This is a genomic window from Aeromonas sp. s8, from assembly GCF_040907785.1.
GTDB classification, from domain to species: Bacteria; Pseudomonadota; Gammaproteobacteria; order Enterobacterales; family Aeromonadaceae; genus Aeromonas; species Aeromonas veronii.
Genome location: NZ_JBFOCL010000057.1, coordinates 172057 through 260085, shown reverse-complemented (window position 1 = coordinate 260085; position 88029 = coordinate 172057). Strand labels below are relative to the sequence as shown.

The following is an 88029-nucleotide window of genomic DNA, read 5'->3' as shown; positions in this document are numbered from 1 at the left end:
CTGTTGGGGTATCGCCAAGCGGTAAGGCAGCGGGTTTTGATCTCGCCATCCCTAGGTTCGAATCCTAGTACCCCAGCCATTTTTCTGTTCTCTTCCACATCTGTGGTCGATAACAAACGGCTATGTAGCTCAGTTGGTTAGAGCATCGCACTCATAATGCGGGGGTCACAGGTTCGAATCCCGTCATAGCCACCATTAATATTGCGGAAGTGGCGAAATTGGTAGACGCACCAGATTTAGGTTCTGGCGCCCTAGGCGTGAGAGTTCGAGTCTCTCCTTCCGCACCATTAATAGCAGTACCAAACAGACCAGCTCACGCTGGTTTTTTTGTATCTGAAATTTGCCTCTCCCCAGTTTTTCTCTCGCGCCTCTATTAACCCAGCTCCACGTTAATTCACGTTCACGTCCCTCTTCATTTATTCCGAGCACGCCTTGCTATTCTTGTCTCCCGGCCATAAAAAAGCGGCCCGCAGGCCGCTGGTGCACACATTCATCATCCCGGTTATCAGAACGGGAAGAACCAGGGGATCGCCACCACACTCACCGCCATCACCAACAGGGTGAATGGCACCCCGATACGGATAAAATCGGCAAACTTGTAGTTGCCCGGCCCCAGCACCAGGGTATTGACCGGTGACGAGACCGGCGTCATAAAAGCGGCCGAGGCGGCGATGGCAATGGTCATGGCAAACGGATAGGGCGATACCCCCATCTGCTGGGCCGTGCCCAGCGCAATGGGCGCCATCAATACAGCCGTCGCTGTATTGGAGATAAAGAGCCCGATCACCGCGCAGAGGGCAAACAGGCTGGCCAGCATGACCCGCGGCCCCATCTCCCCTACCGCATTGATCAGACCACCGACGATCAGATCCACCCCGCCGGTTTTTTGCAGCGCCAGCGCAAAGGGGAGCATGCCGACGATAAGGATCAGGGTCGGCCAGTGGATCGACTTGTAGGCACTCTCCATGTCGATGCAGCGAAACTTGCCCATCAGCAGACAGGCGATCAGCGCGGCAATCACGTTGGGCACCGGATCGGTCACCATCAGCAGGATCATCACTCCAAGACAGAAGAGGGCATGAATAGCCTGACTGCGGGCGGGGGCCATCTCGTCCACTTCGGCGGGCAGCCCCATCAGCAGAAAGTCGCGGCTATGGGTCTGCAACTGTCTGATGTGGCTCCAGTTCCCTACCACCAGCAGGGTGTCCCCCATCTGCAGCGGCTCGTCCACCAGTTTGCCTGCCAGTGCCTCACCGTCGCGGCGCAGCCCCACCACGCTCAGGCCATAGCTGGAGCGGAAGGTCACCTCACGCACGCTTTTACCCAGCAGCTTGGACTCTGGGATCAGCGACACCTCGGCCATTCCCACCTCCCGCGCCTGATCGGAGAAGTACTCCCCGCGCAGTATCATCGGCTCGAGCCGCGCCTCGCTGCAAAACGCCCGCACATCCACCTCGGGGTCTGACATGTCGATCAGCAGAACATCCTTCGCCTGAAATTCACTGATCCCCGACACCGGCACCATCACCCGGCGAAACTTGCGCCAACGCTCCACCCCGATGACGTGGGCACCATAGCGGGCACGCAGTTGCAGTTCATCCAGGGTATGGCCAATCAGCGGGGAGTCCGGCCGCAGCGCCAGACGACGGGCACGACCGGCCAATCGGTAGTCTCGGATCAGATCGCGCAGGGTGCGGCGCCCGGTCAGCTTGCCCTTGCCCTCTTCCCCTTCGCCCACCAAGGAGCCGCGCACCAGCAGCATGTAGAGGATGCCCAGCCCCAGGATCAGCAGGCCCATGGGGGTGAAATCGAAGAACCCAAAACCGTGAATGCCGTGACGCATCAGTTCACTGTTAACCACCATGTTGGGGGGGGTGGCCACCAGCGTCATCATGCCGCTGATCAGCCCGGCAAAACCGAGGGGCATCATCAGGCGACCGGCCGGGATCCCCATCCGGTTCGCCACGCTCAGCACCACCGGGATAAAGATGGCCACCACTCCGGTGCTGCTCATCACTGCCCCCAGACTCGCCACCGCTACCATCAGCAACACCAGCAGCTTGGTCTCGCTGCTACCCGCCACCTTCACCAATGCATCCCCCACCTGATAGGCGATGCCGGTACGCACCAGCCCCTCACCCACCACAAACAGGGCGGCAATCAGAATGACGTTGGGATCGCTAAAGCCTGCCAGCGCCTCTGGCAGGGTGAGGGTGCCGCTCAGCACAAACAGGATGACCACGCCCAGGGCGACCACGTCCATGCGCACCTTGTTGGTCATAAAGAGATAGATGGCGCCAGCCAGCAGACAGAGCACCCAGACAAGCTCGGAATTCAATACAACCTCCTTTTATCACGTGATTCTCCTCCCGGAGAGTGGACTCTATCAGACCACAGCCATGGCGCTATCATCTTGCTACATATCAATAAAGTCCGGCCCGCCGGGGCCCCATAACCCATCACTGCTGGAATAACCGGGCACCAGTGGCGATTTCTTTGATATGGGCCAAGTACGGGGCGGACAAAAGTCCTGCCCCTCCTCCCCCTCACCCCTTAGAATGGCGCCCTCGCATACTAACCCTCATGCCCAAGGATCAGAAAATGAGCATATTCGAGCTGTTCAGCATCAATAACACGCTGGTGACCATACCGCTGGGTGGCGGCTATGCCATGTCATGGATTGAAGCCATCGGCACCCTGTTCGGGCTGGCCTGTATCTGGTTCGCCAGTCAGGAGAAGACCATCAACTACCTGTTCGGTCTGATCAACGTCAGCCTGTTTGCCATCATCTTCTTCCAGATCCAGCTCTACGGACTGTTGATGTTGCAGCTGTTCTTCTTCTGCGCCAACGTCTACGGCTGGTACGCCTGGACCCGCCCCGCCAACGAGCAAGGGGATACCCTGCAGATCCGCTGGCTCAGCAGATCCAAACTGATGGTGACCGCCGCCGTGAGCGTGCTGGCCATCGCCCTGCTGACCCGCTATATCGACCCGGTCTTCGCCACCCTGGCACGCGCCTCGGTCTCCCTGCTCAACCTGTTTGGTGCCAACCTTGCCACCCCCGAGCCCTCCCCCGATGCCTTCCCCTTCTGGGATGCCAGCATGACGGTGCTCTCGGTGATCGCCCAGATCCTGATGACCCGCAAATACGTGGAGAACTGGATCCTCTGGGTCGTCATCAACATCATCAGCATCGGTGTCTATGCGGCGCAGGGCGTCTACGCCATGTCGCTGGAGTACCTGATCCTGCTGTTTATCGCCGCCAACGGCACTCGCCTCTGGGTGATTGCCGCCAAGCGCCAGCCACAAGGTCTGTAAGCCATGAGTCTGTTACCCCATCTCCAGTGCCGCCCCGACCAGATTGCCGAGCGGGTGGTACTGTGCGGCGACCCGGCCCGGGTCGATCGCATCGCCAGCCAGCTTGAAGAGTGTGAGGTGCTGGGGCAAAACCGGGAGTTTCGCCTCATCAACGGCCGCTATCAGGGGCTGCCCATCACGGTCTGCAGCACCGGCATCGGCGGCGCCTCGGCCATCATAGCGCTGGAGGAGCTGGTGCAAGCCGGTGCCCGCTCGCTCATTCGGGTCGGCTCCGCCGGTGCCCTGCAACACGACATCGGACTCGGCGACCTTATCGTGGTGGAAGGGGCGGTTCGCAATGAGGGCGCCTCACAGGCCTATCTGCCCGCCGAGTACCCCGCCTGCGCCGATATCTGGCTGCAAGCGGCCCTGCTCAACCATGTGGCCACTAGCAGCCAGCCTCATTGGCACGGGCTGGTACGCTCCCACGACAGCTTCTATCGGGATGACGAGCAGGAGGTGTGCCGCTACTGGCATGCCCGTGGCGTGCTCGGCGCCGATATGGAGACAGCCTCCCTGCTGACCGTGGGCCGCCTGCGCAAGGTGCGGGTCGCCGCTGTGCTCTGCAACGTGGTGCTGTTCGAGCAGGATGTGCAACAAGGGGTAGCGGATTATGCCAGCGCCGAACAGGCGATGATGGCCGGTGAGCAGCACGCCATCGCGGCTGCCCTCCACGCCCTGGTGCAATAAACCGTAAACCGTTAACTGCGGCACATCCGCTACCGTGCGGGCTGGTATCCGGCCCGCACTCTTGCTAGCCTCATGCCCCTCGTCATCCGGTGCGACAGGCAAGTCATGCAGCAACAGCCCTACCCCCTCGGCCGTTTTCACGCCGAACTCCAGCAGCTTGAACCCCGCTTTGCCACGGCGCTGGAAGCGTGCACCATGTTTCTGCGCCGTTACCTGCCGGGCGAATCGATCATGCGGCAGGGGGAGCAGAGCAAGCAGCTCTATCTGGTCGAACGTGGCCGGGTCTCCCTCAACAGCACGGTACACTCTGGCCGCCGCTTCCAGCTCGGCGAGATTGAGTGTCACAACCAGATCTTCGGTGAGATGGAGTTCTTCAGCGCCACTCCGGTGCAGTGGAACGTGGTGGCCGAGACCGAGCTGGATGCCCGGGTCATCTGCGCCAACAAACTAGCCCTGCGCCTGCTGGCAGAACCTGAGTTGACCCTCTTTTTCGCCGCCGCACTTGCCAGCGACTATCTCGATACCCTGGAGATCACCACCAGCCGCCTGCTCCACCCCATCGCCTACAACATCGCCTACGAGTTGTGGCGAGAACGCCAGCGCACCCCCATGCTGGGGTCACGCAAGCGGGCCCACGAGGCAGCGCGCTTCGGCACCACAGAGCGGGTCTACCGCCGCGCCCTCAAGGAGCTGGTCGAACAGGGCATAGTTGCCGACGGCAGCGATGGCCCCGTTATCGCCGATCTGGCCAGGCTGCGCGCCTATCTCGACCTTTGATTTCCATTCACCCCATTTCGATTCACCCTGTCAGGAGTCACCATGTCTGCTCACACCTATCCAGAGTTCACCTTCTTCAGCCGCTTCGTCGCCGATATTCAGGCGGGCCGCAAGACCATCACCATCCGCGACGAGAGCGAGGCCAACTGGCAGCCCGGCCAGCGGCTGGCGCTGTTCACCAACCCGGAGCACCAGCCCTTCGGCACCATCGAGGTGCTCTCGGTCAAGGCGGTCGCCTTCGATGAACTGAACGACGAGCACGCCCGTCAGGAGAACATGACCCTCCCCGAGCTCAAACAGGTGATCAGGGATATCTACCCCGATCTACCGCCGCTCTATGTGATTGAATTCCAGCTGATTGAAGCCTGATTTTGTGAGCTGCCCCAGCTAACGCCGGTTGCGCTCTCTGGCTAAAAGCGCAAAATAACTGTTTTTATATACAGTCATTGGTACGTTATGGAAACACAACTTGAACCGGCCATTGCGGCCATGGTGGTGGAGTTCGTTGCAGCAGGCCGCCCCAAGGCGAGCAGCCTGAGCTGGCAAGAGCGGCGTGAAGGCTATCTTGCTTCAGCCGTATTGGGTGGTGAACGGGAAGAGGTTGGCTCTGTCGAAGAGTGGCAAAACGGCCATTATTCCGTTCGCCTCTATCAACCAGCGCCAACCTCAAGTACAAGCCGTCCGGCCCTGATCTACTTTCATGGCGGCTGTTTTGTCAGCGGCGAGTTCGACACCCATGACCGCCAAATGCGGATGCTGTGCAATCGCGCCGAGGCACTGGTGTTTGCGGTACATACCCGCCTTGCACCTGAACACACCTATCCTGCCGCCCACGATGATGCACTGGCAGCCACGCTCGCCATCATGGCCGATGTGGAGAAATGGCATGGGGATCCGGCAAGGATTGCCCTTGCGGGCGACAGTGCTGGCGGCCACCTAGCCCTGATCACCACCTTGCGACTCAAGGAGCGAGGCGCCCCCTTGCCTGCCGCCCAACTGCTCATCTATCCGATGCTCGATGCTGCGGGCGACAGTGACAGCTATCGGCAGCTAGGGGATGACTACCTCATCACCCGCGACATGCTGTTAAGCGGTTTTCACGCCTATCTGGGCGAGCTACCCGTCACTCACCCCGAAGCCAGCCCTCTCCACCATCCTGCCCTGTCGGGATTGCCGCCGACCCATATCGTAACGGCGGAATATGATCCGCTGCGCGATGAGGGGGAAGCCTTCTATCGCAAACTGCTGCAAGCCGGTGTCACGGCTACCTGTCAGCGGCAACTAGGTGTTATACACGGCTTCTTCCAACTGGCCAGAGTCAGCCCCGCGGCGCGTCAGCTCATCGAACAGCTCTCACTGCTTATCAGGAGACTCTGATTTGGCCTTTGCCGAGCGATGTGTTAATAGTGTCCTCTTTTAAATCAGGGAGGTGACCCGAGTGTTTGAGATAGCAAGCCTGAAAGAGGGGATGATGCACGGGGTCGAGCTGTTCCAGCTGCTGCTGGAGATCATCTCCATCGCCTGTGTGGTAATAGGGCTTGGCAAAACCCTCTGGCTGGCGGCAAGAGTGCGGGATCACCAGCCCGGCTTTCCGCGCATTCGTCTCTGCTTTGGCAGCTGGCTCATTCTGGCGCTGGAGTTCCAGCTCGCCGCAGACATCCTGGCCACCACGGTCGCGCCGAGCAAGGAGGAGCTGATCCGCCTTGCCATCATCGCGGTGATCCGCACCTTCCTGAACTACTTCCTCGGCAAGGAGCTGGAAGCACAAGCGGAGCGCCAACAAGAGAAGGCAGAACGCCAGCAGGAGCAGCGCAGCGAGCAGGCCAAGGCTGCTCAATAGCCTGTATCGCTGCGGTGCATCAGCGCTAAGTGCCGTGCCATCCCGACCACCTCCGTGGCTCGGGATGGCGCCTTTGTGACCCTCCCCGCACTTTTGGAAATCAGCCAACAATGGAACCCTTTTCAAGGTTTCCCCTGCCCTGTTGACTGCCCGTTCATCTGCGTAAGATAGAAAATCTTCTCCCCCAACCGGCCAAGCTGATGAATACGCACTCCCTTCACACGCCCGATATCGACCTCGAGAGCTGTGTCATCTACCAGATCTACCCCATTAGTTTTCAGGACAGCGATGGCGACGGCATGGGCGATATCAACGGCATCCGTCAGCGCCTCGACTATCTGGCCACCCTCGGGGTCGATATGCTCTGGCTCACCCCCATCTATCGCTCCCCCAAACGGGACAACGGCTATGACGTGGCGGACTACCGTGCCATCGACCCCGCCTTCGGCACCCTGGCCGAGATGGAAATGCTGATAGCCGAAGCGGCCGCTCACGGCATCGGCATCATGATGGATATAGTCGCCAACCATACCTCCACCGAGCACGAGTGGTTTGTGAAAGCGCTGGCGGGGGATCCCCGCTATCAGGACTACTACGTATTCCGGGATCAAACCTTTGTCGATGCCCACCCCATTACCTCGATTTTTGGCGGCAGCGGCTGGCAGTATGTGCCAGCGCTTGATCGCTACTACCTGCACAACTTCGACGCGAGTCAGGCCGATCTGGACTGGGACAACCCGGCGGTGCGGGCCGAAATGGCAGAGGTGATCAACTTCTGGCTGGGCAAAGGGATCAAGGGATTTCGCTTCGATGTGATCGACATGGTGAGCAAGGAGTGGGACCGACTGGCCATGAGCAACGGCCCGCGCCTGCACGACTATATCCGCGAGCTCAATGCCGCGAGCTTCGGCGGCAAGGGGATCATCACGGTGGGGGAGACCTGGGGGGCCGATCTCGCCCATATGCTGAACTATTCGAACCACGATGGCAGCGAGTTCAGCATGGTGTTCAACTTCGAGCATCTGGGGCTCGGCAGTGACAAGTGGTCATCCCACTTTGATCCACTCGCCTTCAAGCGAGCCATGGCCCGCCACCAGCAAGGGCTGCACGGGCGTGGTTGGAACAGCCTGTTTCTCGGCAACCACGACCTGCCCCGCGCCGTCTCCCGCTTTGGCGATGACAGGCCTGAGTGGCGGGAAACCAGCGCCAAGCTGTGGGCCATGGTGCTGCACATGATGCAGGGCACTCCCTTCATCTATCAGGGGGAGGAGCTCGCCATGACCAACCGCCACTGGCAGCCGGGCGAGCTGCGCGATGTGGAGGCGATCAACTACCGCGCCAGCCAGTCAGGGCTGGATCCTGCCGAGCTGAGTCGGCGGCTCGATGCCATCGGCCGCGATAACGCCCGTACCCCGATGCAGTGGAACGGCGGCCCCCACGCCGGTTTCAGCACAGCCACGCCCTGGATCGCCCTCAATGCCAACCACGTCGAGATAAATGCCGCCGAGCAGCTGGTCCACCCCGACTCGCCGTTTCACTGCTATCGCCAGCTCATCGCCCTGCGCAAGGCTCACCCTGTCGTTCGCCACGGCAATTTCGAGCTGCTGGATGGGGATGATCCCGAGCGCATCAGCTATCGCCGCCACTGGCAGGATCCGGCCAGCGGAGAGCGGCACACCCTGCTGCTGCTCGCCAATCTCACGACCAGCCCATTGCCGATGCCCCACTTCGATAAGGTGGCAGACGAGATGCGGTTGCTGCTGGCCAATTACCCAAGCGAACCACTGCCACTCTTCGCCCCTTATCAGTGCGCCATCTGGCTGCAAGTGGATCAGGGTTAACCCCGTGTTGACGGGCCATGCCAATGGCCCGTCAGCCACCTCCCATTGGGCTGTCAGCAGAAAATCATGCCCCCACGCGGCGGGATTAAATTAACCACTATTACTGACTTATTAATTGATTATTTATCCCGTTTGATACGCTCTCATTGCCCCTCTTACTATGCCAGCGACCTATCCATTGCCGATGCAACTATCGGCCTTCAAACTGGCATAGCAAAGTGGAAAACACATGATCACCACAGACGGGAATAACGCAGTCGCCTCGGTGGCGTACCGCACCAGCGAAGTCATCGCCATCTACCCCATCACCCCCAGTTCGGCCATGGCTGAACAGTCGTCGGCCTGGTCGAGCGAGCGGGGCAAGAACCTCTGGGGGGATGTGCCCCGGGTTGTCGAGATGCAGTCGGAAGGGGGTGCCATTGCCGCCGTCCACGGCGCCCTGCAGACCGGCGCGCTGGCGACCTCGTTTACCTCGTCGCAGGGTTTGCTGCTGATGATCCCCAACCTCTACAAGCTGGCGGGTCAGCTCATCCCCTTCGTGCTGCATGTGGCGGCGCGCACCGTGGCGACCCACGCGCTATCTATCTTTGGCGATCACTCTGACGTGATGGCGGTGCGCCAGACCGGCTGTGCCATGCTCTGTGCCAGCAATGTGCAGGAGGCGCAGGACTTTGCCCTGATCTCCCAGATAGCGAGCCTCAACAGCCGCCTCCCCTTTATCCACTTCTTCGACGGCTTTCGTACCTCTCACGAGATCGCCAAGATAGCGCCGCTCGCTGACGACACCCTGCGTGCCCTGCTGCCCGCAGATGCCATCCGTGCCCATCGTGACCGGGCGCTCACCCCCGACAAACCGGTCATTCGCGGCACCGCCGCCAACCCGGACACCTACTTCCAGTGCAGGGAGGCGAGCAACCCCTGGTATGACGCCGCCTATGGCCATGTGAATGAGGCAATGCAGGCCTTTGGCAAGCAGACCGGCCGCCACTACCGGCCATTTGAATACGTTGGCCACTCGCAGGCGGAGCGGATTGTGGTGCTGATGGGCTCGGCCATCGGCACCTGTGAAGAGGTGATCGAGCGCCTGCTGGCCCAAGGGGAGAAGGTAGGTCTGGTGAAGGTGCGGCTGTTCCGTCCCTTCTCGGCCGGGCACCTGCTGGCCGCGATTCCCGAGAGTGCCCGCTCCATCGCCGTACTGGATCGCACCAAAGAGCCGGGCGCACAGGCCGAGCCCCTCTATCTCGACGTGATGACGGCGCTGGCCGAAGCTGTCAGCCGGGGCGAACGGGCAAGCCTGCCGCGGGTCATCGGCGGTCGCTATGGCCTCTCCTCCAAAGAGTTCGGCCCCGCCTGCGCGCTGGCGGTGTTTGCCGAACTGGCGCAGGAGAACCCGCGCCCGCGCTTTACCGTCGGCATCTTCGATGACATCACAGGTCTCTCGCTGCCGCTTCCCGCGCTGAATTCGCAAAGCCCCATCCACAGCCAGCAACACAAGCTGGAAGCGCTCTTCTACGGCCTTGGCAGCGATGGCACCGTCTCGGCGGCCAAGAACAGCATCAAGATTCTCGGCAACCACACCGACCTCTATCCGCAGGGCTATTTCGTCTACGACTCCAAAAAGGCGGGCGGCCTCACCGTCTCTCACCTGCGGGTGGGCGAGCGGCCGCTGCAATCGGCCTATCTGGTGGAAGAGGCGGACTTTATCGGCTGCCATCAGTGGCAGTTTGTCGACAAGTACCGGATGGCGGAGCGCTTGAAAGCGGGCGGCATCTTCCTGCTCAACACCCCCTACAGCGAAGCGGAGATCTGGCCGCGCCTCCCCAGCGAGGTGCAGCAGGCCCTGCGCGAAAAAGAGGCGCGCTTCTACATCATCAACGCCGCCAAAATTGCCCGCAACTGCCAGCTCGGTAACCGCATCAATACCGTGATGCAGATGGCCTTCTTCCAGCTCAGCGCCATCATTCCCCCCACAGAGGCGACCAGCCTGCTGAAGCAGGCCATCGCCACCAGCTATGGCAGCAAAGGACAAGCGCTGGTCGAGCGCAACTGGATGGCACTGGAGGCAACCTGCGCCGCCCTGACCCGGGTGCCGCTGGGTGAGCTGGATCCCGCCAGCCGCCCCCGTCCACCGGTGGTTTCCGCCAAAGCCCCCGATTTTGTCCAGACCGTCACTGCCGCCATGCTGGCGGGGCTGGGTGACAACATGCCTGTCTCCGCCTTCCCGCCGGATGGCACCTGGCCGGTCGGCACCACCCGCTGGGAGAAGCGCAACATCGCCAAGGAGATCCCCATCTGGGAGGCGGAGCTCTGTACCCAGTGCAACTACTGCGTCGCCGCCTGTCCCCACTCGGCCATTCGCGCCAAGGTGGTAGAACCGGATGCGCTGGCCGCAGCTCCCGCCACTCTCGATGCGCTGGATGTGAAATCTCGTGACATGCGCGGCCAGCAGTACGTGCTGCAGGTGGCGCCGGAGGATTGCACCGGCTGCAATCTCTGCGTCGAGGTGTGCCCGGCCAAGGATCGCAGCAACCCGGATCGCAAGGCGATCAATATGGCTTCACGCCTCGATCACCTCGACGCGCAGAAGGCCAACTACGACTTCTTCCTCGATCTGCCAGAGCGCAGCGCCGAGCAGCTGGAACGCATCGATATCCGCACCTCCCAGCTCATCTCGCCGCTGTTTGAATACTCGGGCGCCTGCTCCGGCTGTGGCGAGACTCCCTATATCAAGCTGCTGACCCAGCTCTATGGCGACCGGCTGCTGATTGCCAACGCCACCGGCTGCTCGTCCATTTATGGCGGTAACCTGCCTACCACCCCCTACACCACCAACGCCGACGGGCGCGGGCCGGCCTGGGCCAACTCGCTGTTTGAAGACAACGCCGAGTTCGGTCTGGGCTTCCGTCTTACCGTCGTTCAGCACAGGGAGCGGGTTCGCCGTCTGCTGGCGAGCCTGGGCGACACCATACCTGCAGCGCTACGCGAGGTGCTCGGCGATGCCACCCTGCCGGTTTCCGAGCAGCGGGCCCATATCCAGCAGCTGCGGGAGCTGCTGCAAGAGAGCAAGACTCCGGAGGCCCTTGAGCTGGCTCGCGATGCGGACTATCTGGTGGAAAAATCGGTCTGGCTCATCGGCGGCGATGGCTGGGCCTACGACATCGGCTTTGGCGGGCTCGACCATGTGCTGAGTCTGGGGGAGAACATCAATGTGCTGGTGCTCGACACCCAGTGCTACTCCAACACCGGCGGCCAGCAGTCGAAGGCAACCCCGCTTGGTGCCATTACCAAGTTTGGCGAGCAGGGCAAACGCAAGGCACGTAAGGATCTCGGGGCCAGCGTGATGATGTATGGCCACGTCTATGTGGCGCAGATCTCCCTCGGCGCCCAGATGAACCAGACGGTAAAAGCGATTCAGGAGGCGGAAGCCTATCCGGGGCCCTCGCTCATCATCGCCTACAGCCCCTGCGAGGAGCATGGCTACGACATGGCCGAGAGCCATGAGCAGATGAAGCAGCTGACAGCCACCGGCTTCTGGCCCCTCTACCGCTTCGATCCGCGCCGCGCTGACGAGGGCAAACTGCCGCTGGCGCTCGACTCGCGGGCCCCCAATGCCTCGCTGGCCGAGACCTTGCGCCATGAGCCCCGCTTCCAGCTGCTGGAACGCCAGCTGCCGGAGGTGGCCAGCCAGCTCTATGAAGAGGCAGAACAGGAGGCTAATCGCCGCTTCGCTTGGCTGAGCCAGCTGGCAGGCAAGGAGAGTCCGGCGCAGGAGTAACCTGCGCATGGCTTGATGGCAACAGCCTCTCTATTCGCCAAATAACAATCAGGGCTCCCCGCGGGGAGCCCTGATGCTATCTATGGTGAGCCAATGTCGGCGCAGGCCTGATCAGGCACTGATGGAGGCCAGCTCGTGGCGCTTCAACGCCAGCAGGGTGATAAGCAGCGCCAGCGTGGCGATCAGTGCCATGCCGATATAGGTTGCGCTGAAGCCCGGGGCCAGCAGATCGGGCGCGAGCCGGCTCAGATCGCCATCGCTGCCGGCCGGCAGGCGGAAGTGAAACAGCATGGAGCAGATGGCCACGCCGACGGCACCGCCCAGCTCCCGTCCGAAGTTGAACAGAGACATGCCGATACCGCGATCCTGCCGTGGCAGGGCATTTTGCACTACTACCGAGAGGGCGGGCAGCACCAGACCGAGACCAATACCTGCAAACCCGAGGGCCAGTCTGACCCAGGCATCAAAGTGGATCTGCCACAGAGCCACTGCCGCGAGGCCAAAGCCCACCGCAACAAAGCTCTTGTAGTGACCGGTACGGCCAATCAGCTTGCCGCCGACAAAGGCGCCGGCAGTGATGCAAATCATGAAGATAACCATGATGGCGCCGCTCTCGCTGGCGCTCATCCCCTTCTGCCACTGCATCTGCAACGGCAGATAGACCAGCACGGCAAACATCAGCAGCTGGGAGAGCATCACCAGCAGCACGCTCACCAGATAGCCGGGCAGCCGGGCCAGATGGGCAGGCAGAATGGGATCGTGGGCGCGCCGCTCAATCAGAATGAGCAGCAGCAGTGCCACGCCCAGCGCCACCGAAAGCCAGACGGCAGGCAGCGCCGCCTCCGGCGAGAGCAGCAACAGGGTGAGCGTGGTGACGGTAATCAGCAGACCCGCCCCCTTCCAGTCGAAGCGACTGTTGCGACGCACGTTGAGCTGCTTGAGGTTGCGGTTGATGAGAAAGACCGCCAGCGCCCCGAGCGGCAGATTGATCCAGAAGATCCAGCGCCAGCTGAGCTGCTCGGTGAAATAGCCGCCGAGCAAGGGGCCAGCGATGCTGGAGACCGCATAGACCGCCGAAATGTAGCCCTGATACTTGCCCACCTCCCGTGGCGGAATGGTATCGGCAATCACGGTAAACGCGAGGGCAATCAGACCACCGCCCCCCAGCCCTTGCAGCACCCGTGCCGCCAGCAGGGTCGGCAAATCCTGAGAGAGCGCGCAGGCCACCGAGCCAGCCAGAAACAGGCCGATGCCGATATTGAGCATCCGCACCCGGCCAAAGAGATCGCTCAGCTTGCCGTAGAGGGGCAGCACGGCGGTAGCCGCCAGCAGGTAGGCGGTGACCACCCAGGTGAGGGCGGCACCGGCATGCAGCTCGGCGCCAATCATGGGCAGCGGGGTGGTGACTATGCTCTTTTCCAGTGAACCGAGCGCGATCACCAGCGCCACACTGGAGAAAATGGTTTTGGGGGATATTTTCGAGGTCATAAGCAGACTCGCTGATCTGATATGCCAAAGTATCCGGCAATGAACGGATTATTGTCTCACAAATCAGCAAGAGATAGAAAAAACGGCGGCCACAATATGCCCAACCATGAGGCCGATCCCACAAAACGCCGACCGTTTCTGCTAGCCTGCTCTATTTGATTCGAGGAGCCCCCATGAGCGAGCGTGAGCAGTACGGGTTTGATCACTACGATGCCCTGATTTTCGATATGGATGGCACTTTGGTAGATTCCATGCCCCTTCATCTGGATGCTTGGGAGCTTACCTGCGCCGAATTCGGCATCCCCTTCGAGCGGGAACAGCTCTATCAGTACGGCGGTATTCCCACCCGCAAGATCATCGCCATGCTGGCCGAGCAGCAGGGGCTGACGGTGGATGTCGAGGCTTTTACCCGTCGCAAGATTGCCCTCTACATGGCGCACATCGACAAGGTCAGCGTCTTTCCCAAGATGTGGGAGCTGGTCAGGCACTATCACGGCAAGGTGAAGATGGGGATTGGCACCGGCTCACCGCGCAATCAGGCGGACTCCATCCTGAAAAGTACCGGGCTCGATGCCTATATCTCTGTGGTGGTCAGTGCCGATGATGTCACCAACCACAAACCGCACCCCGACACCTTTTTGCGGGTGGCCGAGCTGCTCGGCGCCAATCCGGCCAACTGTCTGGTGTTTGAAGATACCCGGATCGGGCTTGAGGCTGGCAAGGCGGCAGGGATGGATACCGTGCTGGTTATCGAAGGTGACCTGCACCAGCGGTAAAGTACTCAGGGCAAGCAGGCAAACCGATAAAATGGTGTCACGACAGTGGCACCATTTTTTATTCAGGTGAGCATAGCGGCAGCGTCAGTGCCCGGACAGAGTTGCGATCACCGCCGGAATAGCGGCAACCTTCAGACAAAGGGCGTTGGCCTGCGCCTCATCCTGTAGTGCCTGATGAGTGCGAAGCAGCTCAAGGGCTTCGGCAGGGGTATCTGCAAAGGTGGGGGCGGCGATGGCGGCAAATCCCTGTTCGACCAGTTGACGACGCTCATCGCTATAGCTGGGTGCATTGGCATCTAGATAGGTAAGCGCCTGACCTTGCTTGAAAAAATGATAGTTAGGCATCGATTGGCCCCGCAAAAATAAAGCGCCATTCTACTCCTTTTTGCTCCGCCGCCAGCGTCAATCTGTGATGTATCAAGTGATCTATTTCACATTTTTATCAACAAACCTTTACCGGTTGGGCGCCGTCCAAATCCCCTCTTCACACGGCGTCAGACAACACCCGATACCGTCACTCTGCGCCAAACAAAACGCCTCCACAAAGGAGGCGTTGCGACTGAAACAGGGTGGCTCCCGTTACATGGCATTCGTCGATTCGAAGATCTTGTCGGCCGAGGCCTCGACGAAGCCTGGATAGAGCACGCCATCGGCTTGCGGATAGCGCAGGGCAAACTCGTAGAAGCAGCTCGGGATGGTACGCACCCCATCGCTGAACGGCACCTCTGCTTTGTCAGCCATGGTGGAGGATTGCTCCAGCATCACCTGCGGATCCCCTTTCACCTCGCCACCCACGCTGTTGAGCACAAAACCCGCCGCCTTCAGCGCAGCATTGACCTGATGGATGGTGTCGAAATCCTTCAACTTGTTGATATTGACCGTGAAGTGGTTGGCACGATAGCCCCATGCTGCCATCCATGCCGCGTACTCGCTCTCCGCCAGCAGAGTCTGATAATCGGCATAGGAGACCTGCCAGGGGGCACCGGTGTAGAGAAATGCCGGGGTATCGGTCAGATGATCGGGCACCTGATCCGCCAGCTTGTGGATGATGGCCTGCGCCGCTGGGGAGAGTTCTTCCACCTTCAGCTCGCTGATAAACACCTTGGGAGCGTCCGGATCCTGATGCTCGAAGTGCTTGGCGTAGAGCTTCTTGGCCTTGAAAACGTACTCGCCCTTCTGCTCGTAACCGAGCGCCAGGAAGTGGGCGGCCAGCTTCTCCAGCCCCAGCTTGGGCAGGTTGTAGGTACGAAACGCCACGTGATCGTTGACGATGGGCTCGCCGCCACCCAGCAGGGTGTGCACCTTGAGGGCGCTCGGGGTCACCTTGATGTAGTTGTCCCACAGATGGCTGAACAGGGTGTCGATATCCTTTTGCATCTCTCTTTCCTTTGATTGCGGGTACAGATGGGGGCACCGCTGGATGCCCCGTGTCGTTATTGGAAGCGCAGGCCAGGCAACAGTTGATCCGGCATGGCGGCCTTGCTGTCTTCGACAGAGGCAACCGGGGATATGACACAGTAGTCGGCGGTGTTGAGCCATCTCTGCTGCATTGGCATCCCCATTTGCTCTTAAAACGTCAAACCAGGAGACAGCTGCTCCGGCATGGCGGCTTTGCTGTCTTCGACAGAGGCAACCGGATACGCACAGTAGTCAGCGGCGTAGTAGGCGCTCGCCCTGTGGTTGCCGGAGGCGCCGATGCCACCAAACGGCGCGGCACTGGAGGCGCCGGTGATGGGTTTGTTCCAGTTGACGATACCGGCGCGGATCCGCTTGAAGAAATGGTGCCAGTCCGCCTCCCTGTCCCCCAGCAGACCGGCCGAGAGACCATAACGGGTGGCGTTGCCCTGATCGATAGCGGCATCGAAATCGTCATAGCGAATGAGTTGCAGCAGCGGGCCGAAGTACTCTTCATCCGGCAGCGCCTTGACTGCAGTCACGTCGATAATGCCCGGGGAGACAAAGCCGGTACCCGCTTCCAGGTGCTTGAGGGTAAGCAGGCTCTCGCCACCGAGGCGCTGCAGGTTGGCTTGCGCCTCGACCATGCCCAGTGCTGCCTTCTCGCTTATCATCGAGCCCATGAACGGCTGCTCGGCTGCGTCATAGAGGCCGACCTTGATCTTACCCACCACCTCGACCAGTCGCTTGACCAGGGTATCGCCCCGCTCGCCGCGCTCGACAAACAGGCGGCGGGAGCAGGTGCAGCGCTGACCGGAAGTGATGAACGCCGACTGGACGATGGCATGGACGGCGCCGTCGATGTCGCTCACATCTTTCACAATCAGCGGGTTGTTGCCGCCCATCTCCAGTGCCAAAATTTTTCCCGGCTGACCGGCAAACTGCTGATGGAGGAAATGGCCGGTGCGGGAGGAGCCGGTGAAGAAGAGGCCGTCGATATCGGGGTTGCCCGCCAGCGCCTTGCCAGTCTCGACCTCCCCTTGCACCAGATTGAGCACCCCCTTGGGCAATCCGGCCTGCTGCCACACCTTGACCATGGCCTCGGCCACCATGGGGGTCAGCTCGGAGGGTTTGAACACCACGGCGTTACCCGCAATCAGCGCCGGGACGATATGGCCGTTGGGCAGATGGCCCGGGAAGTTGTAGGGGCCGAACACCGCCACCACACCGTGGGGCTTGTGACGGACAAACGCCTTGGCGCCCGGCATGGCATTTTCAACGGTGCCGGTACGCTCGTCGTGCGCCCGGATGGAGATGGCAATCTTGCCCTGCATGGCGGCTACTTCGGTACGGGTCTCCCACAGCGGTTTGCCTGTTTCGCGGGCGATAGTCAGGGCCAGCGCCTCTTTCTGCTCGCCGAGCAGGTCGGCATAACGACGCACTATGGTCAGGCGATCCTCAAGGCTCATGTCCGCCCAGTGGTAGAAGGCGGCACGGGCGGCCTTGACGGCGTCATCCACCTGCGCCGCACTGGCGGCAACCCCCTGCCAGATCACCTCGTTCTTGGCCGGATCGGTTGACTCGAACGGCTTGCCTTCACCGGCAAGCCACTGACCGTCGATAAATTGCACTAACTGGCTCATCCATTCACTCCCTGTCGCTGGCAGGCAGCCTCGGCTGCCTGTCTGATAATCGGTTTGCTTGTCCTGTTTGTCTCAGTCGAGGTCGACCACCCGCACCATGTCGCCATCCTGCACCTTGAGTGCCGCCGCCATCTTGGGCGGAATGATGGCTTCGTGCTTGTCGAGATCGACCCGGATATTGCCGTAGCAGGCGCGGTAATGCTCGAAACGGCTGTTGCAGATAAGGTGGGTCTTGCCACCGATGGGCTCGCCCACCAGCACCCGCAGCTTCTTGCTGCGGCGCACGCTGCGGATATTCTTCACGTCGCACTCGACGGTGGGGCCCGCATCGAAAATATCGACGTAGCCACGGTTCACGAAGCCCTCGTCCTGCAGCATCTTGATGGCGGGACGGGTCTTCTCGTGGGTCTGACCGATAACGGCGCGCGCCTCTTTACTCAGCAAATTGACGTAGATGGGGTACTTGGGCATCAGTTCGGCGATAAAACGCTTCTTGCCGATGCCGGTCAGATAGTCGACGGTAGGAAAATCCATCGAGAAGAAATGGGTTTGCAGCCACTCGTAGAAGGGGCTGTGACCGTTGGCATCGGAGACGCCACGCATCTCGGCGAAGACGGTCTCGTCAAACAGCTCGGGGTGCTCGGCCATAAACAGAAAGCGGTGCTTGGAGAGCAGGCGGCCGTTGAGCCCCTCGCGGGCACATTCGCGCAAGAACAGGGTGCAGAGCTCGGAGTTGCCGGTGTAGTCGTTGGAGAGAGTCAGGGTTTCAACGACGTTGTAGATGCCGAGCTTGGGGGAAGAGTGCACCACCTTGCCGATGTGGTAGTTGTAAAACGGCTGGGAGAGGCCAACCGCGGCATCGATGGCACAGGTGCCGACCATCTCGCCGGTCTCCAGATCCTCAGCCACGAAGAAGTAGAGGCAGTCCCCCTTGCCGGCGGGCTTGTCGGAAAAAGTCTGGGTAGAGGCATCAATCTTGCGCTGCAGCAGCTCATCGTTGACGGGCAACGAGGTCATGCCGGTGCCGGACTCGATGGCGCAGGTCTTGAGCCCGGCAAAATCTTTTTGCTCGATGGGACGGATAACCAACATAAATGACAACTCCCTTTCATTGACGACAGGTGGGGTCCCGGCTCCTGCCGGGAGAGCTCCCCACCTCAATTTGGAATCAGGCGTTAACCACCTGGGCAACCGCCTTCTCGAAGCGGGCCAACCCTTCCTTGATGTCCGCTTCCGGGATCACCAGTGAAGGGGCAAAACGAACCACATTGGTACCGGCCACCAGTGCCATCAGCCCCTGATCGATGGAGGCCAGCAGGAAGTCGCGGGAGCGCCCCTTGTAGGCATCGCTCAGGGCCGCGCCCAGCAGCAGACCCTTGCCGCGGATCTCGCTAAAGCAGTGGTATTTGGCATTGATGGCTTCAAGGCCATCGCGGAACAGCTGTTCGCGCTGTTTGATGCCAGCCAGCACCTCCGGAGTATTGATCACATCGATCACCGCCTCGGCGACCGCACAGGCCAGCGGGTTGCCGCCGTAAGTAGAGCCGTGAGTGCCCACTTTCAGGTAAGAGGCGATTTCGTTGGTTGTCAGCATGGCGCCGATGGGAAAACCGCCACCCAGCGCCTTGGCGCTGGTGAGGATGTCCGGCGTGACGCCCAGACCCATATAGGCATAGAGATCACCGGTCCGGCCGACACCGGACTGTACTTCGTCATAGATGAGCAGGGCATTGTGTTTGTCGCACAGCTCGCGCACCCCTTTGGCAAACTCGTCGGTAGGACGAATGATGCCCCCCTCCCCTTGCAGCGGCTCCATCACCACGGCGCAGGTGTTGTCGGAGATCACCTCGGCCAGCGCCGCCAGATCGTTGTAGGGTACGTGGGTAATGTCACCGGGCTTGGGACCGAAGCCATCGGAGTAGGCTGCCTGACCGCCGACGCTCACGGTAAAGAAGGTACGACCGTGGAAACCCTGATTGAAGGCGATGATCTGGGTCTTCTGCTCGCCAAACTTCTCGATGGCATAGCGGCGAGCCAGCTTGAGGGCCGCTTCGTTCGCTTCGGCGCCTGAGTTGCAGAAGTAGACCTTGTCGGCGAAGGTGGCGGCAACCAGCTTCCTGGCCAGACGCAGGGCCGGCTCGTTGGTCATGACGTTGGAGAGGTGCCACAGCTTCTCGCCCTGGGTTTTCAGGGCCTCGACCAGCTTGGGATGACAGTGACCCAAACCGTTGACGGCGATGCCACCGGCGAAGTCGACATACTCGCGCCCTTCCTGATCCCAGACACGTGACCCTTCACCACGCACCGGGATGATCTTGGCGGGCGCATAGTTGGGAACCATCACTTCATCAAACACTTCACGTGTCACTGCCAACAACTCTGACATATAGCTCTCCTTCGATTCGGCGACAGAATAATCCACCGCCCAAAAGTTAAATCCGTGTAAACGTGACGGGATTATCACAGAAATAAAGTAAAAAGTCTGTAACAAGACGGCCTATAAGGAACAATGTTCGATTGCTCTTGAGATTTTAGGCAACCGCATTGCATAACGACTCAGGGGGGCTTGGCAAGAGATAATTTGGGCAGGAGAGGGGGTGAATAAAGTGTCAGGGAAATTTTTTTTGCCTTCTCTCGAACTTGAGAAGGCGATCACAACTTTTTTATGAACGCGCCAGAAAGTTGGCCAGCAACTGATGGCCCTGCTCGCTCAAAATACTCTCCGGATGGAACTGAACACCCTCGATGGGGAGCGTCTTATGGCGCAGCCCCATGATCTCGTCAAACGAGCCATCGGCATGCTCGCTCCAGGCGGTGATGTCGAAGCAGTCGGGCAGCGTGTCGCGCTCCACCACCAAGGAGTGGTAACGGGTCACACGCAGCGGGTTGTTGAGCCCCTTGAACACTCCCTCATTGCGATGGCGGATGAGCGAGGTTTTGCCGTGCATTACCTGACGGGCACGCACTACGCGGGCGCCGAAGGCCTGCGCCAGCGACTGATGACCGAGACAGACGCCGAGAATGGGCAGCTTGCCAGCGAAGTGGCTGATGGCATCGAGAGAGATCCCCGACTCATTGGGCGTACAGGGACCGGGAGAGATCACCAGAAAACGGGGGGAGAGCTGCGCTATGGCATCGAGCGTCAGTTCATCATTGCGCTTGACCACAACCTCTTGTCCCAGGGCGCCGAAATATTGCACCAGGTTCCAGGTAAAAGAGTCGTAGTTATCGATCAACAACAGCATGAGATAACCAACAGCGGAGAATTAACGATCGAGATAACGACCCTGTTCCATTTCCCGTTCACGCTGACACTCGGCCAGATAGATGGCGGCAGCAACGGCAGGGGTTTTATGGTGCTTGTCGATGGCATTGGAGACCATCAACTGCAGGGTATTGAGGTTTTTCGCCTTGCGAAATTTACGTAGCCAGTGACCTTTGTCACTCAGCTCTTCAGCAGAAATAGTTGGTTGAACAGGCATGCTTTCTCTTGGGGATATTACCCAGGTTGAAATAAAGAAATTAAACAAAATAGCCGAGCAGAAAATAAAGAAAGCCAGGCAAATACCCAGCTCTCTTCTACTACACCTTCCCAGTATGTCAGGCTCGAGGAACGAAGCCGACTACATCATATACGCTGGTCAGGGTTTTTTCAGCTCTTTCGCGCGCCTTTTGTGCGCCTTCTGCAAGAATCGCGATCAGATGGGCCTCATCCTGACGCAACTCGTGGAAACGGGCCTGGATCGGTTCCAGCAGCGCAACCACGGCTTCGGCGGTTTCGGTCTTGAGGTGACCGTACATCTTGCCTTCGAAGTGCTGCTCCAGCTCGGGGATGGAGCGGCCGGTCACACCAGACATCAGGGTCAGCAGGTTGGAGACACCCGGTTTATTTTCCGGATCAAAACGCACCACCGCCGGCTCGTCGGAGTCGGTCACCGCACGCTTGATCTTCTTGACGATCTGCTTGGGATCTTCCAGCAGACCGATGAAGTTGGCCTCGTTGTCATCCGACTTGGACATCTTCTTGGTCGGATCCTGCAAGCTCATCACCCGCGCCCCTTCGGTCGGAATGAAGGGCTCCGGCATGGTGAACACGTCACCATAGAGGTTGTTGAAACGGGTACAGATGTCACGGGTCAGCTCCAGATGCTGCTTCTGGTCGTTGCCGACCGGCACCTGGTTGGCCTGATAGAGCAGGATGTCGGCCGCCATCAGTACCGGATAGCCGAACAGGCCGACGTTGACGTTGTTCTCGAAACGGGCGGACTTGTCCTTGAACTGGGTCATGCGCGACAGCTCACCCATCTGGGTATAGCAGTTGAGGATCCAGCCCAGCTCGGCGTGCTGCGGCACATGAGACTGGATGAAGACGGTGCTCTTCTTGGGATCAATACCGACCGCCAGATAGAGGGCAGCCGCGTCCAGACAAGCTTTGCGCAGGGCAGCCGGGTCCTGACGAGTGGTGATGGCGTGCAGGTCGACGATGCAGTAGAGGCAGTCGAACTCATCCTGCATGTTGACCCACTGACGCAGGGCCCCCATGTAGTTGCCGATGGTCAGTTGACCGGAGGGTTGCGCTCCGCTCAATACGATTGGTTTAGTCATGAGAGTGTTAATCCTTGTTATTCAGCCAGCCCAGCTGCGCTATTAGACCAAAAGTGCATCGAGCTGGGCAAACTGCTCGAATACCCAGTCTGGATGGGAGTCGGCGATGGGGCGGCCATAGTTGTAGCCGTAGGTAAGACCCACCACCTTCATGCCAGCCGCCTTGGCCGCCAGCACGTCATTTTCTGAGTCGCCCACCATCAGGGTGCGAGCCGGGCTCACCCCCAACTCCTGGCAGGCGTGCAGCAAGGGCTCCGGGCTCGGCTTCTTGACCGGCACGCAGTTGCCGCCAAGCCAGAGTTCGAAACAATCGCTGATGCCGAGGGCATCGAGGATGGGGGCCACGAAATCGCTAGGCTTGTTGGTGACGATCGCCTGCTTGTAGCCCAGGGTTTGCAAGCGACGCAGACTCTGGGCAACTCCGTCATACATAGCCAGCCCTTGCAGCAGGCAGGCGTTGTAGTGCTGGAAAAAAATCGGTCTGGCCTTGGCAAACAGCTCGGGATCGGCCTCGCGATAGGCGAGCGCCCGCTGGATCAGCTTGTCAGCCCCGTTGCCGACCCAGGTACGGATCACCGCTTCATCGGCCTGAACCAGACCGAGGTCTGCCAGAGTCAGATTGACTGCCAGCGCCAACTGGGCGGCGCTGTCAATCAGGGTGCCGTCCAGATCGAACAGCACCAAATCAAATGCGCGCTCAGCGTGTGACATGAGCCAGCTCCGCACGCATCTTATCGATCACCGCCTTGTAGTCAGGCTGGCTGAAAATGGCAGAGCCGGCGACAAACATGTCGGCGCCCGCTTCGGCGATCTCGCGGATGTTGTCGACCTTCACCCCGCCATCGATCTCGAGGCGGATATCGCGGCCGCTCTCGTCGATCAGACGACGCACCTGACGCAGCTTGTCGAGGGTGCCGGGGATAAAGCTCTGGCCACCGAAGCCCGGGTTGACCGACATCAGCAGGATCACATCCAGCTTGTCCATCACATATTCGAGGCAGGAGAGCGAGGTAGCAGGATTGAGCACCAGACCCGCCTGGCAGCCCATCTCCTTGATGAGGCCCAAAGAGCGATCAACGTGATCAGAGGCTTCCGGATGGAAGGTGATGAGGGAAGCACCGGCCTTGGCAAAATCAGGAATGATGCGATCCACCGGCTTGACCATCAGGTGCACGTCGATGGGGGCCTCGATACCGTAGTCACGCAGCGCCTGACAGACCATGGGGCCAATGGTCAGGTTGGGAACATAGTGGTTGTCCATCACGTCGAAGTGAACCACGTCGGCACCGGCAGCCAGTACCTTGGCTACATCGTCACCCAGACGGGCAAAATCGGCAGAGAGGATCGAGGGGGCAATCAGAAAGTCTTTCATCAGCATCATCCATTGGCAGCCAGGGAGAAAAAGCGGCGCAATTTTAACGTAAAAGGCGGGCGAAAACGACTCGAATGCGGGGTAAATGGGGCAATCACCTCCCCTCCCCCAGCAACCCGGGTTTTGGGGCATCGGCACGGGCGCGGACTTGCCCATAAAAAACGGCGCCCCTGGGCGCCGCATGGTCTGTTACGTCAGCGGCAGCAGTTCACTGTCGCTGGGATAGTAGCCCTGCTCCGGCTCGATACCGGGGGGATAGAGCGCCAGCAACTCGGCGACCTTGTTGCGGGTGCCGCCGTTGCGACTGATGGTACGCTTGACCAGGATCTCGTCGAGGCGAGCACCGCGATAAAGCTCACGAGTCAGCTCGATATCGTGGTTGCTGATCAGCACCGGCACCCCTTTGTGAGCGGCTGTGTGGCGGGCCAGTCGCGCCAGAATCGCCTGATCATCCAGGGTAAACCCGCCGGAGGCATAGGTGGTGAAGCTCGCCGTAGTGGAGAGCGGCGCATAGGGTGGATCACAGTAGATAACCCAATCCTCTTCGGCACGCTTGATGGCGTCGGCGTAGCTCTCGCAGATAAAGGTCGCCTTCTGCGCCTTTTCGGCAAAGGCCCACAGCTCTTTTTCCGGGAAATAGGGTTTCTTGTAGGAACCGAACGGCACGTTGAAGCCGCCCTTCTTGTTGTAACGGCACAGTCCGTTGAAACCGTGACGGTTGAGAAACAGGAACAAGAGTGCCCGCTCGAAGGTGGTCTCGGTCTGATTGAACTGGGTACGCAGCCGGTAATAGGCCGCCTTGTGGTTGTGCTCTGCCACAAACAGCTTGCGCGCCTCGGCAATGAAACTGTCCGGCGTCAGCTTGAGGTGGTTGTACAGGCAGATCAGATCCGGATTGATGTCGTTGAGCACATACGCGTCGTAGTCGGTGTTGAGAAACACAGACCCGGCCCCGACGAAGGGCTCCAGCAACACACGCCCGGCCGGCAGGCGCTCGGCGATCTCTTCAACCAGGGAGTATTTTCCCCCGGCCCATTTTAAAAAAGCGCGTGTTTTTTTCATGGAAATCCGGTGTGTAAGAAGGCAAGACCCAAAAAGGGGGACGATTCTACCCCCTTATCCGGTATCAAGGCTATTGCTTCAGCTCTTTTTGTACCTGTGCAAACGACTTGGGCCAGGGCTGGCCTTTCAGCAAGGCTGGCGGAAGCTTGCGAATGGCACTCTTGGCCTGGGTCAGACCGGCATAATCCCCTTGCAGCACCACGTACCAGGGGCTGCCACGGAATTTGGTCTGATAGACCCATACCTTGCCCGCCAGACCATGCTCGGCGACAAACTGATCCACCGCCTTGGTGTTGCTCGCCCCCATCAGCTGAACGCTGTAGTGGTTGCGCGGCTTCTTGTTCAAGGTGGCGACCGGTGTCAGGGCCACTTTGGGTGCTGGCGCGGCAACCGGCTCGTTGCTGGCGGTTTTGATGGTGGCAGCAGGCGTTGCGGTTGTCGCCGGATTCAGTGCTTTGGAGGTACTGGCTGGCGCCATGGTTGCGATTGCACCACTGGGGGCTGTGCCACTCGGGTTCTTGCCGGTCAGCTCGTCCACCACGTCAGTAGGCAGAGCGCCGCTCACCTTGGGTTCGGTCATCAGCTTTTGCACGACCTCGTCAGAGATCACCACCCGACGCCCTTCGTAATTGGTTGATTCGGTGGTCACGGTTTCGCTCTCCACCGATTTGGGCAGCACTTTCGCCTCCGGCTGCCAATCTTTCACTACCCCGTTGGGATTGTTGGCTGCATCGCGGTTTTGCGCGCTTTGTGCAGCGGCATCGGTATTCGAACCGCCTGCGGTGAGGGGATCGCCTCCCGCTACCGGGATCGGCAATGCCGTGTTCTGCGCCGGATCCTGCAGTGCCGGTTTACTTTCATTGTCAAACAGCGCAGGCAGCAGGTAGCTCAGCGCCAGCAGGCCGCCAGCGACCAACGCGATAGCGGTGGCAATCTTCTTGACAGGCAACTCCGCCTGACGCTTCTTGGGCCTTCTGTCGGTCATGATATCCTCCAGTAACTGCATGATGGTGGACGGATGTCCGTTCGCCGTTTTCAGGATCTCCTCCACTTGCGGCTTGGGCAAGAGGGTCGCCGGGATCTTGAGCTCTTTGGCTTTCTCATACAAGAAGATGCGCTGCTCGGGCGGGCTCAGGGGCGGCACTTCCAGCTCAAGGGCTGGCATGGCACGCCCTTTGAGCTGCGGTCGTTGGGTACGACACCAGACGTCACTGCCCGAGACAATAATGGCCAGCTGATGGGGCGCCGCCAGGGTATCGTTATGACGGATGATCGCCCACAACTCTCCCAACATCTCGGCCGGCAACTGATCGGCCCGCTCTATCAGCAGCAACAGGGTGGCAGGCTTGCTCCCCTCCAGCATGCGAAAGAAGCTCTCTGCCAATGCATCCTGTGGATTGAACAGCGGGCGCGCCACCACCTGTGGCAGCAACAGCTGGCGCACATCCACCATCTTCATGGCAGGTGTACCAATCAGGCTCACCACCCGCACTTTTTCCGGCAACACGCCGAGCAGGGATTCGCACAGGGTACCGCGACCACAACCGGGTTTACCGGAGAGAAAAATGAAAGGGTGATTGAATTCAATCAGATGCAGCAGCCGGTCAACCAGCTGCCGCTGGGAAGGAAGTTTTAGCAGTTTATTCGTCACGACCAGACTCGATCACCGCCAGCAACTCGGCATCGGACACATCCCCCACCACCTGCGCATGGCCGATACCAACCGGCAACACCAGACGCAGCTTGCCTTCCAGCACCTTCTTGTCACGGCGCATATGGCGAATAAAGGCGGCGAAATCCATCTCGGCAGGCGCATGAATGGGCAGATTGGCGGCCAGCAGCAGGGCGCGCACACGCGCAACGTCCGCTTCACTCATATCGCCACGGGCCTGCGCAGTCCAGGCAGCCAGCATGGTGCCGGCGGACACTGCCTCACCATGCAGCCAGTTGCCATACCCCTGCTCGGCCTCAATAGCATGACCAAAGGTGTGACCCAGATTGAGCAGCGCACGGACGCCGTGCTCGGTCTCATCCTGACCGACCACATCGGCTTTGATCTCGCAGCAGCGTTTGATGGCGTAGGCCAGCGCGGCAGGTTCCAGCTGTTGCAGACGCACCATGTTCTGCTCCAGCCAGCTGAAGAAATCAGCATCCCAAATGATGCCGTACTTGATCACCTCGGCCATCCCGGCGGCAAATTCGCGGGCTGGCAAGGTACTCAGACATTCGGTATCGATAACAACTTGTTTGGGCTGATAAAAAGCCCCAATCATGTTCTTGCCGAGGGGGTGGTTGACAGCGGTTTTACCGCCGACAGAGGAGTCAACCTGGGAGAGCAGAGTGGTCGGGATCTGGATAAAAGGAATGCCACGTTGATAGCTTGCTGCCGCAAAGCCCACCACATCCCCGATCACGCCGCCCCCCAGAGCGATCAGTGTCGTATCGCGCCCATGGTTGGTTTCAAGCAGAGCAGACATGATCTGCTCAAAAGTCGCCAGGTTCTTGTATGCCTCACCGTCAGGCAGGATCAGGTGTTCAACCTGAAAACCCGACAGCAGAGCTGTTACCTGTTCAAGATAAAGCGGAGCAACGACCGTGTTGGTCACTATCATCACCCGCTTGCCCTTGATGGTCGATACCAGCGCCTCGGGGCGCTGCAACAACCCTGCAGCTATCTCGATGGGATAGCTGCGTTCACCCAGTTCGACCTTCAACCGTTCCATGGACGTCCTCTAGATTACATACCGATCAGCTTTACAATTTGATTGGCAACGATTTTTGCGCTCTGGTCATCGGTGTGCACAACAAAGTCGGCAACCTCTTCATACAGGGCATTGCGCTCTTGTGCCAGACGTTCCAGCACTTCGCGTGCAGGTTCTTCGGTCTGTAGCAGAGGGCGGCGTTTGTCTCGCTGTGTGCGCGCCAGCTGCTTTTCAATAGTGGTTTCGAGGTAGACCACGATGCCACGAGCAGACAACTTGTTGCGGGTTTCGCGACTCTTGATGGCACCGCCACCCGTCGCCAGCACGATACCCTGCTGCTCTGACAATTCGCCGATCACCTTCTCTTCGCGAATCCGGAAACCTTCTTCGCCTTCAACATCGAACACCCAGCCGATATCAGCACCACTGCGGCGCTCAATCTCATGATCTGAGTCGAAAAACTCCATATGCAGTTGTTCTGCCAGATGTCTACCTATGGTGCTCTTGCCCGCACCCATGGGACCTATCAGGAAAATATTGCGTTTCTCAGCCATGTCTTTTCGTTAGTAATTACAAACTGTACGACCCCGATGAATACTGGATCGGGGTACCTATGAACCTTATCTTGCGATGGATCAGGAGGGGGATTATCTCAATAGATATCGGGACTAGCAACCGCAGCCCTTACGCCCCAGCCTCATTGGGGCGTAAGGTTATATGTGTTTTACCTTCACATGTAAAGCATTCAGAAGGCGTCGGTGACTATCTTGGGCGTCACGAAAATCAGCAACTCCCGCTTTTTGTTCTCGCTGGTGGTCTTGCGGAACAAGGCCCCCAATCCGGGGATATCGCCCAACAAAGGCACCTTGGTTACATCGCTCTTGATGGTCTGCTGATAGATGCCGCCCAGCACCAGCGTCTCGCCATTGTTCACCAACACCTGAGTGGTGATGGACTGGGCGTTGATGGAAACCGCATCACCGGTACCGGTCGGTACCGTTTCCCCCTTGGTATCTTGGGTCACGGTCAGGTCGAGAATCACCCGATTGTCAGGGGTGATCTGCGGGGTAACCTTCAGGCTCAAGACCGCCTTCTTGAAGGTAACCGAGGTAGCACCACTGGAAGAGGACTCCACATAGGGGATCTCGGTACCCTGCTCGATCAATGCCGGTTTCTGGTTCGCCGTGGTCACGCGCGGACTGGCGATAATCTCGGCCTTGCTCTCTTTTTCCAGCGCCGACAACTCGAGATCCAGCAAGGTGCCATCAGCCAAACGGGCAACCTGGAAGGCCAAAGTACCGGCCGCATTGGTCACCGGCAGGTTGACATTCATCCGCTGCTTCTCGGAAGGTCTGGTAATCGTTGAACTACCGTCGTTATTACCGGACGAATCATTCCCTTCAATAGAGCCTGAAGTGCTGTTGCCGTGACCATCGTTTTTGGTCACTCCCCAACGCACCCCGAGCGCTTCATCAAAACCGTCATCAATGGTCACCATCCGCGCCTCGATAACCACCTGCTTGACCGGAATATCGAGGATATCGAGCATCCGTTTGATGCTGCTGATGACATCGGCAGTATCCTTGACCACCAGCACGTTGGTTCGCTCGTCCACGCTCACCGCACCACGGGGTGACAGCAACTTGGTACTTTCGGAAGAGAGCAGGGCCGCCACTTCCGAGGCCTTGGCATAGTTTATCTGCAGATATTCGGTATAGAGCGGGGCCAAATCAGCAACCTGATTGCGGCTCTCAAGTTGCTGCTTCTCGCGCGTTGCGATCTCTTCCGCCGGAGCCACCAACAGAATGTTGTTATCCAACCGCTTATCCAGACCCCGTACCTTCAAAATAATGTCGAGCGCCTGCTCCCACGGCACCCCATCCAGACGCAGGGTAATATTGCCTGCTACCGAATCTGTGGTTACCAAGTTAAGGTTGTTGAAATCAGCGATCAGCTGCAACACGGTACGGACTGGAATATCCTGAAAGTTCAATGAGATGGGCTTTCCCTGATACTGCTTGGATGCCGTGGCCGTCGTCCGCTTTTTCACCTCGATAATGAAGAGCTTGTCTGCCTGATCGTAACGGTAATCAAACTGACCATTGATCGACAGTTCAAACAGGGTATCGCTCCCCTGCCGGGAGACTTCAACCTGAGAGACCGGCGTTGCAAAATCCTGCACGTTGATCAGATTAAGCAAGCCATCCGGCACCCGAGTGCCATGAAACTTGGCCAGTACGGTCTGGCCTCGGCTGCTCACATCGACGGCGGCCGAGCTGTTATCGAGCGTGACCAGAAACTCCCCCTGGCCATCTTTACCACGACGAAAATCCACACCGGTAACCGAGTTGAAATAGGCGCCGCCCCCACTGCTCTGATAGTTGTTAAGCACCGGCTTGCTGGCAGGCTGTGTGGCTACCGGCGTAGTCACGGGCGCAACAGGCATCGACCGGGCGACGACCTGAGGATTGAGCAGTGCCGAGGGAGAGGGTGTGGCCACCATCGCAGAGGGTGCTGTCACAGGAGTAGCCGAGGTTGCGGGTGCAATCAGCGCGCTCTCACCATTGATGAGCCCGGAAGAGGCCCCCTCGCCCAATGACACCAGTAATTTGTTCCCCTGTTGCTGAACCTGATAGGGGGCCAGCTGATCGAGTGCGATCTTGATATCCAGACCTGCGCCCTTACCCTCAACCTTGATATTATCAACCCCCAGGCGCTGGATCGGCAGCGGGTTCACTTTCAGCGCCCCTACCGCACCGGGAACATGCAACAACAGCTGATTGGGTTGGTAAGAGAGACGATCGGTAAAGCCTGTGACAGGCTCACTGAAACTGAGCTCCACCAGCAATTGATCGGCAAGCAGCGGATTGACCTTGATCTCCTGCAGGGTTGCCACTGCCCACGCCTGACTGAGGGCGCTGGCGCAAAACAGCAAAGCTACTTTGGATACACTCTCTATTGTTGTTCTCATTGCTGTTCGTCCCTGATTATTGTTTTTCTTGCACATTGGCCATCGCCAACTGGGTTTCTCTTGTTACCCAGCACCCCTTCCCGTCCGGAATGGTTTCCAGCAAATCCACGGTAGTGTCTGTGATCTTGATGACCCGCCCCTGATCAAGCCCCATATACTGGTTGAGCCCGACCCGCATCGATTTGCCATCCGGGGTGCTGATCAAGGCCCACAACTGACCCGCCTTACCCAAAGAACCATGCATCGACAGACTAGCCAGCGAATAATTTTCCAGCACCTCTTTCTCACGATCCATCAGGGTCTGAGCACAATCCGGCTGGACCTTGGCAGTACTTGTACTTCCGACCGTCGCCTCAGGCTGGGGAACCATGAAGGGGCTGCGCAACTCGCGTTGCTGGTAGTGCATAGGGGCAAAAGGCTTCAGCTCGGGCAAGGGCTCGATAGGTATGGGCGGCCTTGCTTTGGTCTGGGCGACATAGCTATCCATGTCCTCCTGTCCACCACACGCCGCCAGCAAGAGGGCAGGTAACAACCAGCAGATGCGTCTCATTGTTTCGGCTCCACTGTTTTACCGTTATATTTGTAGGTCTTGGCCAGCATCGACATCGAAATCAGCTCCCCTTCATCCTTGCTCTGACCCAGAGTGAAGGAGTCAAGAATGACGATACGGGGCAAGGCGGCCATGTCAGCGGTGAACTTGCCAATTTGATGGTAAGTGCCCACGACTTCGATACGCATCGGTAGCTCTGTCGAAAACTCGTGCTTTACCTCTGGCTCCCAGTTGATCCGGTTCAATTTCAAGCCGTTGTCGGTAGCAATAAAGCTGATATCGTCCAGCAGCCCGGCGACCTCATGGGTATTGGGCAACTGCTTGAGCTGGGTATCAACCAGTTGCTCAAGCTGAACCATTTGCGCCTTGTATGCCCCCAGGTTGGCAGCCAGCATCGCCTTGCTTTCAAACTGGGCTTTCAGTTCGGTCTCTTTCCCCGCTTCCTGAGTCAAACTGGTCAGTGAGTTGGCAATCACGTAGTAGTAGATGGCGCCGCCGGTCAACACGCAGCAGAAAAAGATGAATACCCCTTTTGCCCATTTTGGCCAGCTTGCTATGTCATTGATATCCAACTCGTTGAGTTGCTGAAGGTTCATTGTTGCTCCTTGGCCACATTCCCTGCAGCCGCAGCATTGTTGGCGATCAGGAACATCATGGAAAACTGGCTCAATGACACTGGCGCAACATCAGCCGCAAAAATAGTGCTTATCTTTGCCTGACCCAACCAACCGGAACCATCAATCCGCCGCATCATGCTGGCCACCCGACCATAGGCTTCGGTCTTGCCATTAACATCAATAATATTGTTCTGCATCGAAAGTGTGTTGAGGTAAACCCCGTTGGGCACCAGTGAAGGCAGTTGATTAAAGAGGCGAACGGGCACATTGCGGCGCATCTGCAACTGCTCGATGAGCTGCATCCGATCGATCAGCTCCTTGCGACGCTCTTTGAGCAGACGGATCTCCCCCAGCTGGGCATCCAGAATAGTCATCTCCTGAACCAGCCGCTGGTTGCGCTGCTGCTGGGCGACGATCTGGCGATCAACCAGCCAGTTGGCAAAAAATCCCAGCGCGACCGTGGCCAGCACAAAAATCCCCAGCAAGGCCCCGAACTGTTTCTTTTGGCGCTGGGCTCGGGCTTCACGCCAGGGGAGAAGGTTTATATTTGACATGGTGTAAAACTCCTCAGAGCCAACCCGAATGCCGTCATATATTTAGCACCATGTACCAGTTCGGCCTCCCCTTTTGGTTTGCCAAACAGGGCGAACAGATCCGGGTGCAACACCTCGCAATTGACCTCTTCTTTTACCTGCACCAACAAACCGGGCAGTAGACTGCCTCCCCCCGTCAGCACCAGTTTTGCGATGTCGCGATAACCGGATGAACTGCAAAACAGCTGGATATTGCGCCGCACTTGCTGCAGCAGCGAGTTGATGTGGGGCATCAGCACATCCAGCTCATGGTCAACTGGCAAGGTACCTTTGGTTTTAGCCTGCTCAGCTTCATCCAACGTCATTCCATAAAAGGAGGAGAGCGCCTGGCTGTATTGATCGCCGCCGAAGTTTTGCAAGCGGGAGTAGATCACCTCCCCCTTGACCAGCGCCGCAAAGGTCATGGCACTGGCACCAATGTCGATCACTCCGATTGGCCGTTCACTCTCCAGCAATTCGGGCAGGCAGGCCACCACGGCACGGCCCAGCGCGTGGGCCCCCACATCCACCACCTTGACGGCAATACCAGCTTCGGCAAGAGCGCTGACCCGGCCGTTGACACTCTCGGTGCGGGCTGCGCTCAGCAGCACATCCTGACGATCTTCACTGTTGTTGGTGCTCAGCACCTCAAAGTCGAGGCTCACTTCATCGAGGGGGAAGGGAATGATCTGCTCGGCCTCCAGCTGCACCTGATTCTCCAGCTCCTTGTCACTGAGGCGGGCATCAATCTGGATCACCTTGGTTATCACATTGGAACCGGTCACCGCAGTGGCGGCATAGTCACTGTGAGCTGGGATCAGGCGCTTGAGGGTCTTGAGAGATTGGCTGACACGCTCGATATCCTGCAATTGATAGTCAACCAGCGTCCCTTTCGGGGTGGCAATATCGGCGACCGATTCGAGATGAAGCTTGCCGGGTCGGCCACTGAGGGTAACGGCCTTGATGGTCTGGCTGCCGAAATCAATGCCCACCAGAGGGAGGAGGGATCCCTTGTTAAAAAGCCCAAACATATACACATCCATGCGTTATTTGGTTTTATTCCTGAACAGAGTGTAGGACACCCGATCAGAGGAGTGCTTCACTCATCCTAAATGCTCTAACTATCAATGTCATAAAGTTTATGCCGAAAAGTGACCCATCTCGCTTTCTTCATGGCAAGTGGCCCTCCTTTGTTATTGCTCCCCGTAGTGCTAACCTCTCGCATCCTTTTGAGGTGGGTGGCTCGCCACAGGAAAACCTCGAATTCCCGATGGCAAAAGGGCTATACTCTGCGCCCGTTGGCTAATTTTAAGACGATTGGTAGTTCTTCCATGCTGAAATGGCTCGTTCGCCTGTTTATTGTCATGATGCTGGGTGCAGTGCTGGGTGTTGCCAGCCTCATCGGTATCTACTTCTATATCAAACCCCAACTGCCCGATGTCACCGCACTGCGTGACGTCAAGCTGGCAACCCCGATGCGGGTTTACAGCCGGGATGGGGAGTTGATCGCCCAATATGGCGAAATTCGTCGCATTCCATTGCGTCTGGACGAAATTCCGCAACCCATGATCGATGCCGTACTGGCGACCGAAGATGCACGTTTCTATGAGCACCCGGGCATTGACCCGATTGGTATCATTCGAGCCGCATCCGTCTGGGCTGTTTCCGGCCATGCCCGTCAGGGTGCCAGTACCATCACCCAGCAGGTTGCCCGTAACTTCTTCCTGAGCAATGAGAAGACCATCATCCGCAAGATCAAGGAGGTCTTCCTGGCCTGGCGGATCGAGCAGAATCTCTCAAAAGACGAGATCCTCGAACTCTACCTCAACAAGATCCCCCTCGGTTATCGCTCCTTCGGGATCGGTGCTGCGGCACAGGTTTACTTTGGTAAAGAGGTCAAGGATCTGGGACTGGACGAGATCGCCATCATTGCCGGTCTGCCGAAAGCTCCCTCCATGCTCAACCCCATCCGCTCCCCCGAGCGCGCCTTTGCGCGCCGCAACGTTGTACTGGGCAGGATGCTGGAAACTGGCAAGATAACCCAGGCTCAGTTTGACGAAGCGTCCAAGATGCCGATCAAGGCCCGTTTTCACGGCGCCGAAGTGACCCTGCACGCCCCCTATCTGGGGGAAATGGTGCGCCAGAAGATGGTCGAGCAGTTCGGTGAAGATGCCTACACCATGGGCCTGCACGTCTACACTACCGTCTCTGCCGAACGTCAGCGGGCGGCAAGACAGGCACTGCTGGATGGCGTTTTTGCCTATGACATGCGCCACGGCTATCGCGGCCCGACGGCTCAGTTATGGAAGGCTGGCGAGACAGCCTGGGATTACGAGCAGATCGTCGCTCACCTTGGCAAACAACCCACTTATGATCCGCTGATGGCGGCGGTCGTGACCAAGCTTGGTGATCGCAGCGCCACGCTGGTACTGAAGAATGGCAAGGAAGCAGAGCTCGGCTGGAACGGTATTAAATGGGCCCGCTCCTTTATTACCGACGACCGCCAGAGCTATGCCCCGAAATCGGCGCGCGATGTGCTGAAAGTCGGCGCCCAGATCTGGGTACGGGAAGAGGGCGAAGAGTTGCTGCTGGCCCAAATCCCGGACGTCAACGCCGCGCTGGTTGCCATGAACCCGAAAAATGGGGCACTGGAAGCGCTGGTCGGTGGCTTCAGCTTCGAACTCTCCAAATTCAACCGGGTCGATCAGGCGCGTCGCCAGATCGGTTCCAATATCAAGCCTTTCCTCTATGCGACCGCGCTGGAGCATGGCTATACCCTGGCGTCGCTCATCAACGATGCGCCGATCAACCAGTGGGATCCGTCAAAAGGGCCCATGTGGCAGCCCAAGAACTCCCCGGCCGTTTATGATGGCCCCACCCCGCTGCGTCTGGGACTGGCCAAGTCCAAGAACGTGATGTCGGTTCGACTGATGCGCGCCATCGGTCTGGATACCTATATCGACGGTCTGACCCGCTTTGGTTTCCCTCGCGACTTCATCTCTCCCCATGAGTCGCTGGCACTGGGGGCTGCCGAATTCACCCCCCTCGAGGTAGTGCGTGGTTACTCGGTTCTGGCCAACGGTGGCTTCCTGGTGACCCCATACTTCATCGACAAAGTGACCGACAGTCTGGAGAACACCCTCTATCAGGCCAACCCTGCTATTGCTTGCACCACCTGCGAACAGCAGGCTGCACCCGAGCAGAGCACACTGCCGGAGCCAACTGTTGATGGAGCCGCACAAGATGGCACGCAGACCCCTCTCGCGCCAACCATCGCCCCGCATACCATCAGTGCCCAGAGTGCGTTCCTGATCACCGACACCCTGAGCACAGCCATCTGGGGTGGCAACGGCTGGCGTGGTACCGGCTGGCGTGCAGCCCGCGACCTGAAACGTCACGACATCTCCGGTAAAACCGGTACCACCAACGAATCGCGGGATGCCTGGTTCTCCGGCTACACCCCGGAGATCGTTGCTACCTCATGGATCGGTTTTGACAACCACCAGCGTGGCCTTGGCCGTGCCGAGTTTGGTGGTGGCGCCGCGCAGCCTATCTGGATCGACTTCATGAAAGTCGCCCTCAAAAAACTGCCGGAGCACAAGATGCCGGTTCCCGAGGGGATCATGACGGTGAAGATTGATAGCGAAACCGGCCTGCTGGCGACCAGTGGCGGCACCGACGAATACTTCAAGGAAGGGACCGAGCCGACCCGCTACGCAGCACCGAGCTCGGATGGCAATCAGGTCTACGGCGGTGACAACCCCGATGTTGAAGGGCCTGTCTCAACCGACGATATCTTCTAAGCTGCTCTTGCGGCAGAAGCAAAACCGGCAGCCTTGGCTGCCGGTTTTTTATTGGGCCAACTGCTTGCTCATCAGCGTGGCGATCGAGGCCGCCAGCTCGTTGAAGCAGGGGCGACGCACCGAGTAGTGGCGATAGAGCAGCGAGATGGTACGCCCCGGCACAGGCTCAACCACCGGCCGATAGCTCACCCCGCCCTCATCATGATCGGCAGGTACGGCCAGCTTTGGTACCAGGGTCATGCCGCTACCGGCGGCCACCATGTTGCGCAGCGTCTCCAGACTGGTGCCCTTGAAGCGTTGATCCTCACCTATCCCGCCAGCGAAACAGAATCCCATCGCCTGATCCCGCAAACAGTGGCCATCGGCCAGCATCAGCAATTTCTTGCCCTTGAGATTGCCGAGTGGCACTTGTCTGGCCTGTGCTTCGGGGTGATGGCAAGGCACCGCCAACCACATCGGCTCATGATAGAGCTGGATTGAACCAAACCCCTCCATCCCAGGCATCTCGGCCAGAATGACGCAATCCAGCTCCCCCTCTTCCAGCCGTTTGAGCAGGGTTTGGGTCTGCTCCTCATAGAGGTAAAACTCCAGCTGGGGAAAACGCTCACGCAGGGTCTGGATAATGCGGGGCAACAGGTAGGGGCCCACGGTCGGAATAAAACCGATATGGATCTCCCCGGACATCGGCTCGGAGAAGTGCTGGCCGATGCTCTTGAGCTCACGCACCTCCTTGAGCACCCGACGCGCCTGATGGGCCATGGCATCGCCAGCCGGAGTAAACAGCACCTTGCGCGAGGTACGTTCGATCAGAATGACCCCGAGTTCATCCTCCAGCTTGCGCAGCTGGCCGCTCAGGGTGGGTTGACTGACAAAGCAGCGTTCAGCAGCTTTGCGAAAATGTTTTTCCTCATCCAGCGCCACCAGATATTCAAGATCGCGAAGATTCATACAGCAAGAGTCCTGCCTGGAAAATGGGCCATCAGCATGCACAATATCGTCCGGCGGGACAAGTCATCCGCTCGCGGTGAACCTCTCTGGCTGCCCCTCCAAAACAGAAAAGCCCGATCACCTTGCGGTAATCGGGCTGTTTGACTCGCCGAGGGATTACACCCTGAAACGGCGCACCATATCCTGCAGTTGGGTAGCCAGATGGTTCAGCTCGTTGCACGCCTGAGCCATCTGGGTGGCACCGGCGGCCACCTCTTCGGAAGCATGGCTGATATTGACTACGTTACGGTTGAGCTCTTCACTCACCGCCCCCTGCTCTTCGGTGGCCGTTGCAATCTGGATGTTCATGTGGGAGATGCTGCTGACCGAGCCACTGATCTGGGAAATAGACTCGCCCGCTTCCCGCGCGGTAGCAACCGTGCTGTTCATCAGCTCCTGACTCTGTTGCATGGTACTGCCCGCCTGTTCGGCACGCTGCTGCAACTCGGCAATGATGGTATTGATCTGGGAGGTAGAGTCCTGAGTGCGCTTGGCCAGAGTACGCACCTCATCGGCCACCACCGCAAACCCCCGTCCCTGCTCACCGGCACGGGCCGCTTCAATCGCCGCGTTCAATGCCAGCAGGTTGGTCTGTTCGGCAATGCCGCGGATCACCTCCAGCACCATGCCGATATTGCGACTGTCATCGCCCAGTTGGCGGATCACCACCGCGGTACTCTCGATGGCACCGGCGACCCGTTCAATACGTTGAATGGAGTCATTCACCGTTTGCGCACCAAGTTCGGCCGTCTCACTGGCCGAGGTGGCGGCACTGGCCGCATCGCTGGTATTGCGAGAGACCTCCTGCACCGTGGCTTGCATCTCGTTCATCGCCGTCGCCAGCTGGTTCAGCTCATGTTGCTGAGCATGCATATTGTTGGCTGACTGCCTTGCTACGGCACTGATCTCTTCTACCGCAGAGCTCATCTGTACAACAGAACCGGATACCTCCCCAACCAGTTTGCGCAAATTTTCTTGCATCTGCGCAAAGCCTTTCGCCAGTTGTCCTAATTCATCCTGATTGAACGCATTCAGCTCCACCCGATGAGTCAAATCACCAGCCGCGACGCTACCAACAAGTTCCAGCAAGCGATTAACGGGTCGTTTGATTTGCTGACTCAAATACCATGCAATCAACACCACGAAAATGAGAGTCGCTGCGCCAGTCAAGATACTGAGGAATTTGGAGCTGGTGTATGCCTCTTCACCTTGGGCATCCATCTCCTTGCCAATACGCTCATTTATCTCACGCAAATCCATCGTTAATTTTGTTGCCTGCTCCAGCGTGGTTCTGAGATTCCCTTGCAAAATCTCTCTTGTCTTTTCACTACTCTGTTTCACCGCCTGATATAGCTGGTCATGCGCAGTAAAAAAGGCATTTCCGGCAGTCTTCAACGCGTTAAAGGTTTGCTCTTCATCAGCCGCATTAAAAGCCAATCCGCCGTAATTAGCCGCAGCCTGCTCAAAACGTGCCTTTGAATCCATCACACCTTGTTGGGTTCGTTCAATATCCGCACTGTCGTTGTAGCCCATCGCGATCACCATAGATAATTGGAAACGCCGAGCATCAAGCAGTGCGAGCTCCATCTGACTTGCATAGCGAACAGAAGGGATAAGGTTATCAGCCAATACTGTGTTTTGTTGGTTGAGATACGACAGTCGTGAGATGCCGTACCCAGCGAGCAAACATACGCAAAGTGCCAACACTGCAAAGCCAGCACTGAGCTTTTGGCCTATGGACATATTCTGGAGCATAGATTCATCCTTAACTGCGTGTCATCGTTTAATGTCGGTTTTGATAGGAGCTATGTGTTCATGTTTTTGTAATTGAGCATAGCCGTAGAGCTGTGCTTTTGTAGTTTGCATAAGCACCATATATCGCTATCGACACGCAGAGAGGGCCACTTTAACAACCGCAGACTATTAACGGTTTACTCTATTGCACGCCACAGTCGTGGGATCAGCAACTCCGGCTCCCCCAGATACTGGTTGACCTCTATCCTTTCGAGTTTTCCCCCTCGTTCTATACCCAAAGTAGGATAACCCTGACCGACCAGCCGTTTCATCCAGCCCTGGCTATCTGCCAGATGTTGCAGCAAGGGGGCCTGCAGATAAGCTTGCTGGAATGCCTCGGCTGCAATCCCCTGCTCTGCCGCCAGCATGGCTAGAAACGCTGGCTCACCAATCCAGATCCCGTCCCGATAGTGGGATTGCTGGATCCGGTGCAACATGACCAGCCCATCGCCCCCCAACGCAGTGACGGCCAAAACCGCACGGATCGGCGGCTCGGAGTCCAGCAGACAGCCTTCGCGCAGCAGCAGTTCGTTAAAGTAGCGTTCGCCAAAATGCTGGCCGGTCAGCGCTTCGATCCGCTGATCATGGGGGCGCACATAATCACGCAATGCCTCGCCCATCGGCTGACGGCGACTACCCATCCAGAGACCGCCCGCATGCAGCTCGATCTTGAGTCCGGCCATGGTGGCTGCCGCCTGCAACAGGGGGGCGGCACCGTAGCACCAACCACAGAGGGGGTCATAGACATAATGGAGGGTGGTTTGTTGTTCGCTCATCTTCATTCTCGCTTCGATCTCGGATAAAAAACCGGGCCCTTAGGCCCGGTAAAAAAACACAGGGAAAGCAGGCTCAGTGGCTTACCACTTCATCTCGCCGGTATTGACCTTGGCACCGATGGCCAGACCATCGTCAATCGGCAGTGCCGGATAGGCTTTCTTCAGAGCCTCAATCAGCTCACCGGAGTTTTTCGCCTTGGCCAGCTCCTGTTCGAAACGCTCTACATAGTCACGGGTAAAGCTCACAGCAGCAGTGCCTTTGGGAGCAGTGCCCAGGAAGTGTCCCGGTACCACACGCTCGGGTTTCAGGGCCAGCAGGTTATCCAGCGCCTTGACCCAGTTACTGCGGGCCGCCTTGGTCTGGCTGTCCGCCATCCAGACATGCACCCCGTGGTAGACAGGCACACCACCAAAAGCAGTCTTGATGGAAGGAGCCCAGAGGTAGGCATTCGGGGTATTCATCTCTTTGATTTCAATCTTCTCGCCATCCAGCGTCAGGTGGCTGGCGGTCATCACTTGCGGCACGGTCAGGCTCTTCGGTGCACCCTTCCCGAGGATCGGGCTCCAGTAGCTCAGCTTGGCATCCTTGGTCTGGTTGATATGGTCAACCACATGCTGATCGGCCAGCACTTTGACATCCGGGAACGCCGCCATGACCGGCTCCAGACCGAAGTAGAAGTCGGGGTCACCGGCACTGATATAGACAGTGGTCAGCTTCTTGCCACTCTTCTTGATCATGTCGACCAGCGCCTGACCATTTTGCACATCGAATTGGGCATCGATCAGGATGGCCTCTTTGTCACCGGTCACCAGTGAGGAGGAGACCGGGAAGATCGCCTTCTCGCCAGGGTTGTAGACGGTCACGCTCAGGGGGGCGGCCAGTGCAGCGCCACTCAGCAGGGTGGTCGCCAGAGTCAGGTTGCGGATCAGGGTGTTGTTCATCATCTATTTCCTCATTAAGTATTCGGGGGTTCATTTGATGGACACAGTGTATTGGATCACTTAAGGTGCAAATACAGCATAAAAAGCGCATCACTGTTGCACATATCGAACATATAGAGAGCCATACATGGATCGACTGACCGCCTTGCGGGTCTTTGTCAGCGTAGTCGAACAAGGGAGCCTGAGCGGCGCCGGAGAGAAACTGGATATGTCGCGCGCCATGGTGTCGCGCTATCTGGCCGAGCTGGAGAGCTGGATGGGCGCCCGCCTGCTGCACCGCACCACCCGTCGTCTGAGCCTGACAGGGCCAGGAGAGGAGGCGCTGAACCGGGCCCGCGCCATGCTGGCACTCGGCGAAGAGATGGAGCAGATCGCCGTGAAGGGAGATGACGCCCCCAAGGGACAACTGCGGATCACCAGCAGCTACTCCCTGTCAGAAGCGCTGCTGGTCGGGGCTGCCAACGACTATCTGGCGCAATACCCGGGGACGGCCATCGACATTCTGCTGCTCGACAGAACCGTCAATCTGGTAGAGGAGCGGATCGATCTGGCGGTGCGCATCACCAACGACCTCGACCCCAATCTGGTGGCTCGCCGTCTCGGCACCTGCCACTCGGTAGTCTGTGCCAGCCCGGCCTATCTGGCCCGTCATCCGATGCCACACAAGGTGCAGGATTTGGCGCTGCACAACTGCCTCACCTACACCTACTTTGGCAAGAGCCTGTGGGAGTTTAATGGACCGGATGGCCCCGAGTCAGTGCCGGTCAGTGGTAACCTGAGCGCCAATATCTCCAACCTGCTGCTGGAAGCAACGTTGGAAGGCGCAGGGATCAGCCTGCAGCCACGCTACTCGGCACAACCCTATCTGGAGTGTGGGGAACTGGTGCCCCTGCTGACCGACTGGCAACCCAAGCGGCTCGGGGTCTACGGGGTGTATGCCACCCGCAAACAGATGTCACCACTGCTGCGCAGCTTCCTCGATTTTCTGCTGGCTCGCATGGCGGCGGATCCCATCTGGCAGGAGTAAGCACTCCGCACACCCAAACATAACGAAGGGGCCGCTGCGGGCCCCTTCTTCACTCTGATCCCTTGATCAGGCTTCAAATCCGAATGGTTCTGAGTGCGGCGCTTCCGGCTGCGCACTCTCGTCCAGAAAAATATCCCGATAAGCCACATAGATGGAGTAGTTGAGCGCCGGGATCACCACCAGCAGACCTACCAGCAACAGCACAGCGCCAAACAGCAACAACATGGCTGAGAGCAGCCCCCACCAGAAGAAGGGAAAAATATTGCGCCAGCAGCCGAAGAAGCTCAGCCGTACCGCCTGGATGATGCCGATATCGTGGTGGTAGATCAGCGCCGGAGCAAAGGTGACCCCCATCAGCACGGGAATGATGAGCAGCATCCCCACCAGCAATACCAGCAGCAGTTGTTGCAACTGGCTGGCTGAGACCACCATGCTCTCGGGATCCTGTGTCAGCAGCGGGAGTAGCCCCCACATGGAGAGCAGACCGAGACAGACGAGGCCCACCAGGCTGAACAGCAGCAACACCAGCAGACCGCCTAGCATCAGCGGGGTCAGCTTGTGGCGAAAACCGGCGAAGAGATCGGCAAACTGCAGCGGCTCCCCCCGATAACCCCGAGCGGCGACCGCCACCCAACCCGCGCCCCACACCATGTAGAGCAGCTGGGAGATAAGGCCACCCGCCGGCAGTTGCTCCAGCAGCATGCCCACCATAAACCAGACCAGCACCATGGCCACGCTGATCCCCATCCCCTTGTTGAAGATATCGAACCCGCTGCGAACCCAGAGCCAGCCACGACCTGTCGTATACCGGGCCGGAGTGGTGCGCAAAGGGGGTAATCCGTTCATATCGTCTCCTCGGAGTGTCGGTGGCATCAGTGCCGGAAGCCGATTCTAGAGCCAGGGCGGGGGCGACTCAATGGCGAAGCGGCCCGACCACGACATAAAACCTGACGCAGCTATGCACAAAAGGGGCGTCAGCCACGCCCCGCCTCTGGCTGCACCGACTATAACGAGGCACAATCTGTCCCCTCCTCCAGCCGCACCTGTCGTGGCCAGCGTGCCGTGGTCACCCTTTAGTGATCGACGAATGCCGGACAGGGGGTTGTCATCCCGCCATCCCGGGCGCTTTAACATCGAGTGGTATCGTCATGAGAGTTGTTTGTTGTCTGTTGTTGTTACTGGCCAGCCAGTCGGCCCTGGCCGAGGGTTTTATCAGTCGCCTGCTCAACCATCCGGTGCCGGGTGGCGTTGCGGTGATCCCTCTTGGCGCGTCACCCACAGCACCCACGGCCCGCTATCATGACAAACCCGTGCTGGTAGTGCGCGAAGACAACCAGTGGATCGCCATCGTCGGCATCTCTCTCAAAAACCCGATTGGGGCCCAGCAGCTGACCACAGGTGATGGCCGTACTCTCGGCTTCACCGTCACCCCCAAACACTACCGCGAGCAGCACATCAAGCTCAAGAACAGCCGTCAGGTCAATCCGCTCGCCGAGGATATGACTCGTATCAACCGCGAGCTGGCGGAGCAGACCCGGGCTTACCAGACCTTCAGCCCCAACCAGCCGAGCAACCTGATGTTCGACAAGCCGGTCAACGGCCCCCTCTCCAGCCCGTTTGGCCTGCGTCGCTTCTTCAATGGCGAGGAGCGCAACCCCCACTCCGGCCTCGACTTCGCTGTCGGCGCCGGCACCCCGATCAAGTCCCCCGCCGCAGGCAAGGTGATCCTGATCGGCAACTACTTCTTCAACGGCAATACCGTCTTTGTCGACCACGGTCAGGGGCTCATCAGCATGTTCTGCCACATGTCGAAGATCGATGTGAAGCTCGGCCAGAGCCTGCCGCGTGGTGGCATCGTCGGGCGAGTCGGTTCGACCGGTCGCGCCACCGGCCCCCACATGCACTGGAACGTCAGCCTCAACGACACCCGGGTCGATCCCGCCATCTTTATCGGTGCCTTCAAGCCCTGAATCGGCAGAGCCCGTTAACAAAACATCCTCTAACAAGACAGGCAGCCCATGGCTGCCTGTCTGCTATCTGCACGTCGAACCTGATTACCTATCCGGCCAGCGTGTGGGCGCCGGACTCCCGACGCATCGCCCGCCACATCACCAACACCAGCAATGAGCTGCACGTTGGCAATGCCAGCCAGACCCCAGGCACGCCCCACAGGGTCGAGAAGCCCCACAAGAAACCGCCAATCAGCACCAGCTTGCCGCCGGTGAGCAGGGAAGCGATGCGGGCCCGATTGATGGCCTGGAAGTAGGTGGCCCCCACCAGCAGCAAGCCCTCCATCGGCAGCCCCCAGAAGTAGAGCCAGATCCCGAGGCTCGCCACCGGCAGCAGGGTGGCGTTGTCGCCGGCAAACAGATAGACCGCCGCCTCCGGCCACAGATAGAGCGGGAACATGGCGCACAGGGCGATCCCCAACGTCACTCCGAGTGCCAGATTGCGGATCCGCAACACCCGCCGCCAGTGACCGGCGCCCGCGTTGAAGCTGGCGATGGGCTGGATACCCATGGCGATCCCCTCGAACACCAGATAGAAGAAGGCCTCGGTGTAACTGATCACCCCGTAGGCCGCCACATGCAGCGAAGTGCCGACCGCCAGCAACGCCTTGTTGTGCAGCGCCAGCACCACAGAGAGATAGAGGTACATCAGAAAACTGGAGATCCCGAGGCGCACCGTCTCGCCCATCAGCCGCAGATCGGGGCGCAGGGTGTCCCAGCTTATCCGCAGCTGGCTGCGCGGCGTGAAGAAGTGCCACAGGCAGGCAAGGCCCGTCACCGCCTGGGAGAGCATAGTGGCGGTCGCCACCCCGGCCAGTCCGAACGGAAACACTACCATCAGCAGATAGTCGAGCAGCACGTTGAGCAGGCCCCCGACTACCATGATGAGAGTGACAAATCTGGGGCGACCATCGTTGCGCAGCAGCGAGCTGAACGCCATCGACAGCACTGCAAAGACGCCCAACCAAGCATAAGCCTGCAGGTAGGAGAGCCCTGCAGTGAAGATCTCCCCCTCCGCCCCCATCCAGGCCAGCATGGGCTCGCCATAACGGATCCCGATAAAACTGAGCAGTGCCGAGGCAAGCAACACCATCACCAGGGCATTGCCGACGATATGGCGGGCTTTGGCCGGGTTGCCCTGCCCCAGATAGAAGGAGACCAGCGACGAGGCCCCCATGCCGATCAGAGCCCCCACCGCATAGAGCACGGCGCAGATGGGATAAGCCAGCATCAGACCGGCCATGCCATCCTGACCCAGCACATGGCCAACGAAGATGCCATCGATGGTGACATAGATGCCGGTGATCAGCATGGCCGCCACGGTCGGGGTTACGTAACGCCAGAAAAGGCGAGATAGCGGGGCTGTGCCCAGATCAACAGCTGACATATTCGACTCGGTGGAGAGAAAGCGGCCGGGATCATAGCGAAACGGCAGCACGACTTCCTGTTATTTGTGTTATGAATCATTAATATAGACTGCTTTACCCGCCTCCCTGCCCTGTTTTAGGCTAGGGCCACCTCTTCTGAACGGAAACGAGCCTCATGTTGCAACGCCTGCTCACCCTCTTGCTGCTCTCCCTTATCCTGTTGCCGCCAGCCGCGCGCGCCGACGATGCCATTGCCCAGGCCGAATCCCTGTTGCAGAGCGTGCCCAAGAGCGATACCCCGGAAAACCAGAAGCTGCGGGAGAGCTACCAGCAGGCGCTGCAATTTGCCAGAGAGGCCGAGCGTTACCGGGAGCAGAGCAAAGCCTATCAGCAGATCCTCATCGATTACCCCAAGGAGTCGGCGCGCCTCAAGGAGAGCCTGCACAACTATCAGCCCGCTGCTCGCCCGCCGCTGGCGAGCCTCAAGGAGGAGGCGCTGCGCCAGGCCATAGGCCTGAGCAGCAACCGCCAGCTCAACCTGCGCAAGGAGCGGCAGGGGGTGATGGACAGCCTCAACCAACTGGAGAGCACTGGGCAGGAGTATCACCTGCGGGTGGACGATCTGCGCAAACAGCTACAACTGACCCGCAGCCAGCTGGAGCGACTGAGCTTCAGCAGCGAATCGGATCGCCAGCAGGAGGCCCAACTGCTGCTGACCAGAATGAAGGAGCAGAGCCTCTCCGACCGGATCCAGATGCTGGAGCTGGAGCAGCTCTCGGCCCAGCAGCGCAACGATCTCGGCAAGCTGAAGCTGCAGGAGCTCAATCTGGCCATCGCCGACGAGGATGAGTGGCAAGCCAGCCTGCTGACCCAGCAGAACCAGCTGCGGCGGGAGAAGACCGAGCAGGCGCTGGAGGAGAGCGAGCGGCTGCGCAAACAGCTCACCACCGACATGCCGCTGCTGCTGGAGCAGCAACAGCAGAATCAGGCGCTCTCCATCCAGCTCGGCACACTGGAAGATCAGATTGAGCGGGTGCAGGACGAGCAGCGCAGCGTCGACAAGAATCTGTTTGAACTGAATGAGTTGGTCAACTCGGTACGCGAACAGCTGGAGTGGCTGCAGATCAGTAATGCCTACGGCGAGAACCTGCGCAGCAAACTCTCCGATCTGCCTCCCCAGTTCCCCCTCGACAAGCTGGAGTCCGCCATCGTCAGCGCCCGCATGGCCAAGTACCAGTATGAGAGCGAGCAGGATGGGCTCAAGGATACCCGCCAGCTGCGCGACAAGCTGATGGCCGAAGAGGAGGTGACGCTCGATCGGCCGCAACAAGCGGTGCTCGACAACCTGCTCAAGGCCCGGCGCCAACTGCTGACCCGGCTCAACGACGCCTCAGACACCCTCATTCAGGAGCAGACCCGTCTCAAGCTGCTCTACAGCCGCCAGAACAGCAAGATCGACGAGATCCGCGAAATAAGCGCCAGCCACCTGTTCTGGATGCCCGATGTGCGCCCCTTTACCCCACAGGTCATGCTCGGCATTCCTGCCGCGCTGACCCTGGCCTTCAACCCGGACAACTGGCTGCAACTGCCCTACGCCATCGCCGAGAACAGCCCGCTGAGCCTCACTCTGGCCGGTATTGGTCTGCTGGTGCTGGCCTGGAGCTGGTTCAAGCTGGCCCGTCATCTGAGCCTCTATTGCGACCATATTGCGCCGCGGATCGGCAAGGTGACCCAGGACAAATTCAGCCTCACCAGCCGCTTGCTGCTGCGCTCCCTGCTTGCCGCCCTCCCCTTGCCCGCCATGGTGCTGATGGTACGCGGCCTGCTCGAAGGGGCCTGGCAATACCCGTTTGCGGTTGCGGTGGCGCGCGGCCTTGGCGAGATCTGGTTTCTGCTGCTGGCGCTGGTGATGGCCCGCCATCTGACACTGGAGAGGGGGATTTTGATCCACCACTTCCGCTGGCCCCGGGAACAGGTGCAAAAGGTATGGGGGCAGTTTCGCACCCTGCTGCTGGTGCTGATCCCGAGTTTCTTCGTGCAGGGGATGGCCAACAGCTATCAGGAGCACGCTTTCTACGACTCCCTCGGCCGGATGGCCTTCATGATCGGTGCACTCTGGCTGCTGCTCTTCTTTGCCCGTCTCAACCGGGAGCGGCTGCCGCTCACCTGGGGCCAGACCGACATGACCAAGCCCCATCTGCTGCACCACTTCATCTGGAACAGCCTGATGCTGGCGCCGCTGCTGGCGGTGATCGGCGCCCTGTTTGGCTACTTCTATACCTCGCGCACCCTGCTGCGCCAGCTGGAGCTTAGCCTGCTGATGGGGCTGGGTTGCCTGCTGGTCTACTATCTGGCCAGACGCTGGATGCTGATCCAGCGCCGCCGCCTCGCCTTCGAGCGTGCCAAGAGCAAGCGGGCCGAGATCCTGGCCCAGCGCGGCCGGGAAGAGGGGCATGACGAGCTCAGCTCCGAGAGCCCGGACGTGGTGGAAGAGACTGAGCTGGATCTCGATACCATCAGCGCACAGTCGCTGGGGTTGGTGCGCACCCTGCTGATGCTGGGCTTCACCATGCTGGTGGTGGTGCAATGGTCGGATCTCAACTCAGCCTTCAGCTTCCTCAGCAATATCGAGGTGTGGCAGGTGAGCAGCAAGATTGGCGGCATCGAGCAGCTCTCGGCCATCACCTTGCAGGATCTGATGCTGACCGCCTTCGTCTTCATTCTGACCGTGGTGACAGCCCGCAACCTGCCGGGGCTGATGGAGCTGACCCTGTTGCAGCACCTCAGCCTCTCCCCGGGTACCGGCTTTGCTCTCACCACCACCAGCAAGTATCTGGTGATCCTGATCGGCGCCCTCACCGGCTTCTCCATGCTCGGCATCGACTGGTCGAAGACCCAGTGGCTGGTCGCCGCCCTCTCGGTGGGGCTGGGTTTCGGTCTGCAGGAAATCTTCGCCAACTTTGTCTCCGGCCTCATCATCCTGTTTGAGAAGCCAATCCGGCTCGGTGACACCGTCACCATCCGCGATCTCACCGGCACCGTCACCAAGATCAAGACCCGGGCCACCACCATAGTGGATTGGGATCGCAAGGAGATCATCGTGCCCAACAAGGCCTTCATCACCGAACAGTTCATCAACTGGTCGCTCTCCGATGCCATCACCCGGGTCAAACTGCGGATCCGGATCGGCCTGACCCGGGATCCGAAACTGGTGCAGCGCATTCTGGAAGAGTCCATCCAGGCATCGACCCTGGTATTGGAAACGCCGACGCCAGAGGTCTTCCTGATCGAATTCACCGACTCGGCACTGATCTACGAGATCCGCCTCTACGTCAACAACATGGATCACCGGATGCCCATCACTCACGAGGTTCACTCGCTGGTGCTGGAGAAAATGCAGCAGCAGGGACTTACCCTGCCCCATCAACAGATCGACATTCACCTGAGCCGCGGCTGATCCGCAGGTGAAAGGAGCAGAACATGCAGATTATTGCCCACCGTGGCGCCAGCGGTCTGGCGCCGGAGAACACCCTCAAGGCGATGGCCAAAGCACTGGAGTTGGGTGCGCCAGCCATCGAGATCGACGTGCAGGCGGCCGATGGCGAGTTGTGGATCTTCCACGACCGGCGGCTAGAGCGCTGCACCAACGGCAAGGGGGTGCTGACCGAACAATCCCGCTCCTATCTGGAGCAGCTCGATGCCGGTGAGGGAGAGGTGATCCCAACCCTGTGGCAGGTGATGGAGATCATCGCCGGACGCTGCGAGTTGCACATCGAGCTCAAGGGCGCCCATACCGCCGATGCGGTGGCAGCCCTGACCCGACGGGCAGAGGCCGAGCTGGGCTTTACTCCCGGCCAGTGGGTGGTCTCCTCCTTCCATCACCCGGAGCTGGCCCGATTTGCCGCCTCGCGGCCCGATATCCGGCTCGGTGCCCTGACCGCCAACCTGGCGCTCAACCTGGCGCAGTTTGCCGACGAGCTGGGGGCCTGGTCCATCAATTGCGATGTTGATTTCATCGACGCCGCGCTGGTCGATGATGCACATCGCCGGGGGCTCAAAGTTCTGGTTTATACCGTTGATTATCCAGAAGATTATGAAACGCTCTCTAGCATGGGGGTCGATGGAATCTTCACCAATCGACCAGATCGTTTTCTGACGCAGTGAGGGGGGGGATACGCACATGGATAACCACTGATTTAGGCACTAACTTTAAATAGCTGACCGGGATACAAAGAGTTCAACTTCAGCCGATAAACAGAGGCTCATAACAATAACTAGATTCCACACACACTTCAGACTGACGCTCACAAGGATGTAACTATGAACTTATCCATTAAAAACAAGCTTGTTCTGGCTATCGGGGTCATCATTCTGGTGATCACCTGCCTGCAGGTCTGGTACAACACCTCGCAACTGCGCAGCGAGACCCAGCGACTGGTCTGGAACATCATCGACGAAAGCTCCATGGCCAACGTCAAGGGGATCTCCCGCTGGGTCGACTCCCGGATCAGCATGGTCAGCACCACCAAGGAAGCATTCGCCAAAGAAGACGAACCCATCAGTCATCTGGCCCAGTCCATGAATGCCGGTGGCTTCGACCTGGTCTATGCCGGTACCGCAGACGGCAAGATGATCCAGAGCAAACCAACCGATTTGCCCGCCGGTTATGACCCCCGTCAACGCCCCTGGTACAAGGACGCGGCCGCCGCAGGCAAGCTGGTCATCACAGCCCCCTATGCCGATATCTCCACCGGCCAGCTGATTGTTACCATTGCCGAGCCGTTCCAGCGCGGCAATACCCAAGGGGTCATCGCCGGTGACGTCTCCATCAGCTCACTGATCTCGGACATTCTGGCGGTCACCACCGAGGGCACCTACGCCATGCTGGTGGACAGCAATGGCACCATCATCGCGCACCCCGATGCCTCCCTGAGCCTGAAATCCGCCACCGCTCTGGCACCGGAACTGACAGCCGCCTACATCAATCAGGTCGCTCATGACGGCATGATCAACGAGCTGGTGATCAGCGGCAAGAAAGAGGTCTACGACTTTAATGCCATTCCCAATACCAACTGGTATTACGGCATGATGGTGGATGAAGAGATCGCCTACCAGTCGGTACGCCGCATGGTTACCTCCTCCTTCATTCAGGGGCTTATCACCATACTGATCGTGGCAGGCTTCTCCTATGTCGCCATCAACGGCTCGCTGGCCCCTCTGAAAACCCTGGGCGAAGCGATTGCCGATCTCTCCCGTGGCAACGGCGATCTGACTCGCCGCATCAAGATTGAACGTGAGGATGAGGTGGGCGCTGTTGCCAAACACGTCAACACCTTCATCGAGCGGATCCATGTGATGGTGCAGGATATCTCCAATTCCTCCGGCCAGCTCAACCAGCAGGCCAAGTCCTCCCACAGCATGGCGGAGAAGGCCAATCAGGGTCTGGCACGCCAGCAAAACGAGATCTCCCAGATCGCCACTGCGGTACACGAGATGTCGGCCACCGCGGTCGAGGTCGCCAGCAACGCGGAGCAGACCGCCGAAGCGGCCCGCAGCTCCTCCAGCAGTTGCGAGCATGGCAAGCAGGTGATCGCCCGCAACCAGCGCTCCATCACCGATCTGGCCACCCAGGTGGAACAGGCCTCCAACATCATTCAGGAACTGGAGAAAAACGCTCAGGAGATCAACACCATCCTCTCCACCATTCAGGGCATCGCCGAGCAGACCAACCTGCTGGCACTCAACGCCGCCATCGAAGCGGCACGTGCCGGTGAACAGGGTCGCGGCTTTGCGGTGGTTGCCGACGAGGTGCGCGTCCTGTCACAGCGTACCCACAGCTCCACCGTCGAGATCCGCAATATGATCGAAACCCTGCAACGCAATACCCAGGGGGCGGTCAGCACCATGCACGAAGGCCAGCTGCTGGCCCAGAACAGCGTGGATGACGCCAACAACGCCACCGAGGCGCTGGAGCAGATCACCACCTCAATCAACCAGATCTCCGACATGGCGACCCAGATCTCCAGCGCGGCTGAAGAGCAGCGGGCCGTCACCGATGAGGTAAGTCGCAACATTCAGGCGGTGAAAGATGTCTCGGACGAACTGGCAGTGGATGCAGACAGCTCACGCCATCTCTCTGAACAACTTAAAAATATTTCGGGTGAACTGAGCAATCAGGTCGGCATGTTCCGCATTTGAGCATGAGCAAAAGGGGCCGTACAGGCCCCTTTTATTTTTCTAAATAGCGCTTAATTTTCAGTGAGTAATCTCACATTACCCGCCAAATACCCCGCCTTGAAATCCTTGTAATTCGTCTGGAATTATCAGATCACCGCCGTGGTCACCGCAGCATTTCGGATTACCTATTTCTATCCGAACAAATGAATGCCAATAATTCTCATTAAAAAATTACAATAAAAAACTTAAAATTTTTTTCGCGAGTACCTAAAAAGAGAGGTGATTCGCATTTTATTGAAAGAAAACTACGTACAATCCAGAAGTTAAAGTGCTCGTAGCTAGGTGTTCAACTGCTCAGTAACACCAAAAAATGACGATAATAACGACATTTTCATCCAGGGATTTGGGTGTTTTATAGAAAAATAACCAATAAAAAGGGAATAAAACCTAGCAGTTTGACTTGCATCAAGCCTGAATTTTTTTCATAGAGCAAAATCGTGCCCAGCAAATCTATCCCTAAGGAGGCAGATGTGGATATTATCAAGACCGATGTGGCCATCATCGGTGCTGGCGGTACCGGCTTACGCGCCGCTATCGCTATAGCCGAATCACAGCCAGACCTGGACATCGCCCTGATTTCCAAGGTTTACCCGATGCGCAGCCACACGGTTGCTGCCGAAGGCGGCGCCGCCGGTGTCGTCCGTGATGACGACTCCCTCGAAAACCACTTCAACGACACCGTCTCCGGTGGTGACTGGCTGTGCGAGCAGGACGTAGTGGAATACTTCGTCAACAACGCAACCAAAGAGATGATCCAGCTGGAGCACTGGGGTTGCCCATGGAGCCGCAAGCCGGATGGTAAAGCCAACGTGCGTCCGTTTGGTGGCATGAAGGTTCCGCGTACCTGGTTCGCCGCAGACAAGTCCGGTTTCCATATTCTGCACACCCTGTTCCAGACCTCCGTCAAATACCCGAGCATCAAGCGCTTCGACGAACATTTCTGTCTTGATCTGATCGTGGACGACGGCCGCGTTCAGGGCGTACTGACCTTCGACATCCAGAACGGTATCACCCGCTTCATCCAGGCCAAATCCGTGATCGTGGCAACCGGCGGCGCTGGCCGTGTCTATCGCTACAACACCAACGGTGGCATCGTCACCGGCGACGGCATGGCACTGGCCTACCGTCACGGCGTACCGCTGCGTGACATGGAATTCGTTCAGTATCACCCGACTGGTCTGCCGGGCACCGGCATCCTGATGACCGAAGGTTGTCGTGGTGAGGGTGGCGTTCTGCTCAACAAGGATGGCTACCGCTACCTGCAAGACTACGGCTTGGGCCCGGAAACGCCGATCGGCCAGCCGAAGAGCAAATACATGGAACTGGGTCCGCGCGACCGCGTTTCCCAGGCATTCTGGCAAGAGCAGCAGAAAGGCCGCGTCATTCAGGGCCCGATGGGCGATGTGGTTCACCTCGACCTGCGTCACCTTGGCGAGAAGTACCTGAAAGAGCGTCTGCCGTTCATCTGCGAACTGGCCAAAGCCTACGTCAACGTGGATCCGGCCAAAGAGCCTATCCCGGTACGTCCGACTGCCCACTACACCATGGGTGGTATCGAGACTGACAACAAGTGTGCCACCCGTCTGCCCGGCCTCTACGCCGCGGGCGAATGTGCCTCCGTCGGTCTGCACGGTGCCAACCGTCTGGGTTCCAACTCCCTGTCCGAGATCGTGGTATTCGGCAAGCTGGCCGGTGAGCAGGCAGGTGAATTTGCCAAGACTCAGAAGCATGGCAACACCGAAGCGCTGGCCGCCAAGGCCGAGGCGCTCATCAAGCAGCACCTCTCCCTGATGGACGTAGACGGTACTGAAAACCCGGCAGACATCCGCAACGAACTGGGCATGTCCATGGAAGCCGGTGTCGGTATCTACCGTACCGAAGAGCTGATGCAGGGCACCATCGACAAGATCAACGAGCTGAAAGCCCGTTACAAGAAGGTCAAGATCAACGACAAGTCCTCTGTCTTCAACACCGATCTGCTGTACGCCATCGAACTGGGTTACATGCTGGACGTGGCTGAAGCCATGGCGCACTCCGCCATCAATCGTAAAGAGTCCCGCGGTTCCCACCAGCGTCTGGATGGTTACGAAGAGCGCGATGACGTGAACTTCCTCAAGCACACGCTCTCGTTCTACCAAAATGGCGAAACGCCCTCCATCGATTACTCCGATGTGAAGATCACTAAGTCCCAGCCGGCAAAACGCGTGTACGGCTCCGAGGGTGAGAAACAAGACGAGGCTAAGAAGAATGGCTGAGATGATTGAAATTGAGATCCTGCGCTACCGTCCGGAACAGGATAACGAGCCCTGGATGCAAACCTTCCAGGTGCCATACCAGAGAGAGATGTCTCTGCTGGACGCCCTGCAGTACATCAAGGATCACCTGGACTCTACCCTGAGCTTCCGCTGGTCCTGCCGGATGGCGATCTGCGGCTCTTGCGGCATGATGGTCAACGGTGTGCCCAAGCTGGGTTGCAAGGCGTTCCTGCGCGACTATCTGCCGGGCAAGATGACCGTCGAGCCGCTCAACAACTTCCCGATCGAGCGCGATCTGGTGGTCGACATGTCCGACTTCATCGAGAAGCTGGAGAGCATCAAGCCGTACATCATCCCGAGCGAGCCGCGCAGCCTGTGTGATGGCGAGTACATCCAGACTCCGGCCCAGATGGCGCAGTACAAGCAGTTCTCCCAGTGCATCAACTGTGGTCTCTGCTACGCAGCCTGCCCGCAGTACGGCATCAACAAGAAGTTCACCGGTCCGGCGGCACTGGCTCTGGCCTATCGCTACAACGTCGACAACCGTGATGCCGGCGCCAAAGAGCGTATGCGCATCATCAGCCAGGACGAAGGCGTCTGGGGCTGTACCTTCGTGGGCTACTGCTCTGAAGTGTGCCCGAAAGGCGTCGATCCGGCTGCGGCCATCCAGCTTGGCAAGGTCGAAAGCGCCAAGGACTACATGATCGCCATGTTCAAGCCAGATTGAGAGCAGGATTGAGACCATGAACAACACTGATAGCAAACGTAAACCTTACGTCCGCGAAATGAAGAAAGACTGGTGGCTGAAGAACGCCTTCTACACCGGTTACATGATCCGTGAAGGCACCAGTATCTTCGTCTCCATCTACGCCGTTGTGCTGATGTGGGGCCTGATGCGCCTGGTTCAAGGTCAGGAAGCGTTCAACGGCTGGCTGGAATCCCTGCAAAGCCCGATCGCCATCCTGTTCCATGTCGTCGCTCTGGCGGCGTGCCTGTTCCATGCCAAAACCTGGTTCGCCCTGGCGCCGAAAGCCATGCGTATCTTCCGTGGTGAAGACCTGGTACCGGAGAAGCCGATCGTTCTCGCCCAGTATGTGGCGCTGGCGGTGGTGTCCCTGCTTGTCCTGATCATCGTGGCCTGAGGAGAAAACAATGAGACGTTCTGACGAACCAATTTACTGGGGTCTGTTTGGTGCGGGTGGCATGGTCGTTGCCATGCTGCTGCCGGTCATTGTCCTCATCACCGGTCTGCTGGTGCCCATGGGCATCATGGACGTGGAAACCATGAGCTATGACCGCGTGCACGCGTTCGCCAGCTCCTGGTGGGGTGCCTGCATCCTGCTGGTGATCATCGCCCTGCCAGTCTGGCACGGCATGCACCGTATCTACCACGGTCTGCACGATCTGGGGATCCACACCACCAAGCTGCACCACTATGTGTTCTATGGCTTTGCCTTCCTGGTATCTGCCATTAGTGTCGGCCTGCTGATGGTACTGGTACTCCAGTAATCACATCTGACTGATTGACCAAACCGGGCCTCGTGCCCGGTTTTTTATTGCCCCGCTATCCCACCCTGCTTTTTATTCACTCAAACAATTCGATAAAAACCAGATTATCGTCCAAACATATGGCGATCACAGTCACATAACCCCGATACATTCGTCATTTGCAGCAAACCATTTTGACCACCATCAATTTAGTGACATCCATATCAATTATAATTATTCAGATTAAATAATTATTCATATGGAGCTAGCTAATGACAGACAAAACACGCTCGGTGAGCATAGGCAGTTACCTGGCACTGGCCTTCGCCGTGGTCTTCTTCTCCGGACTGTTGCAATCCGGCGAGTGGTATGGGGTATTCGATTTCACCACGCTGAACGGTTCGTTCGGCACCATGGTCCAGAGCGTCAGCGAGAATGGTGACGGCATCAAGACCGCCATGACCGACATGCGCGGCAAAGGGGGCAACGGGGCGCGAGACGGTTTTCTGTTCGCCCTGACCCTGATCCCCACCGTGATGTTTGCCCTCGGCATGATCAATGTGCTGGAACACTACGGCGCGCTGGAGGCGGCACGCAAGCTGCTGACCCCGCTGCTGCGCCCGCTGATGGGGATCCCGGGCAATACCGGCCTCGCCCTTATCGCCTCGCTGCAGAGTACCGATGCCGGTGCCGCCATGACCCGTCAGCTCAAGGATGAAGGGCTCATCACCAAGCGTGAAACCGACGTATTCACCATGTTCCAGTTCTCCGCTGGTGCCACCATCGTCAACTTCTTCTCCTCCGGCGCCGTGCTGTTCACTCTGACGCTGGCAGATGGCAGCCCGGCGGTCAGCTCCTCCATCGGTCTGGCTGTCATCGTGATGTTCGCCTTCAAATTTGTCGGGGCCAACCTGTTCCGGGTCTACCTCAATATGAGCGAAGGCAAGCAGACCGATAACAACACCCAGCAGACTCTCAACACTCAGGAGCAAGCCAAATGAGCCAGGACAACATCAAGAAACCCATCGTCACCGATATCTTCGTCGAAGGGGCCAAGAAGGGCTGGGTCATCGCCACCACCTCCACCGTACCCAACGTACTGATGGCCTTCGTCATCATCAAGGCGCTGCAGATCACCGGCGCGCTGGATGCCATGGGCGCCATCTTCTCCCCCGTCATGGCCATCTTCGGTCTGCCCGGTGAAGCGGCAGCCGTGCTGATCGGCGCCTGGATGTCGATGGGCGGTGCGGTCGGTGTGGTCATCACCCTGTTCGATCAGGGGATCCTCAACGGCACCCACATCGCCATTCTGGCGCCAGCCATCTACCTGATGGGCTCACAGGTGCAGTACATGGGCCGCATCCTCGGCTGTATCGGCACCGAAGGGCGTTACATCCCCATCATGGTCGCCATCTCGGTACTCAACGCCTTCGGCGCCATGCTGGTGATGAACATCCTTCTCTGACCCGAACCTGATAGTGGAGCAAACAATGACTTTTTCTCTGGATCAATACCTGACCGAGCTGGCCCCGCTGATCAATCTGGATTGCGGATCCCTCCACCAGCCGGGCATTGCGGCAGTGGCCGACCTGATGGCTGCCAAATATGAGGCGATGGGCGGCTGGCAGATCAAGCGGGTCGACTGTGGCGCAGCCGGGGTGGGACTGGAGATCCGCAACCAGCCTGATGCGGCACAGATCGATGTAATGCTGATCGGCCATATGGATACCGTCTTCCCCCTCGGCACCGCCGCCGCCCGCCCGATGAGCATCGATGGTGAGCGCGCTTACGGTCCCGGTGTCTCCGACATGAAATCGGGGCTGCTCAACATCGTCTATGCCCTGCGTGAACTGCCCCGCGAGGTGCGCGATCGCCTGAGCATCTGCGTCTGCATGAACCCGGACGAGGAGATTGGCTCCCTCCACTCCAGCGACTGGCTGACAACAGTGGCCAAACGGGCGAAACAGGTGCTGGTGGCCGAAGCGGCCCGCGCCGATGGCTCGCTGGTCAAGGCGCGCAAGGGGATGGCCCGTTATCGCATCGACTTCACCGGCAAGGCAGCCCACGCGGGCAACGAACCGCAGAAGGGGCGCAGCGCCATCACCGAGCTGGGCCACTGGATCCTGGCCATCAACGCCCTGACCAACTTCGAGAGCGGCACCACCCTCAACATCGGCATTGTCGAGGGGGGCAACGGCGCCAACATAGTGCCGGCACATGCCAGCGCCGTGGTGGATGTCCGTTTCTGGGACAATCAGGAGTACCACCAGATCAACGATCATCTGCTCACCCTGGCCGAGCGGCCCCATCTGGACGGTGTCACCATCCAGCTGACCCGCGAGGCCCACAAACCGGCCATGGTGCCATCAGAAGGCACTCAGGCACTGATGCTGCTGGTGGAAGAGTGTGGCGCCGAACTGGGACTGCCAATCAGCTGGCAGGAGGTGGGGGGCGGCTCCGATGCCAACCTGACCGCCGCCCTCGGCATTCCCACTCTGGATGGTCTGGGCCCCATCGGTGCCGGTTTCCACAGTGACGAGGAGTATCTGGAGCTGGCCAGCATTGCCCCGCGCATCGAGTTGCTGGTGAAGGTACTGACCCGTCTGGCGGCCTGACAGCCTCTCACGTAAAAAAGGGCCAGCCGGTTTGCACCGGCTGGCCCTCTGTTTATCTGCTCCCCCTGAATGACAGCAACCCTTCGCCATTACTCCATCGGCGGCAAGAAGCGGCGCATCACCTCATCCGTATGCCCCCCTTCCTGAAATGCCACCAGCGACTGATTGAGGATGTTCACCAGCTGGTGGCCGCGGGGGGAGCCCTTGCTCACCAGCAGATAGAATCCCTTGCGACTGGGCAGGGCGAGATTGAGCAACCCGCTCTCGCTGCGGTAGATGCCAAGGCTGATGCCAGCCACCAGAGGTTCGATTTCACTTGGCAGAAAGTCGCAGCGATCCCGCTCCAGCATATCGAGCGCCTGCTGCAACTGTTTGACCCGGCGTGGTTCCTGCGCAAGCCCGTAAGGTGTGTAGTTGTAACCAATCACCCCGCACACCCGGGAGCGATTGACCGTCTGCAGATCCGGCGGTTCGGGGTAGCGGCGCTTGAGATAGAAGAAACCGAGGTGGGTGTAGTAGAGGGGAACGCTGTAGAAGGCAAACTCGGCCCGCTCCGGCTTGTAGCTGGCATCCCAGGTCAGCTCGCACAGACCATTCTGGCGATAATCCGCCAGCTCCTGCTGCACCCGCGCCCAAGGCAGATAGCGGATCTGGTGCGAGAGCCCGCTCTGTTGTAATGAATCGAGCACCAGCGTCGTCGCCGAACCGGTCAGGCGGCTGGTATCGGGCACCCCGTCCTTGCGCTCCCAGTAGGTAAAGGGGGCCCACTCGTTGCCCTCCCCCAGACAGATCTTCACTGGTGGCTCTTGCCCCCATAGCACGGGGGACAAGATGGCCATCGCCAATCCCGCCCACCATGTTGCCGCTCGTTTCATCTCCCGCTCCCGGACTGTTTATCCCTCTTGCAGCTTAGCCCAGAAGGGATAGTGCTCACTTTGCAGGGGCGCTTTCATGCCATAACGCCAGCAAATTGGCCGGAATGGCACCATAACGAAGCTGCGGCGTCTGGTGCCAGTCAGCCAGCTTTTGCAGGGCTTTCGCCAGATCCTGTGCAAGCGTGCGGGTCACTCTCACTCCGGCCTCCAGATAGAGGCTCTTGATCTCGAAGATCCCCTGCTGGCGATGGACCTTGGCATCCATCCTGCCCACCAGCTTGCCGCGATGCAGCAGCGGCAACACGAAGTAACCGTACTGACGCTTCGGCGCCGGGGTATAGCACTCGATGCGATAGTCAAAGTTGAACAGTTCACTGGCCCGTTTGCGATCCCACACCAGCGGGTCAAACGGCGACAAGATTGTGGTATGGGTTGCCTTGAGGGTGCCCGCCTGTGCCCTTGCCAGCTCATCGGCCAGCGAGGCGTGCACAAAAGCGCCGTGCTGCCACCCCTCCACCCGTATCGGCAGCAGCTCACCCTCGTCCGCCAGCTGATGGAGCTGGGCGTCATATTTGCCGCGCCGCAGCCGGTAGTAGTCCGCCACCCAACCGGTTTTGACCAGCCCCAGCGCCCGGCAGCTGGCGCGCACCATATCCCGCTGCGCCTGCTCGACGCTTGGCAGATCCCGCTGGTCGCTCCACTCGGGGATGACCCGCTCGGCCAGGTCATAGACTCGCTGAAAGTTGCGCCGCTCCCGCACCATCAGCTGACCGCTGGTAAACAATACCTCCAGATGGCGCTTCTCCGGTTTCCAGTCCCACCAGCCATTCCCCTTGCCGGTTGTGCGTTCAAAGTCGGCCGCCCGCACCGGACCGTGCTGACGAATGCGCTCGATAAGCTGGCCAATCTCCTGCTGATGGGTAGCGAGCCAGTTGGCTGAAAACTTCCACCCCATGGCGGCAGGGTCGAGCATCCGGTGGCGCAGCAGCCGGTAATCCTCGCGGGGCACAAAGCAGGCCTCGTGGGCCCAATATTCGAAGATCTCGCCGTCGGCCAGCAGCTGCTCCAGCCAACGCGGTTCGTACTGGCCAAGGCGGCTAAAGAGCACCAGATAGGGGCTGCGCGCCACCACCGAGATGGTATCGATCTGCAGCAGCGCCATGCGGCGAATGGTGGCCAACAGATCGGCCGGGGTCGCCTTGCTGCGACGGGGGGCGAGCAGCCCTTGCGCCGCCAGTTGCAGATGACGGGCATCTTGCAGTGACAAATGGGTAATCGACATCAACAACCGCTCCCTGTTATCTGGCCATCGCGCGCCCGGCGGATAGCCAACAAAACCGGGGGAGGCCCCACGCTGGCATGCCTCCCCTCCCTTGTGTGCCAGCCCCGCTATGAGTGGGCCGGGGGCAAGACCAGCTGATTGACCACCAGCATGATCTCTTGATAAGTGGCCTCGACCGTCTCGGGGGTCGGCTCCAGAATAAGGTCATCGGCATAGCCGTTGATGAGGGAGGTGATCTGACGCGCCAGTCGCCGGGCATCGCCCGCCACAAACTCGCCGCTGTCGATCCCCTTTTGCAGGATCTGCTCCAGCACCTCGCGCCACGCCAGAATGATTTTGCGGTAGCTCTCGGCAAACACAGGGTCGCGCAGTGACTCGTTCCAGGCATCTAGGTAGATGGCCCAGGAGGCATCCTGACTGGTCGGCAGGTTGTCCCGCACAAAGAGCGGCAACGCTTCGCGGGCGGGAAGCGGCAGCAACCACTCCCGCTGCTCGGCGATCTCCTGATAGGTGAAACGCTCCACGGCGCAGAGGCAAAGCTCCTTCCAATCCTTGAAGTAGTGGTAGACGTGGCTGCGCGCCAGACCGGTGCGCTCGGCAATATCACGGGTTGACGATGCCGCCATCCCCTTCTCCCGAAACAGGGCCAGTACGGCCTCGATGATCATCTCTTTGCGCTGTTCTGCTGATGGGCGTGCCATCTGACCTCCTGCGATATCAATCGAACTGCTTGACTTTGAGCAGTCGCTCAAACAAACTTTGAGCACTCGCTCAAAATTAGCGTTTCCGACATCTTAGGAGATAACCCATGACAACACCAACCACTTCGGCAGCCAGTTGCAACGAGCAGGCCACGCCGTTGCCACACTCGGCCGGTCGTTCGCTGGGGGCGATTGCGCGGGCCAATCCCCTCAAACTGGCGGGCACCTTCTCACTGGTGGCCCTCGAAAACATCCTGCTGGTGGTCTATCCCCTGTTCGCCGGCTTTGCCATCGACGCCATCGTCAAGGGCCAGTGGCTGCAGGCTTCGAGCTACGCCCTGATCGTGCTGCTGTTCTGGCTGATCGGCGCCCTGCGCCGGGCGGTCGATACCCGCACCTTTACCCATATCTATGCGGCGCTGGCTGTGCCGGTGATCCTGACCCAGCGCCAGCAGCAGGAGCGGCAATCCACCATAGTGGCGCGGGTCACCCTGGCGCGGGAGTTTGTCGACTTCTTCGAGAAACATATCCCGATCCTGGCTACCAGCCTGATCTCCATCGTCGGGGCGGCCGTGATGCTGATGGTGATCGAGTTCTGGGTCGGCATCGCTTGCATGGGGGTATTGCTGCTGTTCGGCCTGCTGTTGCCCGGCTTTTCGCGCAAGAACCAGCTGCTGCACGAGCGGCTCAACGATCGGCTGGAGCACGAGGTCAAGCTGGTCACCCATGCCCAGTCAGCCAGCCTCTCCCGCCACTACCGCGCGCTGGCCTGGATCCGCATCCGGATTTCGGATCGGGAGGCACTCGCCTTTCTGGCGGTCGGCATCAGCGCCTCCCTGCTGTTCCTGCTGGCCATCACCATGCTGATGGCCCAGCACCAGGTCTCGGCAGGCCATGTCTATGCTGTGATGACCTACCTCTGGAACTTTGTCACCAGCCTGGATGAGGGGCCCGGTCTTGCCGATCAGCTGGCCCGGCTGAGAGACATAGGCCGCCGGGTCAATACCGCCCAACCCGATGAAATAATTTGACATTTTGTATCTGTAACCGGAGTAGAAGATGAATCCGACCACCCTTTGCCAACGAGCGTTGACCATGTGTATCAGCTGTTTTTTCCTCGCCGCCTGCGGCCCCAAGATGAGCGACTTTGAGCCCAACACCAGCTACTGGTTCAAGGAGAAACCGGCAGAGGAGAGCGCCCCGCTGGCACAAGACATGAAGGTGGATATCGCCATCGTCGGCGGTGGCTACAGCGGCCTCTCCAGTGCCTGGCATCTGGCCAAGGCCAACCCGTCGCTCAAGATCGCCATCTTCGAGGCCAAGCAGGTGGGCAGTGGCGCCTCGGGCCGCAACGGCGGCATGGTGTTGCCGGGCTCCGAGGTGATGGACCTCTACGAAGAGGGGGAAGCGAGCAAACGTCACTACGATCTCACCGTCGCCAGCATGCGCAAGCTGCAGGCGCTGGTGGCCTCAACCGGCGTCGAGGCCGACCTCAAGCTCGATGGCTATGTGGAGGCGATCCTCGATGAGGAGGATATCCCCGAGTACCGCGACTATGTGAAAACCGCCAATCGCCTTGGCATCCCGCTCCAGTACTGGAACGCCGATACCACCGAGGAAAAACTCGGCACCGACCGCTACGTGGGGGCTGTCTACGACCCCAATGGCGGTCAGGTACACGCCATGAAACTGGTCAATGCCCTGCGCAAGGCAGTGGAGCAGGCGGGCGTCACCATCTATGAGCAGAGCCCGATAATGGGGATCAAGGAGGGCAAGCAGATCGAGCTCAATGTGGCCGACAAGTACAAGGTGGCCGCCAACAGCATAGTGCTGGCGACCAACGGCTATACCTCAAAACTTGGCTACTTCAGCGGGCGAGTCTTTCCGGTGCACGCCCAGAGCGCCGTCACCGAGCCGCTCAGCAAAAAGCAGCTGGCCGCCATCCAGTGGCAGAGTCGGGTGCCCTACTACGACACCCGCAATATCCTGTTTCATCTGGTATTGACCCCGGATAACCGCATCGTCATCGGTGGCGGCAATGCCGAGTACGTCTTCAACGACGGCCTCAACTACAAGGGCGATCTTAACCGGGTCAGCGAGATGATGATGGCCGAGCTGGTGACCCTCTATCCGGCCCTCAAGGGGATCAAATTTGAGCAGGTGTGGGACGGGGTACTCGGCATGACCGGTGACAGCACCGAAGCAGTGGGGGTAATGGGGGATCACAAGAACATCTACTACGCCCTCGGCTACAACGGCCACGGCATCAACCTCTCCTTCCTGTTTGGCGACATTGTGGCCAGCCTCTATCAAGGCAAGGAGCACCCCTGGTTCAACCACGCGGAGCAGAGTCTGCCGATGTGGCTGCCGCCAGAGCCGTTCAAGTCAATCGGCGTCAAATCTGCCCTGATGTACTACCAGTGGCAGGACAAGGGCTACAAGGAGTAGCGCTGGGCAAGAATCCGACGAGTAACAGACGAAGGCACGCCTCAGGGCGTGCCTTTCTGCAATACCGCCACATCGGCGTGGGGGAAGCTGAGCTCGGCCTGCCAGCGGGCGGCCAGCACCTGAAACGATGCCTCGGCAAAGAAGACGATGTGGGTCGGGTCGTGGCGATAGCGCCAGTTTTTAAACCGTTCGTCACTGAGCACCCGCTGGGTCTGCAGCACCAGCAGGCCACCGGGCTTGAGGCAATCCCACAACTGCGCCAGCACCGTGCGCGGCTCGGCAATATGCTCGATCACCTCGGTACTGGTGATGAAGTCATACTGACGCGTCAGCAACTCGGGAAAGTCGGCGTAGAACTTGTCATACCCCGCCATCTGGTAACCCGCCTCGCGCCCCATCGCCAACAGCGCGGGGCCCGGGCCACAGCCAAAATCGAGGCCACTGGCAGGGGTTGGCACCCGACTCAGTACCTCGCCAAATGCTCGCATCAGAAAGGTGCGATAACGGGGATCATCCACCCGATTGTCGTGACCGTCATAGACCGCCTTCTCCGCCGCCTCATCCAGATGATCGGCCTCATCCAGCCAGACCAGCTCGCACGCGAGGCAGCGATGATAGCGCTTGCCCGCCACCGGCAGGGGATAACTGCGATGGCTGGCACACAGGGGGCAGCTGACGGGGGATGACATGACGGTTCCTCTTTGGTGCTTCCTGTTGGATAACAGCGGCGCAGATTGCCTGCCCGCAGCCTCGCTGACAACTTTTTTTGCTCCTTAAGGGTTTCTTAAGTTTGCCCTTTTACTCTCAAACCATCGCAAGAGAAGGAGTCACCCATGACCACCGAGATCCAGGCCCCCTACCGATTGCTGCTAGCCAAGTCCCCGCAGCAGGTCATGGCGCTGCAAAGCTATATCCAGGCAGCCTACACCCTCGAGTTCAACGCCCGCATCCCCCATTTTCTCCCCTGCCTGCTGGGGCTCTATCGGGCGGATGGGACGCTGGTCGGCGCCTGTGGTCTCAATCATGCCAGTGAGGGGCCTCTCTATCTGGAACAGTATCTGGAGCAACCCATCGAGGCCGCCATCAACACCCGCCTCGGGGTCTCTCCGGCACGCAACCGCATTATCGAAGTGGGCAATCTGGCCTGCAGCGAACCGGGCAATGCCCGCCTGATGTTTGCGGCCCTGTGTCGTCTGCTGTGTGAAAACGCCCTCGACTACGTGGTCTTTACCGGCACGGCCAAGCTGCGCAACAGCTTTGCCCGCCTGCAACTCAATCCGGTGGAACTGGCCCCCGCCCAGGCCCATCAGGTGGGGGCCGACGCCGATGCCTGGGGTGAGTACTACCGCTGCCAACCCAAGGTGATGGTGGGCGACATCAATCAGGGGCGCGAGGTGCTGGCCCAGCGCAGCCTGCTGCTCAATCTGCTGGCCCCCATGCCGACCCTGTTTGACGAGACCAGCAAGAGCAATGATAACCAGACCCATCAAAAAAGGTGCGCCCAATGAGCCTGTTCGACGCCATCGCCAAACATGCCCACGAGAATCCGCAATCCCCTGCGCTGCTGAGCAGCCTGCAGCGTCTCGATTACCAGACCCTGTGGCAACAGATCCAGCGTCTGGCCAGCCAGCTGCAACAGCTCGACATCAGCCGTCTGGCGCTGCAACTGGACAACGGCCTGTCCTGGGCGCTGCTGGATCTCGCCTGCACCAAAGCCGGGATCGTGGTCATACCGGTGCCCCACTTCTTCAGTCAGGCCCAGCAGGCCTGGTTGCTGGAGAGCAGCGGCGCCGATGCGCTGGTGGGCCCACATCATCAGGGATGGCATGCCGCCGAGCCGCTCTCGCTGATCACCGGCGAGCTGCCATTATGGCGCCATACCCCGACCAATCGACCGGCGCTGCCCAAGGGCACCGCCAAGATCACTTACACCTCCGGCACCACGGGCCAGCCCAAGGGTGTCTGCCTGTCACTGGCCCAGATGATGGCGGTGAGCCATGCGCTGGCCGAGCGAGTCGCGTCAGCCAAGGTGGAAAAACACCTGACCCTGCTGCCGCTGGCGACCCTGCTTGAGAACATCACCGGCCTCTATGTGCCGCTGCTGACCGGCGCCTGCAGCCGCATTCCGTCCCTCGGGGAGCTCGGTTTCACCGGCTCCAGCTCGCTCAATCCAGCCATGCTGGGGGAAGCCCTGCTGCGCTGGTCGACCCATAGTCTGGTGCTGGTGCCCGAACTGCTGCGCCTGCTGCTGGCGCTCTGCACCAGCACACCGACGCTGGCCCGGCAGCTCAAGAGCCTGCGCTTTATTGCCGTCGGTGGCGGCAAGGTGGCCCCCGACCTGATCAAACACGCCCGCCAGCTCGGCCTGCCGGTGTATGAGGGATATGGCCTCTCGGAGTGCGGCTCCGTGGTGGCGCTCAACAGCCCGGATGCTGACAAGCTCGGCAGCGTCGGCCGCCCCCTGCCCCACTGTCAGGTCACCATCGCCAGCGACGGCGAAATTATGGTGAGCGGCAGTGCCATGCTGGGCTATCTCGGCAGCAACGAACCGACTCCCGAACAGATTGCCACCGGCGATCTGGGTCATCTCGATGAAGAAGGCTACCTCCATATCACCGGGCGCAAGAAGAATGTCCAGATCACCGCCTTTGGCCGCAACTTCTCCCCCGAGTGGGTGGAGGCCGAAGCACAGCTCTGCCCCGCCATCGCCCGCATCGTGGTCTTTGGCGATGGTCAGCCCGCCAACGTGGCGCTGATCCAGCCCCTGCCGGGCAAAGAGGCGGATCTGCCCCGCCAGATCGCCGGTCTGAATCAGCGGCTGCCCGATTATGCCCGGCTGCACCACTGGTTGCCGGTGGCGCTGGATCAACATCCCGGGCTGCTGACCGCCAACGGGCGCCCCCGTCGCAACGAGATTTACCAACACTTTTCCCGGCAAATCAGCCAATGCCTTACAGGAGAATCGTCATGAGCTTCTATCAGACTCTGCAACAAGCCACTGCCAGTGAGCGTGAGCATCTGTTCAACGCCCCCATCATCGAAGCCTGTCTCCGTGGCGATATCAGCCGTGACACCTATCTCGCCTTTCTGGCGCAGGCTTACTACCACGTGCGCCACACAGTTCCACTGCTGATGGCAACCGGCGGCAAGCTGGGTCAGGAGTACGAGTGGGTGCGCGGCGCCATTGCCGAGTACATCGACGAGGAGTATGGCCATCAGGAGTGGATCCTCAACGATATCCGCGCCTGTGGCGGTGATGCCGAGGCGGTGCGCCACGGCCAGCCGGGGCTGCCCATCGAGCTGATGATCGCTTTCCTCTACGACCAGATCCAGCGCGGCAACCCCATGGGCTTCTTCGGCATGGTGCAGGTACTGGAAGGCACCAGCGTGGCCATCGCCCTCACCGTCGCCGACCAGCTGAAAAAGGGACTCGGCCTGCCACCGCAGGCGATGAGCTACCTGAGCTCCCACGGCGCCCTGGATCAGGAACACCTCAAGTTCTTTGAATCCCTGATGGATCGGGTCGAGAGTCCGGCGGATCAGGCCGCCATCATCCACGGGGCCAAGGTGGTCTATCGCCTTTATGGCGAGATGCTCTACAACCTCACCGCCACACCGTAAGTCGGCAGCGGATCAGCAGACAGCAAAAAGGGAATCCATACCATGAACCTTGAAGGGAAACTCGTGCTGCTCACCGGCGCCAGCGGTGGCATAGGTGAGGAGCTGGCACAGGAGCTGGCGGCCCAAGGGGCACACCTGCTGCTGCATGGTCGTCGCGGCCCGGCACTGGAGCGGCTGTGCAAGTCACTGCCCCATCCCGAGCGCCATCAGGTGGTGCTCGCCGACCTCGGCTCTGCGCAGGAGCGGGCCAAGCTGTTGCAACACCCTGCGCTGGAGGACGGGATCGACATCCTGATCAACAACGCTGGCTGCAACCAGTTTGCCTGGCTGGAAGATCAGAGCTTTGAGCAGGTGGAGCGCCAACTGCTGCTCAATATCGAGGCGCCCATCCAGCTCACCCGTGCCCTGCTGCCAACCATGCGCAAGCCGGGGATCATCATGAACATGGGCTCGAGCCTGGGCAGCATCGGCTACCCCGGTTACAGCGTCTACTGCGCCAGCAAATTTGCCCTGCGCGGCTTTAGCGAAGCGCTGGGACGGGAGCTGGAGGGGAGCGGCATCAAGGTGCTGCACTTTGCACCCCGCGCCACCCGCACCAAGCTCAATTCTGAGGCCGCTTACGAGATGAATGCGGCGCTCGGCACCCAGACCGACAGCCCGCAGGAAGTGGCCGAAGAGGCGGTCATCGCCCTGTGCAACGAAACCCGCCGCAGCTGGCTCGGCTGGCCGGAAAAACTGTTCGTGCGGCTCAATGCCCTGCTGCCTGGCATCGTCGACAAGGCGCTGGCCAGACAGCTGCCGATCATCAAACGTTATGCCCGTCATCTTCAGCCAGGGACGGCTGATGCTGGCGCCAACAGTGCGCCACAACCAGACTTGTCCCGCCCGATCCCGACCAAGAAGGAGCATTAATATGAATTTTTTCCGTCAATCCGTGACCTCTTGTGCCATCGCCATCCTGCTGGGATCCACCTCAGTCATGGCCGCGAATGATGCCCTCGTCCCCATCCAGCAACAGTGGGCCGTCTGCCAGTATCAACAGACCGGCAAGGCGAAAGAAAGCTGCCTCGAAACCCTGAGCACCCAGGCCGAAGCGGCCAGCGCCAAGGAGCCTTTTCGCGCCGATCTGCTGATCTGGTCTGCCATCGTCAAGAGCACCTGGGCGGGGGCCAAAGGGGGGCTGGGGGCACTGGGTCTGGTGAAAGAGGCCAAGGCCAAGCTGGAGCTGGCACTCGAACAGGATCCCAAGGCGCTGGACGGCTCCGCCTACACCAGTCTGGGCTCCCTCTACTATCAGGTGCCCGGCTGGCCGGTCGGCTTTGGCGATGACGAAAAGGCAGAGCAGCTGCTCAAGCAGGCGCTGGCCATCAATCCGGATGGCATCGACCCCAACTTCTTCTACGGTGACTTCCTGCTGGATCAGGGTCGCAAGGCCGAGGCCAAAACCTATCTCGACAAGGCGCTGGCCGCCCCGGCCCGCCCGGGCCGCGAAGTGGCCGACGAAGGGCGCAGAATGGAGATCCGCGATCGGCTGGCCAAGCTATAAAACCCTGATGGATCAAAGAACTATTTAAACTCTGCCCACCAGCTTGCATACTGGTGGGCAGGGTTGTTTATGCCACGGCACGCCCTGGCGCTGAGCCAGATCGCCACACCCAACAAACAGGGAGAAAAGAATGCGGATCCTGCTGGTGGAAGATGATGTGATGCTGGGGGATGGTATGCAGGATGCACTGCGGCATAGCGGCTACACGGTGGACTGGCTGCAACAGGGGTTGCCTGCTCTGGCAGCCCTCAAGAGCGACGAGTTCGCCGCCCTGATCCTCGATCTCAACCTGCCCGACATCGATGGCCTCAGCCTGCTGCGCAAGTTGCGCCGGGAGGGCCACCAGCTGCCGGTGCTGATCCTCACCGCCCGCGATGCGCTGGACGATCGGGTGGTCGGCCTTGATGCCGGCTCCGACGACTACATGGTCAAGCCCTTCGCCCTGCAGGAGCTCAACGCCCGCCTGCGCGCCCTGGTTCGCCGCAGCAAGGGGCAGGCTCAGGCGGTACTGGAGTATGGCGATATCCTTATCTATCCCGAATCCCAGCAGGTCACCTATCAGGGGGAGGCGGTCAAACTCACCCCCCATGAATACAAGTTGCTGCAGGAGCTGATCAGCCAGAGCGGCCGGGTATTGAGCAAGGATCAGCTGCAACAGAGCCTCTACGGCTGGGATGAAGGGGCCGAGAGCAACGCGGTAGAGGTGCATATCCACCATCTGCGCAAGAAGTTCTACAGCGACCTCATCCGCAATATTCGCGGGGTCGGCTACATCATTCCCCAGCTCGAACAGCCAAGCCGGACACCTGCACGATGAAACGCCCCCGCTCCATTCGCCGCTTTCTGCTCACCGGTATCCTGACGCTGGTAAGCCTGAGTCTCACCATCAGCGCCTTTATCGGCTACATGGAGGCGAGCCACGAAATGGAGGAGCTGTTTGATGCCCGCCTCGCCCAGTCGGCCCGCATCACCAACCAGCTGCTGGCTCGCTACATGGCCCAGCAGGGGCAACTGCCCGCCAACGGCACCGTCTATCAGGAGTGGGAGGCGCAAAATCCCGATGAGTGGCAAAAAGACCCCAGCCTCAACCTGACCGGCGAGGATCGGGAGATCACCCCCTACGGCCACGAGTTCGAACGCAATCTCTACTTCCAGCTACTCGATGAAAAGGGCGGCTTGCTGCTGCGCGCCCCCAGCGCCCCAGAGCAGCCGCTGGTCACCCTGGCCATCGGCTTTGACACGGTCGAAAAAGATAATCACCAGTGGCGCACCTTCACCCTCTACAACCAGCAGGAGCAGACCTGGCTGGTGGTGGCCGAGCGGGACGACGAGCGCAGCGAACTGGCCAGCAAGATGGCCACCCTCACCATGCTGCCGCTGCTGATCACCCTGCCCTTCCTGCTGGCCCTGCTCTGGTGGCTCATCACACGCGGGCTGGCCCCCTTGCGTCAGCTGGCCCAGGCCATCAGCGAACGTCACCCCGCCAACCTGAGCCCCCTCAGCCTCAAGATAAGCGCTCAGGAGCTGACGCCTCTCACCAACGAGATCAACCGGCTGATGCAGGCGCTGGCGGAGACCATAGAGCGGGAGAAACAGTTTACCAACGAGGCGGCCCACGAGCTGCGCACCCCGCTGGCGGTGCTGCGGATCCACAGTGAAAATGCCCTGGCTGCCGAAGATGAAGTGAGCCGCCAGCAATCCCTGCACAAGATGCTGCAGGCCCTCGATCGCAGCGATCGGCTGATCCGCCAACTGCTGACCCAGGCCCGTATCGACAACCAGCAGGGGCTGGTATTGACCGAGCTGGAGATAGGCCACCTGCTGCAAGGCACCCTCGCGACCCTGGCTCCCATCGCGCTCAAGAAGGATCAGCAGCTGTCGCTGGAGTGTGAATTGCCGCAGCTGGTGATGGGGCAGGCCACCCTGCTCGAGCTGCTGTTCAGCAACCTGATCGACAATGCGTTGCGCTACACCCAGCCAGAGGGCGAGATCAGGGTGCGGGTTCAGCGAGAGGGCAACCGGGTGAGGGTGGATGTGAGTGACAACGGCCCCGGCATTCCCGCCAGTGCCTTGCCCCGGCTGTATGAACGCTTCTTTCGGGTCAATCCCCAGCAGGGGGATGGCGTGGGTCTCGGCATGGCCATCGTCTCGCGCATCGCCCAGCTGCACGGCGCCGACCTCGATGTCCACAACCGGCCGGAAGGGGGGCTGGAGGTGAGCGTGTTACTCCCGCTCCCGCTGGCAAGATAAGCGATAAGTAAAGAGCCCGCGATGCGGGCTCTTTACTTTCAATCACAATCTGGCTGCACGGTAAAGGTTCGACTGGAGTCCACTGGGCCCAGCTCCGCCAGCAGGCGGCGGCCAAGCAGCACCGGATAGATCATCTTGCTGCGATCCCGCAGGGTGAACCACTCCTCATACACCTTGTTCCCCAGACAGATGGACATGGTCACCGTTGGCCGCTGCTCCATGCCGCCCGCCCCGCGCACCGTCACGCTGCGCTCGACCCGCCGCTCGAACTGCTGCTTGACCAGCTTGCCGCTGTCGGCATCGGTCACCACCAGCATGAAGCGCACCCAGGGCTTGCCATCCCGTTTGAATCTGGTGATGGAGCGTGCATCAAGGGAAGAGGTGAGCGCCCCGGTGTCGAGCTTCATCTTCACCGCCACGCCGGTAGGCAAAATAAGCCCCTTCTCGATCCAGCCATAGCTGGTCGGGGTCTCAGCCAGCGCACTGCCACACAGTGCCAGCATCAGGGTGATCCCCACCATCATCTTGCCCATTTTATGGCCCTGCCTTGTCAATCCTGCGCCCAGATCTACCACAGTCCCATTGTGGGTCAATCCGATTTATTTCAGCTACTTGGATAATATCTGGCGGGTCAGGAGAGAGACGACAAAGAGTGGCCGAACGGCGGCCCAAGCGGGCGGGAATATCGAAGGAGAGCAAGGCACCGAACGGTGCTGGATGAAACTGGTGGTTAACCTCAGGTTGTGACGCCAAAGGCTACCACAAGGATTTACAAATTATCAGTCTTGTTCTGAAGGGATTTTTGCCTACACTGTTGTAAACCGGAGGGCCTGAAAACCACCGGTTTTTTTGCGCCTGCCGAAAATTTGCCACTGCAAAAGTGACTTTCAACAAGGCTCAATAAGGAATTTGTAATGCGTATCGAAGAAGACTTGAAGCTCGGTTTCAAGGATGTCCTGTTCCGCCCCAAGCGCTCTACTCTCAAGAGCCGTTCCCAAGTCAGCCTGACCCGTCAGTTCACCTTCAAACACACTCAGACCCAATGGCAAGGCGTACCCGTCATCGCCGCCAACATGGATACCGTCGGCAGCTTCGCCATGGCGCGCACGCTGGCCGGTTTCGAGATGATGACCGCGGTACACAAGCACTACAGCCTTGAGCAGTGGCAAGCTTTCGTCAACGAGACCGACCCGGCGCTGCTGGGCCATGTGATGGTCTCCACCGGCACCTCGGCTGAAGATTTCGCCAAGACCCGCCAGATCCTCGCCATGTCCGAAGCGCTGCGCTTCATCTGTGTCGACGTGGCCAACGGCTACTCCGAACACTTCGTCGAATTCGTGCGCAAAATTCGTGAAGCCTGCCCCAACCACGTCATTCTGGCGGGCAACGTGGTGACAGGCGAGATGGTCGAAGAGCTGATCCTCTCCGGCGCCGACATCGTCAAGGTTGGCATCGGCCCGGGCTCGGTCTGCACCACTCGCGTCAAGACCGGCGTCGGTTATCCGCAGCTCTCCGCCATCATCGAGTGTGCCGATGCGGCCCACGGCCTCGGCGGCCAAATCGTCGGTGACGGCGGCTGCACCTGCCCGGGCGACGTCGCCAAAGCCTTCGGCGGTGGCGCCGACTTCGTCATGCTGGGTGGCATGCTGGCAGCCCACGAGGAGTGCGGTGGCGAGATCGTCGATGTAGACGGCGAACCCTTCATGAAGTTCTACGGCATGAGCTCCTCCAGCGCCATGGACAAGCACGCCGGCGGCGTCGCGGAATACCGCGCCTCCGAGGGTAAAACCGTGCTGCTGCCCTACCGCGGCCCGGTCGAGAACGCCGTGCGCGACATTCTGGGCGGCGTGCGCTCCACCTGTACCTACGTGGGCGCCAGCCAGCTGAAAGAGCTCACCAAACGCACCACCTTTATCCGGGTTCGTGAGCAAGAGAACAACGTCTACGGCAAGGAGTAACCTGCCACAGACCGCCGTCACGCGCTGACGGTTAGAAGCCAGTCAACCGGTGTGCTACCCTGCGCACCGGTTTTTTTGCATCTGGGATCCCGAGCCATGACAACTCCCCTGCCCCCGTTTGACTGGGACATCTTCTGCTGCGTCGTCGACAACTTCGGCGACATCGGCGTCACCTGGCGACTAGCCCGCCAGCTAAAACGGGAGGGGAATATAGCGGCACATGGCGATGAGGTTCAGGTGCGGCTCTGGGTGGACGATCTGGCAAGTTTCGCCCGTATCTGTCCAGGTCTCGACCCGGCGCAGGATGGCCAGTGGGTCGATGGCATCTATATCCAGCACTGGCATGAGACCCTGCCGAGCGACATGGCACCGGCCAGGGTGGTGATCGAGGCCTTTGCCTGCGAGCTGCCCACCCCCTTCATAGAACTGATGGCGAGCCAACCCAGGCCCCCCTGCTGGATCAATCTGGAATACCTCTCGGCAGAGAGCTGGGTCGAGGATTGCCACGGTCTCGCCTCGCCCCAGCGGGTTGGCAACCAGAGCCTCAATAAATACTTCTTCTTCCCGGGCTTTACCGCTAAAACCGGCGGTCTCCTGTGCGAACACGACCTCATCACCGCACGGGAGCGGTGGCAACAAGATGAAGCGGGACTGGCAGACTACTGGGCCAGCCTCAGTTTGCCGCCAAAACAAGAGAACGAGCTGCGGGTCAGCCTCTTTACCTACGAGAGCAATGCGCTGAAGAGTCTGGTCGAGAGCTGGTGCCAGAGCGCTACGCCCGTCACCCTGCTGCTGCCGCTGGGGCGCTCTCTCAACGATGTGCTCACCGGTGCCGGTCTGACTGATGCCATCCCTGCAGCCAAAGCGGGGGATCTGCTCCACTCGGGCAACCTCACCATCAAGCTGCTGCCGATGACCGATCAGGTTGGCTACGATCGACTGCTGTGGAGCTGCGATCTCAATCTGGTGCGTGGGGAGGACTCCTTCGTACGGGCCCAGTGGGCCGCCCGTCCTTTCCTCTGGCATATCTACCAGCAGGAGGAGGAGGCCCATCTGGTCAAGCTGGAGCAGTTCCTTGACCACTACTTATCCGATCTACCCGCCGAGTGCGGCCAATGGCTGCGCCGGTTCAATCTTGCCCTCAACCGTGGTGAAGATTGCCGCGTACTCTGGGCCCAGTGGCCGCAATACAGCGCGATTTGGCAGCAACATGGGCGACTCTGGTCACAGAAGCTGCTCCGGGATGGGGATCTCGTCACGAGGTTGGTGAAATTTCTGGAAAGCCGTATATAATCTGGCAGTTTTTATCCGTCCGTTTCACGAACAGGAATTTTTTACATGAAAACCGCACAGGAAATCCGCGCTGGTAACGTAGTCATGATCGGCACCGAGCCGATGGTGGTTCAGAAGGCTGAATTCAACAAATCCGGCCGTAACTCCGCCGTGGTCAAAATGAAGCTGAAGGGCCTGCTGAACGGCAGCGCTACCGAGACCGTCTTCAAGGCCGACGACAAGCTGGACGTTGTTCAGCTGGAACGTAAAGAGTGCACCTACTCCTACTTCTCTGACCCCCTGTATGTCTTTATGGACACCGAGTACAACCAGTACGACGTAGAGAAAGACAACCTGGGTGACGTGCTGAACTACCTGGTAGACGGCATGGAAGATCTGTGTGAAGTGACTTTCTACAACGAGAAAGCCATCTCCGTAGAACTGCCGACCACCATCGTGCGTGAAGTTGAGTACACCGAGCCGGCTGCTCGTGGTGACACCTCCGGTAAAGTGACCAAGCCTGCCCGTCTGAAAGGCACTACCTACGAGCTGGCTGTTGCCGCTTTCGTAGAGATCGGTGACAAGATCGAAATCGATACCCGCACCGGCGAATTCAAGCGTCGCGTCAACTAATTGACCGCTTTGAATTGATTGCAAAAAAGCGAGCCAACGGCTCGCTTTTTTATTGCCTCCGAGTTGCCATCACACCGCCCGCCTTCAGAAAATCCCGCCGCCGCCGCTAACCCAGATAACCGGGGGAGCACACTATGGCCAGATTATCCTTATCACTGCTGTTATTGACCTTGCTGGCTGGCCATGGGGCAGAGGCGAGCGAGGTCGCGCCCCCCGTTGCCGAGCCACTGCCCCTCGACCACTGGCAAGCGAGCGACTGGAAAGGGTTACCCGATGCTACCCAGATCGACAAGCAGACGGTGCTGTTCGCCAAACACGACAGTGAAAACTATCTGGGGCTCGCCATTTTACTGCCCGACTGGCAGCGCAGCGGCCAGCTGTGGCAACTGACTCGCGCCCTCGGTCGACTGGGCTTTGATACCCTGCTGCTGCTGCCCTCCCCCCAACAGACCGAACTGGACCCAGCCGCCGAGAAAAAAGCGAAAAATAGCGATGCATTTCGCAAGCAGTTTGCCGAGCGGATCAGCAAGCTGGCGGATGCCAAGCTGCAGGAGGGGGGCTTCAAGCTAATCCTGGCGCAAGGTACCGGCGCCGCCTGGACTGCCAACCTCATCGCCAGCGAACAGTTGCCCGCCCCCGATGCACTGGTGCTGCTCGATGGTTTCTTCCCCAATCAGCAGAGCAACCAGACCCTGGCCAAACAGGTGGCTCAGGCGGCCATCCCCACCCTGGACCTCTATCAGGAGGATGGCGGTCGCTGGCCACTGCTGGCCGCCGAGGCCCGCAGAAGCGAGAGCCGGCGCAGCAACAAGCTCAACTATCGCCCCTACGCCCTGATGGAGCTGGAGGAGACCCCCACCCGCATTCAGGGCTGGCTCAACCATCTGGGCTGGCTCTAAACCGGCCGCTAGCGTGGCGCAATAAAGCGCGCAAGCTCACATCTGCCGGATAAAGCCCAGCCATGACACAGCGGCAGGCTGGCCCTGACTGCATCCTCTTTGGCATCATGGCCTCTCGAACCTGAACAATGGCAGGAAGGCCCATGCAGCAGATTGTGTTTCTCGACAGCGATACCCTGGATGCGGGCATCACCCTGCATCACCCCGACTTCCCCCACCACTGGCAGAGTTATCCCTGCACGGCCCCGGAACATGTGGTTGAGCGGCTCAAAGATGCCAGCATCGCCATCATCAACAAGGTACGGATCGGCGCCGCTGAACTGGCCCAGCTGCCTGAGCTCAAACTCATCGCTCTGGCCGCCACCGGCAGCGACAACGTGGATCTGGAAGCGTGCCGCGCCGCCAACGTCGGGGTGTGCAATATCCGCAATTACTCGGGCCCCTCGGTGCCGGAGCACGCCATGGCGCTGATGCTGGCCCTGTCGCGCAACCTCTTCTGCTGGCGCCAGTCGCTGCTGGAGGGGCGCTGGCAACAGAGCGGCCAGTTCTGCTTTTTCGACCACAACATCATGGATCTGCACGGCAAGCAGCTTGGCATCATCGGCAAAGGGACGCTCGGTCAGGCGCTCGGCGAGCGGGCCAAAGGGATGGGGATGACAGTGCGTTACGCCCAGAGCCAGATCGGCGCCAGTCACGACGAGGACCGCTTGCCCCTCGACGAGTTGCTGCAAAGCTCGGACGTCATCAGCCTGCACTGCCCGCTCACCCCCTACACCCGCAACCTGATTGGCGAGCGGGAGCTGGATCTGATGAAACCGGGCGCCCTGCTGATCAACGTCGGCCGTGGCGGACTGGTGGATGAGGAGGCACTGCTGCAAGCGCTGGCCAACGGCCGCCTCGGTGGCGCCGGTTTCGATGTGGCGAGCGTCGAACCGCCGCCTCCCGACCATCCCTTGATGAAGGCGCTGCAATACCCCCACTTCATTCTGACCCCCCATGTGGCCTGGGCCAGCGAGGAGTCGATGCAGCGCCTCGCCGATCAGCTGATCGACAACATCAACGCCTTTGCCGCCGGTCGCCGCCAGCACCGGCTGGTGTAACCGCACGAGCGAGTCACCACACAATGCACAACGGGGCCAACAGGCCCCGTTTTGCATCTTTCGCACTCACTGCGCGCACATCAATCGTCGTCGTGCCATCTGTGCTTCTTATGCTTTTTGTACTTCTTGTGGTGCTTGTGATGGTGATGATCATCGTCATCATCGTAATAGCGATCCTGGCTCTTGTGGCCATCGCCGGTCTTGGCACCGATGGCCGAACCACTCGCCCCGCCGACCCCGGCGCCGATCAGCTGCCCGGTATCGCCACCAACACTCTTGCCGATGGCGGCACCGCCCAGCGCCCCCACCGCGCCGCCAAGGGCCGCTTCATTCTTGTTGCCCTTGTTGGCCGTCGCAGCCCCACCGGCAGCACCGCCCAACGCAGCCCCCACCAGCGCACCGGTATCTCCCCCCAGCTCCTTGCCGATCATGGTGCCCGCCACACCACCTGCGCCGCCACCCAAAATGGTATTGAGGGTCTCGGAGGCGTACACGGTCGTGCTGCCAGCCAGCAAGGCGCCCAGCAGTGCCAGTGCGCGAAGAGCACGCGAATTCATCTCCATGGGTACTCCTGTCAAACCTGATTAATATTCAGCGGCACTATACAAAGCGCCACGGGGTTCGCCAGCCAGCAGAAATGAGGGATGCGACAGTCAATGGCCGCACGGCTACTGCCAAAAATGGAAGAGTAAAATCAAGCGATTGAATTTAAAGATTAAAATCACCAAAAAGCCAAACTATTACGGCAGGGTGACCCACAATCTGGTTGTCGTGTCCCGACACAGACCCGCCGCGCTGGGACAAAAGCTGTCAGTCAGCAGCCTCATCCGCCAGATGCCAGCAGTCCCGGCCAGCCTCCTTGCTACGATACAGGGCTGCATCAGCACGCTCAAAGATGGGGTCGGCAAGGGGTGAATGGCAGGCGCCACCGATACTCAAGGTGACCTGCCCCTTGTGCTCACGCCACTGTTGATGTCGCACCACGTCAAGCAGACAATAGAGCTTCTCCGCCAGCTCATCCTGTGGCTGTTGCAGCAGAGCGGCAAACTCATCGCCACCAATCCGGTAAACCGTGCTCACCCCCAGCACATCAGCAAGGCAATTGGCCACCCGACACAGCACCTGATCGCCGAAGGCATGACCCCGACTGTCATTGAGTCCTTTGAAGTGATCAATATCAAACAGCAGCAGCCAGAAGCGCTCCCCCCTCAGCTCCAGCGCACTCTTGTGCTGCTCGAAGGCTCGCCGGTTCATGATACCGGTCAGAGGGTCCCGCAACAGCGCATCCTGCCCCTTGAGGAAGCTGGCCCTGACCTGATCGATCTCGTTCAGGCTGCGTCGCACAAACCAGGTATTGGCCTTGGTGATGGGGGGAGAACTCTCCAGATTGCGCACGATACCGGTCAGTGAACCAGACACCAGCGCCTGCTCCTGGCGGAAGATCCTCACCAGCAGACTCAACGTGCAACACCAGATGGCAAACAGGGAGATCAATGGCAAAACCACCATCTGCAGCGCCTCATAGAGGCTGTTGCGAAACAGCACGGGCGGCAGATAGATATTGAGATCCCAGCCAATATCCGCCAGCTCGCGCTTAAGGAAAGTGCCATGACACAACACATCCAGACCGAGCCACTGCTGGCCCTGATGCTGCTCGATGGGGTGATCTGCCAGCAGATCCATATTGCTGCCCACCAACAGCTGGCCGCTGTCGCGCAAGGTAAGATAGAGTGCGGCCTGATTGCCGCCAACCGTCCGTTGTAGCGCCTGCTGCAGCGAGTCGAACGACATGTCGACCATCAGCAGCCCCAGCAGTTGCCCCTGATCGTCCCGCACCCGTTTAATCAGGCTGAGTATCAGTTCATTGGTATTGTATTCAGGGTAGGGGCCAAACCAGACGAGCTCGTCGCCCGGCATGGTGGTCACCTGATACCAGGGTCGCAGCGCCGCCTGATAACCGGGGGGCGGTAGCCAGTCCGGGTAACTGTCGATACGATCCGCGTTCAGGTTGTAAAAGTAGATGTAGTGGTTGCCTGGTTTGATCTTGTGCGCAATGGCCCAGATGGGGGAGTCGGCCAGCCCGCCGCGAGCGATCTTCTCCTTGTCGAGCGAGGCCTCCAGCACCGCCAGTTGCCGCTCATTGACCTTCACCATCTCGTGGATCAGAGACGCTTCAACGGAGGATGCCATGTGGCCGAAGCCGGATACCGTCATGTCGATATCCCTCAGATAGCTGGCAATAGCCATGATGATCGTCACTATCAGGATCATCAAACCAATCAATGCAGAGAGGGGGACCAGCACATAGTAGCGTTTATTGAGATACGAACGGCTCACATCACATCCGAACCAAGAAAACATACGGGGATTGTGGGAGAGAAAGGAGAGTGAATCGTTGATTAATATCACTTTCGCGCCCCTTAAATGACATTTCCAACATTAGCGAAACGTCAAGGTTCGCAAACGAATATCAACTGACAGGAAAAACGCTAGTTACCCCGGGTTAACCCCGCTCTGCATTGCGGGTGTTATAGTCTATACCTGATTCGGCAGGCGCTGGACACACCGTCCATCACCGGCTGCAACGCCAAGCAGAACAAGGAGATGTTATGAGCAGTCCGTTTATCGAACAGATCAAAGCACGTCGTACCATCTATGCCCTGGGCGACCAGGTGTCCCACACGCCGGAGCAGCTGACGGCCCTGATCCAGGATGCCATCAGACACAGCCCCTCCTCCTTCAACTCCCAGAGCTCCCGTGCCGTCATCCTGTTTGGCGCCCAGCACCACAAGCTGTGGGATATCGTCAAAGCCGAGCTGAAAAAGATTGTGCCGCCGGAAGCCTACGCCCAGAGTGAGGCCAAGGTAGATGGCAGCTTCCGCGCAGGCTTCGGTACCGTTCTGTTCTTCGAAGACACCGACGTCATCAAGGATCTGCAGCAAAAATTCGCCCTCTACGCAGACAACTTCCCCATCTGGTCGGAACATGCCACTGGCATCGCCCAGTTTGCGGTCTGGACGACGCTGGCACAGGAGAAAGTCGGTGCCTCCCTGCAGCACTACAACCCGCTGATCGACGAGGCGGTACGCAAAGAGTGGAACCTGCCCGCCAGCTGGCTGCTGCGTGCCCAAATGCCCTTTGGCAGCATCAAGCAACCGGCCGGCGACAAGACCTTTATCGACGACGCCACCCGTTTCCGCGTTTTCAAATAACCGTTGAGATAGCAAAACGCCCCCGCATCTCGGGGGCGTTTTCATTTCGACATCAAGAGTGCGGATAGCGATGGTTCATACCGCAATCTGCAGTCGTAAGACGCTCTATCCACCGCTCAGGCGGGCAGCTTTACCAGCAGGGACTCGCCTTCCTCCAACTCCACCTTCACCTCGCGCCAGTCGCGGATCACCGCCACCACCGCCGGATTGAGCGGCGCATCGCCCCCGACCTGCACCACGGTGCAACCTGCACGCAGGGCGCTCTCGATACCGGCCGGGGCATCCTCGAACACCAAGCAACGAGCGGGCGAGACGCCAAGCCGTTCAGCCCCCAGCAGATAGGGCTCGGGATCGGGCTTGCCATGGATCACAGCTTCGGCCCCCACCAGTACATGGGGCAGCGGCAAACCGGCACAACTCAGGCGATGGCGAGCAACCCGCTCACTGGCGGAGGTCACAATGGCCCAATGCTCTGGCGGCAAGCGGCGCAGCAACTCGCCAGCCCCTGCGATGGCGTCGCCACCGGTATGCTGCATCTCCAGCTCGTCAAGCCGCGCCGCCTCCCGCTCCACATCCAGTTGCGGGGCCAGCGCCCGGATCACCTCTCGCGAGCGCATGCCGTGGCACATCGCCAACACCGGCTCGGGTGCCAGCTGATGATGCTGGCACCAGAGCCGCCACACCTTCTCCACATCGCCGGTCGAGCAGACCAGGGTGCCATCCATATCGAGCAGCAGGGCGGATACCGACAGGGTGATCGTGTTCATGCCAGCACTCATACAGACACTCATACAGGCACCCCGGCCAGCTCGGGCAGAGAGCCAGAGAGCGCATCGGCAAAGGCCTGCTGCTGGGCGGCACGCTCATAACAGGCCAGCGCCTGCTCGGCACTGCCAGCCCACACTTGCAAGGGGCCGACCACAAAACCCTGTTGCAGCAGGCTGGCGAGCAGCTCCCCCGTCTCCGGGGCCGCCAACGGCTGAGCCAGCACCAGCGTGTTCTTGATCAAAAAAAGATAACGTTGAGTGGACATGATATGGCTCCTTGTTCAGGTTCAGAGGAGGGCGATTCCCCCCTTGCCGAGCCATTAGAACAAGGCGATTAGATAATTTATAATCAATAAATCGCCACTTTGGATAACCAATTGGAATGAAATTCGACTTGAGGCAACTGCAGGCGTTTGTGACGCTGGCCGACACCGCCAACTACCGGGAAGCGGCCAGCCGCCTCTTTATCACCCAACCGGCCCTCACCAAGCAGATCCAGGGGCTGGAGCAGGCGCTGGGCTGCACCCTATTCAAGCGGGGTCGCCACGGTGCCGAGCTGACGGCGCTCGGCGCCCAGCTGCTCACTCAGGCGAGTGCGCTGGTCGAGCACGGTCGGGAGTTCGAAAGCCATGCGCTGGCTGTGGCGAGCGGGGTAGCCGGTCGGCTCAAGATTGGCTTCGGTCTGTCGAGTTTCGCACTGGCCCCTGCGCTGGTGGCCCGCTTCAAACAGCAGGTCACGGACGTGATGGTCCATCTGCAGGATATGCCCTCCGCCATCCAGCAGGAACAGCTGCTCTCCGGCCAGTTGCAGCTTGGCTTTATGCGCAGACCTCAGATGCCCCAGTTGCAGGAGCACAGACTGCTGATCGACCGGCTGGTGCTGGCGGTGCCGACACGAATGACCGAACCAGACCCGGCCGCATTCGACGTCCAGCAGGCACTGACCAGTCAACCCCTGTTGCAGATGGTGGGCCACCGCTGCCCCGGGCTCAGCCAGCAGATCGCCGGTTTCCTCGGCGCCAATCGGCTGACCGGCATGGTCCAGGAGGCCGAGGATATCCAGACGCTGGTGGCGCTGGTCGCGGCGGGCATCGGCAATGCCATCCTGCCGCGCAGCGTCAGCTTTATCGCAGGGCCCGATGTCACCCTCTATCCTCTCTCTGGTCCCAGCTCCGAGTGGGAGGTCAGCATGGTATGGAATCCGGACTTTGCCGACCCCATCCGGGATCACTTCGTCAGGCAGGTGATCGCCAGCCATCCCCTGCCGGTGTCGGCCACACCCGAGCGCTGAAACCAACCCTTGCTGGTAGCTAACACCGTGACCAGCCAAAAAACAGTGCGCCCCCATCAAGGGGGCGCATGCAGGACAAAAGCGGCAATGCGGCTCAACAGCTGGCGCAGTGACTACGGTTTTTACCCGCCCCCTTGGCGCAATAAAGCGCCGCATCGGCCGCGGCCAGCAACGCCCCTTCACCCTCCAGCAGTTGCTCTGCCGTGTAGGTGGCAATGCCAATGCTGGCGCTAAGCTGAATATTATTTGCCACCACGATGTCGAGATCGTTGATGGCCTGGCGGATCTCCTCTCCAATCCGCTGGGCCGCATCTCGATCAGTATTGCCGAGGATCAGGGCAAACTCGTCACCACCAAAACGGCAGGGCAGATCCGCCGGACGCTGGCAGAAGGATTGCAGAAGATGGCCCACCAGCTGGAGGGAGCCATCCCCCATCTGATGACCAAGATGGTCATTGCACGCCTTGAAGTTATCCAGATCCAGCATGATGAGGGAGAGGGGAGTATGTTCACGCATGCTGCGCCGCCACTCGTTATGCAAAAAGCTGTTGAACAGCCGCCGATTGGCCAGTCCGGTCAGGGGATCATGTTGGGAGAGGCTGGCAACTTCCAGCTCCAGCAGCTTGCGCTCGGTGATATTGATATGGGCGATGGAAAAATACTCGGCGTCAAGCCCGGGTACCGGCGCTACTCGCATCATAAACCAGCGCTGGGTGTCGGGGCTGTGGCAGGGGTATTCCAGATAGAACTTCTCCTGCTGATGACGGATAACCCGAAGGATCCCCTCCACGGCAGCCAATCCCGAGGGCTCGGCTTCAGCGTCACAAGCCCCCATGTAATTGACCCCAATCCAGTTATATCCCTTGGGCATGCCGTTTTGCTCGGCAAACAGATCCCAGGCGAGATTGGTGTAATGGATCACGCCATCCCGATCTATCACCGATATCTGGTCTTCCAGCGAATCCAGCAGCGCAGCCAGATAATGAGCCCGCTCGGAGAAGTGACTCTGCCGCGCCTGTATCTCATCCGCCATGGTGGCCATCCTGTGGCAAAAGTGGCATTCCGCCATCTATTAACAATTAAGTCAGCAGATAGAGTAAAGCACCCCGTTCCCACTTAGCCAACTGAGACCAAATTTCACCATCGAACATCATCCGGCAAGGTTTCAGGCCAGTTTCCCTGTTCCGGATAACAAGAGCACATCATGAGCATATGTATCTGATAAGTCACATTTAATGGCCACACCACTGATTTTCGCAGGGGATGCCATCGCCCTCTCCGTCCATTTTGGTGTTCGGGCAATGTTGCAAAAACCAGGTTGCCTCCTCGCAGGAGGTCATCTGGGAGCAATGCTGCCGACCATCACACTGGCGAATAAAGGTCGTTGCCTGTGGCGTGCTGACCTCCTCCTGATTGAAAGAGGAGACCGGCAATGGCGCCATCGACTCGGCCGAGAAACGGGAATAGATGGAAAAGAGGCCGACGAGCACCAGCAGAGGGATCAATTTGCCACTCCAGCTGCTCTTGCGACGTCGATAGGGGTTACTCCGCTCTCTGGTAGAAGTGGGTCGTGGCGGCTGACTTGCCGCCCGAAACGATGGCGCCGCTGATGATGCGGCCGACGGCACGGCATCCGCCAACGTGAGCGGGCGATCGGGGAAAAAGACCTGTAACGCCCTTGGTTTGTCATCCTGGCCACTGCCGATCAGATAGGTGACACGCTCCCCCGGCTCGGGCACCCGGCCATCTGATTGCAGCGCCGTAACATGCACAAACAGCCCTGCACTGCGTGATCCATTGATTGCCTGCTCGGCGCCATTTTGCTCCGGCGTAATAAACCCAAAGCCGCGCGCCTCGTTCCAGCTCGCGATCCGTCCCTGATAACGCATCTGTCCATCCTTGTTGTTATCCATGTGAGCACTATCTTGCCCGACAATCATGTTGCCCAAAAGCGCAGCGGCCCGACAGGGAGCCGCTGAGTCAATCTCAAAACGGTGATCGGGCGCAGCCTGCGTTAAGGATCAAGCCAGCTGGGACACCTTGATGATCTCGGCGATGCGACCCAGCATCCGCAGCGAGGTGTGATGCTCGGTGGCATCTGCGGCGGCGCAGGCATCCTCCAGAATGGTGATGGCGTAGTCGCGATCGTGACCATCCCGCGTTGCCGCCTGAATGGCCCAGCTAGTGCTCACCCCGCACAGATAGAGGTGGTCGATGTGATTGGCCCGCAGCGCAGGCTCCAGCGCCGTGCCATAGAAGGGGCTGACCCTGGGCTTGGCCAACACCAGATCACCGGGCTGCACATCCAGATCCGGGTGAAAGTCGGTGCCCGGGTCGCTAAGCGACAGCGCTCCAAACTGGTGAGCACGACCAAACATGGGAGACCCCTTGGGTTGCAGCTGATAGCCGCCGTCAAAGCCCACCTTGATCAGCACTACCAGCCAGCCGTTGGCGCGGGCATGGGCCAGCGCCTGATTGGCATGCGCAACAGCATCCTGCTCCAGCACATGGGCTGCGGAGGCGGCAATGCGCCCGTCGGGGTGGGCGATGTCGTTGATAAAATCGATCACCAGCAGTGCCTTGTTCATCACCTTTGCTCCTTCGCGCATTCAGCCCGTGTTACCTGGTTTCTACCTGTCATACCAGCCCAAGTGCGTAGCGCAGGGCCATCTCCTTCAGGGGGCCCGCCTTGTCCGCCAGATTGAGGGCCAGATTGCGGGCCAGCTTGAGGGGGCCAATCTCGTTGCTGAACACCCCGTAGAAGAGATCCATCCCCGACTGCATCAGCAGGTTGTCGGGGCGACGGCGTCGCTCGTAACGCTCGGCCAACGCCAGCTGATGCCAGTCGGCGCCAGCTCCTTGCAGCAGATCAGCCCAGCAGGCCACATCCTTGAAGCCAAGGTTGACCCCCTGCCCCGCCAGCGGGTTGATGGTGTGGGCGGCATCGCCAAGCAGCACCACCCGACCGGCGTGGTAGTCGTTGGCGTGGCGGCGCACCAGCGGGAAACTCCCCTTTCCGGTGACGGTAAATCCGCCGAGCCGACTCGGGAAGTGGCGGCGCACTTCGGCGGCGAGCGCCTCGTTGCTCATGGCTGCCAGCGCCCGGATCCGGGCCGGGCTGTCATACCACACCAGAGAGCCGTGCTGACCGGGCAGCGGCAAGAAGGCGCGCGGGCCGCTCGGGGTGAACTGCTGCCAGGTGATATCTTCCTGCGCAAAGTCGGTGTCGATATTGATCAGCATGCAGTGCTGGCGGTACTCGAAGCGCGATACGCCGATACCCGCCAGCTTGCGGGTGTGGGATTCGGCACCGTCACAGGCCAGCACCCAGCGGGCCGCCAGCTCGGTGCCATCATCCAGAGTCAGCACTGCTTCATCCGCACTCTGGCGCAGGCTGGTCACCGCCGCCGGGGTATGGGTCTGGATGGTGGGGAAATCCTCCATCCGTTTGAGCAGGGCGAGCTGCACCAACCGATTTTCGATGATGTAGCCGAGCTGGGGCAGACCGAGATCGGCGGCATTGAAGCGGGTGGCAAAACCGTCCAGCTCCCAGGTCTCCAGCCGGCGATAGGGGCAGAGCCGCATCTGTTGCAGATGGTGCCAGGCACCGGCCTGCTCCAGCAGCGCCACCGAGGCCTGACTGATGGCGGAGACCCGCAGATCCAGCGGCTGCTCCGGCACGTAATGCTCCGGCAGTTGGGTCTCGATGACCCGCACCGAGAGGCCCTGAGCCGCCAGCAGACAGGCGGTGGCGGCGCCCACCATGCCGGCGCCGACGATGGCGATATCACACTGTTCCATACATTTATTCCTGAAAGGGTGCGTCCGGCGACAGCGCCCGGACGTGAACCGGATGGCTGCATGATAGCGCAAGGGCGACTGATAAACAGTGAGACAAACGGGGAATTGCTGCGTCAAATCAAGGAGAAAGCTTATTGAGCTTGCTGGCAACAGGTATCGGGTGAGCACCATTGCCAGCTGGATATTAGCTAGGCAGTATCCAGATTGCGGAGTAAAATGCGCGGTCCTTTGACCATGCCGATTTCAAAACAAGTCAAGAGAAGCAATGAGCAAGAAACTTCACATTAAAACCTGGGGTTGCCAGATGAACGAGTATGACTCGTCCAAAATGGCCGACCTGTTGGATGCCAGCAATGGCTACACCCTTACCGAAGAGCCCGAAGAGGCAGATGTCTTGCTGCTGAATACCTGCTCCATCCGCGAAAAGGCGCAGGAGAAGGTGTTCCACCAGCTGGGACGCTGGAAAAAGCTCAAGGCCAACAAGCCCGCTCTGGTGATCGGCGTGGGTGGCTGCGTTGCCTCTCAGGAGGGCGATGCCATCCGCCAGCGCGCTCCCTATGTGGATATCGTGTTCGGCCCGCAGACCCTGCATCGCCTGCCCGCCATGATCAAGGAAGTGCAAGAGGGCCGTGGCGCCCAGGTTGATATCGCCTTCCCCGAGATCGAAAAATTCGACAGCCTGCCCGAACCGCGCGCCGAAGGGGCTACCGCGTTCGTCTCCATCATGGAAGGCTGCTCCAAATACTGTACTTACTGCGTGGTGCCCTACACCCGCGGTGAAGAGGTGAGCCGACCGCTGGACGACGTGCTCTACGAAATCGCCCAGCTCGCCCAGCAGGGCGTGCGCGAAGTGAACCTGCTCGGCCAGAACGTCAACGCCTACCGCGGTCCGACCTTTGATGGCGGCATCTGCACCTTCGCCGAGTTGCTGCGTCTGGTGGCCGCTATCGACGGTATCGATCGCATTCGCTACACCACCAGCCACCCGATCGAGTTCACCGACGACATCATCGAAGTCTACAAAGATACCCCGGAAGTGGTCAGCTTCCTGCACCTGCCGGTGCAGAGCGGCTCCGACCGCATCCTGACCATGATGAAGCGCCCGCACACCATCCTGGAGTACAAATCCAAGATCCGTCGCCTGCGTGCCGCCCGTCCCGACATCACCATCAGCTCCGACTTTATCGTTGGCTTCCCGAACGAGACGGACGAAGACTTTGAAGCGACCATGAAGTTGATCGAGGATGTGGGTTTCGACATGAGCTTCAGCTTCATCTTCAGCCCGCGCCCGGGCACCCCGGCCGCCGACATGCCCGACGATGTCGACATGGAAGTGAAAAAAGCCCGTCTGGCCCGCCTGCAGCACGTCATCAACAACCAGGCGATGCAGATTGGCCGTGCCATGCTGGGCACCACCCAGCGCATCCTGGTGGAAGGGCCCTCCAAGCTCGACCCGATGCAGCTGTGTGGTCGCACCGAGAACAACCGGGTGGTCAACTTCGAAGGCCAGCACACCCTGATCGGCGGTTTTGCCGACGTGGAGATCACCGAGGTACGTCCCAACTCCCTGCGCGGCAAGTTCATCCGCGGCGAGAGCGAGATGAACCTGCGGATCGCCACCGCACCGAGCGAAATCCTGGCCCGTCGCCCGGATAACGTACCGGACGAGCTGGGCGTTGCCGCCTTCACTCCCCATTAATCCCCTCCTCCCCATTCGCCCGGCGGATGGGGAGCGCCTTGAGACGAGGATATTTTGAGCCGACACATCTCGACCCTGAATCTGCATCTGGAGCCCGCCGACAACCAGCGCCTTGCCAGCCTGTGCGGCCCCTTCGATGACAACATCAAGCAGCTGGAGCGCCGCCTCGGCGTCGAGATCAGCTACCGTGACAGCCACTTCCAGTTGGTGGGCAAACCGGCCCAGCTGGATGCCGCCGCCGTCATCCTCAAGCACCTCTATGTGGAAACCCAGCCCCTCAAGGGCGGCAAGGTGACCGACATCACCCCCGACATGGTCCATCTGGCCATTCAGGAGTCGCGGGTGCTGGAGCAGGATGACGAACCGGCGCCGAGCATCCCCTATGGCAAGGAGGTGACGGTCAAGACCAAGCGCGGTCTCATCAAGCCACGCAGCCCAAATCAGGCCCAGTACATTGCCAATATCGTGCGCCACGACATCTGCTTCGGCATAGGCCCGGCCGGTACCGGCAAGACCTATCTGGCGGTGGCGGCGGCGGTGGATGCGCTGGAGCGTCAGGAGATCCGCCGCATTCTGCTGACCCGTCCGGCGGTGGAAGCGGGGGAGAAGCTCGGCTTCCTGCCCGGGGATCTCTCCCAGAAGGTGGATCCTTACCTGCGCCCGCTCTACGACGCCCTGTTCGAGATGCTGGGCTTTGAGCGGGTCGAGAAGCTGATGGAGCGCAACATCATCGAGGTGGCGCCGCTTGCTTATATGCGCGGAAGAACCCTCAATGACGCCTTTATCATTCTCGATGAGGCCCAGAACACCACCACCGAGCAGATGAAGATGTTCCTCACCCGCATCGGCTTCAACTCCAAGGCCGTGGTCACCGGCGACATCACCCAGGTAGACCTGCCGCGCAACGCCAAATCCGGCCTGCGCCACGCGCTGGAAGTGCTGCCAGGGGTCGATGGTCTGTCGTTCAACTTCTTCGAGTCCAAAGACGTGGTTCGCCACCCGGTGGTGGCCCGCATCGTGCAGGCCTATGAGGCGTTCGACGCCAAACAGGCAGCCGAGAAGGTGGCCGGCCAAACAAACGCCAGCAAAGAGAGTGAGCAATGAGCGTAACCCTGGATCTGCAGCTGGCCAGTGCCAGCACTGACGGCCTGCCCACCGAAGCCCAACTGCAAGGCTGGCTTGACGGCACCATTCTCGGCTTCCAGCAGGAGGCAGAAGTGACGGTACGCATCGTCGACGAGGCGGAGAGCAACGAACTCAACCTCACCTATCGCGGCAAGGACAAGCCCACCAACGTGCTCTCATTCCCGTTCGAGGCGCCGCCCGGTCTGGAGCTGCCGC

General features: G+C 59.6%; 81 protein-coding genes and 3 tRNA genes (1 of these 84 only partly in view). 44 read left to right on the top strand and 40 right to left on the bottom strand.

Annotated elements, in window-relative coordinates:
• Positions 1-4: 4 nt before the first annotated feature.
• From AB5Y86_RS20570 to AB5Y86_RS20560, 3 genes are all read left to right on the top strand, one after another.
• A tRNA-Gln gene (locus AB5Y86_RS20570) sits at positions 5-79 on the top strand.
• A 39-nt stretch (positions 80-118) separates the two neighbouring features.
• Positions 119-195, top strand: a tRNA-Met gene (locus tag AB5Y86_RS20565).
• 8 nt (positions 196-203) lie between these two features.
• Positions 204-287: transfer RNA gene (locus AB5Y86_RS20560), tRNA-Leu, on the top strand.
• Positions 288-505: 218 nt separating this feature from the next.
• Here the strand turns inward: AB5Y86_RS20560 and AB5Y86_RS20555 are convergent.
• Entirely contained in the window at positions 506-2338 is a 1833-nt protein-coding gene (locus tag AB5Y86_RS20555; protein ID WP_368193936.1) for an SLC13 family permease, read from the bottom strand.
• Positions 2339-2601: 263 nt separating this feature from the next.
• Between AB5Y86_RS20555 and pnuC the strand changes: the two genes are divergently transcribed.
• The 8 genes from pnuC to nifJ all read left to right on the top strand — a co-directional run bounded on the left by pnuC (position 2602) and on the right by nifJ (position 12280).
• Positions 2602-3318: a nicotinamide riboside transporter PnuC gene (gene pnuC, locus AB5Y86_RS20550; protein ID WP_368193935.1), complete on the top strand. Its 717-nt coding sequence runs from the start codon at positions 2602-2604 to the stop codon at positions 3316-3318.
• Positions 3319-3321: 3 nt separating this feature from the next.
• Positions 3322-4047, top strand: a complete 726-nt coding sequence (locus AB5Y86_RS20545) for a nucleoside phosphorylase (RefSeq protein WP_368193934.1) — start codon at positions 3322-3324, stop codon at positions 4045-4047.
• Positions 4048-4152: 105 nt separating this feature from the next.
• Complete coding sequence (locus AB5Y86_RS20540) at positions 4153-4824, top strand: Crp/Fnr family transcriptional regulator (protein ID WP_368193933.1); 672 nt, start codon at positions 4153-4155, stop codon at positions 4822-4824.
• Between the two features lie 42 nt (positions 4825-4866).
• Complete coding sequence (yqfB, locus tag AB5Y86_RS20535) at positions 4867-5193, top strand: N(4)-acetylcytidine aminohydrolase (protein WP_368193932.1); 327 nt, start codon at positions 4867-4869, stop codon at positions 5191-5193.
• Between the two features lie 87 nt (positions 5194-5280).
• The gene (locus tag AB5Y86_RS20530) at positions 5281-6201 is read left to right on the top strand and encodes an alpha/beta hydrolase (protein WP_368193931.1); all 921 of its coding nucleotides are present in this window, start codon (positions 5281-5283) and stop codon (positions 6199-6201) included.
• A gap of 61 nt (positions 6202-6262) precedes the next feature.
• Positions 6263-6664: a DUF1622 domain-containing protein gene (locus AB5Y86_RS20525; RefSeq protein WP_047437940.1), complete on the top strand. Its 402-nt coding sequence runs from the start codon at positions 6263-6265 to the stop codon at positions 6662-6664.
• 200 nt (positions 6665-6864) lie between these two features.
• Complete coding sequence (locus tag AB5Y86_RS20520) at positions 6865-8505, top strand: alpha-glucosidase (RefSeq protein ID WP_368193930.1); 1641 nt, start codon at positions 6865-6867, stop codon at positions 8503-8505.
• Between the two features lie 229 nt (positions 8506-8734).
• The gene (gene nifJ, locus AB5Y86_RS20515) at positions 8735-12280 is read left to right on the top strand and encodes a pyruvate:ferredoxin (flavodoxin) oxidoreductase (RefSeq protein ID WP_257691273.1); all 3546 of its coding nucleotides are present in this window, start codon (positions 8735-8737) and stop codon (positions 12278-12280) included.
• Between the two features lie 111 nt (positions 12281-12391).
• Here nifJ and AB5Y86_RS20510 read toward each other — a convergent pair whose 3' ends face one another.
• On the bottom strand, positions 12392-13768 hold the full coding sequence (locus AB5Y86_RS20510) for an MDR family MFS transporter (protein WP_368193929.1): 1377 nt from the start codon (positions 13766-13768) through the stop codon (positions 12392-12394).
• Positions 13769-13941: 173 nt separating this feature from the next.
• Between AB5Y86_RS20510 and AB5Y86_RS20505 the strand changes: the two genes are divergently transcribed.
• Positions 13942-14544 (top strand): HAD family phosphatase, encoded by a 603-nt coding sequence (locus AB5Y86_RS20505; protein ID WP_167565071.1) that lies wholly within the window; start codon positions 13942-13944, stop codon positions 14542-14544.
• Between the two features lie 84 nt (positions 14545-14628).
• Here AB5Y86_RS20505 and AB5Y86_RS20500 read toward each other — a convergent pair whose 3' ends face one another.
• From AB5Y86_RS20500 to tapM, 19 genes are all read right to left on the bottom strand, one after another.
• Complete coding sequence (locus AB5Y86_RS20500) at positions 14629-14889, bottom strand: hypothetical protein (RefSeq protein WP_368193928.1); 261 nt, start codon at positions 14887-14889, stop codon at positions 14629-14631.
• Between the two features lie 234 nt (positions 14890-15123).
• Positions 15124-15921 carry a DUF1338 domain-containing protein gene (locus AB5Y86_RS20495; protein WP_021229798.1) on the bottom strand — a complete coding sequence of 266 codons (798 nt, stop codon included), beginning with the start codon at positions 15919-15921 and terminating at the stop codon, positions 15124-15126.
• A gap of 191 nt (positions 15922-16112) precedes the next feature.
• On the bottom strand, positions 16113-17582 hold the full coding sequence (gene astD / locus AB5Y86_RS20490) for a succinylglutamate-semialdehyde dehydrogenase (RefSeq protein ID WP_368193927.1): 1470 nt from the start codon (positions 17580-17582) through the stop codon (positions 16113-16115).
• A gap of 72 nt (positions 17583-17654) precedes the next feature.
• Entirely contained in the window at positions 17655-18674 is a 1020-nt protein-coding gene (astA, locus tag AB5Y86_RS20485) for an arginine N-succinyltransferase (protein ID WP_005334994.1), read from the bottom strand.
• A 76-nt stretch (positions 18675-18750) separates the two neighbouring features.
• A complete protein-coding gene (locus AB5Y86_RS20480) occupies positions 18751-19968 on the bottom strand; it encodes an aspartate aminotransferase family protein (RefSeq protein ID WP_368193926.1) in 1218 nt (405 codons plus the stop codon).
• Between the two features lie 277 nt (positions 19969-20245).
• Positions 20246-20827, bottom strand: a complete 582-nt coding sequence (locus tag AB5Y86_RS20475) for an aminodeoxychorismate synthase component II (protein WP_368193925.1) — start codon at positions 20825-20827, stop codon at positions 20246-20248.
• 21 nt (positions 20828-20848) lie between these two features.
• On the bottom strand, positions 20849-21064 hold the full coding sequence (locus AB5Y86_RS20470; protein WP_005334997.1) for a hypothetical protein: 216 nt from the start codon (positions 21062-21064) through the stop codon (positions 20849-20851).
• 118 nt (positions 21065-21182) lie between these two features.
• Positions 21183-22187, bottom strand: coding sequence for a tryptophan--tRNA ligase (gene trpS, locus AB5Y86_RS20465; protein ID WP_005334999.1), 1005 nt, complete (start codon positions 22185-22187; stop codon positions 21183-21185).
• Between the two features lie 42 nt (positions 22188-22229).
• The gene (locus tag AB5Y86_RS20460) at positions 22230-22898 is read right to left on the bottom strand and encodes a phosphoglycolate phosphatase (RefSeq protein ID WP_368193924.1); all 669 of its coding nucleotides are present in this window, start codon (positions 22896-22898) and stop codon (positions 22230-22232) included.
• Complete coding sequence (gene rpe, locus AB5Y86_RS20455) at positions 22885-23559, bottom strand: ribulose-phosphate 3-epimerase (protein WP_005335006.1); 675 nt, start codon at positions 23557-23559, stop codon at positions 22885-22887. Before rpe ends, AB5Y86_RS20460 begins: the two co-directional genes overlap by 14 nt.
• A gap of 189 nt (positions 23560-23748) precedes the next feature.
• On the bottom strand, positions 23749-24621 hold the full coding sequence (locus tag AB5Y86_RS20450; RefSeq protein WP_005335008.1) for a Dam family site-specific DNA-(adenine-N6)-methyltransferase: 873 nt from the start codon (positions 24619-24621) through the stop codon (positions 23749-23751).
• Between the two features lie 70 nt (positions 24622-24691).
• On the bottom strand, positions 24692-26272 hold the full coding sequence (locus tag AB5Y86_RS20445; RefSeq protein ID WP_368193923.1) for an SPOR domain-containing protein: 1581 nt from the start codon (positions 26270-26272) through the stop codon (positions 24692-24694).
• The gene (gene aroB, locus AB5Y86_RS20440) at positions 26262-27344 is read right to left on the bottom strand and encodes a 3-dehydroquinate synthase (protein WP_005362254.1); all 1083 of its coding nucleotides are present in this window, start codon (positions 27342-27344) and stop codon (positions 26262-26264) included. Before aroB ends, AB5Y86_RS20445 begins: the two co-directional genes overlap by 11 nt.
• A gap of 14 nt (positions 27345-27358) precedes the next feature.
• Positions 27359-27877 carry a shikimate kinase AroK gene (aroK, locus tag AB5Y86_RS20435; RefSeq protein ID WP_005335014.1) on the bottom strand — a complete coding sequence of 173 codons (519 nt, stop codon included), beginning with the start codon at positions 27875-27877 and terminating at the stop codon, positions 27359-27361.
• 191 nt (positions 27878-28068) lie between these two features.
• The gene (pilQ, locus tag AB5Y86_RS20430) at positions 28069-30294 is read right to left on the bottom strand and encodes a type IV pilus secretin PilQ (protein ID WP_368193922.1); all 2226 of its coding nucleotides are present in this window, start codon (positions 30292-30294) and stop codon (positions 28069-28071) included.
• Between the two features lie 16 nt (positions 30295-30310).
• The gene (locus tag AB5Y86_RS20425) at positions 30311-30844 is read right to left on the bottom strand and encodes a pilus assembly protein PilP (RefSeq protein WP_139408084.1); all 534 of its coding nucleotides are present in this window, start codon (positions 30842-30844) and stop codon (positions 30311-30313) included.
• A complete protein-coding gene (tapO, locus tag AB5Y86_RS20420) occupies positions 30841-31440 on the bottom strand; it encodes a PilO family type IV pilus biogenesis protein TapO (RefSeq protein WP_005353996.1) in 600 nt (199 codons plus the stop codon). The genes AB5Y86_RS20425 and tapO overlap by 4 nt, the downstream gene beginning before the upstream one ends.
• Complete coding sequence (tapN, locus tag AB5Y86_RS20415; protein WP_005353997.1) at positions 31437-32015, bottom strand: PilN family type IV pilus biogenesis protein TapN; 579 nt, start codon at positions 32013-32015, stop codon at positions 31437-31439. The genes tapO and tapN overlap by 4 nt, the downstream gene beginning before the upstream one ends.
• Positions 32003-33064, bottom strand: a complete 1062-nt coding sequence (tapM, locus tag AB5Y86_RS20410; protein ID WP_270905269.1) for a PilM family type IVa pilus assembly protein TapM — start codon at positions 33062-33064, stop codon at positions 32003-32005. Before tapM ends, tapN begins: the two co-directional genes overlap by 13 nt.
• Before the next feature lie 300 nt (positions 33065-33364).
• Here tapM and AB5Y86_RS20405 point away from each other — a divergent pair, with 300 nt between their 5' ends.
• Entirely contained in the window at positions 33365-35836 is a 2472-nt protein-coding gene (locus tag AB5Y86_RS20405) for a penicillin-binding protein 1A (RefSeq protein ID WP_005335025.1), read from the top strand.
• Positions 35837-35884: 48 nt separating this feature from the next.
• Here the strand turns inward: AB5Y86_RS20405 and oxyR are convergent, their stop codons facing one another.
• The 4 genes from oxyR to AB5Y86_RS20385 all read right to left on the bottom strand — a co-directional run bounded on the left by oxyR (position 35885) and on the right by AB5Y86_RS20385 (position 40335).
• Positions 35885-36784, bottom strand: coding sequence for a DNA-binding transcriptional regulator OxyR (gene oxyR, locus AB5Y86_RS20400; protein ID WP_005335027.1), 900 nt, complete (start codon positions 36782-36784; stop codon positions 35885-35887).
• Positions 36785-36940: 156 nt separating this feature from the next.
• Positions 36941-38578, bottom strand: a complete 1638-nt coding sequence (locus AB5Y86_RS20395; RefSeq protein WP_368193921.1) for a methyl-accepting chemotaxis protein — start codon at positions 38576-38578, stop codon at positions 36941-36943.
• Positions 38579-38754: 176 nt separating this feature from the next.
• Positions 38755-39399, bottom strand: coding sequence for a DsbA family protein (locus AB5Y86_RS20390; RefSeq protein WP_368193920.1), 645 nt, complete (start codon positions 39397-39399; stop codon positions 38755-38757).
• 75 nt (positions 39400-39474) lie between these two features.
• Complete coding sequence (locus AB5Y86_RS20385) at positions 39475-40335, bottom strand: Vmh family MBL fold metallo-hydrolase (RefSeq protein ID WP_368193943.1); 861 nt, start codon at positions 40333-40335, stop codon at positions 39475-39477.
• 127 nt (positions 40336-40462) lie between these two features.
• On the opposite strand from AB5Y86_RS20385, the gene AB5Y86_RS20380 reads away from it, so the two are divergent.
• Positions 40463-41362 (top strand): LysR family transcriptional regulator, encoded by a 900-nt coding sequence (locus AB5Y86_RS20380; RefSeq protein ID WP_368193919.1) that lies wholly within the window; start codon positions 40463-40465, stop codon positions 41360-41362.
• 66 nt (positions 41363-41428) lie between these two features.
• On the opposite strand, the gene AB5Y86_RS20375 is transcribed toward AB5Y86_RS20380, so the two are convergent.
• A complete protein-coding gene (locus tag AB5Y86_RS20375) occupies positions 41429-42208 on the bottom strand; it encodes a BPSS1780 family membrane protein (RefSeq protein ID WP_101529519.1) in 780 nt (259 codons plus the stop codon).
• Between the two features lie 302 nt (positions 42209-42510).
• Between AB5Y86_RS20375 and AB5Y86_RS20370 the strand changes: the two genes are divergently transcribed.
• Positions 42511-43332, top strand: a complete 822-nt coding sequence (locus AB5Y86_RS20370; RefSeq protein ID WP_368193918.1) for a peptidoglycan DD-metalloendopeptidase family protein — start codon at positions 42511-42513, stop codon at positions 43330-43332.
• A gap of 88 nt (positions 43333-43420) precedes the next feature.
• On the opposite strand, the gene AB5Y86_RS20365 is transcribed toward AB5Y86_RS20370, so the two are convergent.
• On the bottom strand, positions 43421-44758 hold the full coding sequence (locus AB5Y86_RS20365; protein WP_368193917.1) for an MATE family efflux transporter: 1338 nt from the start codon (positions 44756-44758) through the stop codon (positions 43421-43423).
• Positions 44759-44913: 155 nt separating this feature from the next.
• Here AB5Y86_RS20365 and mscM point away from each other — a divergent pair, with 155 nt between their 5' ends.
• The 10 genes from mscM to AB5Y86_RS20315 all read left to right on the top strand — a co-directional run bounded on the left by mscM (position 44914) and on the right by AB5Y86_RS20315 (position 57333).
• Positions 44914-48195 (top strand): miniconductance mechanosensitive channel MscM, encoded by a 3282-nt coding sequence (mscM, locus tag AB5Y86_RS20360; protein WP_368193916.1) that lies wholly within the window; start codon positions 44914-44916, stop codon positions 48193-48195.
• A 23-nt stretch (positions 48196-48218) separates the two neighbouring features.
• The gene (locus AB5Y86_RS20355) at positions 48219-48902 is read left to right on the top strand and encodes a glycerophosphodiester phosphodiesterase (RefSeq protein WP_368193915.1); all 684 of its coding nucleotides are present in this window, start codon (positions 48219-48221) and stop codon (positions 48900-48902) included.
• Between the two features lie 156 nt (positions 48903-49058).
• Complete coding sequence (locus AB5Y86_RS20350) at positions 49059-50936, top strand: methyl-accepting chemotaxis protein (protein ID WP_368193914.1); 1878 nt, start codon at positions 49059-49061, stop codon at positions 50934-50936.
• A 509-nt stretch (positions 50937-51445) separates the two neighbouring features.
• On the top strand, positions 51446-53230 hold the full coding sequence (frdA, locus tag AB5Y86_RS20345; RefSeq protein WP_005362288.1) for a fumarate reductase (quinol) flavoprotein subunit: 1785 nt from the start codon (positions 51446-51448) through the stop codon (positions 53228-53230).
• Positions 53223-53957 carry a succinate dehydrogenase/fumarate reductase iron-sulfur subunit gene (locus tag AB5Y86_RS20340; RefSeq protein ID WP_005335057.1) on the top strand — a complete coding sequence of 245 codons (735 nt, stop codon included), beginning with the start codon at positions 53223-53225 and terminating at the stop codon, positions 53955-53957. Before frdA ends, AB5Y86_RS20340 begins: the two co-directional genes overlap by 8 nt.
• 16 nt (positions 53958-53973) lie before the next feature.
• Positions 53974-54372, top strand: a complete 399-nt coding sequence (locus AB5Y86_RS20335; protein WP_005335058.1) for a hypothetical protein — start codon at positions 53974-53976, stop codon at positions 54370-54372.
• A gap of 10 nt (positions 54373-54382) precedes the next feature.
• Entirely contained in the window at positions 54383-54739 is a 357-nt protein-coding gene (frdD, locus tag AB5Y86_RS20330; protein WP_005335059.1) for a fumarate reductase subunit FrdD, read from the top strand.
• Between the two features lie 251 nt (positions 54740-54990).
• Complete coding sequence (locus AB5Y86_RS20325; protein WP_005335061.1) at positions 54991-55719, top strand: nucleoside recognition domain-containing protein; 729 nt, start codon at positions 54991-54993, stop codon at positions 55717-55719.
• Positions 55716-56183 (top strand): YjiG family protein, encoded by a 468-nt coding sequence (locus AB5Y86_RS20320; RefSeq protein WP_368193913.1) that lies wholly within the window; start codon positions 55716-55718, stop codon positions 56181-56183. Before AB5Y86_RS20325 ends, AB5Y86_RS20320 begins: the two co-directional genes overlap by 4 nt.
• Before the next feature lie 25 nt (positions 56184-56208).
• On the top strand, positions 56209-57333 hold the full coding sequence (locus AB5Y86_RS20315) for a M20 family metallopeptidase (RefSeq protein ID WP_368193912.1): 1125 nt from the start codon (positions 56209-56211) through the stop codon (positions 57331-57333).
• An 89-nt stretch (positions 57334-57422) separates the two neighbouring features.
• On the opposite strand, the gene AB5Y86_RS20310 is transcribed toward AB5Y86_RS20315, so the two are convergent.
• The 3 genes from AB5Y86_RS20310 to AB5Y86_RS20300 form a co-directional block, all read right to left on the bottom strand.
• Positions 57423-58172 (bottom strand): ABC transporter substrate-binding protein, encoded by a 750-nt coding sequence (locus AB5Y86_RS20310; RefSeq protein ID WP_041202139.1) that lies wholly within the window; start codon positions 58170-58172, stop codon positions 57423-57425.
• A gap of 91 nt (positions 58173-58263) precedes the next feature.
• Positions 58264-59490: a winged helix-turn-helix domain-containing protein gene (locus AB5Y86_RS20305; RefSeq protein WP_368193911.1), complete on the bottom strand. Its 1227-nt coding sequence runs from the start codon at positions 59488-59490 to the stop codon at positions 58264-58266.
• 107 nt (positions 59491-59597) lie between these two features.
• Positions 59598-60191, bottom strand: coding sequence for a TetR/AcrR family transcriptional regulator (locus AB5Y86_RS20300; protein WP_005335070.1), 594 nt, complete (start codon positions 60189-60191; stop codon positions 59598-59600).
• Between the two features lie 107 nt (positions 60192-60298).
• Between AB5Y86_RS20300 and AB5Y86_RS20295 the strand changes: the two genes are divergently transcribed.
• Entirely contained in the window at positions 60299-61222 is a 924-nt protein-coding gene (locus AB5Y86_RS20295; protein ID WP_368193910.1) for an ABC transporter six-transmembrane domain-containing protein, read from the top strand.
• Positions 61223-61286: 64 nt separating this feature from the next.
• Positions 61287-62639, top strand: a complete 1353-nt coding sequence (locus tag AB5Y86_RS20290; protein ID WP_368193909.1) for an NAD(P)/FAD-dependent oxidoreductase — start codon at positions 61287-61289, stop codon at positions 62637-62639.
• Between the two features lie 41 nt (positions 62640-62680).
• Here AB5Y86_RS20290 and AB5Y86_RS20285 read toward each other — a convergent pair whose 3' ends face one another.
• The gene (locus AB5Y86_RS20285) at positions 62681-63328 is read right to left on the bottom strand and encodes a class I SAM-dependent methyltransferase (protein WP_335837225.1); all 648 of its coding nucleotides are present in this window, start codon (positions 63326-63328) and stop codon (positions 62681-62683) included.
• Between the two features lie 144 nt (positions 63329-63472).
• On the opposite strand from AB5Y86_RS20285, the gene AB5Y86_RS20280 reads away from it, so the two are divergent.
• The 7 genes from AB5Y86_RS20280 to AB5Y86_RS20250 all read left to right on the top strand — a co-directional run bounded on the left by AB5Y86_RS20280 (position 63473) and on the right by AB5Y86_RS20250 (position 70056).
• Positions 63473-64147, top strand: a complete 675-nt coding sequence (locus tag AB5Y86_RS20280; RefSeq protein ID WP_368193908.1) for a thermostable hemolysin — start codon at positions 63473-63475, stop codon at positions 64145-64147.
• The gene (locus tag AB5Y86_RS20275) at positions 64144-65610 is read left to right on the top strand and encodes an AMP-dependent synthetase/ligase (protein ID WP_368193907.1); all 1467 of its coding nucleotides are present in this window, start codon (positions 64144-64146) and stop codon (positions 65608-65610) included. The genes AB5Y86_RS20280 and AB5Y86_RS20275 overlap by 4 nt, the downstream gene beginning before the upstream one ends.
• Positions 65607-66260, top strand: a complete 654-nt coding sequence (locus AB5Y86_RS20270) for a TenA family transcriptional regulator (RefSeq protein ID WP_368193906.1) — start codon at positions 65607-65609, stop codon at positions 66258-66260. The genes AB5Y86_RS20275 and AB5Y86_RS20270 overlap by 4 nt, the downstream gene beginning before the upstream one ends.
• Positions 66261-66302: 42 nt before the next feature.
• Positions 66303-67172, top strand: coding sequence for an SDR family oxidoreductase (locus AB5Y86_RS20265; protein ID WP_042082681.1), 870 nt, complete (start codon positions 66303-66305; stop codon positions 67170-67172).
• Positions 67173-67239: 67 nt separating this feature from the next.
• The gene (locus tag AB5Y86_RS20260) at positions 67240-67806 is read left to right on the top strand and encodes a tetratricopeptide repeat protein (RefSeq protein ID WP_368193942.1); all 567 of its coding nucleotides are present in this window, start codon (positions 67240-67242) and stop codon (positions 67804-67806) included.
• 130 nt (positions 67807-67936) lie between these two features.
• Positions 67937-68623: a response regulator gene (locus tag AB5Y86_RS20255; RefSeq protein ID WP_005335091.1), complete on the top strand. Its 687-nt coding sequence runs from the start codon at positions 67937-67939 to the stop codon at positions 68621-68623.
• A complete protein-coding gene (locus tag AB5Y86_RS20250; protein ID WP_368193905.1) occupies positions 68620-70056 on the top strand; it encodes an ATP-binding protein in 1437 nt (478 codons plus the stop codon). The genes AB5Y86_RS20255 and AB5Y86_RS20250 overlap by 4 nt, the downstream gene beginning before the upstream one ends.
• A 38-nt stretch (positions 70057-70094) precedes the next feature.
• On the opposite strand, the gene AB5Y86_RS20245 is transcribed toward AB5Y86_RS20250, so the two are convergent.
• A complete protein-coding gene (locus AB5Y86_RS20245; RefSeq protein ID WP_368193904.1) occupies positions 70095-70589 on the bottom strand; it encodes an ATP-dependent zinc protease in 495 nt (164 codons plus the stop codon).
• Between the two features lie 381 nt (positions 70590-70970).
• Here AB5Y86_RS20245 and AB5Y86_RS20240 point away from each other — a divergent pair, with 381 nt between their 5' ends.
• The 5 genes from AB5Y86_RS20240 to AB5Y86_RS20220 all read left to right on the top strand — a co-directional run bounded on the left by AB5Y86_RS20240 (position 70971) and on the right by AB5Y86_RS20220 (position 75918).
• Positions 70971-72014 (top strand): GMP reductase, encoded by a 1044-nt coding sequence (locus AB5Y86_RS20240; protein WP_005348017.1) that lies wholly within the window; start codon positions 70971-70973, stop codon positions 72012-72014.
• A 96-nt stretch (positions 72015-72110) separates the two neighbouring features.
• A complete protein-coding gene (gene earP / locus AB5Y86_RS20235) occupies positions 72111-73307 on the top strand; it encodes an elongation factor P maturation arginine rhamnosyltransferase EarP (RefSeq protein WP_368193903.1) in 1197 nt (398 codons plus the stop codon).
• Between the two features lie 45 nt (positions 73308-73352).
• Positions 73353-73919: an elongation factor P gene (gene efp, locus AB5Y86_RS20230; RefSeq protein ID WP_005335100.1), complete on the top strand. Its 567-nt coding sequence runs from the start codon at positions 73353-73355 to the stop codon at positions 73917-73919.
• 134 nt (positions 73920-74053) lie between these two features.
• Positions 74054-74818 carry a DUF3530 family protein gene (locus AB5Y86_RS20225; RefSeq protein WP_088868655.1) on the top strand — a complete coding sequence of 255 codons (765 nt, stop codon included), beginning with the start codon at positions 74054-74056 and terminating at the stop codon, positions 74816-74818.
• A 143-nt stretch (positions 74819-74961) separates the two neighbouring features.
• Entirely contained in the window at positions 74962-75918 is a 957-nt protein-coding gene (locus tag AB5Y86_RS20220) for a D-2-hydroxyacid dehydrogenase (RefSeq protein WP_151286100.1), read from the top strand.
• Between the two features lie 80 nt (positions 75919-75998).
• Here AB5Y86_RS20220 and AB5Y86_RS20215 read toward each other — a convergent pair whose 3' ends face one another.
• Together AB5Y86_RS20215 and AB5Y86_RS20210 are read right to left on the bottom strand one after the other, a co-directional pair.
• On the bottom strand, positions 75999-76481 hold the full coding sequence (locus tag AB5Y86_RS20215) for a YMGG-like glycine zipper-containing protein (RefSeq protein ID WP_021229759.1): 483 nt from the start codon (positions 76479-76481) through the stop codon (positions 75999-76001).
• Positions 76482-76728: 247 nt separating this feature from the next.
• On the bottom strand, positions 76729-78279 hold the full coding sequence (locus tag AB5Y86_RS20210; RefSeq protein WP_368193902.1) for a diguanylate cyclase: 1551 nt from the start codon (positions 78277-78279) through the stop codon (positions 76729-76731).
• A 248-nt stretch (positions 78280-78527) separates the two neighbouring features.
• On the opposite strand from AB5Y86_RS20210, the gene AB5Y86_RS20205 reads away from it, so the two are divergent.
• Positions 78528-79130, top strand: a complete 603-nt coding sequence (locus tag AB5Y86_RS20205) for a nitroreductase family protein (protein WP_005348028.1) — start codon at positions 78528-78530, stop codon at positions 79128-79130.
• Between the two features lie 116 nt (positions 79131-79246).
• Here AB5Y86_RS20205 and AB5Y86_RS20200 read toward each other — a convergent pair whose 3' ends face one another.
• Both AB5Y86_RS20200 and AB5Y86_RS20195 read right to left on the bottom strand, forming a co-directional pair.
• The gene (locus tag AB5Y86_RS20200) at positions 79247-79897 is read right to left on the bottom strand and encodes an HAD-IA family hydrolase (RefSeq protein ID WP_368193901.1); all 651 of its coding nucleotides are present in this window, start codon (positions 79895-79897) and stop codon (positions 79247-79249) included.
• 20 nt (positions 79898-79917) lie between these two features.
• A complete protein-coding gene (locus AB5Y86_RS20195) occupies positions 79918-80163 on the bottom strand; it encodes a hypothetical protein (RefSeq protein ID WP_043822229.1) in 246 nt (81 codons plus the stop codon).
• Between the two features lie 116 nt (positions 80164-80279).
• On the opposite strand from AB5Y86_RS20195, the gene AB5Y86_RS20190 reads away from it, so the two are divergent.
• Positions 80280-81188, top strand: a complete 909-nt coding sequence (locus AB5Y86_RS20190) for a LysR family transcriptional regulator (RefSeq protein ID WP_043822227.1) — start codon at positions 80280-80282, stop codon at positions 81186-81188.
• A gap of 94 nt (positions 81189-81282) precedes the next feature.
• Here the strand turns inward: AB5Y86_RS20190 and AB5Y86_RS20185 are convergent, their stop codons facing one another.
• The 4 genes from AB5Y86_RS20185 to AB5Y86_RS20170 all read right to left on the bottom strand — a co-directional run bounded on the left by AB5Y86_RS20185 (position 81283) and on the right by AB5Y86_RS20170 (position 84989).
• Positions 81283-82221, bottom strand: coding sequence for a diguanylate cyclase (locus tag AB5Y86_RS20185; RefSeq protein ID WP_368193900.1), 939 nt, complete (start codon positions 82219-82221; stop codon positions 81283-81285).
• Between the two features lie 199 nt (positions 82222-82420).
• Positions 82421-83077, bottom strand: a complete 657-nt coding sequence (locus tag AB5Y86_RS20180; RefSeq protein WP_368193941.1) for an excalibur calcium-binding domain-containing protein — start codon at positions 83075-83077, stop codon at positions 82421-82423.
• A gap of 132 nt (positions 83078-83209) precedes the next feature.
• On the bottom strand, positions 83210-83776 hold the full coding sequence (locus tag AB5Y86_RS20175) for an isochorismatase family cysteine hydrolase (protein ID WP_325793556.1): 567 nt from the start codon (positions 83774-83776) through the stop codon (positions 83210-83212).
• A gap of 49 nt (positions 83777-83825) precedes the next feature.
• Positions 83826-84989: an FAD-dependent oxidoreductase gene (locus AB5Y86_RS20170; RefSeq protein WP_368193899.1), complete on the bottom strand. Its 1164-nt coding sequence runs from the start codon at positions 84987-84989 to the stop codon at positions 83826-83828.
• Between the two features lie 265 nt (positions 84990-85254).
• On the opposite strand from AB5Y86_RS20170, the gene miaB reads away from it, so the two are divergent.
• The 3 genes in view from miaB to ybeY are tightly spaced (at most 54 nt apart) and all read left to right on the top strand, a layout consistent with a single transcriptional unit that may run on beyond the window.
• Positions 85255-86688, top strand: coding sequence for a tRNA (N6-isopentenyl adenosine(37)-C2)-methylthiotransferase MiaB (gene miaB / locus AB5Y86_RS20165; protein WP_335832464.1), 1434 nt, complete (start codon positions 85255-85257; stop codon positions 86686-86688).
• Positions 86689-86742: 54 nt separating this feature from the next.
• The gene (locus AB5Y86_RS20160) at positions 86743-87792 is read left to right on the top strand and encodes a PhoH family protein (protein WP_005362369.1); all 1050 of its coding nucleotides are present in this window, start codon (positions 86743-86745) and stop codon (positions 87790-87792) included.
• Positions 87789-88029, top strand: partial view of an rRNA maturation RNase YbeY gene (ybeY, locus tag AB5Y86_RS20155; RefSeq protein ID WP_005354089.1) — the 5' portion only. Its footprint extends 224 nt past the window's final position; 241 of the gene's 465 nt are visible here — the first part of the coding sequence; its start codon is at positions 87789-87791; its stop codon lies off the right edge, out of view. The genes AB5Y86_RS20160 and ybeY overlap by 4 nt, the downstream gene beginning before the upstream one ends.

Coding starts and splice junctions, on each gene's coding strand:
- pnuC (WP_368193935.1), top strand. CDS start 2,602: ATGAGCATATTCGAGCTGTTCAGCATCAATAACACGCTGGTGACCATA.
- AB5Y86_RS20545 (WP_368193934.1), top strand. CDS start 3,322: ATGAGTCTGTTACCCCATCTCCAGTGCCGCCCCGACCAGATTGCCGAG.
- AB5Y86_RS20540 (WP_368193933.1), top strand. CDS start 4,153: ATGCAGCAACAGCCCTACCCCCTCGGCCGTTTTCACGCCGAACTCCAG.
- yqfB (WP_368193932.1), top strand. CDS start 4,867: ATGTCTGCTCACACCTATCCAGAGTTCACCTTCTTCAGCCGCTTCGTC.
- AB5Y86_RS20530 (WP_368193931.1), top strand. CDS start 5,281: ATGGAAACACAACTTGAACCGGCCATTGCGGCCATGGTGGTGGAGTTC.
- AB5Y86_RS20520 (WP_368193930.1), top strand. CDS start 6,865: ATGAATACGCACTCCCTTCACACGCCCGATATCGACCTCGAGAGCTGT.
- nifJ (WP_257691273.1), top strand. CDS start 8,735: ATGATCACCACAGACGGGAATAACGCAGTCGCCTCGGTGGCGTACCGC.
- AB5Y86_RS20510 (WP_368193929.1), bottom strand. CDS start 13,768: ATGACCTCGAAAATATCCCCCAAAACCATTTTCTCCAGTGTGGCGCTG.
- AB5Y86_RS20505 (WP_167565071.1), top strand. CDS start 13,942: ATGAGCGAGCGTGAGCAGTACGGGTTTGATCACTACGATGCCCTGATT.
- AB5Y86_RS20500 (WP_368193928.1), bottom strand. CDS start 14,889: ATGCCTAACTATCATTTTTTCAAGCAAGGTCAGGCGCTTACCTATCTA.
- AB5Y86_RS20495 (WP_021229798.1), bottom strand. CDS start 15,921: ATGCAAAAGGATATCGACACCCTGTTCAGCCATCTGTGGGACAACTAC.
- astD (WP_368193927.1), bottom strand. CDS start 17,582: ATGAGCCAGTTAGTGCAATTTATCGACGGTCAGTGGCTTGCCGGTGAA.
- astA (WP_005334994.1), bottom strand. CDS start 18,674: ATGTTGGTTATCCGTCCCATCGAGCAAAAAGATTTTGCCGGGCTCAAG.
- AB5Y86_RS20480 (WP_368193926.1), bottom strand. CDS start 19,968: ATGTCAGAGTTGTTGGCAGTGACACGTGAAGTGTTTGATGAAGTGATG.
- AB5Y86_RS20475 (WP_368193925.1), bottom strand. CDS start 20,827: ATGCTGTTGTTGATCGATAACTACGACTCTTTTACCTGGAACCTGGTG.
- AB5Y86_RS20470 (WP_005334997.1), bottom strand. CDS start 21,064: ATGCCTGTTCAACCAACTATTTCTGCTGAAGAGCTGAGTGACAAAGGT.
- trpS (WP_005334999.1), bottom strand. CDS start 22,187: ATGACTAAACCAATCGTATTGAGCGGAGCGCAACCCTCCGGTCAACTG.
- AB5Y86_RS20460 (WP_368193924.1), bottom strand. CDS start 22,898: ATGTCACACGCTGAGCGCGCATTTGATTTGGTGCTGTTCGATCTGGAC.
- rpe (WP_005335006.1), bottom strand. CDS start 23,559: ATGAAAGACTTTCTGATTGCCCCCTCGATCCTCTCTGCCGATTTTGCC.
- AB5Y86_RS20450 (WP_005335008.1), bottom strand. CDS start 24,621: ATGAAAAAAACACGCGCTTTTTTAAAATGGGCCGGGGGAAAATACTCC.
- aroB (WP_005362254.1), bottom strand. CDS start 27,344: ATGGAACGGTTGAAGGTCGAACTGGGTGAACGCAGCTATCCCATCGAG.
- aroK (WP_005335014.1), bottom strand. CDS start 27,877: ATGGCTGAGAAACGCAATATTTTCCTGATAGGTCCCATGGGTGCGGGC.
- pilQ (WP_368193922.1), bottom strand. CDS start 30,294: ATGAGAACAACAATAGAGAGTGTATCCAAAGTAGCTTTGCTGTTTTGC.
- AB5Y86_RS20425 (WP_139408084.1), bottom strand. CDS start 30,844: ATGAGACGCATCTGCTGGTTGTTACCTGCCCTCTTGCTGGCGGCGTGT.
- tapO (WP_005353996.1), bottom strand. CDS start 31,440: ATGAACCTTCAGCAACTCAACGAGTTGGATATCAATGACATAGCAAGC.
- tapN (WP_005353997.1), bottom strand. CDS start 32,015: ATGTCAAATATAAACCTTCTCCCCTGGCGTGAAGCCCGAGCCCAGCGC.
- tapM (WP_270905269.1), bottom strand. CDS start 33,064: ATGTTTGGGCTTTTTAACAAGGGATCCCTCCTCCCTCTGGTGGGCATT.
- AB5Y86_RS20405 (WP_005335025.1), top strand. CDS start 33,365: ATGCTGAAATGGCTCGTTCGCCTGTTTATTGTCATGATGCTGGGTGCA.
- oxyR (WP_005335027.1), bottom strand. CDS start 36,784: ATGAATCTTCGCGATCTTGAATATCTGGTGGCGCTGGATGAGGAAAAA.
- AB5Y86_RS20395 (WP_368193921.1), bottom strand. CDS start 38,578: ATGCTCCAGAATATGTCCATAGGCCAAAAGCTCAGTGCTGGCTTTGCA.
- AB5Y86_RS20390 (WP_368193920.1), bottom strand. CDS start 39,399: ATGAAGATGAGCGAACAACAAACCACCCTCCATTATGTCTATGACCCC.
- AB5Y86_RS20385 (WP_368193943.1), bottom strand. CDS start 40,335: ATGAACAACACCCTGATCCGCAACCTGACTCTGGCGACCACCCTGCTG.
- AB5Y86_RS20380 (WP_368193919.1), top strand. CDS start 40,463: ATGGATCGACTGACCGCCTTGCGGGTCTTTGTCAGCGTAGTCGAACAA.
- AB5Y86_RS20375 (WP_101529519.1), bottom strand. CDS start 42,208: ATGAACGGATTACCCCCTTTGCGCACCACTCCGGCCCGGTATACGACA.
- AB5Y86_RS20370 (WP_368193918.1), top strand. CDS start 42,511: ATGAGAGTTGTTTGTTGTCTGTTGTTGTTACTGGCCAGCCAGTCGGCC.
- AB5Y86_RS20365 (WP_368193917.1), bottom strand. CDS start 44,758: ATGTCAGCTGTTGATCTGGGCACAGCCCCGCTATCTCGCCTTTTCTGG.
- mscM (WP_368193916.1), top strand. CDS start 44,914: ATGTTGCAACGCCTGCTCACCCTCTTGCTGCTCTCCCTTATCCTGTTG.
- AB5Y86_RS20355 (WP_368193915.1), top strand. CDS start 48,219: ATGCAGATTATTGCCCACCGTGGCGCCAGCGGTCTGGCGCCGGAGAAC.
- AB5Y86_RS20350 (WP_368193914.1), top strand. CDS start 49,059: ATGAACTTATCCATTAAAAACAAGCTTGTTCTGGCTATCGGGGTCATC.
- AB5Y86_RS20340 (WP_005335057.1), top strand. CDS start 53,223: ATGGCTGAGATGATTGAAATTGAGATCCTGCGCTACCGTCCGGAACAG.
- AB5Y86_RS20335 (WP_005335058.1), top strand. CDS start 53,974: ATGAACAACACTGATAGCAAACGTAAACCTTACGTCCGCGAAATGAAG.
- frdD (WP_005335059.1), top strand. CDS start 54,383: ATGAGACGTTCTGACGAACCAATTTACTGGGGTCTGTTTGGTGCGGGT.
- AB5Y86_RS20325 (WP_005335061.1), top strand. CDS start 54,991: ATGACAGACAAAACACGCTCGGTGAGCATAGGCAGTTACCTGGCACTG.
- AB5Y86_RS20320 (WP_368193913.1), top strand. CDS start 55,716: ATGAGCCAGGACAACATCAAGAAACCCATCGTCACCGATATCTTCGTC.
- AB5Y86_RS20315 (WP_368193912.1), top strand. CDS start 56,209: ATGACTTTTTCTCTGGATCAATACCTGACCGAGCTGGCCCCGCTGATC.
- AB5Y86_RS20310 (WP_041202139.1), bottom strand. CDS start 58,172: ATGGCCATCTTGTCCCCCGTGCTATGGGGGCAAGAGCCACCAGTGAAG.
- AB5Y86_RS20305 (WP_368193911.1), bottom strand. CDS start 59,490: ATGTCGATTACCCATTTGTCACTGCAAGATGCCCGTCATCTGCAACTG.
- AB5Y86_RS20300 (WP_005335070.1), bottom strand. CDS start 60,191: ATGGCACGCCCATCAGCAGAACAGCGCAAAGAGATGATCATCGAGGCC.
- AB5Y86_RS20295 (WP_368193910.1), top strand. CDS start 60,299: ATGACAACACCAACCACTTCGGCAGCCAGTTGCAACGAGCAGGCCACG.
- AB5Y86_RS20290 (WP_368193909.1), top strand. CDS start 61,287: ATGTGTATCAGCTGTTTTTTCCTCGCCGCCTGCGGCCCCAAGATGAGC.
- AB5Y86_RS20285 (WP_335837225.1), bottom strand. CDS start 63,328: ATGTCATCCCCCGTCAGCTGCCCCCTGTGTGCCAGCCATCGCAGTTAT.
- AB5Y86_RS20280 (WP_368193908.1), top strand. CDS start 63,473: ATGACCACCGAGATCCAGGCCCCCTACCGATTGCTGCTAGCCAAGTCC.
- AB5Y86_RS20275 (WP_368193907.1), top strand. CDS start 64,144: ATGAGCCTGTTCGACGCCATCGCCAAACATGCCCACGAGAATCCGCAA.
- AB5Y86_RS20270 (WP_368193906.1), top strand. CDS start 65,607: ATGAGCTTCTATCAGACTCTGCAACAAGCCACTGCCAGTGAGCGTGAG.
- AB5Y86_RS20265 (WP_042082681.1), top strand. CDS start 66,303: ATGAACCTTGAAGGGAAACTCGTGCTGCTCACCGGCGCCAGCGGTGGC.
- AB5Y86_RS20260 (WP_368193942.1), top strand. CDS start 67,240: ATGGCCGCGAATGATGCCCTCGTCCCCATCCAGCAACAGTGGGCCGTC.
- AB5Y86_RS20255 (WP_005335091.1), top strand. CDS start 67,937: ATGCGGATCCTGCTGGTGGAAGATGATGTGATGCTGGGGGATGGTATG.
- AB5Y86_RS20250 (WP_368193905.1), top strand. CDS start 68,620: ATGAAACGCCCCCGCTCCATTCGCCGCTTTCTGCTCACCGGTATCCTG.
- AB5Y86_RS20245 (WP_368193904.1), bottom strand. CDS start 70,589: ATGGGCAAGATGATGGTGGGGATCACCCTGATGCTGGCACTGTGTGGC.
- AB5Y86_RS20240 (WP_005348017.1), top strand. CDS start 70,971: ATGCGTATCGAAGAAGACTTGAAGCTCGGTTTCAAGGATGTCCTGTTC.
- earP (WP_368193903.1), top strand. CDS start 72,111: ATGACAACTCCCCTGCCCCCGTTTGACTGGGACATCTTCTGCTGCGTC.
- efp (WP_005335100.1), top strand. CDS start 73,353: ATGAAAACCGCACAGGAAATCCGCGCTGGTAACGTAGTCATGATCGGC.
- AB5Y86_RS20225 (WP_088868655.1), top strand. CDS start 74,054: ATGGCCAGATTATCCTTATCACTGCTGTTATTGACCTTGCTGGCTGGC.
- AB5Y86_RS20220 (WP_151286100.1), top strand. CDS start 74,962: ATGCAGCAGATTGTGTTTCTCGACAGCGATACCCTGGATGCGGGCATC.
- AB5Y86_RS20215 (WP_021229759.1), bottom strand. CDS start 76,481: ATGGAGATGAATTCGCGTGCTCTTCGCGCACTGGCACTGCTGGGCGCC.
- AB5Y86_RS20210 (WP_368193902.1), bottom strand. CDS start 78,279: ATGTTTTCTTGGTTCGGATGTGATGTGAGCCGTTCGTATCTCAATAAA.
- AB5Y86_RS20205 (WP_005348028.1), top strand. CDS start 78,528: ATGAGCAGTCCGTTTATCGAACAGATCAAAGCACGTCGTACCATCTAT.
- AB5Y86_RS20200 (WP_368193901.1), bottom strand. CDS start 79,897: ATGAACACGATCACCCTGTCGGTATCCGCCCTGCTGCTCGATATGGAT.
- AB5Y86_RS20195 (WP_043822229.1), bottom strand. CDS start 80,163: ATGTCCACTCAACGTTATCTTTTTTTGATCAAGAACACGCTGGTGCTG.
- AB5Y86_RS20190 (WP_043822227.1), top strand. CDS start 80,280: ATGAAATTCGACTTGAGGCAACTGCAGGCGTTTGTGACGCTGGCCGAC.
- AB5Y86_RS20185 (WP_368193900.1), bottom strand. CDS start 82,221: ATGGCGGATGAGATACAGGCGCGGCAGAGTCACTTCTCCGAGCGGGCT.
- AB5Y86_RS20180 (WP_368193941.1), bottom strand. CDS start 83,077: ATGCGTTATCAGGGACGGATCGCGAGCTGGAACGAGGCGCGCGGCTTT.
- AB5Y86_RS20175 (WP_325793556.1), bottom strand. CDS start 83,776: ATGAACAAGGCACTGCTGGTGATCGATTTTATCAACGACATCGCCCAC.
- AB5Y86_RS20170 (WP_368193899.1), bottom strand. CDS start 84,989: ATGGAACAGTGTGATATCGCCATCGTCGGCGCCGGCATGGTGGGCGCC.
- miaB (WP_335832464.1), top strand. CDS start 85,255: ATGAGCAAGAAACTTCACATTAAAACCTGGGGTTGCCAGATGAACGAG.